Origin of the sequence: Duncaniella dubosii (assembly GCF_004803915.1) — a bacterium.
Lineage (GTDB): Bacteria > Bacteroidota > Bacteroidia > Bacteroidales > Muribaculaceae > Duncaniella > Duncaniella dubosii.
Map to the genome: position 1 here is coordinate 115,343 of NZ_CP039396.1, position 115,343 is coordinate 230,685.

Here is a 115,343-nt window from a genome sequence, read left to right on the forward strand (position 1 = left end):
TCTGAAGCCTGAAGAGTGACCGGGACGTTGACTGTCTGGTCAAGCGTCGCAACTGCAATAGCCGACAAGACAGCCTGACCTGCCTTGACCTCCGGGAAATCGATTGTCAGTTTTCCGCCTTTCACATTGCAGTCAACCACCTTTTTCAGCAGCCTGTCATGACCGGCCTCGGCCCAGATGTCGAGATCGTCAATCACGGTTGAGTCATTGACAGCAACGTCGAAGATACGGAGGCCCTCGCAGTCAGTGCCTTCTCCACCGCCTGTCCCGTGCCAAGGTTCGATGAAATAGAGTTCCACTCGATAGTGGCCGTCAGGCAACGGCAGTTTGTACGATAGTTTGTGGCGGCCGAAACGGAAGCTTTGCAAAAGCTCCCAGTCGTTTGTTCCGGCAATGTGGTCGTAGGTGACACGCTGGCTTGCAAGATAGGGAGACAAGCCCTTGAAATCCTGCGCCCACGAACGTGAATAAGTCGTATCGTCGGCAAGCCAGTTCTGACCGAATTCGTCAGTATACCCGTCTCCGCCGCAGTTGATGCGATATACATAATTATATCCTTCCGCACCTTTCAATGCTGTCGAACCGGGCGAACGGAGCGACGCGAAACCGGGAGCGACCTCAAGATTATCAAGTACAATCACATCCTCAGCCACTTTTTCACCATTGTGATAACCTACTGCGCGGAGCACGTTGCAACGCACATCTACATTTTCCCAACGGTGATGAGTGCCGATGCCACCCTTTGAGCGAGCCCCGAGATAATTAGCGTCGAGCGCATCGTTATACAACAGGACTGAATCACAGTTGCTGTAGACATCGATAGTCGCCTTGCGGGGCGATTTGAAACGGTCGGGCCAAGTATGTGACGCAATGTAGACAAACGGATCAGTCGCCGCATCCACATAGTTTGCCTTATACATATAATATACGTCGGACGGTTCTTCCCACGGGCTGACGAGTCCCTTGTAGTTAAACGGACCAACCTTGTCAATCTTCCTGTATGCTTCGTCCGGCTGACGGCGACCGGGATTGTCATGACTGCTGAAAATCCACTGATAGTGACCGCTGACACTGTCGCGCGCCTGTTCGGCCAGACGGATTTTAGTCTCCATAAGCTGTGTCATACGCTCCTCGCTCCACGGACCGTTAGGCTCAAACGCACCCGGTTCGGTGTGGAAGCCAAGAGTACGCCATGCACCATACTCGCCATTGAGAAGCTGGTTCGGACGCGCAAGTTCCTCGTTATACTTGAAGACATCGCCGCCATACGTACCGCTCCAATTCTGAATCACATTCCAGTCCGTACCCTCACCGCCGTTGCAGGTGGTAATCACACGCATGTCGCGTGCCATCGGATCCATTTCGCGTATAATGTCGGCACACTCCTGTGCGAAATCGCGCGGAAGAGTGCTTTCATTCTGCAGCCCCCACATCACTACCGAAGGTGAGTTTCTGCGTTCCTTGACCCATTGGCGAAGCAACTTTTTGAAATTCTCACGGAATTCCGGGGTGTCATACCATATATGTGCTGAGAACTGAGGCCAGAAGAGTATGCCTTCCTTGTCCCAATACTCCTGATAGCGAAGATTGTGAGGCTGATGTGCATCGCGCACAGAGTTGAAGCCGGCATTCTTGATCTGCTTGACACGCGCCTCAATCTGTTCGTCGGAGAAGGCATGCGAAGCGCCAAACTGGTGCTCATATTCACAGACTCCGTTGATAAATACAGGCTTGCCGTTGATAAAGAAGCGCCCGTCGCCGTCATTTCGCTTGACAGGCCACGAGAAACTGAGGATACCGTAGGGAGTGGTCACCTCTTCGGTTGTCTTGCCGTTGCGCTTGACCATTGTGGCGAGTTTATAGAGATACGGGCTGTCGGGACTCCAAAGACTCGGATTCTCAATGGCTGAAGCCTGTTTCACGACTTTGCTTTCACCCGGGGCAAGTGTCATTTTGTCGGTAAGACGGAATATCTGACGGCCATCAGCATTGCTGAATTTGCTTATGAAATCAAATTCGGCCGACTTCGAGCCATAGTTTTTCAATTCGGTCTCGATAAACACCGAGTCACACGCGGCATTGTTCCAGATGTGGACACCGAAAGGTTCGACACGCACTTCGTCGGTAATCTCAACCTCTACGGGTCGGAAAATGCCGAGAGGCTGCGAGCCCTCGCTGAAACCCCACTCAGACGAGCAACCGCCACATACCCAAGGCATGTCGGCAATCATCTCGGGATGCTCCGCTATGACTTCGAGTGTGTTCTTGCCGTCAAAATTCAGATAGTCGGTCACATCAAACGTAAGCGATGTGCGTCCCGAAGGATGGCGGCCGAAATCATGACCGTTGAGTTTTATACCGGCATAAGTCCCCACTCCCTCAAAGTTGATGAAGTAGCGCTTGCCGTCGACACGCCCGGCCATGTCGAACACCTTGACATAACCTGCATTGCCGTGGAGATTGCCGTGGGTCAGCTGGCGATAGCCATAGTAATCATCCCAGTTGTGGGGCACATCGACTGTCTTTGCAGAATCCTTGTCATCGTTGAGCCATGTTGTCCAGCCCTTGTTGAGACTGATGTGACCGCGACGGCCGGTGGCCGGACGTTCGGGGAAACGGACTGCCGAGCGACCCATCGGTTTGCTTGTAGCCACTGCGATGCCACGCTGATCCGCATTGTTGACAGCACAATAGAAATGATACACCACTCCGTCATGCTTCACAAGGTAGCTCTTGTGGGCAAACAGTTCGTCGAACTGCTTGGTCGGATAAATCAGATCATCCCCTTCCCAGTCATCCCATGTAACAAGATCATAGCTGCATGCGAAAGTATTGAAAGCCTTATAGGGACGCGACGGGTTGAAAGCGGAGAAATAGAACATCACATAGACGTCGCCCATCTTGACAATCTGTGCGTCGCCTGTGATTGTGCCTTGCGCCTCGTGTGTGAACACAGGATTCCCGGCATAACGACGCCATTTTGTCATGTTGTCAGACAAAGCTATTCCGATACGCTCACCCTTCATGCCGGTTTCGGGATTGACACCTCCGGCATTGTAATACATGATGAAACGCGAACCGAGTGTCTTGTGCGGATCTTCATAGACCGTGCTTTTATATTCAGTAAGAGCTTCCCACCACTGCACGTCCTTATCGTTTATCGATAGAATCGGACGGTCGAGCGTATTCCATTCATGAGCAGTGGCCGGACTTCCCTTGGTCCATGCCAGACCTACAGCAAGCGGAGCATTGACGGCTTCATAGCCCGTCCCCTCGCCTCCGATGTAGGTCATCCAGCATTTTCCTTTGTAACGGTTGATATTGTAGCTGCCACCCCACTCCATGTCTATCAGACCGGGGAAGCCACCACGCTGATTGCGGTCCCAGCCTGTGTCTGAATAGGCCAGAATGCGTCCGAGTGTCTTCCATTCGAGCAAATTATCGCTCTCGGCAATCCATGTTTCATATCCACGACCGTCCTGTCCGCTACGTCCGTTGTAAACAACATACGTCATGTACCACTTCTCTCCTTCGCGGAACACTGTCGGACAGTCGATTTTATGATTATTGTCGGTCGGAGCTACGACAAGTCCGTACTTATATGGAGTGCGTGCCTCGCGATACACGTCGGCCATACGCTCCTGACTGACATGGCGCTGAGCGCTTATGCCCGACCAGCAAGCGATGGCTGCGGTGATTATTAAAAACAGTCGTTTCATGTATGGGGATTGAGTTTCAATTATCCGTATTATTAATGTTAATAGAACAGCCAGTCCATAGCCTCGTCAGCGCCTGCGAGAGCGACATTTCTCGGACTGATTTTGTCGGATGTCATACCGAGAACAAGCGCATAGCCCTTCGGAAGATTCAGCGAATGGCTGCCGGCCTCGAAATTATAGGCATGCACATTGGCCAAAGGCATCTTGTCGAGATGGATGGCATTGGTAAGCACAGGTTCTGCCTGACCATATTCGTTTGCAGTTGCGTCGGTTTCAAGTTTTGGAGCCTTGGCATACTTTTTCTGGTCATCCTTGAAATATGCAACGAGAAGTTTCACCGGCTCTGCACACTCGAAATCAATAGTAGTTCCTTCCTTGCGCTGCACGTCTCCGTTGACGGTGAAGGCTGTCAGACCCTTTAGCTCAGGAGCAAGCCCGACAATCTTTGCTTCAGGCATGTTTGCGAGCAGCACCGCACCTTCATCGAGGCGTGTGCGGTTCCACTGACCCTTAAACTTGACAGCAGCATTATTCAGTGATTTTATGGCAACATCTTCTGTTGAAATCTTGCCGGCGGCCTTGTCTTTAAGCATGGCTATGTTATTCTTGAAATTCTCAAGCTCAGCCTGATAGTGGACAAGCAGCTCGCCCCAAGTCTTGTTCTTTCCATCGTCTCCGGCAATAGGAATACGGCGCATGGTCGTCTGCATACTGTTGGCATACAGATAAGTTCCTTCTGTCAGACCTACCAGTTTTTTGTAGTGTTCGAGACTTTCCTCAAGCAGAGGCACAGCCTCATCAAGATACTTCAAATCCTTTGTCCACTGATAGTTCAGAACCTGCTGCGCAGCCTTTACCTTACGGTCAAAGAAGTATGCGAAGGTGCGGTAGCAGTTCATATCGTTGACAAGACGCTCGAATTCGGCGCTGTTCGACTTGACCTTGCCCACTGTTTCGATGGCAGCGACAGCCTTGTCGCCATGTTCGACACATTCCGCAGTGATGTCAAGAGGAAGTTCACCGACATGAGCCTCACCCTTGTGCTCACGCTCTACAAATTCAATCAGTTTCTCGCCTTCCGGTCCACAGCTTTCATAGAAACCGGGATAGATGGTGTATTTGTAAGGATTGACAAGCTGGCTCATAAACATTCCGAGCAGAAGTGTCTGGCGGTTACCCTCCGTGATGCCGAAACGGCGAAGCAGTTTTGGTGCGATTTCACCCGACTCCTCGAATGCAGTGCGGATTGCCCCGCCCTTGTCGTCACTGAGACCGTAAGTGCGGGCAAAACGGTGATTCCAATACTTGATTTCATCTTCACGGTCACGACGGCAGTTCCAAGCATAGCGTCCCCAGCCTTCATACCACGTACTGTCGCGCACGAGCTGAAGCTGACGCTCGCCTCCTGCTATGCTGTCGGCCGAATAAGGCCAGTCCCAGTAAGATGCCTGAGGATAGAGATGGAGTGCGTTCGCTCCATGTACATCGTGCATGGCAGTCACGGCTTTCTGAGTGAAATCGGGCGAACTCCAGCGCCACGGTTCAAGATTGGCAAGAATATGGACATTGCTGATATGCACACTTCCGAGTGAGCTAAGGCCGCGATGGATTTCTGTCCACGGTCCGCGAGGCTCGTATGTGGTGAGCGACTCTCCGTTATACTTGTGCATGGTGTAGAGATTCTTATAGAGCGGAAGCGCAGCATCCATAACGGCCTTGCAGTCTGTGTCGTGGGCACGGAGAAGTACCGGCGGCTCGTCATCACGGCCGAGTTTGGCAAGACCGTCCTTGACTCCGGGAATAATAGTCTTTGTAAACCATTCAACATCATCCTCGTAGGTATCCATAGCCTCGCCAAGACACACGAGCAGACCGACATTGGGATATTTTTCAATAAAAGCGGCCACGCTCTTGCGCGTATAGTCGCTCACGAGAGGAGTGATGGGACGGTTGCGGTCCTGAGTCTTCATGCCGTAGTGTTCGGCGAAAGGCTTTGAAAGCAAAATGTTGTAGAACATCTGAATCACGAATATACCGCGCTTGTCGGCTTCAGCTGTCAGAAATGAGAACATCTCTTCATTTTTCTTAAACGTCTCGTCATCGACCTCTACAGCAAACGGATAGTCCTCAAGCTTTACAAGAGAGGCAAACGGGTGACCGTTCCATAGATATAGTGAGTTCATGCGGTTGGCCACCAGCATGTCAAGATACTTTACCCACAGCTCCTTGTCATAGAACCACGGAAAATTCTCCGGAGTATAGGGATATTCGTAGACACTGCGCCCGGGAAGCAGGTAAGGTTTCTGCACACCGACACAAGCACCGCGAAGCACCATTTCGGGGGCATCCGTGAATTCAGCAGGCAGATTGTCAAGATTGCCGTCCATTTCCAGACGGTCGGCGAGTTCACGGCAACCGTAGATCACGCCTGACCCGTCATTTCCCTTGACATCAATAATATTGTCTGCCGAGCTGATTGTGAATCCCTCTTTCGGTCCTACACTGTCAGTAGCCTCCGACAGACGGATTATTTTGTCACCTTCAGCCGCTTCACTGACATCAATGACACGGTAGCCCTTGCCTTCAAGCACTCCTGTCAGATGTTCGGCAGCAAACTTAACACGGTTTGAGGCATCATCGGGATATTGCAGGGCTATATTTTCGCGACCGGCGCAACTCCAGACCATAGTGGCTACCAATGCCACAAATACATGTCTCAGCAATCTCTTCATCCTATTTCCTTATATTTAATTGTGATTTCCTTATCTGTATCTATATAGAGACGATAGCTTTTATCGCCCGTCTTCTCGACTGTGCCGTAATCAGACTTAGGCTGCGATTTCGACTTGATGTTGATATATCCCTTCCCTTCGGTAGCCTTCACCTTGATTTCCTTGTCGTTGACATAGAGAGTGATTTCTCCGTTAGGAGTCGGAACTGTACCCTCCATCCATTTCAGTCCGCCAAGATCCGGTGTGATTGAAAATTCCTTGTAGCCGGGTTCGAGCGGCTTGACACCGAGATAGTATTTGCCTATGAGATAAATCGGACTTGCACCCCATGCGTGACAGAGGCTCTTGCCGAACGGACGTCCGTACATGGCAAGATGCTGTGTTCCCGAATCAGATGGATTATATTTTTCCCAGAAAGAAGTCGCACCCTCGCGGAGCATTCCTCCCCAATAATCCTTCATTTCCTTGAGCACCTGTTTCTGAAGTCCTTGGTCACAGAGCGATTCAAGTTCATAGAAACGCATATAAGGAGTGGTGATTGCCGGAACTTCAGGATTGAGCATCACGTTTTCCATCACCGATTTTGTAGTCGGCTCGTTAAAGTAGCCGTAGTTTATGGCAAACATGTTGGCGAATTTATTGACCTGTTCGCTCTTCTTACCATTCTCGACATTATGGACAAGTGCCTGACGCTCCTCATCCCAGAATGTCGGGAGAAGTTTGTCACGTAGCTCCTTTGCAAGACGGCCATATTTCACTGCATCAGCCGAGTCACCGACAATATCCGCACAGAGTTTCATCGTTTCAAGGCTCTTACAGAACAACACCTGCTCGAATGAAAGTGCGCCCTGTTTGCTCATAGGAAAATCAGCCCAATCGACAAATACCCAGTCGCCAGTCATGCCCTCAAGCATTCCGTCCTTGTTGGTACGGCCGAGAACATAATCCATGAGACTCTGCATCTTGGGATAGATTTCCTTGACAAACTCCTTGTCACCGGTATAGAGATAGTAGTCATAGATACCGTTGAACCAATAGAGCGTATAGTCCATGATGGTGTTGATGTGAGCGGTAACTGGGTCTTTTCCACGCAGCAGACGGGTCGTGCGCTTCACCGTAGGGCTGTCGAAGAAGAGATAGTAGTTCATGAGGTAACTCTGAACCGCATCACCGCTCCATACCCAACGGTCGCGCTTGATACCGTCGATAAAAAACTCACGTGTAGTCAGGTGCATAGTATAGGCACCGACATCCCAGATTTTATTCAGTTCGGGATCGCTGCATTTGAACTTGCCGCGATATTCCACAGGCGCATACTCATAAAGCATAGCCGCATCTCCAAAGTTCACTCCGGCTTCAGGAGCTACATAGACATAGCGGAACGCCTTGGTGTTGTCAAGCGTGTAGTCGCCCTCGTTCTTACGGACAGCGTTAGTTGCAAGGTCTGTGACCTTATCGCCGTCAAACAAGATTTTGTCAAGCGTTTCGCAATGTTCGAGGTCAAGAGCTTCTTCGGGGCTTTCACCATAATATATATTCACCACACCGTCACCGACAGGCTGTTTCAGCACTATACGACCGAAAGTTTCCTTTCCGAAATCATAAAGTCTGCCTCCATCAGCGGTTTTCTGCTCCACTGCGACATAGTTCTTCGGCTCAAGGTTGAGACTGTAGGCCGACGGCGGATTATTCATGTCGTCGAAGTCCCAGTATCCGGCCAAGGCATAGACCGTAGCCGAAGTGTCGCTTGCCTTACCGCTCTCGTCAATCCACTCCTTGTCCTCGTTGGTGACCTTCCATGTCGGATCAGAGTTGACCGTCTTGCCTTTGACATAGATTGCGGGAGGAGTCGACTGATTCCACACCTTTATATTAAGCTTATGCTTTCCGGCCGGAATAAGGAATGTCGATGGCTGTCCGAACTGAAGCTTACCGTCAAGTTTCACGTTGTATTTTCCTTCTGCCTTGATGACAATCTCCTCGGCTTCGGACAAATCGAGATCTTTACTGAACTCGACAGTAACAAAATGGCTGTCCGTCTTCCAGAACGGAGGAAAGAACGCCCCTCGTTCGGTGCGGTTGTTGTTCATTCGGTTTCCAAGCCATATCTCGTAATCGCCGGGATACCATATCCATGTCTGAGCCGAAGCGGCAAGGCCGAAAGCCGCTGCGGCAAGGAGGGTAGACACTCTCTTTTTCATTTATGCTTAATGTGATTTAAGGTGCTACGGTTTATAGCAACCTGTGTGATGATGGATGATATTTAAGTGTTAAAACGTTGGTGAGGAGGATTCGCGTCAGAGCGATTTCAGATATAGGAAGTCTTTTGTCAGGCCGGCGTTCTGACGAATTGATTCGTCTACATTCGGGCCGTTGTTTTCCCATACATTACCCGGGCCGTTGGCATTCTGGAGATACTTTTCTCCCTCAGTCCAGTTATCCTTGACGTTGATGAACGACGAGCCCTCGTCAGTGTAAAGATAGAACCAATGGTTTGGATCATGTGCATAGCCGGGGACATAGATGTCACGCACACAGTTTTCAGTTACCCAGCTGTGAGGCTGAGAACCAAGGGTATATACACCTGCCACGTCATACATGTGCTTGGCGTAGTGGTGGATAAGATTAGCATGCACCCGGTTGTTGCGCATGCAGTTGACGGTGCGCGTCCATCCCCAGCCGAGATTGATGCCGCTATATGACACATCGTTGATTTCATTGTGCTCGATGTTGATTCCTTTGACATATCCTGCACAGATGCCGAGAGTGCCCCAATCCTCATTGGTCACATCAGTTATGAGATTGTTAGCAATCGTAAGATCGGCACATACCTCACGTCCGTCAGCCGGATCGTATGGCAAATGGGTTTCATGGGAAGCAGGGCTGAAACTGCCGACAACGATTCCATTTCCGGCGATGTCGCGGAACAGGCATCCCTCAATCAGTCCTCCTTCGGTTCCCCACTCGTAGTCAAGACCTGAAGAACCGAGATGTTCGAAACGGCATTTTAGGAAATCGACATCATTCGCTCCCTTTACCGTCACGGCAGCCTCGGGGCGGCCAAGCCATCCCTGATTGTCAAGTTTATGGTTCTGCGGACGCTCCATTTTAGGATTTATCTTGTAGCCGTCGGTCATATACATGCCGGCCTGGAGAGGGACATGCCCTTTAAGCGACGGACGCATCCATGTGGTGTATTCAAAACCGATATTTTCGATTCTGACATTTTCCACTCTGCGGTCAAGAGTTCCTTCGATATTCATAAGCGTCTCCACTGCAGGGACAACGGCTTCAGCCACCGTCTCTCCGGGAAGAGGATAATAATACAGTTTACGTGTATCGATGTCATGATACCATTCACCCGGCACATCAAGCAGTTCTTTGGCATTGGTGAGGTAGAAAGCTGAATTGTGTCCGTCGGTAGTCACCATAGGGCGTGGCCACGGATGTTCAAACTGAATCCGGCTTTCAGGATTGTGAAATCTCACAGCGGCGCTGTCGCCTTGGATATCAATTGATTTAATACGCAGATTGGCTACACACCACATTTCGTGAAGCACCATTTCCGCGTATGGCGACTTTACAATTTTCTTTACCGCTTCAGCAGGCACCCAGAGCACTTCGTTTGCAGGGTCGTTGTTCAGAATACGATACATCTTTTCAAAATCCTCGACATCGCGGGCCCGCACGGCCTTCTTTCCGTTGACATAGAGCTGACGGAAATCGAGCGGACGGCCGTTGAACTGAGGGACATCGGCCACAAGCAGTTTGCCTTGACGCTTCCAGCCATCAATCTTAACACCACCGCTCAGCCATGCGCCGCCCTCGGAGGTGATTACAGTCGGCGACGACGGAGTACCGCTGTCCTCAGGACGGATGAACACCGGCTCATATACATCGTAGACACCCGAAGCCATATGAATAGAGATTCCAGACCCCACTCCTTCGACTGCCTGCCGGCGCATTTCGCGAGCCTGACGCAGTGCGGAAGTCAAAGTCGCCTTCGGTGAGTTTTTGCTTCCGTCGTTGGCATCGTTACCGTTAGGCGACACATAGACATCGGCCGCTGAAAGTGAGAATGCAGTGAGGACAAGCCCCACTGCCATTATTTTTTTTCTCATGATGTTGATTCGAAATATTGGAAAAAATGAAAGTTCAGACCGCTTTATCAGCGTGCGAGAGGAAGCCATACACTCATTTCAGACTTGTCGCGGTTACCCCATGCGAAATACGGGATGAGTGTCACTTTGACTTTCTCGTCTGCGCTTCCGACCTCACGATAGAGCTTGCCGGTCCAGTCTCCGCCGTCGACAAGACGTGCTTCAGTCTCAAGGGCAGTCATGTGGCTGCCGTCGATGGTGATATCCTTGGTTGTGAATTTGGCATCGGCCGGAATGAGTATATCGTCAAGAGCGTTGCCACCTTCAATGTCGATACCTTCGAGGCAATATACGAGCGGACCGCGCTTGACGGCTGTATGATTACGGGTTTCCTCGACAAGAGGATTCGATTCAAGAAGCTTGGTCTTCATTTCCATGTCGAATGTCACCTCATCGCCCGGCTTCCAAGTGCGGTCGAGAGTGATATAGCTGTCGGGGGTTACTTTCACATCTTCCTTAACCCCATTTACAGCCACTGTCGCATTATCGCACCATGAAGGAACGCGGAGTTTGAGAGCGAGTTTCTGTTTCTTGGGAACTTCGACAAGATTTATGACCACCTTTCCGTCGTAGGGATAGCCGGTGTGCTGTGTCACCACAAGGGGACGCTTCTTGCCGAGCGACGTGCGGAGTTCGCTGTCACCGTAAAGATTGAACCAGAGAGTGCTGTCATTTACAGTATAGGCATAGTTCTGAGCCTCGCAGATTGTACGGAGAGTGTTTGGCGGGCAGCAGAAACAACTGATATATTCCTCGCGTGTCTTCGGCCAACGGAGAGTATATGGCAAATCATCGCTCATACGGAGCGGATTGGTGTAGAAGTAACGTTTGCCGTCAAGACTGACACCACTGAGCACACTGTTGTAGAGAGCTGTCTCCACTATGTCGGCATACTTGGCATCGCCGGTGGCTTCGAGCATTCTCCAGTTGAAAAGCATATTGCCGATATTGGCACATGTTTCGTTGTGAGCGGTGCTGTTGGGGAGCTGATAGGGACGGCCATAGCTCTGATGAACCTTCTGGATGCTGTCAGGCTCATAGCATGTGCCGTCGGGGGAAGTGCCGTCGTAGAGAGCGCCACATGCGCCGGTGACATACATTTTGCGGTTAACGATGTCGTTCCAGATGCTTGTGAGATTTTTCATCAGCTGCTCTTCGCCTGTCTCTGCATAGAGGTCGGCCACACCGGCATACAGATAGTTGGCGCGGACAGCATGTCCCATCGCATTATACTGGTCGCGGAAAGGTATGCGGTCCTGATTGTCGTCAGTTCCGTTCTCCACGAGACCGCGGATGTTGATGAGATTGTTTGCAAGGTCGAGATAACGCGGATTGCCTGTTTCTCGATACATTTCCACCACACCCATATAGTGTGACGGACAGATTGCATTGCGTGCAAGCTCGGCAGAAGCTGTCTCATAGAAATTACACAGGAAGTCTGTGGCCTTTACGGCAGCATCAAACAGAGTCGTCTTCCCGGTGGCTCTCTTGTGGATGATACCGGCCATCATGAGGTGGCCGAGATTATAGGTCTCGAAATTCAGACGGTTTGCAAACGCCCCCTTCTCGTCCGCGCTTCCGACCTTAGTGCCGATGACGGTCTGTTCCTTGTGATGGGCATGGGTATCCACCCCACGGTTGCGCTCGTCGATGATGACAGGCGTATGGATATATCCGTCGGCACGCTGTGCTTTGACAACCTGCTTGATAAACTTATCCATCAGAGCATCGAGCTTGGGGTCTTTGTTGACCGCATAGACAGCAGCCACAGCCTCAAGCCACTTATACATGTCACCGTCATGGAAAGGAGGGCCCCAGTGCTCACCTTCGCATGTGCCGGCTGCTATTTCGAAATTACGGAAACCGTGTGAAACATCAGGATTGGCCCATGTCTCCCACATGCTTTGCAGGGATGTCCCGCTATAGACATCGAAACGCTCACCCCAGAATCCGCCGGTCCATTTTACAGAACCGATAGGTGTATTTACCATAACTGCATGCTTGCTTTCTGACATGTCAGTAAGTCCACCACCTTGGGCAAATGCGCTCAATGAAATCGCTGCACAGGAAACAATGGCATTAAATCTATGAAACATAAGTAGTTGGATTAGATGTAAGAATTTAGATTACAAAGTTAAAGAAATAATATCATACTTACAACTTTCGACCTCTTTTAATTTGAATTTTACAATAAGTACCGCCTTTTTACTGTCAAAAATCCATTGTTTTGCCATATTCGCTTGCCAATAAGCTGTAAATTTCAAAAATTATGCGTAAATTTACCCGTCGACCTGATTACATCACAAACTTAAACCAAGGCCATGAATCTAAAAATCAAAATAATCTCATGTCTGCTGTCGGCGCTAAGCCCGATAATCATGACTGCCGCCACGACCGACAGCCACTACACTCCTTCGCCTGAAGTTATAAATTCACAGAAGGAATTCGAGACCGACCGTTTCGGCATTTTTATTCACTGGGGTATTTACAGTATGTTCGCCCGTGGCGAATGGTATCTTAACTACGGACCGAAAGCCGATGAGTATGCCAAAGCGGCCAAGGGTTTCTATCCTGCCGACTTCGATGCGTCAGCATGGGTTTCGGCCATCAAGGATTCCGGAGCACGCTACATATGTTTTACAACCCGGCACCACGACGGCTTTTCAATGTTTCACACTGCCGAATCGGACTATAATATAGTAGACGCGACACCATTCAAGCGCGATGTGCTAAAAGAGCTGTCCGACGAATGCCGGAGGCAGAACGTAAAACTACACCTATATTATTCACATATCGACTGGACACGCGACGACTATCCGTGGGGACGCACCGGAAGGACAACAGGCAAAGATTCGCTCAAAGCCGACTGGCCTCATTACTATGCGTTCATGAACCGCCAGCTCCGCGAACTCCTGACCAACTACGGTCCGATACGTGCTGTGTGGTTCGACGGATGGTGGGACCATGACGAGGACAAGACACCTTTCGACTGGGAACTGCCGGAACAATACCGGATGATCCACGAACTCCAGCCGGCATGTATGATAGGCAACAACCACCATCAGACGCCGTTTGAAGGTGAAGACCTACAGATTTTCGAACGCGATCTGCCGGGCGAAAACACCGCCGGACTTTCAGGACAGGCCATCAGCCGTCTGCCTCTCGAAACCTGCAACACGATGAACGGCATGTGGGGCTACAAAATAGAAGACACGGATTATAAAGATACGCGCACGCTCATCCACTATCTCGTAAAGACAGCAGGCATGGGCGCGAATCTGCTCCTGAACATCGGCCCGCAACCAAACGGCGAACTTCCGGCTGCCGCACTCGAACGTCTGAAAGAAATGGGTAAATGGATGCGCGAAAACGGCGAGACCATCTATGGAACGTCAGCAGGCCCGTTTCCGGCGCAGGAATGGGGCACCTGCACACGAAAAGGCTCACGCCTGTTCGTCCACCTGCTGACACCGAAGTCAACCGACATATTTCTTCCGGCAAAGCTGAATATCAGAAAAGCGACAGTCCTCGCCGACGGATCAAAAGTCAGGTTTTCAAAAAATGACAACGGTGTGACACTACATCTCGATGCCATCCCCGACTGCATAGACCATATCATAGAACTCGAAATCAACCAGCCCGTCAAATAGTCCGGCCATCATGACAACCGAATTTCAACACCCAAAACCGATTCTTGAAGTCTGCTGCGGGGACATACAAAGCATATATGCTGCAAAAACAGGTGGCGCACACCGCATAGAGCTGTGCAGCGCATTGTCGGAAGGAGGAGTGACACCCTCAGCCGGACTCATACGTGAGGCCGTCAGCTCAGGCATCCCGGCCGTTCATATACTCATCCGTCCGCGCGGAGGAGATTTTCTATACAGCGAAGACGAAATACGCCTGATGGAAACCGATATCCGTTGCGCCGTCAGCTCAGGAGTTGACGGGGTGGTAATCGGAGCATTGACATCAGACGGCGATATAGACATGACAACATGCCGACGGCTTATCGAAACTGCCGGAGATTGCTCAGTCACTTTCCATCGTGCGTTTGATCTCTGCCGAAATCCTCAGAAAGCCCTTGAAGACATTATCAGCCTCGGATGTGACCGCATACTCACCTCCGGGCTTGCCCGGTCGGCTATGGAAGGAGCCGAAACACTCCGACGGCTCAACCGCCAGGCTGCCGGACGCATAACCCTGCTGGCCGGAGGCGGTGTCACACCAGATAACGCACGCGAAATCCTCTCGTCAACCGGGTTAAACGAACTTCATGCCTCGGCGAAAACATCAGTAGCCAGCGCCATGACATTCCGTCGGCAATCAGTCTGCATGGGCATACCTGATAAAGACGAATATATCCGCACAATGACCGATGCCGCTACCGTAGCGGCTATAATATCTGCCATTTCCGGCTGAGCGCAGCAATGAAAAGAGAACCATAATGACCACCGCCATCATAACACATCATGAATCACAACAAACTTTTCAGCATAATATTTTCAGCCACTGCCGTTTGCCTCCCAATAGCGGCAAACGGCACCGCTATTGGGCATGACACCGTAACTGAGACAGATTTCAAAACCAAGGAAGCCTATACAGGTGACAGTCTCGCAACCGCCTGGCTCAACGCTCAGACAGGACTCACGCCTGAAGAAAGGGATGCGATAAAATTCCTTTACGCCTACATGCCTCTTGCCGACCGCAACGGCTACGCGCCGGAGTTTTTTCTTGCCAATGTCCGCTCGTCACTGCGAGCTGCCGAGGAAATGCCGTGGGGAAAGACCGTCCCCCACCGCGAATTCCGCCACTTCGTGTTGCCGGTGCGTGTCAACAATGAGAGTCTTGACCTGTCGCGTCCCGTTTTCTACAAAGAGCTGAAAGACCGCGTAAAGGGTATGAGTATGGAGGACGCAATTCTCGAAGTGAACCACTGGTGTCATGAAAAAGCTACTTACCAGCCGTCAGACGCACGCACAAGCAGCCCGCTGAGCACAGTCAGTCAGGCCATAGGCCGCTGTGGAGAGGAATCTACTTTTACTGTAGCAGCCCTGCGTGCGGTAGGCATCCCGGCACGTCAGGTCTACACTCCGCGATGGGCGCACACCGACGACAACCACGCTTGGGTAGAGGCTTGGGCCAACGGAAAATGGTATTTTATAGGAGCTTGCGAACCTGAACCGATATTAAATCTCGCGTGGTTCAACTCTCCTGCATCACGCGGTATGTTGATGAATACCAAAGTTTTCGGACGCTATGACGGCCCGGAGGAAGTGCTCGAACGCAAACCGACCACCACAATCATAAATGTAACTGAAAACTATGCCCCCACACGCACAGTCGAAGTTGTAGTAAAAGACATCAATGGAAATCCTGTAGAAAACGCGACTGTCAATTTCTCGCTTTATAATTATGCCGAATTCTATCCCGTAGCAGTCAAGAAATCCGGCCTCAACGGGCACGCAAGTCTCAAAGGCGGCATAGGCGACTTCATAATATGGGCTTCCGACGGCAAAAACTTCGGCATAGTCAAAGCCGGAGGTTCAGACACAAATGTGCAGGAGATAATACTTGACAAGGCTTCCGACTGGACCGGCACTCTTGAGTTTGACATCACTCCGCCGGCCGCATCGGCCTCACTCACCTCTCCGACTCCTGAACAACGCAGACTCAACGACCTACTCACAGCACGCGAAGACTCTATCCGAATGGCCTATGTAGTCACCTTTGCAACCCCGGAAAGCGCGTCAGCTCTGGCCAAAAGTCTCGGAACAGACGAAGGCAAGACCAAAGAAGTTCTTATCCAATCACGCGGCAACCACTCAGGCATAAGTAAATTTCTAACCGGCATTCCGGCAGATCAACGCGACAAAGCCCTCCGTCTGCTTCTCGCCGTTTCAGAAAAAGACCGCCGTGACATATCGGCCGAAGTACTCACCGACCATCTTGCGACCCCGGAAACTGAGAGTCCTCTTTTTGACCGATACATAATGAACCCACGAATCGAGAACGAGCCTCTGACAGCCTACAAGGCATTTTTCCGCTCAAAAATCCCGCAGGAAGATGCCCAGCGCTACCGTTCCAACCCTAAAGAATGGGTCAGTTGGTGTCGCGACAACATTGCTGCCGATACAGTCTGGAATCAACCCGGCATACCGATGTCGCCTGAGGCAGTCTGGAACCTCCGTATGGCCGACAGCCGTTCACTCGGCATATTTTTTGTTGCCTCAGCCCGTAGCATGGGTATCGCCTCGCGCATTGATCCGGTGACGGGGAAGACGCAATACGCCGACGAAAACGGCAACTGGAACGATGTGAAGTTCACTGACGAAACACTCTCTCCGTCATCGCCAAAAGGTCGGCTTAATCTCTCATTCGCCCCCTCGGCAGAACCGTCGACCCGAAATATTACTCACAGTTCACATTGTCAAAAATTGAAAACGGACTGCCAAGACTGCTCGAATATGAAGAAAGCGACACGTACAAATCGATAACCGGACGCGGCCCGGAACTTGACGAGGGGCGCTACGTCCTCATCACCGGCCAGCGTATGGCCGACGGTGGCGTGCTCGCGAGGGCAGATTTCTTCAACATAACAGCCGGAACGACTACTGAACGCCCCCTTAAAATCCGACAGGACAGCACAGAAATTCAGGTAATAGGCTCATTCAATTCCGAAAACATGTATCACGATCTCGAAACCGGCACTGACAAGAGCCTGCTTTCTACGACAGGACGAGGCTACTATATCGTCGGACTCATCCAGCCGAATCATGAGCCGACAGCCCATAATCTAAACGACATATCTGCAACAGCAGCCGAATTCGAGAAACGCGGCAATAAAATGATACTCCTGTTCGCTGACGAAAATGAGGCACGAAGGTTTGACCGAGGCCGTTTTCCGTCACTTCCGGCAAACGTGGTGTTCGGCACAGACATCAATTCGACAAATCTCAATGAAATCACTACCAATCTGAACCTTACGACATCAGAACGCCCGATTTTCATCGTGGCCGACACATTCAACCGCGTCGTTTTCGTCTCTCAGGGCTACACAATCGGCCTTGGCGAAACCCTGACCGACATCCTCCACCGCATAGACTGACTGCACTGAAATCCATGTAAAGATATAAATCCGGCAATCACCCGAATGGGAGATTGCCGGATTTATATGTATCTACTTGTTTTTACACCTAAGTTTCCCGGAGGGAGCTTACTTTTTCTTCTTTGCCGGATCGCAGGTAAGACCTACGCCGAGTTTTTTGAATATCTTATGGTCGACCTCGCCAAGCATCACAGTAGAGTGTACCTGACAACCGTTGAGTTCAGGGAGTTTTTCAAGCGCGCGACGGCAATTCTCGTCATCGGTGCTCAACACAGAGAGAGCCACGAGCACCTCGTCGGTGTGGAGACGCGGATTGCGGCTGCGCAGATAGTTGATTTTCGTATTCTGTATCGGTTCGATCATTGCCTGCGGAATAAGTTTGACCGAATGGTCTATGCCGGCGAGATATTTCACGGCATTAAGTATGAGAGCCGCACTTGGTCCGAGCAGAGAGCTTGTCTCAGCCGTGATGATAGTTCCGTCGGCAAGTTCGATGGCCGAACACGGCACACCGCTACGCTCGGCTCTTTCGCGGGCAACAACCGTCGGGCGGCGATAAGAGGTGTCAATCTTGGCCTGCTTGAAAAGAAGGGCGATCTTGTTGACCTCACCTTCATTGTCGTCCCCCTGTGCGAAACGATTGAGCGCAGTGTAGTAGCGACGGATAATCTCATCTTTCGAAGCACGGCAGCAGACCTCATCGTCATTGATACAGAATCCTACCATATTGACACCCATATCAGTAGGCGACTTGTAGGGATTTTCGCCATAGATGCCCTCGAAAAGAGCATTAAGGACAGGGAATATCTCAATGTCACGGTTATAGTTGATAGCAGTCTTGCCATACGCCTCAAGATGGAATGGATCTATCATATTGACATCATTGAGGTCGGCCGTAGCAGCCTCATAGGCAATGTTCACAGGGTGCTTGAGCGGGAGACTCCACACCGGGAAGGTTTCAAACTTCGCATAACCGGCCTCTATGCCACGCTTGTGCTCATTGTAAAGCTGACTGAGACATACTGCCATCTTACCGCTGCCGGGACCGGGGGCGGTGACGATGACAAGCGGACGCGAAGTCTCCACATAGTCGTTGCGTCCGAAACCGTCGTCAGAATCAATGAGATCGACATTGGTCGGATAGCCCTCGATGGTGTAGTGATAATAGGTGGTGATGCCGAGGCGTTCGAGTCGCTGACGGAAAGCATCGGCACTGCTCTGGCCGTTGTAGTGGGTAACAACTACCGACCCGACAAGGAAACCGCGTTTCTGAAACTCCTCGCGCAGACGCAACACATCCATGTCGTAGGTGATGCCAAGATCATTGCGCACCTTGTTTTTTTCGATGTCAAGCGCGCTGATCACAATCACAATCTCTGCCTGATCGCTGAGCTGGCTGAGCATACGGAGCTTGCTGTCAGGCTGAAAACCCGGAAGCACACGGCTCGCATGGTGGTCATCAAACAATTTACCTCCAAGTTCGAGATAAAGCTTGTTGCCGAACTGGGCTATACGCTCCTTAATGTGTTCGGACTGAATTTTGAGATATTTCTCGTTGTCAAAACCGTATTTCATAACGGATTACAAAAGTACGACATTTCCACGAACCGACAAAATTCCGACCGCTCAAAATTATCCTAATTTATTTCCGGCTGTTACAGCATTGGAGAATAAGTGGCGATTATTGACAAAACTATATGTATTCGCAACCCTTATCAGCAAATCTTCATAAAACTTTTTAGACACAAAACTTCTCCCGGCAAAAAAGAAAACCAGACAGTCAGAGCATTTACTAACCATCTGATTTCCAACATGAGCGGCAAACGAGGCTCGAACTCGCGACCCTCAGCTTGGGAAGCTGATGCTCTACCAACTGAGCTACTGCCGCATGTATTTTTTCCAGCCTTCTTCATGAGGATTGCATCACGATACCCAGTGTCCCGAACCAAATCAATGGCGAAACCGGCCTTTGGCTGTTTTTGTGAGTGCAAATTTAAGTGTTTTTTCTGTTTTATGAAATTATTTCCAACTTTATTTTCAATTATCCTACTCAAATTATATCCGCGAATTATATCCATTGTTTCCTCCAAATAACTTAACTTTGCACTACAATCAACAGGCGTGCATGGCAGGATCACCCATTCCAGACATGCCTTGACAATAAATGGAACTATTTGTAAAACAACTAATCATGAACCGAAGACACTTTTGCAAGATAGCATCACTCGCAGTCGGGGCTTTAGGCATGAACGGCGTTTCAGCTTTCGCAGCCGGAAGGTCTGACAACAAGCACACAGCCATGACGATGCCTCCGGCAACGGATGCCGTGTGACGGTGTTGCGACGTGAATGCCATCTTGACCTTCAGGCTCTATTCCTCGACGACCCTGACTCCGGGCCTTGCGGATTGTTCAAATCAGGTGACGACTTCACATTTTCAGCCGGTGAGAGATGCCCTGCCGGATTCTGTCCTCGCCTGTGGGAAATGATATGCACGGCAATGACAAGCCATCTCAAATGCGCCACGCCCAACGATCAGTCGACTGTCATATTATCATGCCCCGACGGAACACGACCTGTAATAGTCCGTGTCGACAGCTTTCATGAACACCCATAAAAACCCTGACTGCAAAAACGCATAAACCAACCAATTTCAGCTATATCATCAAATATGAAAAAAATCTCAATCCTCGCAGCTTCAGCTGCACTGTCAGTAATTGCGGTTGCCTCCTCTTGCTCCAACAATAAGACATGCCAGCAGGCTTCCTCGGGCACCGATGAAGCAATCGCAAACATCATGACCCGCACGAGTGTCCGCGACTACACCACCACACCTATCTCTGAAGCAACCATCGACACACTCCTCCGTGCCGGCATGGCCGCGCCAACAGCCCGCAACAAACAGCCGTGGAAATTCATTGTCGTCAACCAGCGCGAACTGCTCGACAGCCTCGCTAAAGGCAACTGGCGACCTGCAGCCAAAGCTCAGGCAGCCATTGTGGTATGCGGCGATGTCACAGACCCTCTGCCCAGCGAAGGCAAGGACTATTGGGTGCAGGACTGCTCGGCTGCCACCGAAAACATTCTTCTCGCTGCCCACGCGGTAGGACTTGGCGCGGTATGGTGTGGTTGCTATCCTATCTCCGAACGCGTGGATATGGTCAGATCGGCCTTTGCCATCCCCGACTCAATCATTCCGCTCAGCGTCGTGATGCTCGGATATCCCACAGGTCCACAAGAGCCCAAAGACAAATATAAGCCTGAAAACATCCACTATAACAAGTGGTGATACCACACTGACCTACACGTACTAAAATCATGATTATGCCCGGCCGCCACTAACGACAGCCGGGCTTAATCATATTGCAATCTATTGTAGACTGTAATGTTAGGTTTTTCGGGAAATATTTACTACTTTTGCAAAAATTTTTGCCAACCATACCTACAATTAATAAATACCGTCTCGAAATGTCAAAGAGATTCCCTGAATATAATGGCTTAAAGCTACCAGAAATCAATGATTCAGTCCTTGAACAGTGGGGAAACGAAAACGTGTTTGCCCGCACGATGTCCGAACGTGAAGGCTGTCCCTCGTTCGTGTTTTTCGAAGGACCACCATCCGCAAACGGCAAACCGGGCATACACCATGTGCTTGCCCGCACCATCAAGGATATTTTCTGCCGCTACAAGACTATGCAGGGTTTTCAGGTGAAGCGCAAAGCCGGATGGGACACCCACGGTCTCCCCGTCGAGCTTGGCGTCGAAAAAAATCTTGGTATCACCAAGGAAGACATCGGCAAGAAAATCTCGGTTGACGAATATAACGCCGCATGCCGTCGCGAAGTGATGAAATATACAGGCGAATGGGAAGACCTCACCCGTCGCATGGGCTACTGGGTCGACATGCCAAACGCCTACATCACATACGACAACCGATATATCGAGACTGTATGGTGGCTGCTCGGCCAGCTCTATGAAAAAGGCTATCTCTACAAGGGTTACACCATCCAGCCTTATTCTCCGGCAGCAGGTACGGGTCTCAGCTCCCACGAACTTAACCAGCCGGGATGTTACCGAGACGTGAAGGACACTACATGTGTCGCACAGTTCCGTGTGCTCGACAACGACAATCCCTCGCTCGCTCCCTACCGCGAACTTCTGTTCAAATGGGGTACACCCTATTTCCTCGCATGGACCACTACACCGTGGACACTCCCTTCAAACACAGCTCTTGCCGTAGGCCCGGAAATTACCTATAACATCGTCCGTACCTACAATCCATATTCAGGCAAACCCATCACGGTTGTCGCCGCCGATGCTCTCATGGGCTCGCTCTTCAATCCAAAGGCCAAAGACCTGCCTCTCGACAGCTATTCGAAAGGCGACAAACTGATTCCATATGAAGTAGCCGCACAGGTGAAAGGCCTCGATCTCGTAGGCATCGACTACGAACAGCTGCTCCCGTGGGTCAATCCCGGAGAGGGCGCGTTCCGCGTAATCCCGGGCGACTATGTGACTACAGAAGACGGTACGGGTATCGTACACATCGCCGGTACATTCGGTGCTGACGACCTCCGTGTGTCTCGTCAGAACAACATTCCCCCGCTCCACCTCATCGACCGTGACGGCAACATCCGCCCGATGGTCGACCTGACAGGCCGTTTCTACCTTCTATCTGACCTCGACCCGAAATTTGTCGAGGAAATGGTCGACGTAGAAGCCTATACCCCTTGGCAGGGACAATATGTCAAGAACGCCTACGATCCAGAAGCCACAGCAGAGACCGAGACTCTCGATGTGAAAATCTGCATGGAGCTGAAGGCCACCGACAAGGTGTTTAAAATCGAAAAGCATACCCACAATTATCCCCACTGCTGGCGTACTGACAAGCCCGTGCTTTACTATCCGCTCGACTCTTGGTTCATTAAGACCACAGCCGTGCGCGAACGCCTTATGGAACTCAACGAAGGCATCAAGTGGAAACCCGCCTCTACCGGAAGCGGACGTTTCGGCAAATGGCTTGAAAACCTTCAGGACTGGAATCTCTCGCGCAGCCGCTATTGGGGCACACCGCTTCCGATATGGCGCACGGAAGATGCTAAAGAAGAACTCTGCATCTCGTCTGTCGAACAGCTCTTCAATGAAATAGAGCGTGCGGTCGAAGCCGGAGTCATGACTGAGAACCCATATCGCAAAGCCGGCTTCGAACCCGGCAAGTTCGACAAGGAAAACTACGAGAAAATCGATCTCCACCGTCCTTATGTCGACGATATAATCCTTGTGTCGCCTTCAGGCAAACCGATGCGCCGCGAAAAAGACCTCATCGATGTGTGGTTTGATTCCGGCTCTATGCCCTACGCACAGATCCACTACCCGTTTGAAAACAAGGAAGCGTTTGACAACCGCGAAGTATATCCGCCGATTTCATAGCAGAAGGCGTGGACCAGACACGCGGGTGGTTCTTCACCCTCCATGCAATCGCCGGAATGGTATTTGACTCAATATCTTATAAGACCGTCATATCCAACGGGCTTGTCCTCGACAAATATGGCAACAAGATGTCAAAGCGTCTCGGCAACGCCGTCGATCCCTTCGGCCAGATCAGCCAGTATGGCGCAGATCCTGTACGCTGGTACATGATTTCAAACTCATCTCCTTGGGAGAATCTTAAATATGACGAAAAGGGCGTGCTCGAAACCTCACGCAAACTTTTCTCTACCTTATATAATACATACAGCTTCTTCGCTCTCTATGCCAACGTCGACAGCTTCGATCCTGAAGCGCCCCAAGTGACTGTGAGCGAACGTCCCGAAATCGACCGCTGGATTCTCTCGCTTCTCAACTCGCTCGTCAAGGAAGTTTCTGAAGCGCTTGATGACTACGAGCCGACACGCGCAGCCCGTGCCATCGGTGATTTCGTCGGTGACAATCTCTCGAACTGGTATGTACGCCTCAACCGCAAACGCTTCTGGGGCGGCGAAATGACCACCGACAAGCTTGCGGCCTACCAGACACTCTACACCTGTCTGAAAACCGTAGCTCTCCTTATGGCCCCCTTCGCCCCCTTCTATGCCGACCGTCTCTACCGCGACCTCACCGGCTCGACAGAGTCAGTCCACCTCGACCGCTTCCCCGTGGCCGACGACACTCTCATCGACAACGAGCTTGAAGCGCGCCAGAAACTCGCTCAGGACATTACCTCAATGGCACTCGCACTCCGCCGCAAAGTCAATCTCAAAGTGCGCCAGCCACTGCAGACCATCATGGTTCCTGTGGCCGATGAAAGCCGTCGCAAAGCACTCGAAGCCATCATGGAACTCGTCAAGAGCGAAATCAATGTCAAGGACCTTAAAATCGTAGGCAACGACGAAGGCATTCTCGTGAAGAGTGTCAAACCCGACTTCAAGAAACTCGGCCCGAAGTTTGGAAAACAGATGAAGGCCGCAGCCGAAATCATCAAGAACCTTGATGCCAAGGCCATAGCCACTCTCGAACGTGACGGTAAGCTGACCTTCGACCTCAACGGCACACCCGCAGACCTCGATATTGCCGATGTCGAAATCATCTCCGAGGATATCCCGGATGGCTCGTGGCCAACGAAGGCAACCTCACCATAGCCCTCGACGTGACAGTCACTCCCGAACTGCGACGCGAAGGCATCGCCCGCGATATCGTAAACCGTATTCAGAATATACGCAAGTCGCGTGACTATGACATCACCGACCGCATCTCGCTCACTTTCGCTCCTGCCGATGCGACCGACGATGCAATCCGTGACTTCGCCGACTACATCTCGCGTCAGGTACTCGCGACTTCACTTGAAATCGCACCGATAGCCGACGGCGACGAGGGCGTAGAGGAACTGAACATGGACGATATTACAGCCAAAGTCCGAGTCTCACTTGCTACATCTTGAACACAAAACCTAAATAGAAACTATCACCATGAGCGACAAGACCCGCTATTCCGACGAGGAACTCCAGGAATTCAAGGAGCTTATCCTCCAGAAACTTGATAAAGCCCAAAAGGAGTACGACTCTCTCCGTGGCCTTATCAACAACACCGACGGTAACGACACCGCCGACACATCGCCGACTTTCAAAATTCTCGAAGAGGGAGCAAGCACTCTTTCAAAAGAGGAAGCCGGCCAGCTCGCACAGCGTCAGAAAAAGTTCATCCAGCATCTGCAGAACGCCCTTATCCGTATCGAGAACAAGACCTACGGCATCTGCTGCGAGACAGGTGAGCTGATTCCGAAAGAACGTCTGCGCGCTGTCCCCACGCCACCCGCAGTGTCGAAGCTAAAAACGCTCAGAAAAAGAAGTAACAGACAATTCTCGCTGTCAGACGACAGCAAAAACATATCACAACCGACTGAACAATGCGTAGCAGAGCTACACTCGTCCTCGTCATCACAATCCTCGTGGTGATTCTCGACCAAGCATCGAAGATCTGGATCAAGACCCATTTCTATCTCGGGGAAGATGTCAAAATCTTCTCATGGTTCTATCTGTATTTCATCGAAAACAACGGAATGGCCTTCGGAATGGAACTTGGAAGCAAACTGGCGCTGACTCTATTCAGGATCGTAGCCGTAGGATTCCTTATATGGTACGTAGTCAAAATCTACGCACTGCGCACAATCCCGCGCGGCTATCTCGTCTGCTTGGCATTCATCATCGCAGGCGCAGCGGGCAACATATTCGATTGCGTCTTCTACGGACTCATTTTCGATAATCCCGCGCCTCCGCAGGTGGCCTCTCTTTTTCCTGCCGGCGGAGGCTACGCCCCGATTTTCCTCGGACGTGTGGTCGACATGCTCTATTTTCCTCTTTTCAGTTTCATCTGGCCTTCATGGATACCATTTGTCGGCGGACAGCAATTCCTTTTCTTTCAGCCGATTTTCAACCTTGCCGATGCAGCCATTTCGTGTGGAATAATAGTTCTGATAATCTTCTATCACAGCTATATTCTTCCGCCAAAGGCTCTTGCGGAACTTCCTGAAAGATGACATCAGTCCAAACGGAATACTATTATCACTTTAAACGTTCTGATATTTCACCATATGCGCCGTCTTTTCCCTGTCGTAGCCTCGATGATGGTTCTTGCCGCCTGCAGCAAGACACCCGGCTATGTCATTTCAGAAGGCAAGATGGCTGAAATCATGGCCGACCTCCACACAGGCGAAGCCGTGGTGGATGCCAACAGCTCGACGTTTCGTAAGGACTCCGTAAAACAAGCTTTCATGCAGTCTATATGTATGCGCCACGGTGTCACCACTCAGCAGCTCGATACATCCCTCTATTGGTACGGTCAGAATATACAGGAGTATATAAAGGTATATGACAAGACCATATCCATACTCGAATCTCGCATAGCCGAAGCCGAAAAAGCCGGAGGAAAGAGCAACGACCGTCCGCGCAGCATCAGTCTCGACGGAGACTCCGTCAATCTATGGCACGGACCGGCCTCACTCCGCAACAGCTCCAACAATCCGTCGGAATTTCTCACTTTCACCTTCAACACTGACAAGAACTGGGAACGCGGCGACCGCTACACAGTCTCGGTGACACCCATCAATCCCCGTTCGGCTGTTTTCATGACCATTGTAGCAACCTACAACGACGGCACAGCCGAATATGTCACGCTCAATGAAGGATCTGAAGGCAAGAAGAGCCTCACGCTCGTGCTCGATTCCGCAAAGGCAGCCATAACGGTCTACGGCACGATACACTATGCGCCGAAACCGGGTGAAGTCTCATATCTCGACTCAATATCGGTCGTAAGGACTCGTGGACGCAATGATAACGCAGCAGCCCGCCGAGGTCAGCAGACAACAAGGATGCGATAAGCCATATAAACTATTCACCCAATCTCCTCAGCACTGTTTTAACTATTTGACACAACACACACTTTCATACCTTTATAAGCTGTAAAAACAATGGAAACCAAAGTCTCCGTGCGTGCTCACGCCGTGATTTTCGACAAACAGGTCTACCGAAACTGCATCGTCAGCTACTCTCCCGAAGACAATACTGTCGTTCCACATATCATCCCATTCTCTACCGAGGTACATTCAACCACTTCCTACAACGGCATCATCATCTTCGCTCCGCTCGGCTTCACACTTCCTCCCGACCTCGACATGCCGCATGCCATTGCCGCTCCGGGGGGCTACACCGCATTTCTCAACCATCTTGCCGAAGCTACCCCTGCCTGTGGCCAGTCTCCACATTCAGTCATCCTTCTTCCGCTCTGAAACAGTAAACCACACAATTTTTAACGGCCTAATGACGTTATTATATCGTAGAATAAGATAATAACCGAATCACATGCAAGGCCGTAGCCACCGTCATATATCCCTTCTTTTCTTTCTGTCGCCTCTGTTTGCCTTAATTGGCTACTCACAGGTGAAAATCCACGGTAAAATAACCGATGCACAAGGCGAACCAGTCGAGTTTGCAACCGTGCGTATAGCCGGAACTGCCATAGGGACAACCTCAGGACTCGAAGGCGACTATTCGCTCTCATGTCCGGCATCTGACACAATCACCATCCATTTTTCGTGTATCGGCTTCCGGGAAGAGACCCGCAGGCTGATAGACGCATCAGGCGACGTGACACTCAACATGCGCCTGCAGCTCACCACCGAAATGCTACAGCAGGTCGAAGTCACTGAACTAAAAAAACAGACCGGCTCAATCGCGACAATCGATGCCTCCGAACTGCGTAAGAATCCGGATGCGTCTGGAGGAAGTGTCGAGTCGCTTATCACAACGATGGCAGGTGTAACAGGCTCAAATGAAATGTCGTCACAATATTCTGTCCGCGGCGGCTCTTATGATGAAAACTCCGTCTACATCAATGGTATAGAAGTCTATCGTCCGCTCCTCGTATCCTCAGGACAGCAGGAAGGGCTCAGTATCATCAACCCTGATCTTGTAGGAGCTATCGGATTCTCGACCGGCGGTTTTCCGGCCGAGTATGGCGACAAAATGTCGTCAGTCCTTGACATTACCTACCGTCAGCCTGAATCATTCGAAGGCTCACTGTCGGCAAGCCTCATGGGAGCGTCCCTCTCCATCGGTCAAGGCTCTAAAAAATTCTCTCAACTCCACGGCATACGCTACAAACGCAACTCATCACTCCTGAGTTCAATGGACACAAAGGGAGAATATGACCCAACATTTTTTGACTACCAGACCAGCCTCAACTGGCAACTCTCGCCGAAATTCAAGCTGTCGTTTCTCGGCAACATAGCCCTCAACAACTACAAATTCACACCTCAAAACCGCACAACGACTTTCGGCACATCAATGGATGCGAAGCAGTTTACCGTATATTTTGACGGACACGAAAAGGACCGCTTCGACACATACTTCGGTGCGGTTTCGCTCGACTACCGTGCAAGCCGCTCGACCAATCTCGGTCTTGTCGCCTCGGCCTATCTGACAGACGAACTCGTTGCCTACGATATTTCAGGCGAATACTGGCTTGATCAGGCGGGCGACTCAAACGTCGGCGGCGAACTTGGCGTAGGACGCTATCACGAACATGCCCGTAACCGACTAAAAGCATCCGTGCTATCTCTTGCATTCAAAGGTCAGACAGCCATAAACCAGCGCCACACACTCACATACGGACTTTCCGTACAAGGTGAAAACATAATGGACCGTTCACGCGAATGGGAACTGCGTGATTCAGCCGGCTTCTCGCTACCGTCCGACGGAATAAACCTGCGGATGATCTACAATCTCGATTCTCATCATGACCTTTCGTCAACACGCCTTGCCGCGTTCGCACAGGACGCATGGAAAATCAACACCTCGGCCGGATTCCTGACACTTAATGCCGGACTCCGCCTAAGCTACTGGAGTTTCAACAAGGAACTGCTTCTCAGTCCGCGCATGACCGTAGGTTTCATCCCTGAAAAATATCCATCGTGGGCATTGCGCTTTGCCACCGGCCTCTACTATCAAAGCCCCTTCTACAAAGAATACCGCATGCCCGTAAGCGATAAAAACGGCAACCAGACCATAAATCTCAACAGCGACATCAAATCGCAGCGCAGTTTTCACCTCATAGCGGGTACGGACTATACATTCCGTGCCCTCAACCGCCCGTTCAAACTGTCGGGCGAGATTTACTATAAGGCTCTTTCCGATCTCGTCCCTTACGAAATCGACAATCTGAAAATCGTCTATTCAGGGCTCAATGAAAGTTCGGGCTACGCGACAGGAATCGACCTGAAACTGTTCGGACAGTTCGTACCGGGAAGTGATTCGTGGGTCAGCTTCTCATTGATGAAAACCAGCGAGACCCTCCACGGAGTCAAAGTGCCGCGTCCGACTGACCGAGGCTACAGCCTTGGGCTTTTCTTTACGGATTACTTTCCGAAATTCCCCAAACTGAAATTCGCCCTCAGAGGCATATTCATGGACGGACTCCCAGCCACAGCCCCGCGATCGACACGCGACAAAGGCTATTTCCGCATGCCTCCCTACAAGCGAGTCGACATAGGGCTTTCCTACGCACTCCTATCACCTCTCAAAGAGGGCGAAAGCCGGAGCGGTTTTGCAAGACACCTAAAAAGTGTGTGGCTCGGTTTTGACGTGTTCAACCTCCTTGACATCTCAAACGTAGCTTCATATTACTGGGTGACAGATGTCAACGACATCCAGTATGCCGTACCCAACTACCTGACCCGTCGTCAGCTCAACGTCCGTCTGACAGTCGATTTCTAATCCGACAATATTCCGCCCCATCTTCCATCATGTTTGCCGAACAATGAAAATCATCAGCCCACGTTTACTTTCGCAAGTGACACTTATGCTCCTGCTCTTCATGTCGCTCTCTACAACAGCCTCAGCACAGACACAGGATATAGAAGAGCGTATAGAATACATTAATTCCTATGTCAACACCAATCCCGACAGCGCACTGATACTCTGCGAAAAAGCCCTTGCCGGAAAACTCGGCAAATACAACGAGGCTCGTACAGCACTCCTCACCATAAGCGGCAACGCATATTTCACCCTCGGCGACAATGCTAACGCCATCCGTTATTTCAAGCGGGCTGTCGATACGGCCATAGGTGGAAACGATACGATCGGCTGTGTCAACGCACTTTCGGATCTTGGTGTGGCCTATCGGGTCAACCAGCAACCTGATTCAGCACTCATCTGCTACAACCGCGCACTCTCTCTGCTCGCAAACAGCGACGACCCTTTTCTCGAATCAAACATTCTGATATCCATTTCAATCCTCTTCGGCAACCAGCGCCGTTATGGCGAAGCAATCTCGTTTGCTGAAAAAGGCGTGGCCAAAGCCATGATGACCGACGATATCGAAACCCAGATATATGCCGTCTCTACTCTGGGGACAGTACTGTTTCTCGACGGGCAGAAAAACCGCGGGCTCGCCGAACAGCGCAAAATCATACAGGTTGCCGAGCGCAAAGGAGTCCCGCGCTACATACTCAAGACATATGCGTCAATCATATCCATGCACCACAGGCTCGGCAACCAAGATTCGGTCAGATATTATATCAGACGCGGCGAGGCGCTGATGCCTAAAGTCCCGGCGGCCTCGGTCGAATCAATCGGATTCATGGAACAGAGTTTCATGCTCCTGACATCTATGGGAAGATACAAGGAGAGCCTTGACATACAGAAAAAGATTCTTGAGATGAACGATTCGAGGCCGTTCCTTCCGCTAAACCGCCTATGGCAACGCATAGCGCTCAACTACAAGGGACTCGGCGACATCGAAAACACGGCCGATGCCTATGAACGATCCATAGCCTTTACCGACAGCATCTACGACACACGTCTCGACGAGCAGATGGCAGAATTCAATGTCAAATATCAGACGGCCGAGAAAGAAATTCAGATTTCGCGTCTGGAAACAGCAAAAGCACGTCGCGACACCATTCTCACAATCATAGCCGCGATCCTGACGATAGGCGCAATCGCGTTCTACGTATGGTCGCGCAACCGCCGTCGCAAAATCGAACTCCAGACTGTCCGCGCACAGCTCGACGGCATCGAGCAGGAACGCGCACGGCTTGCCCACGAGCTGCACGACGGTGTATGCAACGACCTTCTCGGCCTTGAGCTGATGACAGCCGCAAAGAACTATGACCATGACGAGTTCACATCTATGCTCAAAGCTGTGCGCAAGGAAGTAAGATCGATTTCCCACGAACTGCTCCCGCCGCGCTTCAACGGACTGTCACTCTCACAGTTGCTCTATGCCTACGTCCGGCAGAGCGACGGGCTGATGACATTGGAGACATCAGCCGGAGACACCGAACTGTCACCGCTTCAGTCTGTCAATCTCTACCGTATCGTACAGGAATGGACAGGCAATCTACGGACACACAACAATCCGACATCCATCGAAATCAAACTCTACAGCGACCAAAACCTGACCACACTTGAAATCACCGACAATGGAACACCGTTTGACCCGGATTGCAGCCAAAGCAGAGGACTCGGAATTGAAAACATCAAACACCGAATAAAAGCACTGAACGGCATCTGGACAGTCCGACATGAGGGTTCAACCAATGTAATGACCGTAAAAATATCGACAAATCAAAGCTAAAAACACACCGCATCACGGAAATCCGTGATTTATATCTCATCATCATTGCCTAATTTTGTGGTGTGAATCCTCATTCCCCCGACCAATGGCTAAATCTGATTTAAAAATCCTCCTTGTCGATGACCACGAAATAGTGCTTCGAGGCATGCGCCACCTCATTGAGGACATTCTGGATTCAGAATGCCGGGTCGATTGTGCGAAGACCGCGGCCGAAGCGCTGTCGGCCACCTCAGCGCAACACTATGATCTCTGCCTGCTCGACATCGAGCTTCCTGACTCGCCGGGCATAGAACTGCTGCATAAAATCAGGGAAAAATCACCCGGCATCAAGGTTATAGTCAACACAATCCATGAAGAATTGTGGGTTATGAAGGATTATTTTGATGCCAACGTCGAAGGCATACTATTCAAAGATGTCCTTTCATCTGAAATCGCACAGGCAATCCACGTCGTCACCGACGGTGGAACCTATTTCTGCAACCGTGCCAACCGTCTCAAGCTTTCTCTCGACAGGAGCGATTTACCCACTCCAAAGGAGCTTGAGGTACTCCACATGCTCGCCAACGGCAAAAAGACCGACGATATCGCTGCCGAAATGCACCTTAGCACCAATACTATCGAAACACACCGTCGCCACCTCCTAAGCAAGCTAAATGCAAGGAATTCAGCCGAACTGGTGCTGAAAGCAGTGAAACAGGGACTGATACAAACTACACGAAAATAAAAAATAGCACACCGGCTTGGGAATAAACGACTGTGCAACAAACCATTTATATATATTTACAACCATTATAACACAGCAGGAATCTTTGAAAACGGATTTCTTTTCACACCCGGAGGACAGCTCTTTACCGACGATGACTCCGAGTGGGGCATCTGACAACCTCTTTCAGGCATCATCACTACCGGTGTCTGAAACATTCACCTCATCCATTTCCTAACTTTTAGAGGGTCGTACATTTGTACGGATAAACATACGACCCTCTTTGTTGCTTTTTCCGTGATTCTTCCATGCCGGCTTAGAGGCATGGAAGAATTTTTTTATGCAAACACCGATCCGTCAAACCAATAGGTCTAAAGGGGTGTTGTGATTTATAGATACGTGTTACGATTATATCACAGAGCTTCTGATTTTTTCTTATTTTTGCAGCGTAGAAACGAAAATGTCATAATGAAAATCATAATTGCAGGCGATGGAGAGACAGGCACACACCTTGCCAATACCCTCTCGGTCGAAAATCAGGATATCGTATTGATGGGCACTGACAGAGAGCATCTTTCAGAGCTTGATGCAGTGAGTAACTTCATCACGTTCGAAGGCAGCCCGATGTCAGTAACAAATCTCATGCAATGCGGTGTTGACAACGCCGACCTGTTTGTGGCTGTCACACCCGATGAGACGGTCAACCTTATATCCTGCGAACTGGCAAAAGATTGTGGAGCACGGAAGTGCGCCGCGCGAGTCGACAATCCCGAATTCGACTCCGATAAAGTCAAAAGGATGTTCCGCGACAGAGGCATCGACATGACTATTTTCCCGGAGAAACTCGCAGCAGCCGAGATAGCGGGCTTTATCGACCATAACTGGGTGAGCGAATGGTCAAAGTTCAACAAGGGTGAGTTATTTGTGGTCGGTGTGCGCATGGAATCCGGCGGAGAGCTCTGCGGAAAATACCTGAGCGAGGTGCCAAACACACCTCGAATGTTTCACGTATCCGCAATCAAACGAGGCAATGAAATCATAATCCCGCGAGGAAGCGACAGACTCCTCGAAGGTGATACGATCTACTTTTCAGTACTGCCACAGAATCTCGACCTGCTCCCTGCGCTTTGCGGCAAAAAGGTCACGCATGTGAAGCGTATCATGATTTCAGGAGCCGGCCGAGTGACCGAACATCTTCTCGAACTCATCGAGTCGAAGTATGACATCACTGTGATTGACCCCGACAAGGAAAGATGCCGGATCATAGCTTCACGCTTCCCGAAGACAGTGGTGATAAACGCCACTGCCAACGATGTCGTCACGCTTAAGGAAGAAGGCATAGACGGCTGCAATATGTTTCTTGCACTTACAGGCAGTTCCGAGAAGAATATCGTTTCGTGTATGGTCGCACGCGAACACAAGGTAGCCAAGACCCTTGCAAGAATCGAAGAACTACAGTATGTCCCTGAAGCCAAAAGTCTTTCAATCGACAAGATAATCAACAAGAAACTCCTTAACGCCGGCAGGATTCTCAGTCTGCTCCTTGATGCCAATGCCAACACGACTCAAAGCTTTGCGTTTGACAATGCAGAGATCGCCTGCATGACAGCACCGGCGGGTTCTAAAATAGTATCACGCCCCATCTATCAGCTCTCACTCCCACGGGAACTTACCATAGGCGGAGTCATACGCAACGGAGAGGGGATGCTCGTCGAGGGGCGCACTCAAATTCTTCCGGGCGACAACGTGGTGGTGTTTTTCGTTACTGGTGCACTCGGCAAAGTGGAACGTCTGTTCAGATAAAACGGCACACTCATGAAAAATACGTTAAAAATCAAGCCTATCATCCGAATCATGGGCCGTCTGGTGCTGATTGAATCGCTCATGCTCCTTATTCCGCTGGCAGTCTGTCTGTGCTATGGAGAGAGCGAGTGGAGAGGCTTTGCAATCGCGGCTGCAGCCGCAGCCGCTGCAGGAGGAATTGCTGAACTTGCCACACGCCACGTGTCGACAGCCATCCATGCACGCGAAGGCTTCATCATCACCGCGCTAATCTGGATTGTGTTCGGTCTGTTCGGCCTTATTCCGTTCATGACCGGCTCACATCCGATTGGATTCACCGACGCGATGTTCGAGACTATTTCCGGCTTCACAACCACAGGTGCAAGCATGATCACTGATGTCGAACAACAGTCACACGGCATACTTTTCTGGCGTGCATTCACACAATGGATAGGCGGCCTCGGTATCATATTGTTCATGCTCGCGGTGCTGCCTGAGCTCAACAAGGCTGTAGGCATCTCGATGTTCAACGCAGAAGCCACCGGCATCACACACAGCAAACTCCATCCACGCATCCGCCAGACAGCGTTGTCGCTATGGGGCATCTACGTGATACTCACCGTAGTCTCCATACTCCTGCTGTGGTGCGGACCGATGAACTTCTTCGACAGCGTATGCCAGACATTCGCGGCCGTTGCAACAGGCGGCTTCACCACACGAAACGCCGGGCTGGCCTACTGGGACTCCGACTATGTGCTTGTGGTGCTTACCGTAGTGATGTTCATCGCAGGAATAAATTTCATGCTGCTATATACCACATGGAAGAACGGCATCCGTGAACTCCTCTCAAACGATGTTCTGAAAGCATTCGTCGCAATAGTGTTTATCTCCTATCTGCTACTCCTGCTTTCATCACTACTGCAAGGCGGTAACACCGGCATCGACCGGCTGCTTGTCTATCCGCTTTTCCACATAATGTCGGCCATCACTTCGACAGGCTTTTCAATCACCGGCGCAGAGGACTGGGGTTCATTTTCGCTGTTCCTGACAATCATGCTCATGCTGTGTGGTGCTTGCACAGGCTCTACGTCAGGCGGAATAAAAATCGACAGACTCATCGTGTTGCACCGTAACTTCCGCAATGAAATCAACAAAACAGTATTCCCGAAACGCACCTATGTTGTAAACCTCAACGGCAGCTCGCTTCAAAGCAGCCTTGTTTCCCGCATATCTGCCTTCGTGACCCTATACATACTTACGGTCGTGATTTCGACAGCCGTCATAACGCTTTTCGGCTACACATTCACCGATTCCCTTTTCATGACATGTTCCTGCATCGGATGCAACGGTCTGGGCTACGGAGCGACAGGAGCCGAGGGTTCGTTCACAATGCTCCCCGAAGCCGTCAAATGGCTGCTGATTCTCAATATGCTCGTCGGACGACTCGAACTTTTCACCTTCCTCGTCTTCCTTCTGCCGTCATTCTGGAAACGCTGATCCAACGATTCGCCAACGCCCTCTGAATTATTGTTAAATATGCCGTTTGACCTTGTGTCTACCCATAGCAAAATGAAAGCATTTTAGAGTCGCCAACGGAATATTGCCATTAAAATTCAGCGGTTTAAGTTTTTTTAACCCATGATTGATTTTCTTGTCAATTTTAGTTGGTAAATTTGCATGCTATATAACATAGTTGCACGGCACAGGTCATGATTAAAAGTACAATTGACAAAATCCTTACCGAAGAACTCACGGAAATCTGGGCGCTCCTCTCCAACGAGGAAAAGCGCCAGATTATTGATAATTTCACAATCCATAAATACAAGAAAAACAAGATTGTCTATGCCGAAGGCGACGAGCCTGAATTCCTATGGGCTCTGATTGAAGGCAAGGTAAAGAAATTCAAAGACGGAGTCGGTGGCCGTGTGCAGATTCTCCGCCTTATCAATCCGGGACAATATTTCGGTTACCGCGCACATTTTGCAGGCGAACGCTACGTGTCGAGTGCCGCGACTCTTGAAGAATCCGTACTCGGAACCATACCGATGACTCTGGTCGACGAGATGATTACAAAAAATAACCGTCTCGCCATGTTCTTCATCCATGAGCTTTCTCACAACCTCGGAAATTCCGATACAAAAATCGTCAATCTTACCCAGAAACATATCCGTGCCCGTCTCGCAGAGGCTCTGCTCGTACTTCGCGACAACTATGGTTATGAGGAAGACGACAACATGACGCTCAAAATCTACATGGCACGCGAAGACCTCGCAAATCTCTCCAACATGACCACTTCAAACGCCATACGCACACTATCAAACTTCGGCAGTGAAAAAATCATCGTCGTCGACGGACGAAAAATAAAAATCCTCAACGAACCGCTGCTGCGCAAAATTTCAAAATTCGGATAAACATACAGACCTGCGACACTCACATTCGGTATAATTATATCTTACACTATATAATCTGCCGAATTTTTTATTTATCATCAATTCTTGCATCACCCGAACAAACACTATTTCAAGTTTGTTCACATTTTGGCCTGACAGTCGCATCTCTCTTTCAACTGACGTACATAATGTAATGGATTTTAATACATGTCACAAAAAGTAAAATTCGGATCCAAGATAGGATTGATTGCCGCGACAGTCGGTTCGGCTGTCGGACTCGGCAACATATGGCGCTTCCCGGCTGAAACCCAAGCCAACGGAGGCGCGGTCTTTTTACTACTCTACATTGCCTGTGTATTCATCCTCGGCATACCGGTGATGACAGCTGAATTTTCGCTCGGACGCGGAGGCAATTCCGATGCGACAGGGGCATTCCGCAATGTCACTCCTGACAAAAAAGGCTGGTGGCTTGTCGGAGCGCTCGCAATCCTCGCATCCTATCTCATACTTTCGTTCTACATGGTAGTCTCAGGATGGACGCTTGAATATATGATCCAGTCGCTCACAGGCAATCTCTACGCGCCGACACCTGAGGCCAGCATAGCGACTGTCGCCGGCGGGGAAGCTCTTTTCAGTCAGAAAATGGCATCGTATGTCACCGGTACCTACCGACCGCTGGTGATGACATTCATAATGATTGCAGCCAACCTTGTCGTCCTGCTTAAAGGCGTACAGAAAGGGATTGAAAAAATGTCAAACATAATGATGCCTCTGCTGTTCGTGCTCCTGCTCGTGTTCTGCATCGTATCTCTCACTCTACCTAAAGCAGCCGACGGGATAGCATTCTTCCTCAAGCCTGACTTTTCGGCTATGACACCGAAAACAGTTGTCAACGCACTCGGTCAGGCATTCTTCTCGCTCAGCCTCGCAATGGGCATTCTCGTCACATATTCAAGCTACTATCCGGCCGACACCAAACTGACCCGTACCGCCGTCACTGTCTCTCTTCTCGACTTAGGCACAGCCATCCTGATGGGACTCATAATCTTTCCTGCCGTGATGACATTCGGTCTCGCCGACCACAACCTTGCAGGGTCGGCGCTCGTCTTCATCACTCTTCCTGAAATTTTCGCACAGATGGGTGGCACGCTGTTCTGGTCGACTCTGTTCTTCCTGCTTCTTTCGGTGGCCGCTTTTACCTCTACAATCTCGCTTGCCGAAGTGTCTGTAGCATTCATGGAATGTCACTTCCGCATGTCGCGCAAGCGTGCGGTAGTTACCGTTGTGACACCTCTTTTCCTTCTAAGTTCAATCTGTTCGCTGTCAGTCGGTCCGTGGAGCGATTTCAAAATAATGGGCATGACAATCTTCGATTTTCTTGACACGATGGCCACAAATATCATGCTTCCAGTAGGCGGAATTCTGCTCTGCATCTACATGGGTTGGGTAGCGCCACGGTCGTTCTTCCGCAACGAGCTGACCAACAACGGCACATTGACCTCTCATGCGTTCTGGCTCATAGCCTTCATTGTAAAATGGGTCGCACCCGCACTAATCGCTCTGGTGCTTATCGGGCAGTTTATCTGAGCTAAAGCCGTTGGAAGCGAATACATGTCGCCATCAACATAGATAGCAACAACTAAGAATATACAGCCACGGCCTCATTCACTTGTCGGAATGAGGCCGTGGCTGTATATTGCAGCATTCTGTCAACTACATCTATAATGATATACCGGTGGCGGCGAAGATGTCAGCCTATTTCTCTGATATGAACGAGTCCTTGAATCCGAGAAAGTATAGCACTCCGTCAAGACCGATTGTCGAGATTGACTGCTCGGCAGTAGCCTTCACTTTAGGTTTGGCATGGAAAGCTATGCCAAGTCCGGCTGTAGAAAGCATCGGAAGGTCATTCGCACCGTCGCCCACTGCTATTGTCTGGGCGATATTGACATTTTCAACCTGTGCGATAAGGCGCAGCAATTCCGCCTTGCGCCGTCCGTCGACAATCTCACCGAGATAGCGTCCTGTCAGTTTCCCGTCGACTATTTCAAGTTCATTGGCATAAACGTAGTCAAAGCCGTATTTCTGTTTCAGGTAATTTCCGAAATAGGTGAATCCGCCCGAGAGAATCGCAGTCTTATAGCCTACACGTTTCAGCACCTGCATCATGCGGTCGAGACCTTCGGTTATTGGAAGACTTTCGGCAATCTCCTTCATCACACTCTCGTCAAGTCCTTTGAGAAGCGCCACACGCTCTTTGAAACTTTCGTTGAAATCAATCTCACCACGCATCGCACGTTCGGTGATAGCCTTTACCTCATCGCCGACTCCGGCCCTTACGGCAAGCTCGTCGATTACCTCCGTTTCGATAAGCGTCGAATCCATATCGAAACAGATCAGACGGCGACAGCGGCGATAGAGAGTGTCCTCCTGCATGGAGATGTCGAAATCCTCCTCCTGCGAAAGCTGCATGAACCGTTCCTGCATGGCAGAAGCGTCGCGCGGCATGCCTCGCACCGAAAACTCCACACATGACTTTGACAGCGGCTGTTCCTCCATGTCGAGAGGCATGCGGCCGGTCAATCGCTGGATCGAATCGATATTCATACCCTGCGAAGATATTTCAGCGGTCACGTGTGCTATCTGACGCGCGGTCAGACGACGGCCGAGAATCGTGATTATCCAGCGGTCTTTACCCTGCATCCCGACCCACTGCTCATATTCACCGATGCTGACAGGAGAAAAACGAATGGTCACATTAAGTTCCGTGGCCTTAAACAACAGCTCCTTCATTATATTACCCGACACTGACGAATCAGTGCGGATAAGTATTCCGAGCGATAGAGTGTGATGGATGTCGGCCTGACCGATGTCAAGTATTCCGGCATTGTATTTCGCAAGAATCTCAGACAAAGCAGAAGTGACACCGGGATGATCCTGACCGGATATATTGATCAGGATAAGTTCGAGCTGCGCTTTTTCCATGACAAAAAGAACTATTTATACTATTTTGATTTCTTATTTTCCAAGACAAAGTTAAAATATTTATCCGTAAACCACAATAAGAGGTTGTTTAAAAACAAATGTGAAAGCCGGAGTCCATTCTCTTGAGATGGATTTTGTGATGAATTGAAGGAACAATGCTGTAGCATTGTGACTGAAATTCATCACGAAAGACGTCCAAGAGAATGGATGCGAACAAGCATTTTTTCAACTTCAATAACGCAAATTTAATATATAACAATATTAATATAAGTTACTATCGCCTGCATGGATGTCTTTTTGGCTCCTCTGTTCCTAATCTTCAGTCACCATGCTACAGCATGGCTCCATCAGATTATGAACAGATTAGCTCAAAAATACATCCACTCTGGCTTCACATTTGTTATTAAACAACCTCTAAAACATATTGACATTAATTCCCGAAGCCCTGCTTATCATACTATCCTGTCTGCAATTATTCAAGCGATTTTTTTAGATACGCTGAAACTTATCTGCCGAATCAGCGTCTAATGCTATATAACATGACATCATCCTTAATTCCTAATAAATATGCTAAGTAACCGTGTAAAAAGAAATATCTGGCTGGCATTATCAATCATGTCATCAGTTGTAATCATCGACCGGGCGATCAGATTTGCCGATGGCTCTGTCGAATGGTGGTCTCTGCTTTCATCCGTGATTATTTGCATAGCTTGTGTGAGATTCTATCTGATTTTCCGGCGCGAGGTTAAAGAGGGAAAACTTTTCGGCAGACAAAATCCGTTTAAATGATTCGTGATTCGGATTGTGCTTCTCTGATTTTTCATTAATTTTGTGGACAGAAAACAATCCTAAAATCATTATTCCACGATGAAAAGAGAATGGAAACCAATCAAAAAGTATGAGGACATACTTTTCGAACAATATGGCCGAATAGCCAAAATCACAATCAACCGTCCGCGCGTCTACAACGCATTCCGTCCACAGACCAACAAGGAAATGCTTGATGCAATGGCCTATTGCCGCAACGCTTCCGACATAGGTGTCATCATTCTTACCGGGGCTGGCGACAAGGCGTTCTGCTCAGGCGGCGACCAGAACGTAAAGGGAATCGGAGGCTATATCGACGAGCAGGGAGTGCCCCGCCTCAATGTGCTTGACCTCCACAAAGCCATCCGCTCGATCCCAAAGCCTGTCATAGCAATGGTCAACGGCTACGCAATCGGGGGCGGAAACGTGCTCAACGTGGTCTGCGACCTCTCGATAGCATCCGACAACGCCCGTTTTGGACAGACAGGCCCGAAGGTCGGCAGTTTTGATGCAGGATTCGGTTCGAGCTATCTCGCGCGTTGCGTCGGTCAGAAAAAGGCACGCGAAATCTGGTTTCTCTGCCGTCAGTATACAGCCGAAGAGGCCGAACGCATGGGCATGATCAACAAAGTTGTCCCCCTTGACCGTCTTGAAGACGAGACCGTAGAATGGTGTGAGACAATACTTAGCCGTTCACCTATGGCCATCAGAATGATCAAGCGCGCTCTGAATGCCGAACTCGACGGACAGCGGGGTATGATGGAATTTGCAGGCGATGCAACCCTTATGTACTATCTCATGGCCGAGGCTCAGGAGGGTAAAAACGCATTCCTCGAAAAACGTGACCCGAATTTCGAACAATTCCCCAAATTCCCGGGATAAACCACGCTCAGCCATAATCCACTCTCCTCATAATCCAATGTTTTTCCATCATTCCATACTTCATTGAAAGCAACATGGTGTAAATATCGTCTCGATTTCAGGTTCACCGCAATCACGTCGCGGGAACAGATGAGACAGAAAGACACTTATTATATACGCCTTGCCGACTCCGAGTCCGACAACATCTGCGGACTCGGAGAGGCAGGTTTGTTTCGCGGACTGAGCTGCGACGACCGCCCGGATTATGAACAGAAACTTGCGGAGGTATGTGAAAACATCGACCGCTATGCAGCCCGACCGTCGCTGCTTGCCGACTGGCCGTCGATACGTTTTGCTGTAGAAACCGCCGTGCGCGACCTCTCAAACGGAGGACACCGTATCATCTGCCCGTCACCTTGGACTGCCGGCAAAGAAACAATCGTTATCAACGGGCTGGTGTGGATGGGTGACCGCAATCTGATGCGCGAGCGCATCGCCACGAAGCTTGCCGAGAGATTCGGCTGCGTGAAAATCAAAATCGGAGGAATAAATTTCGATGATGAAGTCGGCCTGCTGCGGTTCATACGCCAAGAAGCTCCCGGCATACAGCTAAGGCTCGATGCCAACGGCGCGTTCACTCCGGCCAATGCACTCGACAGACTCAACCGGCTTGCCGAATTTGACATCCACTCGCTCGAACAGCCGATCAAAGCCGGCCAATGGACAGAAATGCGCAGCATCTGCCAGTCGTCACCAATACCGATCGCTCTTGACGAGGAACTGATAGGAATAACGACCAAGGCACGAAAAGAAATGATGCTCGATGAAATCCGTCCGCAATTCATTGTCCTGAAACCAACGCTCACTGGTGGCATAGAATCGTCGGAGGAATGGATAAGGCTTGCCGGAGAACGCGGTTGCAGCTGGTGGGTCACATCGGCTCTTGAATCAAACATCGGACTGAACGCAATAGCCCAGTGGACTGCTACCCTTGACAGCAAAATGGCTCAGGGACTCGGCACAGGGCAACTTTATGACAACAATATCCCTTCACCATTGACACTGCATGGCGAACGTCTCTCTTACTCGCCCGAAGATGAATGGGTGATTCCACCACTGCAATGGCACTGATTCTCACACCCCAAGCTGAAGATTTTATTAACGAGTGGACCAATCCCCTCCCCTATGTCATAGCCCATACCTCCGGGTCGACAGGAACACCAAAGGAAATCAGGCTGCTGAAATCGGATATGCGGGCATCGGCACGCGCAACAATCGACTTTTTCGGTTTATCGTCAAAATCAACTCTCTATCTGCCTCTATCACCCGGCTATATCGCCGGGAAAATGCAGATTGTCAGGGCGCTTGAGGCTTCTTGTGACCTTATTGTCGAAAACCCGTCAAGCCGACCGGCACTTCAGCCGCTCACCGACGGGACTGAAATTGATCTGCTCCCCATAGTGCCATCACAGTGTGAAGCCATACTCTCCTCTCCTTACCGCCGTCAGATAAAGAATATTATCATCGGAGGAGCTCCATTACAGCCAAATGCTGAAACCGATATAATCGGCGCAGGACTGACCGCCTATGCCACATACGGCATGACCGAAACGTGCAGCCATGTGGCCCTCCGCCGACTCGGCGAAGAACAGTTCTCGGCTCTGCCCGGTTTCTCCTTCTCACTCGACGACAGAGGATGTCTGACCATCGGCAGCCGTACACTATCGTTCGGCACACTTGTCACAAACGACATGGTCTCACTCACTTCCGACCATTCCTTCCGCTGGCTCGGCCGCTATGACAACGTGATAAACTCCGGCGGGATAAAAATCTTCCCGGAAGAAATAGAAAAGCTCATCGCTCCGCTATTTCCGCCTGAATCACTTTTTTATGTCACATCACGGCCATCAGAGAAATGGGGCGAAGAGGCCGTAATCGTATCTGATTCACCCTCATTGCCTTCCGACATTCTCGACCGGATCAAACTGCTTGCCGGACATCGGAAAACCCCAAAAGCAATCATTTTCGAGCCGGAAATAAAATTGACACAATCCAATAAGATAATAAGGCATAAATTTTTCAGTTGATTCAACCGATAGTACGTCCTAAAACGTTATATTTGCATCAACCAAGCCATTTGTGCCATATTCTCACGTCAACTATTCATCTATGAATCCTGATTCTGAAGGAAAAAAATACTACGGATTGTTCAACGACAGCTTTACGCCTGTTCTTGACGGAGTGACACTCACAGTCGAGAACTACTGCAAATGGCTTAAGCAAAGCGGACGCGAAGTTTGTGTCGTCACACCTTGGGCGCCTAAATTCACCGGGACTGAAGACCTGAAGCTTTTTCGCTATTTTTCTCTACCTATCTACAACCGTCATCCCTACCGTTACGGTTATCCGCGTTTCGATCCATTCATCTGGCGACACATGCGTAACACCCGGTTCCGTCTTGTCCATGCCCACTGCCCGTTTTCGTCCGGACGGCTTGCCGCCTATGCCGCACGCAAACAGAACATCCCGCTAATAGCCACATTCCATTCAAAATACCGCACAGACCTCGAACGGTCACTACCAGCACCGATGGTCGCCTACCAGATGAACCGCCTCCGCAAGTTCTACAGTTCGGCAACCGAAGTATGGATTCCACAGGCAGCTGTCGAGGAAACCATACGAGAATACGGCTACAAAGGGAAAGTCGTTGTGGTTGAAAACGGCAACGACTTCTCAGAGGACATAGCCGACATAGCCGACTATAAACAGAAGGCCCGCAAAGCTGTCGGACTCGCCGATGATGAAACAGGACTGCTATTCGTCGGTCAGCATATCCTCGAAAAAGGAATCGAGATCATAATCAGGACACTTCCTCTGCTCGACGGGATGAAATATCGAATGAACTTCATCGGGACAGGCTATGCGCTCGATGACATGAAGGCACTCGTCAAGGAACTCGGACTGACAGACAGAGTGACATTCCACGGAGTCATCAACGATAGGGAAAAACTCCGGCAATACTACGCCGCCTCCGACCTGTTCCTGTTTCCATCGTTCTACGACAACGCACCACTCGTGGTGCGCGAGGCGGCCGCTGTCGAGACCCCGGCTATACTGCTTGAAGGCTCTACAGCCGCCGAACTTGTCAGAGACGGCGAAAACGGTTTTCTGACACAACGCAGCCCTGAGGACTACGCGCGCGCAATCCGACATATCGCAGTTAATCCATCACTGAAAACAAAAGCCGGAAAAGGAGCGAGCGTTACGCTGGCCCGTCCGTGGTCAGATGTAATTGACGAAGTTATCCAACGCTACGACGAAATCATTGCCCGACATGAACACTCAACAAAAAAATAAGAAACAGCAGTCACCACGGCGACAGGCCCTGAGCCTCGCATGGAAAATCTTCCTGCCTATAGCCATAGGACTCGCAGTAGTGGTGTGGCTGTTCAAACGCGAGTTCAACCCTGAGGTATGGCATTCGATACACTTCGACGGAAGGGTTATCGGATGTATTCTCCTTGCATGGCTTTTCATGCTCGGCCGCGATTTCGGGCTGACATGGCGTTTCCGTACACTCACCGACAGGCAGCTGTCGTGGACAAAAGCTTGGAAAGTCGACATGCTGTGTGAGTTCACATCATGCGTGACCCCCTCGGCTGTCGGAGGCAGTGCCCTCGGTATGATATATCTCAACCGCGAGGGCATCGAGCTTGGACGGGCGACCACGCTGATGATGACAACACTGTTTCTCGACGAACTTTTTTTCGTGGTCTCGCTTCCTATAATCATGCTGATAGTCCCCTATCACGAACTTTTCGACTTCGGACACGGCGGATTCACAGTCGGACTGCAATCTGTTTTCTGGGGAGTCTATGCCGTGATTTTCGTCTGGACCACAATTCTTTTTCTCGGAATCATTGTGCGTCCGCATGCCATCCACCGCTTCCTCAACTGGCTCTTCCACTTCCGTCTGCTCAACAAATGGGCCAAGCAGGTCGACAGTCTCGGCACAAATATGGAGACTACAGGCAAGGAACTCCGCACACGGCCATTCATCTGGTGGCTTGAGACTTTCGGCGGCACTGCCCTCTCATGGTCTTCACGCTATCTCGTGGTCAACGCACTTTTCCTCGGCTTTGCACCGGCAGCCAGCCAGATTGTGGTGTTCGCACGCCAATTCATCGTGTGGGTGTGTCTGATGGTCAGTCCTACCCCCGGAAGCGCAGGCATAAGCGAATGGCTTTTCACAACATACTACGGTGACCTCATCCACTCGACGGGCATGGCTCTCGTAATAGCCCTATTCTGGCGTATCATAAGCTATTACGTTTATCTTCTCGTCGGCGCTTGTATCATGCCCGGCTGGATTCAGCAGGGCATACGCAACAAAGAGCAAGACAAACATTGATAAAAAATCACACAGGCATAATCACCATTCATTATCTCCCTTCAAATGTTTCCACTCCACCGCACAATCATCATGTTGCTGCTCCTGACTATTTCAGGAGCGTTATTTCCGGCAAACGCTGAAAAACTCCACAACATATACATGCTACGGCTTGACGATGAAATTGGTTCAAGCTCTTGGCGCTACACACGACAAGCTCTCAACGAAGCCGACCGTCTTGGCAGTGACATGCTCATTGTCCACCTCAACACCTACGGCGGTTCGGTGGTGCACGCAGACTCCATACGCACCGCACTGCTCAACTATCCCGGACCGACAGTGGCTTTCGTCGACAACAACGCCGCCTCGGCAGGCGCGCTCATAGCGCTCGCATGCGATTCTGTCTATATGCGCAGGGGTGCTACTATGGGAGCTGTGACAATGGTCAACGGTGCAAACGGGATGGCGATGCCTGACAAATATCAGTCATACATGCGCGCCATGATGCGCGCCACGGCAGAAAACCACGGTAAATATGTCGACTCGACCGGCAACGAACAATGGAGACGCAATCCGCTCATAGCCGAAGCGATGGTCGACAGCCGCGTAACAGTCCCCGGACTCGTCGACTCGACACGTGTCGTCTCGTTCACGACAGACGAAGCCGTCAAGTGGGGCTATGCGGACGGCAGAGCCGAATCGGTCGACGAGCTGATGAAGCAGCTCGATTATAGACCCGAATCATATTCAATAGAGGAATATCGTCCCGACTGGCTTGACCACCTAATCGGTTTCTTCACCAATCCGGCGGTACAGGCCGTGCTCATAATGATAATCGTAGGCGGAATCTACATGGAGCTTCACTCGCCCGGAGTCGGATTCCCGGCAGCGGCATCCATCATGGCCGCAGTGCTCTATTTCCTTCCCCTCTATATCACAGGAATCGCAAGTTCATGGATAATACTCCTTTTTGTGCTCGGTGTGATGCTCGTGGTACTTGAAATGTTTGTTGTTCCCGGATTCGGTATCACCGGCATCACAGGCATATCCTGTATGTGTGCGGCTGTTATCCTCGGGCTTATCGAACACTACACTTTCTCACTCTCCCACCTCAATGCGGAGGCCGTTTGGAGTTCGATGGTCATCTTCCTCGCTGGAATAACGCTTGCAGTAGCCGTCGTCTGGTATCTGACATCAATACATGGTCCGAAATGGGTGCGCCGACACACTGAACTTATGCTCACACAGCAGGTCAAAGACGGCTATATCGGTGTCGATATGTCACCGGTCGGCTACATCGGTCTTGAAGGCGCAGCCGTAACCGACATGCGTCCTGCCGGCAAAGTCGAAATCAACGGCGAGACTCTCGATGCCGTCGCCACACAAGGTTTCATCCATGCAGGCGCACGCGTAAGAGTCATGAAATATGAAAACGCCCAGATTTACGTAAAAGAAGTCTGAGACAATCAACCGTGTCGGATAACACCTGTTGTCTTACTGCTCAATACGACAATCCCATAAACCGTCTAAAAAGCATCCCCTGCCCGGACTTCACAGCCCGACAGGGGATTAATAATTGTGTATCAAAGCGTTTATTGTAATTACAGCTAAAGCTGAAAAGAGTTTTCAGATGAGTTTCTTCCCTGATTGGGAAAGAGTGACTTTAGAGGATGCCCTGAGCCATCATCGCACGGGCAACCTTCATGAAACCGGCCACGTTAGCTCCACGCACATAGTTGATATATCCGTCGGGCTCTGTGCCATACTTGACACACTGCTTGTGGATTTCGGCCATGATGCCTTTGAGCTTTTCGTCAACCTCTTCGGCACTCCATGAAAGCTTCTGGGAGTTCTGAGCCATTTCCAGACCGGAAACCGACACACCACCCGCATTGGCAGCCTTGCCGGGAGCATAGAGGATGCGCGCTTTCTGGAATTCACGGATTGCATCGGGAGTCGAAGGCATGTTCGCACCTTCACTCACTGCGATACAGCCGTTGGCAATAAGTGCGCGGGCATCATCGCCGTCAATTTCATTCTGTGTTGCAGATGGCATAGCGATGTCGCATGAAACGTGATGCCAAGGACGTTCGCCTTCGAAATACTGACATTTGTATTCCTCAGCAAATTCACGGATACGTCCACGGTATATATTTTTAAGTTTGAAGATATAGTCAAGCTGCTCACGTGAGATTCCGTCTGGCACGTAGATCGATCCGTCGCTGTCGCTCATTGACACCACCTTTGCTCCGAGATCAAGGAGCTTCTGTGCGGTATAGGTCGCAACATTACCTGAACCTGAAATCGCGACACGCTTGCCTTCGATATCGAGACCACGGGTTTTGAGCATCTCAAGGAGGAAGTATACGTTACCGTAGCCGGTTGCTTCGGGACGGATGAGCGAACCACCGAATTCAATACCCTTGCCGGTAAATGTACCTGTGAATTCACGGGCCATCTTCTTGTATTCACCGAACATATATCCGACCTCGCGACCACCGACACCTATGTCACCGGCAGGCACATCGGTATCAGGACCGATCTGACGCCAGAGTTCCTGAATGAATGCCTGACAGAAACGCATCACTTCCATATCGCTCTTGCCTCTGGGCGAGAAGTCGCTGCCACCCTTCGCACCACCCATAGCGAGCGTGGTGAGTGAGTTTTTGAATGTCTGCTCAAACGCAAGGAACTTGAGAATAGACAGGTTTACCGACGAGTGGAAACGGATGCCACCCTTGTAAGGGCCGATGGCATTGTTGTGCTGCACACGGTAACCCATGTTATTGTGAACCTTACCCTTGTCATCAACCCACGAAACACGGAATGCGAAAATACGGTCGGGGATACAAAGACGCTCGACGAGGTTATAACGTTCAAATTCAGGATTTTCATTATAGACATCTTCAATAGAGGTCAAAACCTCTTCCACTGCCTGAATATACTCCGGCTCATTCGGGAAACGACGTTTCAGTTCGTCGATAACTGCTACTGCATTCATACCTTGGAAATTGGAAATATAAATTTTACTATGATTATTATCTAATACCTATTGATTCCACAACAATTTGAAAGCAAAATCAATCTTTTCGCTACAAAGTTATACGTTTTACACGAAAATTCAAATTTTTTGCCACAAATCGGCAATATTTTTTTATTATTAGTAATTTTGCACCACCAATCAGCATCAATTCAGAATAACCTTTATGAAACTTTACAACATCAGCTTTTCCCCGACAGGAACATCAGCTAAAGTCGCGACTGCAATAATACATGGAATCATGGCGAATATTGACTGCCGGACAATCACGCTCGATGCGACACATCAGAGCGTGACATGCGAACCAATCTCAAAAGACGATCTGGCCATAATCTCAGCTCCTGTCTATGGCGGTAAAATGGCATCTTTGGCCAAAGAGCGGATGAAAACACTCACCGCCGACGGCACACCGTGCATACTCGTAGCCGTCTATGGCAACAGGGCTTTTGAAAACGCACTCAACGATATGTCGTTTTTTACAAGCACGCTCGGCTTTGTCACGACAGGAGCTGCCGCCTTTATCGGCGAACACTCCTACTCCACTGCCGCGACACCTATCGCCGTGGGGCGCCCGGACGAGAGCGATCTTGAGTATGCAAAGGCATTCGGACTGGAAATCGCCCGGAAAATCTCACTGAAATCCCTATCGGCAATCGACACAACCGAAATTACCGACGAAGAGTCGCCGGCCGAATCTCTTGCAAACTTCAAGTCATTTGTAGCCGACTATATGCGCAGTCAGAAGGAATCGCCACGCAAACTTGTGCCTGAAGTGAACACGGCAATCTGCAACACGTGTGGAATCTGCCTGTCAGTCTGCCCGACAGAAGCCATAGCAAACGACTGTGCCACTATAGACAGCTCGAAATGTATGTACAACCATCCGCGATAGCATATTGACGAACTCCGAAAGAGAGTTGTATCTTTGTCGACAAAAAGAATCATGGGTTATAACAAGTCTTTGTCCGATGTCTATTCAGAGACATGGACGCGTTACAAGAATCAATGCGAGACAGACGGCTATATCGCATTGAACCGTTTCTGTGCCGGTACCGGCGTCAACGTCCAGCGGCTTTATGAGTGGCTTCGGCGCCGCAAAATCAGCATAAGCGATTATCAACGCAGTCTGCCGGAGAGACCGGATTCGTCGCGGGAAGGTGGCGGGCCGTTATTCCGGGAGGTTAAGGTTCCCGGTATTCAGGTTGCGGATGAGAGCCGGGATGTCGGTGCCACCAGTGTCGTGCGTGACGTGCACATCGAACTCGGTTGGGGCCGAGGCGTGAGTCTGGGAGAGATAAGCGCGGAGGGGCTGGCGCTTCTGGTGGATGTCATGACACGCAGGAGTGATGTGGAGTCTTGAGGCGGATATGCGGCTCTGGGTATGCCGGCAGCCGGTATCGATGCGCTACGGCATCCGGGGTCTGGCCCAGATGGTGTGGTCGTGGAAGGGGCATTCTCCGGCATCGGGCGATGTGTATGTGTTTTTCTCAAAGGACCGCAAGACCATGAAGGCGTTGAAATGGGATGGCGACGGATTTTTGATGTACACAAAAAGACTGTCGCGAGGCCGTTTCCGGGAGGTGCTCAAAAAGGGCGATGACGGCGTGCGCAGGCTCCAATGGGACGATTTCTATATGCTGATGAGGGGCCTCACGCCTGTGAAGGTGATGGTCGAAAATCGCTTCAGAATGGCCGTAAAATAAGGCTTAATAATTTGTTAATCAAATAAATAAATGGCGTGGAAAGTTGCAAATGTCAGATATTTTTTGTAACTTTACACCATGAAAAAGAACGAGTTGATAGAGTTTCTGCAACGTCAGATCGAGTTCCTTCAAGGGCGGCTCGACGAGGCGTTGGCCTCTGTCAGCTCGCTTACTTTATCCAATGAAAAGCTGCAGTCGACCAACGAGAAGCTTGTGGCGACTGTAGATGAACTGCGCAAGCAAATGGCCTCAATGGAGGAGGCTATGAAAGGCAAAAGTGCGGAACTGAGCAAAGAGAAAGCCGCGCGTCAGGCAGTGCAGCGTCTGCAGGGCTCGCCGTCGGAGCGTCAGAAGAAACCGGTGACGACTCCTGCCACATCCGAAACTCGACAGCAGAAGCCAGAGAAGAAACGTACCAACAACGGCGCCAAAAGGAAGACGCATCCGGAGTGTGAGGTGGAGACCATTATAGTGGAGCCTGACAGTCCGGACTTCAATCCCGAGGCGGCGACGTTTATCGGCGAGTGCGATGTCGTGCGCTACGTCATGGAGCCGATGCGCTTCAAAAAAATTATCTACAAGGTCAGAAAATACGTGCAGGACGAGAAAATATACAAAGGTTCCGCACCCGCCACACCGCTGCTTAACTCGCAGTATACATCTTCCTTCATAGCCGGACTCGCCGAGCTACGCTATCTCCACTGCATGCCACTTGAAAATGCTGTCGAATACTTCCGTGCCCACGGCTTCGACCTTGACAAAGGCACCGCACAGAAGCTCGTAAGTAAGGTAAGGGTACATCTGGAAAATCTATACAAGGCGCTGGGTCAGGCAATAGTCGCGGACAATTATATCTGCGGTGACGAGACCTATCAGAAAGTGCGGCTGCAGGTGGCAACTCCTTCGGGAAGAAAGATCAAGAAAGGCTACATATGGGTGTTCGTCGGCATGACAACCGGGCTTGTGTACTTCTTCTATGACGACGGCTCCCGCTCGGCCGAAGTCTTCGAGCAACACATAAAAGGCTTCAACGGAGCCTTCCAGTGCGACTATTACTCGGGATACCGGCATATCGGAATCGGTGGGATGAGCGGGATAAAACGCTTGCCATGCCTGCAGCACATCAAGCGAAAGTTTCTCGATCTGAAAGACAATCCAAAGGCGCAGGAAATAGCAAAGCTCTTCGGACTCCTTTACCACTTCGAGCATCAGCACCGCATAGGCAAAGACGGATGGACGGCGGGAAAGCACCTTGAGTGGAGACAACGATACTCCAAGGTGATGCTCGAGAAAATCCGCATGAGACTGACAGCAGTCAAAGACCGCATCGGCGTGCCACCCGACGACCCGCTGCTCGCCGCCACCGAACATGCACTCAAACAATGGGACGAGATACCACGCATCTTTGCCTCACCCACCTACAGACTCGACAACAACGAAGTCGAGCGAATCAACCGCTACATATCCCTGACCCGTCGCCGACTTACAATCGGCTCCCACTCCGGAGCCGAAGCCGCCGCCCTGTACCACTCTCTTGCGATCACCTGCCACCGCTGCGGAGTCAACGTCTTCGACTACTTCTGCGACATAATCGACCGATGTGCCGCATGGCCGCCAAACACCCCGATCGAAAAATACCGCGACCTGCTTCCCGACCGCTGGAAACTCTCACAAAAATAGCCGCCCAAAACCTGGACGGCTATTTTTTTAAGCTATACCTGCTGTCGCGGACGGTTGTACAAATGTATAAAATGCTGCGCATGCGTGAAGTCGTGTCCTGAAGGTGCGCGCTCACTCTCGTCGCCATTCGCCCCGGTGCTGTCTGCAAACTTCAGCCTCCGAAAATCACCTATCATGAAAGTATAATCTGAAACGATTCAGAGCGTGACGGAAATTTCCACTCCCGGCACGCTCTGAACAGTATGAATTTACGGGCGTAGCACCGCCATATAGGATATAAGCAATCATAAACTTACGCCTTACTCAGTTCACTCAAGGATTATATCGCCAAACGATTCCGGACGCAGAAAGTCAGGTTTTTTTGACTTGACAGGCGACCAGCTGAGAAAATGAGGCTGTGAAGTTCCCGAAGCACATTTGAAAAAATTTCCTTTCAACTTCAACGGGCAACCGTTGTATTCTGCACCTATAAGCTTCAGCGGGACAGCCACAAGAATATCCCATGTGAACAGCCCCTCGATCTCGCGGAACGGTCTGCGCCCACATGACGGGAGCAAGGATATGCTCGCTATTTCCTCGTCGGTAAATATTTCGGAATCACCTGATCCAAACTGTCTTACAGCCTTGACAGTGCCTATACAGTTGAATTCAAAACGAGAATAATCCTGAGAATCAAAAGGCTGCACGTAGAACATCACGCATGAATCCTCATAGACAGGTGAATTGTTTTCATAGTTCACCGCACGGAGATAATTGCAGCGCACAAAAAAGTTCACATATATGTATCTGGCCGAATGCGCGATTGTAAATGTGGTCAGAGGATGATATGGATATTGTTCCTTCCAGTTCAGTTCGCCGATGCTGTGGCGCACGCCCGTCGATTCGAGACGATTGAAAATAGCGTCCGTATTCAGGAAATCGAGGTCTGCAATGAAAGGCACATTTAGTGTCTGTGGCATGGAGAAATAGTATAGATGATTTGATGTTAGTTATTCAAAAAACAGATCCATGATACCAGTCACGAATCCTACCGCGCCCATTATCATGATCACGCCCGCAAGAATGCGGTTAAGAAGCCACATCGAACGGATGTTGAAATGGCGTCTCACCTTGTTGACAAAATATGTCACTCCGAACCACCAGAGGACAGCTCCAAGAAAGATGGAGATATATCCGCAACATAGTGATAGGCCATGAACTCAGGCGCGAGGAAATTGAAGCGCGCGAAAAGTCCTATTATAAAGAACAGAATGAGCGGATTGGAAAAGGTGAACAGGAATCCTGTTCCGAAATCCTTCCAATAGCTGCTTGGCTGCATCGCCGAAGGCTGAAGCGCCCTCGATGGATTTGACATGAAAAGATAGGCGGCATAGACTATCAGCACTACCGACCCGATAATCTGAAGCTCACTCTGGTTAGACTGGATAAAGTCTGTCACAAACGACAAGCCAAGTCCTGTCAGCAGACAGTAGGCCAGATCACTCACTCCAGCTCCTACACCGGTAAAAAACGCAGGCCAACGCCCTCGGTTAAGCGTCCGCTGTATACACAGCATGCCGATCGGTCCCATAGGGGCTGACACAAGGATGCCGATAAGCAATCCGCGAAACATTATGACAGGTAGGTGTATCACAATCTGCAAAATTACAAAAACACTTCGATGCCACAAAATTTCTCAGTCACGAAACACGAAACCAAGCATGAATGAATCAAAAAAACAATCGGCAGGAGACATGGAGGAATGAAAACGTCCCGGAGACATCAAGGGTGACTCCGGGACGGCCAAATGTGTATTGTGGCGGATTTTGACTATAGTCTTTAAATCCGCAAATCGTTTTCAGTTCATGAATTTACCGGAGTCGCTTCCTTTGCGGGAGTTGCAGCAGGTGAGGCAGGTTGGGCAGCAGGCGTTACTACAGGTGAGACGCCAGCAGGAACTTAAGCAGGGTTGGTTGCGGTTGTCGTAGTCGTGTCGGCAGGAAGCGCCTGAGGTTGATATTCGGGTGTCCCGTCAAGAATAAAGGCAGGGACTCCGGGCACCTGTCTGACAGGACTGACAGTAACATCAACCGACTTTTTGTTTGACTTCGGCTCAGGCTTTTCGGATTCAGGACTGGAACTCGTTTCTCATTGCTCTTAAGCGGCAGTGTATAACAGTCAAGGAAAAGACCGGCCAATCAGGGAAAACAAACCTGTATTACTGCTCAGGCAGACATGAATTCTGGTACAGGAAACTCGACCCCTTTTTCAGCCGCGAGAATCTTGAATTGAAATTCAAGGCTCGTCGAGAGAAACAGCAAGCGGTAACGCCCGACCCCAAAAGCATTCAGCAACCTATCCGTGAATCGGCATCAAAGCGAGTACAGCAAAAGTCCCAGACCACACGTCCATCTGTTGCACCAAAGCGACAGGAGCAACCGAAACCGATTGTTATACCTCCATTGCCGGATGGGTATATGGGAGCGCGGATTGCTCCACACGAACTCGCCCGCTATCAGAAGGGTGATGCCGTTTGCGCCTACATCTGCAATACCGATGAAATTGTCGGCAAGCATTACTGGATATGGTATGATTTCAAGACAGCCCAGCCTCGATGTGAGCCTACACCGCCACCCGCAGACCGTTATATTCCTGAATCTTTCAAGCAGCAGATGACAGTCACACAGACAACCTCCGTCAACAACTCACAAAGAGCCGGAATCACATTGGCATCTCCGTCTTTCGGAGGAGCACCGATTCATGACGAAGGCTTTGCACATGGTCCAGCACTAACCGATGATTTCAAATTGTGGTTAAGCCGCCATCCCGGACTTACTATTGAAGAGGCTCTCCACCGCTATCGCGAAGAGCAGAAGACAAAACAACGCCTCCAAGGTCCCAAGATACACTAACATAAACTGCTACCGAGAGAAACATTAGCCTCCCTCGGTGGCGTTCTGCCTATGTACATTCATTAAATTTAAGTAATGTGCTATCCGATATTTTTGACTGCAAAATTTTCATCAATTCCTCTAATCCTAAATTTGCACTAGCTTGTAATCCTAATAATTTCGATATGCCGATACTGTCAGTACTATGCCGACTTTTTAAGAATAATTTAAATGAATTCTCCTTCGTCAACACACCATAAGAATGAATATGCATAGAATCTCCAATAGAGGCAACATAATGAATATGAGAAAACGAGAATTCATTCTTGATATATTCTAATAAGCAATCTTGAACAACTAAAACCAAATGTTTATTAATTGACTGGAATGTCTCAACTTTATGGTGTAGTTGAACAAGAATTGTTTTGGCTGTCATTTTCCAATTTATTCCAAATGACTTTATTTTTTTAGGCTCGCATGTGTTTATGCCAAGCTGGTATAATGCATTTTCTCGTTCAGTCCACACGGATCCCGTTGTATCCATGGTTTGGAGTTCAATCCCAACAAAGTCTTTAATATTCCGATTAGAGTCCGTAGACACCAAGAAATAATCAACATTACCTCCTGGAATAGAAACCTCTGGAACAATATGCAACTCATTGCCCGGCTCATGAGTGCTTAACAAGTGAATGCAATCAAAGAAAATTTGATTGTTCTGTAAAAGTCGATGTGGACATATAACAATATTGTTATAGTCTTTACCGACTTTTACTATACAGGTTCCAATCGATATCGATGGCTCGCTCTTACGAACTTTAAAACATCTCTTTTGCGTATATTTACAAAATTGGTTTTGTACGATTGACTCCCAATCCAGTTTATAGTTGGTTACAGGAAATGTAAACAACTCTGAAATGCGTGACATAATCTATCTTTTGCCAAATTTACGTATTCTTCTGATAAATCAATTCCAATTGACTTTCTATTTAGTTGTCTTGCGACTTTCATTGTAGTCCCTGTCCCGCAAAAGGGATCCAGCACTATCCCATTGTCAGGACACGTTGACTTAATGGGGATTATACATAAATCTTCTGGATAAGGAGCAAAATGAAGTTTCCTCTTCTGAGAATCTTCGGGTAAAATTTCCCAAACATCAGTTGGTAAAGTGCCATTAGGATTATAAAACAAGAAATAATACCCTTTTTCTTTTAGTTCTTTTGCCCTTCCGGATAGTTTGATAGAGTCCGAATGGGTAGTTCTCTGCTCATTCCTAATTATCATTCTGAAATCCGAAACTTCTCCAGTCTTAACTTTATTCAAGACTATCTCAAGAGCGACTAAGGCATTCTTTTTTTCTTCAGGTGTAAGATTTGTAGATAATTCAATTTTTCTTTTATATGAGACACCTGTAACTCCTGTGGCAGATATCACTGTTCCATTGCGAACTATCGCTTTTCTTGGCGTTGAACGCACAGAGTCAGAATCGAAATAATATTTTTCTTGTTTAACAAAAAAGAAAAAATCTTCATAAATAGATCCAAACCGATCTTTCTGAGGATTTAATGCGCCTTTTTGCTTGTTCCATATTATATTATTTCTTAGAATCCATCCATAATCAATCATTCTAATTGCGATTCTCCATGGTATACATTGGAGCGATTTATTTACATATGAATCACCTATATTTAGCCAAAAAGAACCTGTCGGCTTCAGTACCCTATGAATCTCTGCTATGATAGCAAACAAATTATCTATAAACGATTCCGGCGAGTCCTCCAACCCGATACCTCCATTTTCATACTGTCTCTTTTGCCAATATGGAGGACTTGTGATACAACAGTCAACAGATTCTGCTGGAAACTGCTTTAATATGTTCAAAGCGTTTCCAACTAGAAACATAGGATTGATATCTTGATTAACCAAATACTCTGTTATCCCGTACATTATTCAAAAGATTTAATTGAACAATATGCTTTGATCCCCATTTTTGATATTGTTGTTAGCAATAAGGCTACAGAAGGAACAAGCAGTACAGGGCTAAGACCGATCAAAGGACCAATCCATGTTGATATAGCTGTAATACCAGCAAGTCCAATCGTCTTACTAGTACCTACAAATTTCTCTCTTTCAATTTCATAATCTTGATGTCCACATAACAACTTGTCAAATTCATACCTGAATCTTGACCAATAGTCATTTTGCTGTTTATCATCTTGTGTTACCCCTCCAAAAGTAGATGTCTGACAAGGTCCTTTCGCAAGCAACCATTTCTCGGCTGCTCCTTCGATGCCATATTTTTCAACAAGCTTCTCTACTATTCTTCTCTGATATGGTTTAAGAATTGAATAGCAATCCTCGAGTGTTATATTTTCAATTTCTAAAGTCATAACATTTCTGAGATATATGAAGCAGATATACAATAGGAATCCTGATTCAATTCATGAGGATTAATGCCAGCTATAATTACGCCGCAAGAAGGAGCATAGGTGCCAATCAGCATGCCAACAATGTTGCCTGTCCTAAGGCTTAATACTAATGAACCAGATTGCCCTGGACGTGTCTGCATGTTTAGTGTCGCATACTTAGACTTAACACCGGAGGTCTCTAAAAGCATTTTAGCTCCAATTTCAGCTTCTCGATATGTAAGCACTCTCCTACCCATTACGCAATGGGGAAAGCCAAACATTCCTATTTTTTCACCGACTCTTACGTTGTCGAGACTGTCCAATTTGGGCAATATACCATCAAATTCCAAGCCCACACCTTGTAGTATACATATATCTGTTACCGGATTTATGTCTTCCACAATGGCTTGAATCGGTCGACAGCGATTGTCTGCAACATCTTGATAAGCATTCATATCTGAAATATGTGGCATAAGAATGCACAGCCCTTCAGTAATATTACCAACAACATGTCTTGCTGTAGCTATTTTACCATTGTTAGTAACAAGGAATCCCGTTCCTAACATATCTATTCCATTTGGGGTTATATGCCCAACGATAAGAGTATTCTGAGTGAAGTTCATTACAATCTTTAATATATTGCAAAGTTAAGAAAATTTTCTGAGATCTTAACCATTAGATGTGGTGACCCAGTGAAATTTTGACGAAGGTCACCACATTTGACTCGGTCGAGCCTCGTCGAGCTAAAGGTTTTATCGCTGTGATATGATTAAAGTCTGTTAAAATTTGGAATTGCGAGGCGGTGGTGTGGGGTTGAATGAAGTTGAATGGATTTGGATGAATTTGAAATATATGCTGAATATCAGCGTATTAAGTCGTCACAAAAAAAGATATACGCCTGTGCTGACACGCATAACAAACAATGTTATAGTGCGTTAGCGTGGGCGTGGTGACTTTTGTGGTGCCCAGCAGAACTTGAGCAGGATTGGTTGCGGTTGTCGTAGTCGTGTCGGCAGGAAGCGCCTGAGGTTGATATTCGGGTGTCCCGTCAAGAATAAAGGCAGGGACTCCGGGCACCTGTCTGACAGGACTGACAGTAACATCAACCGACTTTTTGTTTGACTTCGGCTCAGGCTTTTCGAAAAGCATCTCGAAGGGGTATTCTATCGAAGGACAGCCGACTTCAGTGATACGCACGACAAAAGCAAGTTTCTCGCGGTCGATGCCACCGATACGGAAGCCGTAATGGTTCTCGGTAATCTTGTTGAGCGGGATAGCATTAGCCTCGTTGGTGATAAGCTCGACGGTCTTGAAATAGTTGGTCTCGTCGTTGCGGGCCACATCTGTCTTCACAAGATCAAATTCAACGCTGATTGTGTCGTTTGGCGCAAGTGTGAATCTGTTGTTCGACAGAGCTACTTCATAATACTTCACATACCACTGTGGAATCTGCACCTTATAGTCTATCGATGTAAAGCCGTTATATTTCAGCGCATACGTATATTCCTGAGTCGAAAGAGTGTCGGTCAGATGTGGAGGTATCGACAGCCGGCAATCATAGGTCAGGGTGTTGCGCTCGATGTTGTCATTTTCGTGACGGCTCTCAATCTGAATCTCACAATCGTCTGATTTGGAAACAATAGTGGCGTTGTTACACTTGATATAGGATGGCATCGAGGCAGCAAGCTTGGCCGTATAATAACGATGATTGAATCCGATATGCTCGTTGTTGTTGAGACGGAGTTTGATCTGGTTGTCGGTATCGAGATGGATGATACCCCATTTGTCCTGAGGTTTTACCGCAGCAAACTGGCCTCCGAGAGGAATCACCTCGGCAAACTGCTGTGGGAGCACAACTTCACCTTTATATTTCACCCCGACCGAACCGTTTTCGCCGAAAGCGGAAAGGTCGTTCGGTTTATCGACTGTCTCTACTTTAGGTGCATTATAGACAAAGAGGTTGACACCTGCATTCTCTATTTTGTCGAGCTGCACCTGTTTGTTAAAGTAGAAATAGCCTGTTTTCGACCGAAGCAGATAGCCGCCTTCAACCGGATCAAGAGTGCTGTTCTTTTCAAACTGCACTATCGTCTTTTTGCTTGCGAGACTATCGGAGGCTACAGGGATAGAAGTCAGTGAATCAGTAAGGATGTAGGCTTTACGTTTGTAGACATACATGGCTCTCCCGTCGCGGAACGACGATATAAACGCCAAGTCATCCTTTTTCAATTCATCCTTCTTGTCATACTCCCTTATATGTACAAGGGTCTGGTTTCTGTTGATATAGGCATTATAGGTGTCTTCGGGTTTCTTTTCGACATCCTCATAGCATACCACTGCCGCATAACCGCCGGAATATGGCCTGAGACCTGCAAACGGGCCTGCGACTGAATTTCCGTCGGCGTCAAGGAAATAGTAGTGAGTACCCTTTTTCACGGTCAGGAATCCTTCGGAGAAAAATTCCATGTCAGGCACGAGAATATAGTTGGGATCAACCTCTACTTTTTTCCCTTCGGGATTTACAAAACCGACGAATTTAGATTCATTGAAAAGCAACGCCTGCCCGGAGTTAAAAGCGCCGATGCTGTCGTAGGCAACAGGAAGTAACTGAGCCCCTTCGCTGTCAAGCAGACCATGTTTGCCATTCTGGCTCACTTCCACCAGTCCGTTGTCACGCAGACGGATGGAGTCATACTCGGGCATAACCTTCCAGTTTGCAATCTGAGCACTCGACGTCACTGCCGTCGTCAGGAACAGAGCGGTTAGGATGTCGAATTTTTTCATTTTTATAACTTTATGTGTAAATTTTGTTTTTCGTTGAACGCGTGAGCCCTCTTTAATGTGAGAACTAAAGGTCTATACATATTATAATGTTCGTAGTCAACTATTTGTTTTCAGGGTAGTCAAATTTCTTGCGATAGAACATAAAGTCACGTCCGAGGTATTTTTCGCGGACAGTAGGATTTTCGGCAAGCTCCTCTGATGTGCCTTGGAAAAGAATCTTGCCTTCAAACAGCAGATAAGCGCGGTCGGTGATTCGAAGCGTCTCCTGCGCATTGTGGTCAGTGATAAGGATGCCGATGTTTTTCTCCTTGAGATGATAGACCACAGACTGGATATCCTCGACTGCAATGGGGTCGACACCGGCAAAAGGTTCGTCGAGCATTATGAACTTAGGGTCTATGGCCAGACAGCGGGCAATCTCCGTGCGTCGGCGCTCGCCACCCGACAACTGGTCGCCGAGATTGTGGCGCACTTTTTCAAGGCTGAACTCCGCGATAAGGCTTTCAAGCTTGTCGCGCTGATATTCTGCCGAGGTATTGGTCATCTGAAGGACTGCCTTGATATTGTTCTCGACAGAGAGTTTACGGAATACGCTCGGCTCTTGGGCAAGATAGCCGATGCCATTCTGGGCACGCTTATAGACGGGGTATTTCGTGATGTTTAGGTCATTGAGGAATATCTGTCCTTCGTTAGGGGTGATAAGCCCCACGGTCATATAGAAAGTCGTGGTCTTCCCGGCGCCGTTAGGGCCGAGGAGACCGACGATTTCACCTTGTGTAACGTTAATCGATACGTGGTTGGCCACGGTTCGCTTGCCGTACTTCTTGACAAGATTGTCGGTGCGGAGCACCATTTTGTCAGGAGTGCCGACAGGATAATCGCGCACAGGCTCCGAGTGGGCTGTTTCTTGTTGCTTTTCTTCCATAAATGGGACTTGGCTTAGAGACTGTGGATGTTTTTAAAGACTGTTAAACATTTTATTGTACCCGGCGCAGACGCGACTCTATATAGTCGGTCAGCAGCTGTATGGCAACAACATTGCTTCCACCTTGAGGCACAATCAGATCCGCATAGCGTTTGGACGGCTCGATATACATTTCGTGCATCGGCTTCAGAACATCCTGATAGCGGTTGAGAACCATTATCGGCGTGCGGCCACGCTCCACACAGTCTCTTGCAATGACACGGATGAGACGCTCGTCGGCATCGGCATCGACAAACACCTTCACGTCCATCATCTCACGCAAAACGGGGTCGGTCAACACAAGAATGCCTTCGACAATCACCACCTCGCGCGGAGCTACAGTCACCGTTTCCTCCTGACGGGTACAAGTCAGATAGGAATAAGTCGGCATTTCGATGTCGCGTCCCTCCTTAAGCTGACGGATGTGTTCGACCAGCAGACTCCACTCGATGGCCGCCGGTTCGTCAAAATTTATCTTACTGCGCTCCTCAACGGGGACATGACTGGAATCCTTGTAATAGGAATCCTGCGGTAGCACCGCAACCTCTCCGGCAGGGAGACTGTTGATAATCTTGTTGACGACGGTGGTCTTTCCTGAGCCGGTCCCACCGGCTATGCCTATTATTAACATATATAATTAATCTATTTTCTGCAAAGTTAACAGCCTTAGCGCGATTATCCAAATCGAGCCATGAAAAAATTTGTCATCCGATGGTGTCGATGCACCTGAATTTTATTGTCGGACAGGTCTAAAACACGCTCTTGATTATAACGCTGTTGGCCCTGTCGACCACTGATGTGTCAAGCGATGCGAGATAAATACGTGTGGTCGATTCGGAAGCATGTCCCATTCCGGCACTTATGACCGAAATCGGGATGTTTTTAGTCTGGGCTATTGAAGCCCACGAATGGCGGGCGCAATAGAGAGTGATGGCCGACCGGCTTCCGATCATTACTGAAATCTGTTTCAGACTCCGGTTGATCCTATAAGATACGTTACGGTAGGCCGCATAGGAATCAGAGCCGCCGCTACGGAAGACAGGCAGCAGATATGGACTTGTGGCAGAGGGATATTTGTCGACTATAGACTGCATCTCATGAGTCCATGCGACACATAGTTTCTGTCCGGTTTTACGGCGGCGATAAGCCACATAACCGTCACGAAGATCGGACTTGCGAAGATAGGCCATGTCGATCAGACTCATACCGCGCATATAGAAACTCAGCATGAAAATATCGCGTGCATATTCAAGATGTGGCGTTGATGCGAGCGACAGACGGCTGATACGACGTATGTCGACCAGAGGAAGGGCACGTTTGCGTGTGTGGTCAACCCCGGTATAGACCTTTCGGAACGGTGATTTCTGCTCTATTCCACCACGCTCGACCGCACGGTTGTAGACGGCGCGGAGTATACGCATATAAAATGATGTGGTGTTGGGTGTCAGCCCCCGGTCACGCAGATAATCCTCATAACCAATCACCACTTCCTGCGTAAGCGCGTCGAGCATAATGTCACGCCCTCCGCGAAAGCGGCTGAAACTCCTGAGCGCGGCCACATAAGTCTCCGCCGTCCGCATGCGACGGCGATGTCGCAGCAAAGATATCTGGGAGGTCATGAACGAAAACAGCGAGTAGTCAAGCATGAAAATCCTGTAAGCGTCAAATATCTCATCGACCGTATAGTCAGGCGACGACGCTTCAAGAACGGTGATAATTCTTTTAATCCGTGACAGATCAAGCATAATTGTCTCCCGGCAGGCGGCAACCGTCGCAAAACGTGAAGGGTCGTCGGGAATCACCGGGCGTTCACGCCGTCTGTCCCATTCGTCAGGGAGCAGACCATATCCTGTATTTATTGTCCTTGTACGAGACTTATGTGTTATCTGGATTGAAATACGGCCTTCAGCCTGATTGTCTGATGCGCCTTTAGATTGCTGATATCTGAGTCTTATTGAAGCCATGATTTCTATAGATTTTTTTGCCCCAAGTTACTAACAACTTCACATTATTAATGCGCATGAATCATGTCAATCCCTATCCCGACTGCATGCCGGGCGTTTGTTTATCCTGATACAAATCGCTACCTTTGCGAAGGTAAGCAAACTTCATGACAATAATTTTGTCATGACAATTTTACGGAATATGACTTTTTATGAAGCCTATCCACCAAATGAAAAAGTCCAATCTTCCTCCATTTTCCACACCGCTCTCATGCTTTACAAACTTACACGACACTCACTCCTGCTGATATTCCTCCTGTCATCATCGGTCAGACTCTATGCTTCATCCCCTGCCGACTCAACGGCAACCGAGACGCGTAACGCCTTGGAAATATCCGTTTCGGCGGCATCATCACTTGTCGTCAACGCAGCTCTTACAGAACTGGTGAAACGGTCGGTTGACAGGACACGTCCCAACGGTGAGGACAACCATTCCTTTCCTTCGCGCCATACATCGTGGGCATTCACAGCATCGACAATAGTGTCAAACGAGCTTTACAGCCATTCTCCGTGGTGGGCTGTCGGCGCACAGGCCGCGGCATCGGCCGTGGGCTTCCAACGAGTGGTAACGCGCCATCACTACGGTTCGGATGTCATTGCCGGAGCAGGACTTGGCATTGTCTCCACGCAATTCTCCTACTGGCTTTGCAACCGGCTGTTAAACCCAAAAGATAAAATGACATTGCCTTCATCCGATAATGATTTCAGACCATCAATCGCAATGACAAGTGAAGCGGTCTTCAACATCGGTTCTGATATTGCCACCGCATTCGGGGTATCGCTCAAAGGCCAGCTGCCACTCACCCAACGCTGGGGACTTGCAATGACACTTCGGGGAATCACAGCGCCGGTCATCGTCAACGACACATATATAAATCCCATCAACGCCTATGGCGCATCAGTGGGTGGTGTCGGCCATTTTCGACTGCCGGTCAAAGCATTGGCAATAGAGACATCGCTTTATGCCGGCTTCATGCGCCTTCTGCCGACCAAGGGATGGTCACACAACAGCTATGGATTTGAAGGCGACATCGAAACTGCGCTAAACTGGCGTCTGACTCCGTCATTCGCCTTTGCAGCGAGGCTCGGTTATCGGGTAATGACCACACCGTCAGCTGTCTCAGCAATAACATTCGGTCTAAGCTCTATCGCAGTATTCTGACCAAATCTCCTAATATCACAAATATGGACAAAGTCTTAGTAATCGGATGTCCCGGCGCGGGAAAAAGTACATTTTCCCGTAAGCTGGCACAAAAAACAGGTCTACCGCTCCACTATCTTGACATGCTCTGGCACAGACCCGACCGCACGACAGTAGGCCGCGAGGAGTTTGATGAGAATCTCCAAAAGATACTTATAACCGATCAGTGGATTATCGACGGCAACTATCTCCGGACCTTAAAAATGCGTCTTGAAGAATGCGACACCGTGTTTTTCTTCGATCTACCGGTCGACGTATGCCTTGCAGGCGTTGAAGCACGCATGGGCAAACCACGCGAAGACATGCCTTGGACTGAAACAGAATGGGACGAGGAGTTCCGTCAATGGATTCTGGAATTCCCGAAATATCAACAGCCTGTGATCGAACTGCTCCTTGAATCTTACAAATCAGACTGCCGCATCATCCGATTCACTTCCAGAAAAGATGCCGATGATTTTATAAACACCTTGTAGGATGGCCTCATTTATAAGATTTCCAAGACAGTGTTTCCGTTATAAGTCATACTGACTTCCTTATTTACAAGTATCCTATCTTTTCCCTGAAAAATACACCTTTCATAATCAACTAATAATCGGATATTTACAGCAGCAGACAGCCTAAAATGCGTATTTATTCAAAAATTTTTTACTTTTTTTGTTACAATCCGAAGCATGCTCCGTTAAGATAAGTGAAAGCCACTTAAAACGAGGTTTAAATCCGACATCGACGAGTGGCATTTTTACCAAGCTGAGATATCAGCCTGGATTATTTAACAGTTTAAATTCATCAGCAAAGACAAGTGCCTACAGATATTCTGACATCAACCTTCATGGCGTTCCGGGCAAAACTCCGCAGTATGGCTGCGGGTATTGCAGGCTCAGAGGAAGCTGACGACATCATTCATGATGCGTTCTGCCGTCTGTGGTCACGACATCCAATCATTGAAGATGAAACAGAAGCACTCAAACTAAGCTATACGGCTGTCCGCAACTCTGCTATCGACTCCTACCGACGCTCGACAAGCCGGCCGACAGTCTCAATCGAAGATTCATGCCATATAATCGAGCAGGAAGATGAAACGGAAACAACAAAGGAAAGACAACAGACATACGAAGCCGTTGTCAGTCTCAGCCGACGGGTTCTCAACAAACGGCAATTCGAGGTGTTCGAGCTCCACGACATCAAAGGACTCGGATATGAAGAAGTGGCTGAAACACTCGGCATGACACAGGAAAATGTTCGTGTGACCCTCAGCAGGGCACGCAAATCAATCAGAGAAATCTACCGTAAAACCCAGACAGTATGAAACAGCATGAAATAACTCTCCCGGAGCTACTCGAACTCATCGAACGCTTCTATGACTGCTCGCTTTCAGACGAGGAGGAGAGACAATTGCGCCTCACCATATCGTCGACCACCTACTCTCATCCGTCAATTGACGAGGCTAAAGCATTGATGGGATTCCGCCGGCCGGATGCGTCCACCCGGACAACCGCAATACCTACCCGACAGACCGACCGCCACAGCAACCGCCCGAACATCCGCATCACTCTCAGCATAGCGGCGGCACTGGCTCTACTGCTCACACTCGGCATCAACATTGCCGACCGACCTATTCCAAATTCCGGCAGCGATGGAAAATGTATCGCATACGCCAACGGAAAATGTATCACCGACGAAAGCGATGTCATCAGGCTACTCACCGAAGACCTGCGCGAATTTGACGATGCCGTCGATGACTCCGACCGCTCATTTGCCGACGAACTCGGCGACATAGCCCCTATCATCGAGACATACGAGTCACCAATCGATTTTTCCGACATCTGAGTCAGCGATCATCATTTTAACGTACACAATAAAATTCACTTTTCAATATGAAACGACTATTTATAATAATGGCAGCCTTATTAGCTCTCCGGCTGTGTGCCGCAGCGCAGTCGGGACTTGAAATCAGCCGGCTTTTCGGAGGAAAATATAGCTCGGATCCTACCGTAACCGAAACAATGATGAGCGGCGACCAAAACTTCCTTCGCAGCCACAAACTCAGCACATTCGCCACATTCAAGGGTAATGCAGAAAAATATGAACCTATAGTCCAGCCTCTTGTCGTGGCTGACGGATCGCATGCCACAGCCCGCAACGTACGTTATCGCGACGGCAAACTGCACTATGCGTTCTTCGTGCTTCCACAGATAAACTCCGACGGTAAAAAGCTTAACCGCTATCTCTATTACCTCAACAATGACAGAGCCAAGAAACCGACGGTCATGGTCATTTATTTCGACGGACCTATCAGCAACACAAAAGCTGAAGCACTTATAAAATCCATCGCGAAACAATAATCAGGACATCCGTCAATCCAAGACTCACATTCTATAATCTTAGTATCGACAGTGAAACGTCGTAAAATCACAAGTCATAATAATTCATACAGTAAATCCAAACAGAATCACGATATGCTACGCAAACTCCTATTCACAGCCACAATCATCGCTGCAACATTCTCGGCAAACGCACAGACCGACTCAACGCAGAGTGTGCCGTGCGACACTCTTCTCAATGCCTCTACCGCAAGCAGCATATATGTCATATCATCGGCATCTTCGACCGCAATAACAGTCAAAAACCTCAACGGCGGTCAGGATACATTTTTCTATAACTCGGGCAACCAGAAAAAAACATACGGTTCAATAACCCAGACACAAATAAATTATCCGGATATCAGCGACATTGTTGTGTGCGAAACGCCCAACGACGTTAAAATCCGATTCACCAGTTCGGAAGGCGAACCACTCTCCTACACCTTTACATTCGCCGACCCGGACAACCGCTCGATAAAATCATATATCGGTACCAAAGGAAGTGATTTCGGGTTTACGATTTCACATAAAAAATCGACAAAATGGGATGTCATTTCAGACGGCATCGGATTCGGATGGGGAACTCCGATAAATACCAATACTGACATGAATGTATCGATGTGGAAAAGCAGTGAATTCATATTCAACATGATTCTCGGTATCAAGATGACACACCGCAGGCATTCGCTTTCAATGGGTTTCGGTATCCATTGGCAGGAACTCACCACAAAAGGGCCGAACTACTTCAGCAAGAACAATGACGGCAAGATATCACTCATACCCTACGCCGACGGGCAGACAAACGGAGAATCACGTATCAATCTTTTCAGCCTGCAGATACCGTTGCTCTATGGAATAAAGTTCGGACATAAAAACTATTGCGGATTCAAGCTTGGACCGGTGCTCAATTTCAACACAGGTGCGCACATCGAGACAAAATATTCATTTGAAGGAAGCGACTACAAGATAAAGACAGGCGACATCAACCAGCGAAGAGCGACTTTGGACGGAATGGCAATATTCAACTACCGTTGCATCGGAGTCTACGCCCGCTATGCCCCAATGAAACGCCTCAACACATCTACAGGACTGGAGTTCGGAACATTCTCGACAGGTGTCATGCTTAGCTTCTGATACATCAGCAATCAGATTTCCATACAAACACAAACATCACCGGGACGGCTGCATCACGCAGTCGTCCCGGCTTCATTCTTATTTCGAACTTAACTTTACTTTATTCAAGACTGATTCACAGTCCCGCTGAATAACAGGTATATAATGTTTCACATTTCAATCCATTGTAATAATGGCAAAAGCTACATTCCTGCTCAATAATTCTGAGTGAGCGATGAATTGTAGAGCGTAGCGGTCTTTGGAAATGGGGTAATCCATAAGGGAGAATCGGGGCTGACAGTAAATTTACCGTCCTCTCCACAATCATGGACAACCGTCTTGCGATAGGCATCCTCGGTGTTCCAGCGCTTACGGTCAAGGAAATTATAAATTGTGGTAAACATTTCCTGACGTTTGTTGCGCTGAAGAATCTCCATAGCCTGCGCCTCGGTTGAGATATCAGTACGGTCAAAATAGTGAGGATTGTCGCCATATATACGACGGTCGCGCACCTCATCGACAAAACGGAGACCTTCGCGGTACTGACCGGCACGTATCATACACTCGGCAATCGTATAGTACATGTTTTCGGTACGCAGTCCATAGGAGTTATAGTGCACATCCCAGCTACCACACATATAAGAGTCAGCAGGTCCATAGCCCGATGTATCGCCCCAGCCGTCCTGAGTAAACTGACCGAGCACCATAAGCACGTCATCAGGGTCTATCTCAGAGGCATAATCCGGTGTACAGATGACACCACCCCATTCACCTATATTTGAATTGTTGTGGTAGCAGAGCAGATAGTTGTTTGGAGAAGCATGAGGAATAGTCCATGCGCCGACCTCAAGCGCGGCGAGACGGTCTTCAAGCGTGCTGTTGAACCTGACTGCCTCACGGGCATACTTGAGCGCCTCGTCATAACGTTTCATCTGCATCAGCACCATAGCCCGCACACCGTTGCCGAAATCAGCACCGATACGAAACGGGTTATTGACAGAACTTTGCGTAAGATCAGCGATTACATCGTCGCTACAATCATTCAATATGCACTCATAGACTTCCTTGATGGAGCGTTTGGTCTTCTGTTCCTGAACATTAGTGTTATCCACATAGGCCACACCTCCGAGTCGGGCTGCTGTGGTTTCATCATATTGCGCGGCGTAAAGATTGACCATAAGGAAATGAAACCATGCACGCATAATCTGAGCTTCGGCCTTTACACGCTTCTTAGTGCCGGTATCGCCGGAAACCTCATCGACTTTCGAAATGATGACATTCATGTAGTTGATATAGCTGTATGCCGATTCATAACTGCCGTCGGAGGTGGCAAGCTCGACACGGTCTACAGACTCATCACCGGCAAGAGCGGCATATTCAGCCGTACTGCGGTCTGCGAGTATAGAGGCCGGCGTTTTCCACAATTCAGGATAAGTGTTGCCACACATTGTCTCGTAGTAGGCGGTCGACGAAAGCATATAGCGCTGTTCGAGCAGAGTTTCAAGGTCAGAGATATTGTCGAGTGTGGTCTTCCCTTTCGGTACGATGTCAAGCTTATCGTCACATGACACAAAAAGCAGCAACATCGCTATGAATCCATATATTTTTTTCATTACAGACTGTTTTTAGAGGTTAAAGAAGAGGCTGAAAGTATAGCTGCGCGGCACTTTGTCGATGTGCCGTCCGCCTGAGATTGCTTCCGGGTCGATATTGCGGGAATTACGTGCCCATGTCCCGAGATTGTTGACCTGAAAACGCAGACGGATATCATTGAGACCTATTTTCCGGCAAAGCTTAGGATCAAAATTATAGCTGAGCATCACGTTGCGAAATTTCAGATAATCGGCATGGACTACGTTGGTGTTGCGGTATGACGCATAGTTCAGATATTTGTAGTCTTTCTGGAAATATCCGTTGGCGGGATATGATGTATCGCCGTGCCAGTAGCGGAGTGCGCTAGAGGAGACTGCACCGTTGCCGAATGTATTGCCGTAGCCGTAACCACCGCCGGCACTTTCCGACCATTCATCGTTTCCGACACGCATGTAGTGCCCGCCGTAATAGTTGAACATAGCAGAGAGCGAAAATCCATTCCAAGTGATTGTCGGGGTAATCGCCCCTGTGAATTTAGGAGTAGCAGGACCTGAATAAATAACATCGTCAATGGTAAACTCACTGTTGGAGATCGAAGTGGTATGCTCTTCGCCATTATGGTCACGCCATCCCATATACCAAAGACCGTCAACCTCTTTCAGACCGGTATAGTCGAACGAGAACAGAGAATTGATCGGATAACCTTCGTGGAGCAAAGCAGAGCTAAGATATTCCACACCACTGTTCACATGGTGTGAGACCGATGTCACCTCATTGTGGTTGTAGGCGAAATTGAATCCGAGACGGATTCCGAGACTGCGACGTCCATGCGACGGGAGTATCACACCGTCGAGCTGGAGTTCGACACCACGGTTAATCATGTTGCCGCTGTTGATTGTCAGGCTCGACCAGCCGGTCGTGCGGTCAAGGTCTGTGATTGTAAGCAGGTCAGAACCACTCTTGTGATAGTAGTCAAGCGAACCGTTGAGACGATAGCCGAGAAAAGCGAAATCGATACCGGCATTCCATGTCGCAGTCTTTTCCCAGCGGAGCTGGTCGTTGGGAGGAGTCTGAAGATTACCTTGCTTGCCACCCGTAATAGAGTTGGTGGATATTGTGGCGGTCAGATAGCTTGTAGAATTCGGATCTATATTGCCTGTCAGACCATAACTTGCACGGAGTTTCAGAGCGTTGAGCCAATTATAATCACGAAGGAATGTCTCGTTGTGCGCATTCCAGCTGCCACCCACCGACCACAGCGGACGACCACGGAATTCAGGATCAGCGCCGAAAAGGTCTGTCTTGTCTACGCGGTAGCTTGCCGAAACCGAGTAACGGTTATCATAGACATAGCTTCCTGTGACATAAAGCGAATAGTAGCGATGAAGGATATTGGTGGTTTTGAACGTTGACGGTGCGCCATATACTGGATTATCCGCACCGAAAACATTTGTTGTCGGATTATTTATATAGTCCCAGTCGGTCTTGAGGTTAAGGTTGGTCTGGGTAACCTCGTCATAGCCGAGCATCACACTGCTTTCGCTTGTTGTCTTGGTCTGACGATATTCCATACCGGCCACAGCATCAATGAAATGTTTTCCGGCAAAAGTGTTTCGATAGCCTGTCTGCGCCCTGAATGTATAGTATTTTGCCTCCTGTGTATAGGTTTCAAGACTACCGCCGTCGGGAACATGGTGTTTCGCCTCGGTTTTGGCGACCTGAGTCATGCCGTAATGCTCCGGATCAGCCATCCACGCATCGAAATCCATATCCGCGCCCCACCAGTCCTTGCTCGTATCATCAACCCATTCCATCACTGATGAAGCTGTAGTGTAGAGATTATATATATTTCTCATCATATAAGAATCAGCCTCGTGAACGGTGCGTGTACGGGCGAAGATATCCTCATACTGGAACTGGCCTGAGGCAGTCCAGCCGGGAAGGATGTTGAAATTCGCGTGAATGAATGTACGGGTGTTCGTGTAACGCCGTTTTGAGAAATTACGGTCCATCTCATCGGCGAGATTGAAAGTCGGATTTTTCAGTTCGTAGACAGGGTTGTCAAACGCATTGTGACCGGTATAGATCGCAGCTTCCATCCCGCGACGTGTACCGTCGGCATCATACATTGATTCGTAGGGAAGGAATGAGTTGATTGAGCCATACTCGCCAAGACTATGAGTCTTGCTGCGCGTATTAAGCACATTTACCCCGAATGAGAGGTCAAGCCATTTACAAGCCTTAAGATCACCACGATATTTGAAAGAAAGAGAATTCTGGTTCTCGTTCCGGACTCCCATATTGTCACTCGAATAGTTGACATTGAAGCTTGAACTGAGTGAATTGCCCTGCATTCTCATGGAAAGATTATAGAGCTGGGTGATTTGTGTGCGGTCATGCACATCCATATATTCCTTTCGGTAGTCATTGCGTGCCCAGTCACTGAGAGTCGCATTCAAATCTGCATCGCTCAATTCACCTTTGCGGTTCTGAAGCAGCATACGCATTACCTTCGAGATGTTTCCGCGACGGTTATTGTCATAGTCGGTCATAACACTGTTGAGACCGGCTTGCCCCGGTTCGGCAAGCATGGCATTGAAATTGTAGCGTTCAAGCTCGATCATCTCTGCTGCCGAAGCCCAGCCATAGTTACTATAGTCCTGTTTCTCGCTTATGGTCAGGTCGGTGTTGAAGTCGATGGTCATGCGCTGCTGACTTGCACGCTTGGTAGTGATGACGATTACACCATTCGAAGCGCGAGCACCGTAGATTGATGCGGCAGCCGCATCCTTGAGCACAGTTATATTTTCGATGTCGTAGGGATTGACCGTAGAGATTCCACCTTCAATCGGCAGACCGTCAACCACAATCAGCGGGCTTGACTTGGCCTGAAACGTGCCGACACCTCGGATTGTAAAGGCATCCTCATCGGTCGAATTTTTCTTAGGATCCATCACAAGCCCCGGAACAGTACCCTCAAGGCGCGATGCAAGGTCAGTTGTCGAACGTTTGTCAAGATCATCGGATGTCAGAACCTGATATGAACCGGTGGCGCTTTCACGCTTGATGTTCTGATAGCCCGTTACGACAACCTCGTTCATCATGTTCGGTGCCGGCTGCATTCGGATTCTGATATATCGTCCTCCATTGTCGACCTTGATTCTCGCTGTTTTCATTCCGACATACGAAATCACCAGCGTAGGATTTTTCTTGCCCGACATAAGAGTGAAATTTCCATCAACATCAGTCGATGTCCCTTCCTTGGAATCCTCCACCAATACCGTAGCTCCCGGCAGAGGGTCTCCGTCTTCGTCAAATATAGTTCCCGAGATAGTTTTTTTCTCGATTTTCTCCATAGATGTCCTGACATTATCTTTTCCCGCCTGAGCGCTGACGCCGACCGGCAATGTCATGGCCATTGTCCCGGTCAATAAATATAAGATTGGTTTATACATGTGATAAATGGGGATTGATTGGTTAGTAAGACCTTCTTATTTATAACTCTATTCCTTGCCTATGGCAGCATTCAATATCTCCGCTATTTTTTCATTTGACGGACGCTCCGCATCAACTGAGATGAATTTGCGGTCTTTGCCGATGAGCAGGAAACGGGGAATTCCCGTTATGCTCATCGCATTCATGAATTCATCACCCGAACTCTTGTCAAATATATATTGTGGCCATTCCGGTTTGTCACGGTCAAGTTTCTTAAGCCATGCCTGACGGCTGTCATCTCGCGAAATGCTTATGAAAGTTATACCTTCGTTACCTTTGAACTGCTCCACAACCTTTTCCATATATGGAATCTCACGGCAACACGGACCACACCATGTAGCCCAGATGTCGATATAGACAACACTTTCTCCGAGAAGGTCGGAAAGATGACATTTCGAACCGTCGGGAGAGATGATGACAGGATCAGTCGGCACGACATCGCCGTTGCTGACTTTAGGCTTCATGCTTTCATAAACCTCCATGATGCGTTCTTTTACCATAGGGGCACGTGATAGCTGTGGCTCGACTGCAGCAAAAAAATCCTGCACATCATTTTCAGACGGACTATACATCATGAACATCGATCCCAACGTCATCCACAGGCTTTTCTTGTTTCCCTCATTTGTCAGCACGCTGTCGATTCCTGCAAACTGATCTTTCATGTAGTCAATAATAGAAGCGGCATTTCCTTTGCGATGGATATCAGACCGGTTATACCAATAGTTTATAATGCCGGTCAGACGCGATTCGTCAGCATTCGGATCTATCGTCGCTATTATTGAATCCATCTGAGCTTTATGATCGGTTTTCGAATATGATGAGTCCATGCCGAGAAGTCTGAGCAGCACTTCATTATAATAAGCATCTGTCATGCGTGAGTAGCGAGACTTACGAGGCTCTTTGACTGAGGCAAGGAGTCTTCTTGCCTCACCTGCATTCTTCTCAAGACGGTCAAGATAGTCGGAAAGGACAAATGGAAGATCGGGGCTCGGCTTATACTGCATGGGGTAGAAGCCACGGGTATAGGCGTTGAGAAATTTGTTTTCCGCCAGATTGTCACCACTGAATGCCACATCACCACCTTTGTCGATATCCATAACAGTGGTCTCTCCTCGTTTAAGATATGCTCCGAACGGTTCACTCTCGACATAGACCAATACATCCACAGCCTCGGCAGGAAGATCGAAATCAAAGACGAAACTACCATCAGCAGCGGTCTTGACAGTCTGGACATAATTGTCTCCGTCGTAATCATAGACGACTGCAACCTCCGTAGGCTCGCTGACATTTATTTTGCCTTTGAGCAACGGGGAACCATCAGAAGCAAAAAGGATATTCGAGAAAAAGCTGGATAAAAGAATTAAGGATAAAAACCTCAAGCACAAATTAAACATAGGAATGAGATATTGAATGGTTACTGATTATTATTTGCATTTTGTACTCGCAAATATAGAATTACAGCCTAAAAACCACAAAATTATTGTTTTCGGAATCGTAAAATTGAGATTTATGGAATTGAATTTAACTCTATTATTTAAATTTTCATAACAGTATAAAAATTTTAAGACACCGTAGTCAGGCATAATGCTTAACTGCGGTGTCTTTATAAAATCGGGGAAATAAAGCTTTCGGAATCGCGGGTCAGCCATTCATATCCCTAAGCTGCGCACGGTAGCGGGCAGGAGTCATGCCTGTCGTCGCCTGAAAAGTTGTATAGAATGTCGATAGAGAACTGAAGCCGACTTCCGCACAGACTTGTTTCAGCGGCATATTCGCGTCCAGATCGGAAATCAAAGATATTGCCTCACGAATGCGGTAATCATTGATGACCTGCGTAAAGGTCTTGCCCATCGAATCATTGATCGCTCTCGATAGATATGTCCTGTTGGTCGAAAGTTTCTCGGCCACAGCCCCGACCGTGATTGACGGATCTGTGAAAAGTTTATGCTCCGACATCAGAACAGTAAAACGCGACATCAGGTCATCGGCCTTGTCGCCGGAAAGACCGGAACTTCCCGGGCTCTTTGTTTTATCGGCTTTTTCAATCCGTTCGAGCAGTAATTGTTCCCGTGACATATATTCACGGTTCTGCGACACGATTGCCCGATAGAGTCTGTCCTTTTTTCTATAATTGAAATATGTAAGTCCAAGCAGCATAAGGATGCCTGCCACACAAACCGCCAGCAGCATAATCCGATGGCGTGTCTCCATAAGCTCAATGCGCTGCTCATCTATGATCCGTTCATTGTTATATACTTCATGACGGATACGGTTTTCATGCAACGCCCGTTCGCGGCTGAGCTTAAACATGCTGTCCTGACTAGCCTGATAGTCAAGACTGCAGTCAAGAGCTTTCTGATAATATCCGGCATTACGGTAGGCATATACAAGCTCTTTTATAATCTCCGGCAAATGAATTTTCATTTCCGATGATTTTACATAGCCAAGCCCATGTTCCAACACCTCTATAGCGGCCTTGACATTATTGTCACGTCTCAGCAGACTGGCGTATGAGAGATATGTAGCCGAAATTGACGAGCCATCGACATTGCCGAAGTTTTCCATCGCATTGGCATAGTTGCTGTATGCTGTCGATATGTCACCACGCTTCTCTGCAAGCTGCGCTTTAAGAAGATACAGCTCAGGTTCTCCTCCAAAACCGCCCTCTTTATGAAGCTCCTCAATCTCTCCGAGCAATTTTTCCACACGGTCGAGACTGTCTGACATAATATAGAAATGCGCCAACGCCTCTTTGGCATAATATAAAGGTATAGGCTCACCTCTTTTCTCAGCGATTTCATGAGCCTGTTCGGCAAGTTTCTGTCCCGACACATCGTTCATTGTCAGATATGCGCCCGAAAGGTTGGAAAGGACTATTCCGTAACGTCGCTCATCATTTATGGCCTTGGCATCTTCAAGAGCCTTATAGTAATAAGATGTGGCGGTATACATGTCATTATGCACAAACATATAGTACATGGCCATGCTGTTGTTGATTGAAAGCAGCGCGTCATGGTTATCGGAATTGTCGGCGATTATCCTCGCCTTTTCCAGATTACGGAAACAGCTGTCAGCATCCGTATCAAAATCTGACGATCCGAGCACTATCAGGCCGTAAAGCTCACAAAAATCCCTGTCGCCCGTAAGCTTTCCGACCGCCATAAGCCTTTCGGCATATTCCTTTGACCGTTCCCTGTCGCCTATATTCATATAATAAAATGCTATGGTCTTCAACAGTTCCTTGTCATTCGGATTGTTTTCAAGGGCTGAAAGGTAGGCTTTGATTGTATCTTTTCCGCCTATGGCTTCGGCACGAAGCATGAAAGGCGATGCCAGAGACATCGCCAATATCAAAATATGAATCAATATTTTAATTTTCATGCAGGAAATGCTATCGTATGGAGAGAAGGGGAGAATTTGAGATGACCGGAATGACTGTTTCCCCGCATCAGTCAAGTTTCAGCACTGCAAGGAAAGCTTTCTGCGGAACTTCGACCGAACCGATCTGCTTCATGCGCTTCTTGCCCTTCTTCTGTTTTTCAAGAAGTTTCCGTTTACGCGATATGTCACCGCCATAACACTTTGCTGTCACATCCTTACGCACTGCTTTTATGGTCTCACGGGCAATAATCTTTGCTCCGATGGCAGCCTGAATAGCGATGTCAAACTGCTGACGTGGGATAAGTTCCTTGAGCTTCTCGCACATACGGCGTCCGAAAGTGACGGCATTGTCGACATGGGTGAGAGTCGACAGCGCATCGACACTCTCTCCGTTAAGAAGAATGTCGAGCTTGACAAGCTTTGACTCGCGGAAATCGTGCAGATGGTAGTCAAACGATGCGTAACCCTTCGAGATACTCTTGAGTTTGTCATAGAAATCAATCACAATCTCACCGAGCGGCATGTCAAAAATCAGTTCCATGCGGTTGCCGGAGATATATTCCTGCTTCACAAGCTCTCCGCGCTTGGCAAGACAAAGGGTCATTATCGGCCCTATGTAATCGGCCGCCGTGATGATGGACGCACGGATATAAGGCTCTTCAATGTGGTCGATAAGCGTCGGTTCGGGCAGACCGGAAGGATTATGGACTTCGGTCATGTTTCCGTGTTTGTCAAAGACTCGGTATGAAACGTTCGGCACAGTGGTAATCACGTCCATGTCAAACTCACGGCCGAGACGCTCCTGAATGATTTCCATGTGGAGGAGTCCGAGGAATCCGCAACGGAATCCGAATCCGAGAGCCATCGACGATTCCGGTTGGAAAGTCAGAGATGCGTCATTGAGCTGAAGTTTTTCAAGCGACGAACGCAGGTTTTCGAAATCTTCGGTCTCTATGGGATAGACACCTGCGAAGACCATCGGCTTCACTTCCTCAAAACCGTCGATTGCATTCTCACAAGGAGTGTTGACATGAGTTATCGTATCACCTACCTTTACTTCACGCGAAGTCTTGATACCTGAAATGATATACCCTACATTACCGGCCGAAAGTTCCTGACACGGTTGCATGTCGAGCTTCAACACACCTATCTCATCGGCATTATACTCCTTGCCGGTGGCGACAAACTTCACGAAGTCATTTTTACGTATCGTGCCGTTGACAATCTTGAAATATGCGATAATGCCTCTGAATGGATTGAATACAGAGTCGAAAATCAAAGCCTGAAGAGGCTCTGCGGGATCACCTTTCGGCGCAGGGACTCTCTCGATGATGGCCTGAAGAATTTCAGGCACACCGATGCCGGTCTTGCCACTGGCACGGATTACTTCCTCCGGATCACATCCGAGAAGATCCACAATCTGATCCTCGACCTCCTCGGGCTTCGCACTGTCGAGATCCACTTTATTAATTACGGGGATAATCTCAAGATTGTTGTCAATGGCCATATAGAGGTTCGAGATGGTCTGAGCCTGAATGCCCTGCGAAGCGTCGACGATAAGAAGAGCACCCTCGCAGGCTGCAATCGAGCGCGACACCTCGTATGAGAAGTCCACGTGTCCCGGAGTGTCAATCAGGTTTAACACGTAGTCCTCACCGTTCAGACGATAATTCATCTGGATAGCGTGGCTCTTGATTGTGATGCCTCGTTCGCGCTCCAGATCCATATCGTCAAGCACCTGTGCCTGCAGATCCTTTCCTGCAACAGTGTTGGTATACTCAAGAAGACGGTCGGCAAGCGTACTCTTGCCGTGGTCGATATGGGCTATAATACAGAAATTGCGGATATTTTTCATACTGACTGCAAAGTTAGCAAATATTTTCCTCCTATTATTATATATAGTATATGAATTTTATAATCGACCCCTATGCGAACAACTATTTTCAGACTTAGCCCCCCATTTCACATAGTCAAATTGATAGATTTTGGATAATTTTTACATTTTATCAAAAAAAGTTTGCAAGAAATTTGGCAGTTTCAAAAAAACGTCCTACCTTTGCAGCGCAAAACCAAGAAACATGGTGAGCATAGCTCAGTTGGTTAGAGCGTCGGATTGTGGTTCCGAAGGTCGTGGGTTCGACCCCCACTGTTCACCCCTAAGTAATTTTGCCCAATAAAGGTGGCTCGGAATTTCCGGGCCACCTTTATTATTTTCACTTCTCAGTTTGTAAGATTAGGCAGATTGGACATTTATTTCAGATATCTGTCAGATTTCACTTCGAGCCTGCCTGTTAGTTCGAGGACTCGCGGAACGCCGGTCGGGATCTCCTCTGCGACAATCTCCTCCGGGGTTTTCCCGAGCAGCATCATGACCAAGGCACGGAGCGAATTGCCGTGGGCGGCGACAAAAACCGTATCATATAAACCAAGCGCAGGAGCAATAAGCTCCTCCCAACACGGTTTTACACGAGCCACCGTGTCTTTCAACGACTCTGTCAGCGGGAGAGAATCCTTCCCAAGCAGAGCATAGCGCTCCTCGATTCCGGGAAAACGTTCATCGTCGGCCTGAAGTGCAGGCGGAGCGACATCATAGCTGCGTCGCCATATATGAACCTGTTCATCGCCATATTTTTCTGCCGTCGCAGCTTTGTTGAGCCCTTGTAGCGCGCCGTAGTGACGTTCGTTCAGATGCCAGTCTTTCACTACAGGCAACCACATCCTGTCCATAGCGTCAAGAGCAATGTCGAGTGTCTGGATTGCACGCCTAAGATAAGAAGTGAAACAATAGCGAGGTTTCAAGCCTGACGCCGCTATCAGCTCGCCGGCATGACGGGCTTCTTCCCTTCCTTTTGGCGAAAGCTCAACGTCAGTCCAGCCTGTAAAACGGTTTTCAAGATTCCACTCACTTTGCCCGTGGCGCAGAAGTATGAGATTTTTCATAATCGAATATGTTTATTGTAATACCATAGAAACACCGGCATTCCTTTTATAGTTCAAAAAAAGAATGGTTTTTATTCACCTTCGTTAACACTTAAAGAGTCATTTTGACACCAAACAGTTAACAACAGTTAAATATACTGGAAATATTTGCACGGTACAGAATAAGTGCATACCTTTGCAACGCAAAACGGAAATGACACCGTTTAAACTTACCAAAAACGCGAAAATAGCTCAGTTGGTAGAGCACAACCTTGCCAAGGTTGGGGTCGCGGGTTCGAGTCCCGTTTTTCGCTCTAAAAGAGAACATTAACATAATTTCTGTCAAAGCGCAACAAACGCGAAAATAGCTCAGTTGGTAGAGCACAACCTTGCCAAGGTTGGGGTCGCGGGTTCGAGTCCCGTTTTTCGCTCTAATATTCTCTTCAAGTCGCTTTTGACAGTTTATTGTCCGGGTGGTGGAATTGGTAGACACGCTACTTTGAGGGGGTAGTGGCCGTAGGGCTGTGTGAGTTCGAATCTCATCTCGGACACCTCGAAAATCCTGATTAAGATTTTCTTAGTCAGGCTTTTTTATGAAAAATTACAGAAAGAGCGATGCTTTTTTAGCGTAGCAAGATAGCAACGGCGGTTTCTAATCTTATTCTGTAATAAAAATACAATAGTCAGACTTCTGACAGATTTATCGTCCGGGTGGTGGAATTGGTAGACACGCTACTTTGAGGGGGTAGTGGCCGTAAGGCTGTGTGAGTTCGAATCTCATCTCGGACACTTCGAAAAAATCCTGAATGCTTAAATTTAAGCATTCAGGATTTTTTCTTTTTATATCTGTCAACCGCATGTCAGCACGCATGCGCCTACAGTGTTTCTTCAAAACAAATGCGACTTGGGCTCATTGTAATAAACTTGTCCTAAATTTTAGGACAACGAATGGCATATTTATCCTAATTTTCAGGACAGCATTAACACTCGCGCATTGGTTTATTTATTGCTGGCGGTTCAGGTTTTCAGGGAATAATTCGTATATTTGCCAATAGTTTCTCAATGACGTAACAAAACTTCCGATTAGCCGTATGGAATTTTAGACATCCGACATGCCATATAAGGAAGTCCACGACATCAGGGCAAACGTTAATCCAGATATACAACCGACATACGATATGAAAGGAATAGTATTGGCAGGCGGCTCAGGTTCAAGGCTCTACCCTATCACCAAAGGTGTGAGTAAACAGATGCTTCCCATCTATGACAAACCGATGATTTATTATCCGATATCGACCCTTATGCTTGCCGGCATCAGGGATATACTTATCATCTCCACCCCTCACGATCTCCCGGGGTTCAGACGGCTGCTTGGCGACGGTTCGGATTTCGGTGTAAGATTCGAATATGCCGAACAGCCATCGCCCGACGGCCTTGCCCAAGCTTTCATTATCGGAAAGGATTTCATCGGAGACGATTCGGTATGCCTTGTGCTTGGCGACAATATTTTCCATGGAGCAGGATTTTCAAAAATCTTGTGTGACTCTGTCACAGCAGTTGAAAATGAAGGAAAAGCCAGCGTGTTCGGTTACTGGGTAAACGACCCCGAACGCTACGGAGTAGCAGAGTTCGACAAAAACGGCAACTGCCTCTCTATTGAAGAAAAGCCACAAAATCCGAAATCGAACTATGCCGTGGTCGGACTTTACTTCTATCCCAACAAAGTTGTGGAATAGCAGAGACAATCAGCCCGTCGGAACGCGGAGAACTTGAAATCACGACTGTAAACCAGACTTTCCTTGACAACAACGAATTAAAAGTCACCACCCTGCCACGCGGATTTGCATGGCTTGACACAGGCACTCACGATTCGCTTGCCGAGGCATCGATATATATTGAAGTGCTTGAAAAGCGTCAGGGACTTAAAATAGCCTGTCTTGAGGGTATAGCCTACCGCCGTGGATGGATTTCACGCGAAAAAATGATAGAAATGGCCATGTCAATGAGCAAGAACCAGTATGGTCAGTATCTTATGAAGGTCATAGAAGAACTTGACGGCGATAATATCTGATATAAAACGGTAACATGAAAGTAATCGAGACCGACATAGAAGGATTAGTCATAATCGAACCGAAGATTTTCACCGACTCGCGCGGATATTTCTTCGAAAGCTATTCAAAGCAGGAGTTCGATAAAAACATATGCCCGATAGACTTCGTGCAGGACAACGAAAGTTGTTCGACATACGGTGTGATGCGCGGACTGCACTTCCAGCGGCCACCTTTCACTCAATCCAAACTGGTGCGCTGCGTTAAAGGAGCTGTGCTCGATGTCGCAGTCGATATCAGGAAGGGATCGCCGACCTACGGCCAGCACGTTGCCGTCGAGCTGACCGACGAAAACCATAGGCAGTTCTTCATACCACGCGGGTTCGCTCATGGATTCGCAGTATTGAGCCGGACAGCCGTATTTCAATACAAATGCGACAATTTCTATGCACCTCAGGCCGATGGCGGAATCTCCATACTCAACTCAAGCCTCGGTATAGACTGGCGTATCGACCCGGCTAATGCGATACTTTCGGAAAAGGATACCCGACATCCTATGCTTGCCGATTTCGACAGCCCGTTTGATATTGATATTAACCTCTACAGCTAACAATAATCTCTACCTTAAATTACCAAATTCTTTAATAAACTTTAAAATGGTACACAGATTTATTCTCAATGAAGTTTCATACTTCGGCCCCGGAGCTCGCAAGGAGCTGCCTGAAGTTGTCAAACGCCTCGGCAAATCAAAAGCTCTCATCGTCACTGATGCCGGCCTCGTAAAATTCGGCGTTGCAAAAATGGTAACCGACGTGCTTGACAAAGCTGCCATCCCCTATGAAATTTTCAGCGATGTCAAGCCCAACCCCACTGTAACAAATGTAAAGAACGGCATCGAGGCTTACAAGAAATCTGGTGCTGACTTCATCATTGCAATCGGCGGCGGTTCGTCAATCGACACAGCAAAAGCTGTCGGAATTGTCATCAACAATCCTGAATTCTCAGACATAGTTTCGCTTGAAGGCTGCGCCCCCACTAAAAACAAGAGTGTACCCATCGTTGCGCTCCCGACCACTGCAGGAACAGCCGCTGAAACAACCATCAACTATGTGATTATCGACGAAGTCAATCAAAAAAAGATGGTATGCGTAGACCCCAACGACATTCCAGCCGTAGCTATCGTCGATGCAGAGCTTATGTATTCACTTCCCGCATCGCTCACAGCCGCTACCGGCATGGACGCTCTAACCCACGCAATCGAAGGCTACATCACCAAGGGGGCATGGGCGCTCAGCGACATGTTTGAAATCGAAGCCATCCGTATGATAAGCCGCAATCTCCCGACAGCTGTCGCCGAGCCTTCAAACGCGGTTGCACGCGATGCAATGGCTGTTGCACAATATGTTGCCGGAATGGCATTCTCAAACGTAGGTCTCGGCCTTGTCCACGGAATGGCTCATCCTCTCGGTTCACTCTTCGACATTCCCCACGGTGTGGCAAACGCACTCCTGCTCCCCACCATCATGGAATGGAACATGCCTGCATGTCTCGACAAATATCCTGCAATCGCTGAAGCGATGGGTGTCGACATCAGCGACATGACCCGCGAAGAAGCGGCACAGGCTGCATGCGACGCAGTGAAAGCACTCTCTATCAAGGTAGGCATTCCGCAGCATCTGTCGGAAATCGGCATCAAGGAATCTGACATAGATACCCTTTCCGAACAGGCTATCGCCGATGTCTGCACTCCGGGCAATCCACGTGACGTCGCCATCGAGGACATCAAGGCGCTCTATGCAAAAGTGCTCTAAACAACGTATCCAAGAACCATATCCCTTTCTATGAGAATACTCGTAACAGGAGGAGAAGGTCAACTTGGCAACTGCCTGCAAATGGCAGTTGCCAAGTCTTCTAACGAATATATATTCACTGATGTCGATGACATCGACATCACCGATCCCGAAGCTGTCGAACTCGGAGTCAAGGTAAACGACTTTCAACTAATTGTCAATTGTGCGGCCTTTACTGATGTGGACCGCGCCGAGCGTCAGGAAGATATTGCAGAGATGATCAATGCCACTGCTGCAGGCTACCTCGCAAAAGCGGCAAAAGACAACGGCATACCAATGATATGTATCTCCACCGACTACGTGTTCGGAGGCAATCTCGGCAACACTCCACGCAGAGAGGATGAACCTGTCAACCCGACAGGAGCCTACGGACGTACCAAGCTCCACGGCGAAGAGGCCATCATGGCAAGCGGCTGCAGCTATATGATAATCCGCACTGCATGGCTTTACTCGGAGTATGGCCGTAACTTTGTCAAAACAATGCTCCGTCTGATAAACGACCGTAAGGAACTTAATGTCGTGTTCGACCAGATAGGGACTCCGACCTACGCCCAAGACCTTGCCGACGCGATTGTCGACATCATCGACAACGGGAAATATATCGGTAATGACGGCATCTACCACTACTCGAACGAAGGTGTCTGCTCATGGTATGATTTCAGCAAGATGATTCAGGAAATCTCACAGCCGGATGCCGACGGAAAATCTAAATGCGACATCCGTCCGTGTCACAGCAAAGAATTTCCCTCCGATGCCGTGCGCCCATCGTTCTCAGTCCTTGACAAGACAAAATTCAAAGACACTTTCGGCCTCAGCATCCCTTTCTGGGTCGACTCTCTCAGAAAGTGTATTGAAAACATACAAAACCAGAATCATGAAGAAGCCTGAACGCAGCATTCTTATCACCGGTGGAGCAGGATTCATAGGCAACCACGTGGTTAGACTCTTTGTCAACAAATATCCCGACTATCTGATAGTCAACCTCGACAAGCTGACCTACGCAGGAAATCTTGCCAATCTCAAAGACATCGAGAACAGACCTAACTACCGTTTCGTCAAGGCCGACATAGCCGATCTTGACGAGATGCGCCGTGTGTTTAACGAATATGGGATAGACGGAGTGATACATCTTGCGGCTGAAAGCCACGTCGACCGATCAATCAAAGATCCTTTCACCTTCGCACGCACGAATGTGATGGGCACATTAGCTCTTCTTCAGGCCGCACGCGAACGATGGGAATCTCTGCCCGAACGCTATGAAGGAAAACTTTTCTATCACATCTCGACCGACGAAGTATATGGCGCACTCGAACTGACTCACCCCGAAGGAGTCGAATCTCCGTTTACGACCGCAGCCTCTTCGGAACACCATCACGCCTACGGTACAGAATTTTTTCTTGAAACCACCGGCTACAATCCTCATTCCCCCTACTCTGCCTCAAAAGCTTCGAGCGACCATTTCGTTCGCTCCTATCACGACACATACGGAATGCCGACACTCGTTACAAATTGCTCGAACAATTACGGACCTTACCAGTTCCCCGAAAAACTCATTCCGCTTTTCATCAACAATATCCGCAAAGGCAAACCACTCCCCGTCTACGGTAAAGGCGAGAACGTGCGCGACTGGCTCTTTGTCGAAGACCATGCACGCGCCATTGACCTGATATTCCACCGTGGGACTGTAGCAGAGACATATAATATAGGTGGCTTCAACGAATGGAAAAATATCGACCTCATAAAAGTCATCATACGCACAGTCGACCGTCTGCTCGGCAATCCGGAAGGCACAAGCGATAATCTGACCACCTATGTCACCGACCGCCCCGGCCATGACATGCGCTATGCCATCGATTCGCGCAAACTACAGCGTGAGCTCGGCTGGGAACCGTCATTGCAATTCGAGGAAGGTATAGAGAAGACCGTCAGATGGTATCTTGACAATGAAGAGTGGATGGACAACATTACCTCCGGCGACTATCAGCGCTACTACGACGATATGTATTCCAACCGTTAAGACACACTTCCCCACAACACATACAATCGCCTGACGGATAAATCCAAAATCCTGTGGCGATTGTTTTTATTCATAATCACTCTTTCCGACACTATTTTCATGACTGACGTGATGACACCCTACGAACGCAGTCGTTGTATGGCAGCGATAAAGGGCAGGAATACAAAACCGGAGATGCTGGTAAGAAAATTCCTGTTCGCCAAAGGGCTGCGCTATCGCGTCAATTCACGAAAACTACCCGGTTCGCCAGACATTGTTTTCAGGAAATATAAAACCGTTGTGTTTGTCGACGGTTGTTTCTGGCACGGACATCAGGATTGCAGACTTTCAAGACTTTCCAAAAGCAATATCGACTTCTGGCGACATAAAATCAACCTCAATATAGCCCGTGACTATCGCGCCGATGTCGAATTGCGGTTGCTTGGATGGAGAGTGATACGCGTATGGGAATGTTCATTGCGCGACAGCGCCTCACGCGAAGCCACGCTCACAGCCATCTACGAACGGATTGTCAGTCCTCACAAATGCGCCTCCTACACAATGATAGAGACCGAAAACGGGGTTGTAGCAGAGCCGACCGAAAGCTATGGCAAAAGATAAAATTTCCGAATTATATCATCAAAAAACGGGCAAGCACCATGTCTGACCAAAGTTTCACTTTCTATCGGCCATCACCGCAATTAGCTCCTTATATCAGATATTACTGGGCGCTGCGATTGCCCCGGTTCTCGAGCACACTTACGTTTCCTATAGGATGTCCGCAAATAATCTTCCATCGCAAGACATCTTTCTTCATCCCTGAACTTTCGGCCTCGCAACCACGCTTCACAATCAGCGGACAGGTAAATTTTCCATCACATATCCTGAGTGAAGGCGAACTTGACACAATCGTAGCCGTCTTCCATCCACATGCCCTGAGCATGTTCATCGGCCCTGTACTTCACGATTTCTACAACATGGAGATTTCCGGCCATGACCTTTCAGACCGGCAGCTTGACTCTCTTGCTCACGATGTAGGAAATTGCGAGGACATACCGGCATGCGTATCCATGATTGACAGCTTGTTGCTCGCACGCTTGAAAAGCATGCAAAGCCGGAAATACAGTGCAATGAAAGCCCTTAACTTCCGACGGCTCGACGCAGTTCTAAAACAGATTATGAATAAGCCTGATACACGTATGGACAAACTTTGTGAGTTGTCATGTCTCGGCAAAAAGCAGTTCGAACGACTGTTCAGGTCTCACATTGGCATGAATCCTAAGGAATATTCCCGCATCGTCCGTTTTCAAAAGACACTATGGCTCATGCAACGCCACGAACATTCCGTTGACTATGCAGAAATTGTATACTCTTGCGGATATGCCGACCAGTCACACTTCATCCGTGAATTCAAGCTGTTCACAGCTCATACACCAACATCACTTCTGACAGTTACAAAACCTTATTCAGACCTTTTCTCAAATCCATTTTATAGCACATCGTGAGATGTCCCTTTTGTTCTATCAGATTATTTCTGCCGGATGTAACTTTGCGGGAAAAACTGAAGAGTATGGACATAACACAACCTAAAGTAACAGAAATCAATCCGGCAAACACAACCAGGGCCTACGCATTCGAAATGTGGATGAAAGCTCCAATGCCGATGGTCACTTTATTCAAAACCCTTGATGTCACACGGTTGCTGAAAGTAAGCCGCAATAGAGGGTTGAAATTCAACATGCTGATGTGCTGGTGTATAGGTAAAGCCGCGAGTGGCATCAAGGAATTCTACATGCTCCCTGTCGGAGAGTCGCTTCTGCACTACGATTCAATTGCAGTCAATACCATAGTTGCAAACAGCAAAGGTGAGGTCAGTTCGTGTGATGTTCCTTTCAGTGAAAACATCGAGACATTCAATGACGATTACATCAACCTGACACGTCGGGTTGCAGAATCATGCGTCAACCACGACATTGCCGACCGTATGGTAATAGGCACATCAGCACTTGCCGCCTACGATATAGACGGCGCGGTGGGGATGTATAGCGGAATCTTCAACAATCCGTTTCTGATATGGGGAAAATACCGCCAGAAATTCTTTAAAACAACACTGACAGTCTCTTTCCAATTCCATCATACACAAATAGATGGCGCTCACGCAGCCCGGTTCCTCACCGAACTGCAGAACACCATCCATCGGATTTGCTAATTATTTCCTATTGCCTGTTATTCGGGAAGCACATCGTAGGAGATTGCTTCAAGATAATAGTATGAAAGGTAGGGCTTGCCTTCCTTTTCCTGACGAGCAGCAATCTTGGCACGGAAATCGTTGATACGGTCTTCGAATGTCACGAGATTGCGCTGACCTTTGGCCGTACGCTCTGTCGCGCATCCACTTTCAGCCTTGGTCGCAGTCGAGTCGGCAGCGAGATCGCCGTTCTCAGCGGCTTTGGCTGCTGCAGCGGCCTGAGCTTCTTCGTTACGACGGATCATCTCCTGAATAGCAGCCTCATCGACACGTTCCTCACGAAGAATGCCCTTGACCTGCATCGGACGACGGACAACACTCTTCGGGAACGGCTCACCCATCAGAGGGAAAGCCTCACAACGAAGCATTATGCTGTCGGCAGCCCCGGCGATGAATGCTTTCTTACCACCATGTGCGCAGAGATGTGAGCACACACCTTCAACAACTATAGTGTCGCCAAGCATATTGTCGGCATTGGCAAGCACTTCGTCAACACTGACCGCATTGTCGGCCGACGCTTCGGCGGCCGACTTTGACGAACCGCCACATGAAATCATAATCATGCAGAAAACTGCAAGAATGGAAAAGATTGATGTTTTTTTCATTTGTTTATTGTTTTATAATTGTTTTGTTGACTATAGGAATTCAATCTTTAATAATAATCAGAGGTATGAACGAGAAAATCCCGCAGACCAATGTCACTACCGACGCAAGCGCAATATTCCTCCCTGACGACCTGCGACGGCGGTAAACCACAAGTATGATCAGTGTAAGAACAACATTGAGAAAAACGGCACGCCACGAGACATCACTTATGCGCGGGAAGGCATAGCAGTCGCTAATGGCTGTAAACGAAAGCTCAAAGGGGAATATGTAAGATGCGATTACCTGAGAAACGGAGTGTGAATACGATATATTATAATCAGCAAGCTTTGAATAATCGTCAGAATCAAGAACTGTCCAACGCGCCCCGTCGGAATTGGAAATCTTCACTACCCAGTTAAACATATTCTTTACGACCGAGATACGGTCTTTCGTCGGGTCTACTTTACCGACCGCGAGCGGACAGATGCGATAACCCTCACGCTCGATAACATAAAGATTATCGTTGGCATCGGTCATAAGGCCAAGATGACGGGTATCGACATTCTCCATGATAAACACTTGCCGAGCATCGATTGAATCAGGCTTACGGATTTTCATCATGTACGGACGTCCGGCCTGCATCTTCAGATGAAATATGTCACCACGGTCATCGACCATCAGATAGCCTTCATCGTATGGCTTACGGCTTGTGACGTTTGCCGAAGCACTTCTTACCGGCAACCGGAAATCACGCTCTGTAAATATGTCGGTGAAACGACGTGTACGTCCTTCGACAATCCCGTTTGTTTCCATGTCGATAAACTCCACACGACCGTTTCTGAATCTGAACACTTCTTTCGGATCTTCAAGGTCGATTCGTGCCGGCATCGACTCCATCATCAGATAAACTTCAGGCTGCACTTTGTTGATGTCGCGAGGCAAAGAGGTAAAGACCCATTGTCCATGTTTCAGGGCAGGCACTGTGAGTTCGATGCCGTCAATAGAGTCAGGCATTTGCTCACGGGCCATGAGCTGAGTGAAATATATCTGTGGCAGAAGCGAGTCGCGCTGCTCTTTGCTGTAGAGACCCGGTATCCGCTTGCCTTCCGCATCAAGGGCATAGATGGCAGGATTCTTTTCCTGACCGGTCTCAGAGACTATCATCTGTCTGCTGACAGGCGAATAGGCGATAAACGGATCCGAGACTCCGACAGGAAAGATGATTGAATAAAGCCATGGCAAGAACCACGACAAAACTATGACGCTTAGAGCGACAAGTATAACTATATATGCTTTCTTCATGATTTTGAGGCTGTAAAAAAATTTATTTTTTTAATTCCTGATTGCAGGAGTTTGAGATAAAACGACAATTGTCGTCATCCATTCTCAAGGCTGTATCTTTATTAATCCATCTATCGAAAGATCAAAGAAAGACTATCAGCCTCTTAATCCTGCCGTCCCTCCTTAAACCTGATGACCGATCCAAACGAAAGAACGGTGAGGAGCAATGTCGAAACGATGACAATAGGCATCATGCCGTTGTAAGCCTCAAGAGCGGGTTGCAGAAAATAAATCATCAGCACGGCAATACCGAGAAGCGACAGAACCATCCGTCGACGCCATGTCCCCTCAAGACATATTGCGGTCACAAACAGATAGGCTGTGAAACCGGCAAAATACCACGGAAGGGTGGTCAGCATTACACGTTTCACCAGTTCGACAGGAAGAATACCGGCATCAAAGACCGCTATAATCAGAGCCTGCACAACAAAGATTACAAGCAGCTCGACTAACCCGGTGAGAAGCATCAGAGAGATGAGCCGTCCTTGTGGATATGGCAGATGCAAAGTCAGTTTCAACCGTTTCTGAGCCATTTCAGGTGCCATCTGGGCGACACCAAGAGCAACGCCGACAACGAGCGGTACATATTTGATTATATCAATAAATGTGTTGTCCTTCAGCAACAATATGAGCCACAGGTGATCCACACCTTTTAACTCGATAAGTCGTTTCATCATCAGCACGGCATAGAGAGCCACACAGATTGCAAGCGCGAGCGAAATAAAAAACACCATCCGTGTTTTCACCCATTCCTTAAATATGAGAGCTTTTTCCATGAGAGCAGATTAATATTTACCTGTTAGACCTATGAACGCATCCTCAAGAGACATTTCTCGACGTTCGAGTCCTCTGTAACCGATGCCAAGTTCCGAGATGTGTGACTTCACTTCATCAAAAGGCCGGAAGGTATAGAACTCAAGTTCGTTTTTGATTTTTCCGGGATTTACAAATACAGAGTCTGCCTCAAATCTATCGACAGAAGCATCGGTCTCAAGTGTGTAACGTGAGAAATCACGCAACAGCTCGTCGACCGGCATCTGGGTCAGAATCTTGCCGTAATCAAGGATTATGCAATCGTCAATAAGACGCTCAAGATCCTGAATAATGTGTGACGTCATGAACACTGTTTTCTCCTCTGCTTTAGCAAATTCACGGAGATAGTCGATAAACAGACGGCGATAACCGGGATCAAGGCCGAGCGAAAAGTCGTCAAGCACAAGCAGGTCGGCATTCTGGGCAAGAATCAGCCCCAACGCCACCTGTGAACGCTGACCGCACGACATTGACGAAATTTTCTGTCCGGGCGAAACATGAAGTTTTGCCATAAGTTCATAGTATGCGTCGCGATTCCACTTAGGATAGAATTTCGAATAGAAACGCTCTATCTGAGCGATGGTCATGAAGGCATACTGCACATGGCCTTCAATGAGCAATGCAATGCGTGCCCGTGTTGCCGGAGTGATTTCAGTGATTTTCTCACCAAAAATCCGACACTCGCCCCCCTGAGGCCGCAGATAGCCCATCAGAATGTTGATGGTGGTGGTTTTGCCTGTTCCGTTTTTACCAAGCAGACCAAGTATGCGGCCTTTGGGCACTTCGAAACTCAGGTCGCTGTAAATCACTCGTCCCGTGCCATAGCGTTGGGTCAAGTTTTTTACAGATATTACAGATTCAGAGTCTTGGTTCATTATACTAACTCTTAAAATTAAACGTAATCTATTTTTTGCAACTCTATTTCTTTACTTATACTCTCAGGAATAAGTGGCATGAGTCACCTATATTCATTATGATATTGTAAATCAAAATTTAGCTGAAAGCGTCACTACCGCACAATGGCAGACACCTTCATTGCAATAATCCGTAAAGCCATAGGATGCTGAAAGCGACAATATGAAGCTGCTGACCGGACGTGATATTCCGATCATAGCTCCAAGCGATGTCCTGTCGGCACACAACATCGAATAGTTGGATAAGACACATTGTCCAAGAGCGGTATCCGTTTCGAGATCTGTCAATACCGGTGTTTCGGCCGACGCTTTAGCAAAAGAACCTTCAAGAGAAAAATTCCAAAGCCATATACCAGACGAAACAGCCGACAAATCAGCTTTCAAACCCGGAATCAGGTGACTTACCTGCAAATGACGGTATGGCTCGGAATAGCCTTCGGTTTCGTTCTCGAACGAGAGATTCGGATTCAGAGTGACGTATGTCGTACGGCCGAAAGCAATCTGCAACGGCAACGACAATCCGAAACGAGCATTGTCACAGGAATACGGCGAACGGCTGCCGATTTTATCGTAACTTGCTCCTGCCGATGTCCCAAACAGATTTTCAGTTCCCCTCCGTCGATGAATCATACCTTCAATGGAAGGACGGATAAGCAGTGTACGGGATAAACCGGCTGAATAACCGACGCAGAAATCAATCAGATCGTTGTCTGTGAATCCGAGTGTTAGATTATTGAAATTGCGCAGCTGCTGTTCCATGCGGTAGTGTCCGTATTTAACAGTAGCGCTCAATCCACGCTCGCCTTTAATCGGCAGGAACTGCAACCCTATCGCGTAGCCAAGTGAACTGTAACCGCTATTCTTATTGGTGTTACCCATGAAACGGCGATAATATGTTCCAAGCCCGGTAAGGGTATAAGTGTTGATTTCATTTACAGGACTATAGAAATCAAGGTCGCAATTCTGATTATAGACATTAAGGTCAGCGTCAAGTCCGATAACATGACCCGAATTCACCTCGTAGGATGCTCCAAGAGAAATATCCAGATCGGAGACTACAGTTTTGACACGCGGATCCCGATTGCGATAAGCAATTTCAGCACGATACCCGGCTTCAACACCCGCCGACCATCGTCCAATGTTCTTCGCATATCCGCCCGAAAAGCTGTAGCAGCGTGTACTCAGATTACCACCGGCCTCATCTCCAAGGACGTATGGTGCGATGCGACGATAGTCAATGCAATCAGACCAACGGACATCGCGATAAGAACCTGTCGTGAAGGCAGCATCGCCCCATACGACGCTCGATTGTCCGAGACGAGAGTATGAAGCGGCAGAAAGTCCGAAAAGCAAATGCCCGTCGCCAAGCTGCTCCATTACAGGTTTTTCTTCCTCCGTCCGGTCAGCAGAAAATGAAAGAGTCGACAGCGAGACTGAATCGCGGTAGAACATAGCTGACGGATTCGGTTCGAAATCAGCCAGACGCTTAGATTCGACCGGCAAAGCCAGCCTTTGCAATTCAGGGAGCAAAGATGCCGACTGCGCCATGGCTCCTGTTGAAAGAGTCACGGCCACAGCCAGAATCATATAGCGGTTATGTCGCAGTAGTCCGGACATCAATAGACATTACAGTTTCTTAGTGTCGTTTAATTCGCTGAAACCACATTGAAATCGTTTGCCGAATCGTTGGTATCCATCAGGACTGTGTTACCGGCAGCCGACACACCTGCGACTTTGCGGACAAATTTCTTACCGAAACGAGTCTTGTCAACCTTTGCATCGGCAATGGCAGCATAGCTTGCATCAACCGAAGTGCTCAACGCACCAAGCGTCCAGCCTTCTTTGGGAGAAAGATTTATACCGTCAAGAATCCATTCATACTTGATCAGATAGCATTTTGTTCCGGCCATTTCCTTGCCTGTCGCTGCATTGATATAGGAATACTCTCCATTCTGCTCGGAAAGGAACTTCTCAGCAGTCATACCTTCAGGGAAACGAACAATAGCATACGAACGGTTGCACTGGTTTGACGGAAGCCAGATGGTGTTCGAATAGCTGAACCACTTTTCAAGATTGGGGACTGCGGGTTATCGGTGTCACGTATAGTGCCGGTAGTCACTTCATCATACCACTCGAAATCTGCATCGGTATGATTGAGTGCGCCTGCAACCTGATTGCTCCAGTCGATAGCCTGATCGACAATCTTGATAGATTCACCCGGATTGATGGCCACATCCTTGCCACTTCCGGGAATGACATAGACTGTCTGGACAGTGAAATTTGCATCGCGCTGGTTGGCCGCTGTGAGAATCCGGTCGGTAGAAGCATTGGTTAACTTACTCTCGACAATAGCAATTCCGTCGGCATACTGCACTTCGTCAGTATTATTATAAATCGTGAGATAAGTATCGTAGAGACCGTTTGTACCTGCTGCATTGGGAGAACCTGCAAAGTAAACCTCACCGAAGACGAGTGTATTTTCAGGATTGTAGAAGAACCACTTGAGAGTCGCCGACTGAGATGTCGCACTGATTACCTGCTGTGAGACGACAGCACGCAATGCCTGCTCCACTTCCGCTCCGTTGGCACCGGTATATGTCACGACCATTGTTCCGTCAATGTCATAAGTCCCGGCAGGAAGCACATCGGCAACAGTCATCGGAAGATCAAATGTGGTCACGCGGCCTGTATTCAGCTCAGTATATGTCACAGAGCCGGACTTCATTACATAAGATGAAGGAAGTTCAGAGAGCAGATTCTCGATAATGGTCACAGGATAAGTGACTTCCGGTGTATTGTCGTCGTTGGAACATGAAGTTGTCACTGTCGAAAGTCCGGCTGTCAGCACTGCGCACATCAGCAGATGTTTGACCTGAATTCTGTTGAATGTCATAATTAGATTTTATGTTTGATTATAATATTATATCTTAAGATTTAATTCCATACCGAAATATGGAATAGAGTATCTTCGCATCGTAATTCCATAGCGCTCATAGTCCGGCTCAATAGCTATCAGCCTGTTTACATACAAAGCCAGCCCTATACAGTTATGCCAGAAATTTTTTGTGGCTTTGAAATTCACTGTGGTCGACGATGGAACTGTATACCGTGCAAACGAACCTTCGGTATAGGTCCTTATCAGCTGTTTGAGATAAGGATCTGCCATACTCTCGGCTGTGTAAGGGTGGATATCGCCATTCACATCCATATATTCGACCGGTACACCGTCGCGACGCAGAGTGCGGCGAGATGTGAACCACAGATTCTGTATACCGATTGAAAAATTCAAACCAAGACGTTTTATGTCTGTATCAAAAAGGATATTGGTGTTGAAACTGCGATATTCACTTCCGTCAAGGTCATCGTATAGCCCGACGTACTGCAGCTCGCGGTTATTGACTATGATGGTGGGTTTATACCAGAGAGGCTGACTGTTGCTGTTGGTGTTTTTGAAAAACGCACCTGTGACAGTCACACGGGTATGAATCCGAGGCAGACGGCGCGACTGAACCGTGTACTCCACTCCTTCTTTATATGTACGGCTGCCATTGGTGGTCTTGCTTCTGACCGCAAGATATGTTTCTGACGTGTAAGGCAACTCTTCAATGACAGGAGCACGGTCTGCGCTTTCAGGATCAAAGCCCGAAGCGTCGTAACGGTTATATGTGTATGAATGTACAAAACCACTGCTGCGGAAACCGTCTTTCATATTCTCGCGGAAATAAGTGAGCGACAATCTATTGCCTCTATAGCTTACATCCGCTCTCACCTCCCACTTGAAGTTACGAGCCGGACGCAGGGAATAATTGGTCATATCCTCTATGTAGGTTCTCACATTCATCACCCTGTAGGCTTCGACATTGTGGTAGTAGTTGAGCTGTTCAAAGTCCGAGTAAAGTTTATCAGGATAAAGATAGGCTGCCACCGGCATCTTTGTGTGCCAGCCCGCTCCTCCTGCAATCTCAAAGCTTAAAGGATAAGTCGCCACATAGACAGGAGGAAGATTCCACACACAGTTGAAACGTGGGTCTATATAGGGCTTACCGCTCAGTTCATAACGCTTGTTGAGGTGCAGGAGCTGTGTCTCACGCAAACCGGCTGTAAGGGTCACCGTGTTGCGTCCGGCATAGAGTTTTGTCTCGCTTTCAAGATAGGCGGAGAGAAGATGTATCGCAGGAATATCACTGAAAGCGCGAGGACGGGAATTGTTGCCGGCCACAAGCGGACGTGACAAATCATAGACAGCTCCACGGCCATAGTTCTTGCTCATATTCCATTCGATACCTGCTTTCATGGTTGACGAAAGCTTATTGCCGTCAAACCGAAGACGACCCGCTCCCTTGAGCGACGCTGTAAACGGACGTCCTTCAACCTTGTAATCGGCAAGATAGAGCATAGGCAGATACCCTGTGTAATTACTGCCTTCTGTGAGGGATACAGGCAATGGCATCACACGCGAGGAAGCCACATGTTTCTGCTGCGTCAGTTCCTCGTGTGAATAGCTTAATCCAGAAACAAGGCTCAGTTCCTGAAGAGGTGATGGATTTGCAGGCGAATAGACCAGACAGTTATCCCAACGGAAAGCATGCTTATCGTTCTGATAGAAATCAATTGTATTGTTGACGGCAAGGTCGGGATCATTGTCATCTTTCTCGAAAGTGGCGCTATAACTGAGATTCGAATTCCAACTGATGCGCGCCGATGTGTTGTCCCACCGCTTTACACTCCTGATCGAGCCGGTGACACGTTTAAAGTTTTCGCGATTGTTGCGCGGATCAATCTTTGAATCAAGATAATCGACACCTGTATTGATTACCCAAGACCTGTCGCCACCCACATCAAAACCTTTTCCGGCATAGAACAGCTGGCTTTGCGTATCGGCCTTGAAGCGGGCTTCAAAACGGCTGACTCCGCTTTTGCGCTTGATATTAACCAATCCCGAGGTAAGTTCGCCATATTCAACAGAAGGAATACCTCGCACGACCTCCACACTCTCGACATCATCAGTCGAAATCGACCGCATATCGACACCTTTACCTGATGAAATCCGGTCAGTACGGTTAGCGTCAGGAGTTGTCTGCATGTCGGCATCGGTGTTAAGACGTATTCCGTCAACAACGAAAGCCGTGCCAAGAGCCGAGGTCATATAGTCGGTCCCGGTCGAACTGATTCCATTAGCCTCACGCAGAGCTATAGTATTGACAGCCCCCATTTCAGGGTCTTTGGTGACACCTCCGGGAATCAACGACATGAGATCGGAAAAGCTCGACGGCTGCAGGTGGCGCATCGCAGTGGTGTCGATCAGTGAAGCAGATGTTGCATTACGGGCCTCGCGTGCAGTCACAACCACCTCAGCCAATGATTCCGCAGGTTCAAGGCGTATGGTCAGAGCCATGTCGCCTCTGACATCAACTGTACGCCTGACCGGCTTATAACCAACCATAGACACATCGACCAACCAAGAGGAAGGTAAGAGTGTTATGGCAAACACCCCGTCGGCATCCGTATATCCCCCCTTGATTTCGCCCCGCTCATTTTCACGCAGGCTTACGGCGACAAATTCGACAGGCGAGGAAGATTCTGCATCGACGACTTTTATTCTAAGTCCATTGCCATTAACCGATGCGAAAGCAGCTGTCGCACTTAATGCGACAGATACCAATACAAGAAACAGCGTAATTATCGGTGTAGTGTCAAAGGGCTTTTTTGCCATATATTTCGGATGTAATTCGCTCTGATTTTTTCAGCATGCAAAATTACTGTCTCCAAACTAAAGACAAAATACCCAATTTTGATGATAAAACCGACAAGCAGAACCTACCTCCTACCTACTTGCAGTTATTCAGCCTTGGACAACGCCCAGATATGAGGCTACAGCATCGGCCGCACGGTCACCGTCGATGGCAGCCGAGACTATTCCTCCGGCATAACCTGCACCCTCTCCACATGGATAAAGCCCCCTGAGACTCACATGTGAAAGTGTTTCCGCATCACGCGGAATACGCAACGGCGACGAAGTTCGGGTCTCAGCTCCGATAAGTACGGCATCATTTGTCAGAAATCCACGGTTCTTACGGTCAAAGTCACGGAATCCCTGCTGAAGTCTGCGGGCTATCCCTTTAGGAAGCAGACGGTCGATGCGTGCGGAATGGATTCCGGGTGCATAGGATGTCGCCGGAAGATCCGATGACTGACGCGAGGTCACAAAATCGGCCATCCGCTGTGCCGGAGCATTCTGTGTACGGCCGGCCTCTTCCCAGAATGCCTTTTCAATCATCTCCTGATAGCGCATCATCTTTAAGGTAGCATCGTCACCATCGGGCACATCTTCAGGCAAAATCTCGACAACCATGCCGGAATTTGCCCAGCGAGTTCCTCGGTTTGAAGGCGACATGCCGTTGACAACCAGCTGCCCTTCTTCACTCGCGGCAGGAATTATGAATCCACCGGGGCACATGCAGAACGAGTAGACCGCACGGTCATCCACACGGGTCAGCATCGTATATTCCGCAGCCGGAAGATATTTGCCTCTTCCATCCTTCGAATGATAACGCAGACAGTCAATTAGCTTCTGCGGATGTTCGAGACGCACTCCGATTGCAAGTCCTTTGGGCTCCATAGTCACATCGCGGTTGCGGAGCATCCGGTAGACATCGCGTGCCGAATGGCCTGTAGCCAGAATGACAGGACCTCTGAATTCAGAACCGTCGGCCGTCACGACACCCTTCACCTCATCGCTGTCAATCAGCAAATCGGTCACCCGAGTATTGAAGCGTACCTCTCCGCCACATTCAATGATGGTATTACGCATCGCTTTAATGACTTCTGGAAGTTTATCAGTCCCGATGTGGGGATGGGCATCAACCAATATATCCTCCGAAGCTCCATGCTGTGCGAAGATATGAAGTATCTTTTCGACAGACCCTCGTTTTTTTGAACGGGTATAAAGCTTTCCGTCAGAATATGCTCCTGCACCACCCTCGCCGAAACAATAGTTTGAATCAGCATCGACAACGCCTTCGCGTGCAATAGCCGCCATGTCCTTACGGCGCGAATCGACATCCTTGCCACGTTCAAGCACCACCGGCTTTATGCCAAGCTCAATCAGACGGAGAGCAGCAAAAAGCCCTGCGGGTCCTGCCCCGACTATCACAACACTCTTGTCGGCAGAAAGTCTGCGATAGTCCACTGGTTTGATGAGAGAAGCGTTGTCGGGAATCTCGTCAATATAGACTTTCAATGTCAGATTGACCATCACCTGACGCTGGCGGGCATCAATCGAACGCCTCACGACAGTGACATGCCTGATGGAATTGGCATCAACGCCGAGACGGCCTGACAGCTCGACTTTCAGCAACATCGGTTCTCCCGCAACTTTCGGGGTTACTCTCACTTCTATTGTTTCCTGCATTTTGATTAGGCTAAAATTATTAATATTCAAGGTCAGTCGCGGCTACTTGTTTCCTGTCTGTTCAGTCACAGCTCCGGCTGAAGCACCAAGCACCCCTGCATTCTCTTCCATGCGACGCATAGTGTGTCGCATCCACCACCAGAGAGTGACTATAGCGACAACAAAAGCGATAATATCTGATCCGGCCATAGATGCCCATACCCCCGGCACACCCCAGAAACGAGGGAATATTATAAGGAAGGGTATAAGGAACAACAGCTGGCGCGTCAGCGACAGGAAGATTGACATATGCGGTTTACCGACACTCTGGAAAAAATTCTGAATCACAATCTGACATCCGACAACCGGATATACCACGAAATATATCCTGAATCCTTCGCGTGCTATACGGATAAGGGTCTCATCGGTGGTGAACAGAGCCGACACCTTGTCGGGGAATCCTTCGCTCACAATCCATCCGAGCGACGTTATGGCAACGCCTATCCAGATGCCGAGACGAAGAACCCTTTTCACCCTGTCAAAATGATTCGCACCTATATTATATCCGAGGATAGGCTGCATTCCCTGTGTGACACCAAAGACAATCATCACGAAAAACATTGTGGTACGGTTAAGAATACCGTAGGCACCCACTGCAAGATTTCCGTCCGCACCGCCATAGTCAAGCAGCGCACGGTTGATGAAGATAACGACCACACACGCGCACACATTCATCAGGAAGGGCGACAGACCAATCGCGTAGATACGCTTTACGATTGTCCATGACAGCCATGTATTGCCACGTTGAAAATGGATGGAACTTTTCTTGGACAGAAAATGTGACATCACCCATACAAAAGCTGAGAATTGACCGCACACAGTGGCACAAGCCGCGCCCCTGATGCCCCAGTCAAGAACAAAAATAAACAGCGGTGCAAGCAGAAGATTGACCGCCACTGAAATCAGAGCCGAGGTCATTGCCTTGCGCGGATAACCCGTGGCTCGCATAAGATTGTTCAATCCGATAAATACAAAACCGATAGGTGTGCCGTAGAGAATCACCTCCATAAATTCCATCGCATAACCGACCGTGTCAGCCGTAGCACCGAAAAACAGCAATATCGGCTCAAGAAATATCAGCGTCAATCCACCGAACACAATCGAATGGATGAGACACAGAGTGAAAACATTGTTGACCACGTCTGTGGCTCGGTTATAATTCTTCTGCCCTAAAAAAATCGAGACTATAGTAGCGCCACCGGCTGCAATTAGCATACAGAAGGCTGCGACGAGGTTCATCAGCGGGAAAGTGATGGCCAGACCGGCAATAGCCATAGGTCCGACACCACGCCCTATGAATATACTGTCTATGATATTGTAGAGCGAAGTCGCAACACTTGCGATGATTGCCGGTACGGAATACTGGACGAGAAGTTTGCCGACGGACTTGACTCCGAGATCTTCTGTCGAGGTGCTTGCATTTACTGCCATCTGATTTTCCCTTTTTTGACTAACCTACGATGAAACGCGACGCAAAATTACACTGTTTGCGCTATAGGCTTATGATATTAAAAACTATTTAACTATATTATTGTTAATTACTGTCGGCCTTCCTCAGAAAGCTTACGTTCAAGAAAGAACCGACGTGTCATAAAAACAAGCAGAAGCGTCCCGGCAATCTGCGAGATTGAAGCCGACCAGAATGAAGCGGAAAAATCTATGTATTCGGCCAGCACTCCTCCTGCCAATATCCCCAGTCCCATACCGCAGTCCCATGAAGTGAGAATCGACGAATTGGCCGTCCCTCTCTGGTCACGCCTTGCAACGGAAATAAACATATTGAGAAACGCCGGATACATACGGCCATTGCCAAGTCCGATGAGAACGGCCGAACAATAGTAGGCCCATTGCCCCGGAGAGAGAGAAAACAATGTGAACCCGACGCAGCTTATCAATGCTCCCTGCAGCGCATTTTCCGTCAGCTTACCCTCTCGAAGAGACTTTGCCCCATAGAGACGGGAGATAAACAGACCTGTCGACAAAAGGGCGAAAAAGAGACCGGTCCCGTCAGTAATACCAAGTTCCTCCTTGCCATAAATAGCCACGTAATTACTCATGACACCCCAACAGAAGCCGAATAGCAATATGTTTATAGCCATAAGCCATGCCCGTCCAAGGAAAAAATGGTCAAGACTGAACTTCGGTTTATTTTCGACTATTGGTCGCGGAGGCTGTTTTATGGAACACGCCATGCAGAATCCGACAAAAGCCACAATGAGTGAAATCCAGAACAGCAATTGAAAATTACCGGTGACAGAGTAGACATAGATGCCGGCCGATGGAGCGATGGCCATAGCCAGATTGTTACTTAGACCGTAGAATCCGACACCCTCATTCCGTCGCGAAGAAGGCAGGACATCTATCGCAACAGTACTGTTGGCTACCGTCGTCGCTCCGAACGGCAATCCATGAAGGGTGCGGACTATAGCAAACATCAGGATTGTACCTGCCCCTATATATCCGGTGAAACATATGAAAAAAGTAAAAAAGCACAACATCAGAACCTTCTTGCGGTTAAAACTATCCACAATAAATCCGCTGAACGGACGTACAATCAACGCCGCGACGACATAGCCTGAAAGTACGAGCCCGATAAGATCCTTGTCGGCATGAAACTGTGCGTCAAGATAGATAGGAAGCAACGGAGTCAGGAGATAGAACGAAAAGAACATCATGAAGTTTCCTGCCATTGCCTTGCAGTAATTTGAATTCCACAGCTTTTCCTTTACGGAACCTGATGCAGCCTCACATCCTGCCGTATGCTTTGATTCACTCATATTTTCAATCTTTATTACCTCTATATACCTGAAACCCGGTGACGTTTTAAACAATCAGCGACACGCATCCTATGCGAATATAAACGACACCGCCATGAAAACGGCTGCAAAGTTAGCAAGTTTTTTGTCAACAGAACAATAATACCTGTTAATTGATGGCTACGACAACTTTTATGGCCCGTTTCATGTTATGCTTTAAAGAATGCGACATGACATTCAGAAAATGCCAGTCTCTACAAAACCGATGACCAATATATGCACATCTATAATGTATAATAAATTGTTGTTTTAATTAAATATACAAGCAAACATGAAATTTTTAACTGATGAGAAGCTGACCATCGTCGGCGCAGCCGGCATGATCGGATCAAACATGGCACAGACAGCAGTGATGATGCACCTTACTCCCAACATCTGCCTCTACGATCCCTACGGACCTGCACTTGAGGGAGTAGCCGAAGAACTCTTCCATTGTGGCTTCGAGGGTGTCAATATCACCTATACAACTGATATCAAGGAGGCTCTTAGCGGTGCGAAATACGTCGTATCGTCTGGTGGCGCAGCCCGTAAGGCAGGAATGACACGTGAAGACCTCCTTAAAGGAAACGCCCAGATTGCAGCCCAGTTCGGCAAGGATGTCAAGCAATATTGCCCCGATGTAAAACATATCGTCGTTGTGTTCAATCCGGCTGATATCACCGGTCTTATCACCCTCCTTTATTCCGGAGTAGAACCGTCAAAGGTAAGCACGCTTGCCGCACTCGACAGCACGCGCCTCAGAAGCGAACTCTCGAAATATTTCAAGATTCCAGCCGACGAAATCACCAACAGCCGTACTTATGGCGGCCACGGCGAACAGATGGCTGTATTCGCTTCAACTACCTTGGTGGACGGCAAGCCCCTCGTAGATATAATCGGCACGCCCAAACTTCCGTTGGAAGACTGGATTGCAATAAAAGAACGTGTCGTACAAGGTGGAAAGAACATCATTGAACTTCGCGGACGTTCGTCATTCCAGAGCCCGGCTTACCTGTCAATCGAAATGATCGCAGCTGCAATGGGTGGTGCTCCTTTCCGCTGGCCGGCCGGTACGTATGTCAACAACGACCGTTTCAAACATATCATGATGGCCATGGAAACCGTCATCAGCAAAAACGGCGTGGAATGCAAACCGATTGCAGGAACTCCAGAAGAAGAAAAAGAGCTTGAAAAGAGCTATCAGCACCTTTGCAAGCTTCGCGATGAAGTGATTGAGATGGGAGTAATGCCTCCTATCGCCGACTGGCACAAACTCAATCCTTATATGGAACGTAAGACCTGTTGAGAACTTGCCCCGATATAAAATCGGGGCAAAAAAAATTACTCGTCATCCCGACGAATAACTTTTTTACCTTAAATCTAATACCATGAAAAACTTGTCACAAAGGTATAACCTTTAGTCGTAGCCGCCAAATAAAACGGCATAAAAATTCACTATTTTAACAAGATTTAACCAAGTATTTCTTTTTTCACCATTTTTCTCCCTCTTCGGGAGGTGATTGTTGTGGATTAAGAAATAATTGGTTAAATTTGCATTTGCATAAGCCTTGACTTATGCCCTCACAGCATTAACAATCAATGTATGGGACAAATGATAGCCATCGTGGGACGCCCTAATGTAGGCAAATCCACACTCTTCAACAGACTCACCCAATCACGCACGGCCATCACAAACGATGAAGCCGGCACAACCCGTGACCGCCAGTATGGAAAAGTCGACTGGAACGGGAAGGAGTTTTCAATCGTGGACACGGGCGGCTGGGTAGTAAACAGTGAAGACATTTTCGAAAATGAAATCAACAAGCAGGTCTATCTCGCAATCGAGCAGGCCGACGAGATACTTTTTGTAGTAGACGCAGCCAACGGTGTCACTGACCTTGACGATAAGGTGGCACAGATTTTGCGCCGATCAACCAAACCTGTCATCCTCGTTGCAAACAAAGTCGATACAGGTGACTCGCTCTACAACATAGCCGAATTCTACAGTCTGGGTCTCGGTGATCCGATGGGTGTTTCAGCTGTCAGCGGTTACGGCACAGGAGACCTTCTTGACGAAGTAGTGAAAAAAATGCCGGAGAAGGATGATGACGAGTCAGAGCAACTCGACGATATTCCCAAAATTGCAATCGTCGGCCGCCCGAACGCAGGCAAATCATCAATCATCAATGCCTTCATTGACGAAGAGCGCCACATCGTCACCGACATAGCAGGAACGACACGCGACTCAATCTATACACGATATAACAAATTCGGTTTCGATTTCTATCTTGTCGACACTGCCGGCATACGCAAAAAGACAAAAGTCACCGAAGACATCGAATACTACTCGGTAATCCGTTCAATACGTGCGATTGAAGCATCTGACGTCTGCATCCTTATGATTGATGCAACACGTGGCATTGAAGCTCAGGACGTTGCAATTTTCTCGCTTATCCAGCGCAACAAAAAGGGACTTGTCGTAGTGGTCAATAAATGGGATCTTGTTCAGGACAAATCAAAGGAAGCCATCAAGCATTACGAGGACTCGATACGTTCACGCTTCGCCCCGTTTGTCGACTTCCCGATTATTTTTGCCTCGGCTCTCACAAAGCAACGCATATTCAAGGTGCTTGAAACCGCCCTTCAGGTGTGCGAGAACCGTCGACGCATAGTCCCGACCTCCCAGCTAAACACCGTCATGCTTGAAGCGATTTCGGCTTATCCGCCACCGGCAAACAAGGGTAAGTTCATCAAAATCAAGTATGTCACAATGCTCAAGGGTTCTCCGATTCCGACATTCATATTTTTCTGTAATCTCCCACAGTGGGTCAAAGAGCCATACCGGCGCTATCTTGAAAACAAGATCAGAGAGAATTGGGATTTCCACGGAACGCCAATCAACGTATTCATGCGCGAAAAATAATCGCACTTTCACGGCCATTACAGATGCTCTTGCAAGTGCATCCTGATTACTATTTATGAAAATTCTCTCTAATACCATAATAATAATATTATTGGTCACATGCCTCTGCGACTCCGCCTTCGGGCGAAGCGTAGAGCCATGGAATTTTGGATGGAAATTCAAATCAGGAAATACCCCTGCAGCAGAAGCAGTGTCGACCGATGACAGTTCATGGGCCGATATCAATCTTCCGCATGACTTTCAGATTTCACAAGAATGGGTAGAACCGTCGCCGGACGAACGTCCCGACATGACAAACCAGATGGCAAACGTAAAAAGCCGTCTTAGTCCCCGTGGATTCAAGGAAATGGGCATCGGATGGTATCGCAAGTCATTCGTACCCGATTCTGCGTGGATCGGGAAAAGAGTATTGCTCGATTTTGAAGGGATAATGCTTACCGGCGATGTCTATCTCAACGGGACCAGAGTCGGCGGCACCAACTATGGCTATCTCGGAACAGAAATCGACCTGAGCGCAGGCCTGAAATACGGACAAAAGAATACCGTAGCCGTCAAAGCTGATACCGGCAAGCCCGAAAATTCGCGCTGGTATACCGGCGGAGGGCTCTACCGCGACGTGAATCTCATAGTCACGGACAAAAACCACTATTTCACCCGCAATCCGCTAAGGATTACTACACCTGTGATCAGCGACACACTGTCGACTGTAAAAATCGAAGCTGAAATAGCATCACGTCACCGCCCTGACAGTCTCACGGTAAAAATTGAAATAGAATCACCCGACGGAATCACTGTATATGACTCAACAAAAAAACTGCGCAACTACCGCAGCCAGCGCATACGTGAATTCCTGATTGACAGTATAGCCGTCACATCACCGCAACTCTGGGACACCGGGCATCCGGATCTCTACACTCTTCATCTTTCGCTCATAAATAAAGACGGTTCTGTTGCCGACACCTACAGCGAACATTTCGGTATACGCAGTGTGGAATTCTCTCCTGAGTTTGGAATGAAGCTCAACGGACGCAAAGTGCTGCTAAAAGGCATCGCCAACCATCACACACTCGGCGCACTCGGCGCAGCTGCCTACCCGCGCGCTATGGAAAAACGTATACAGCTGCTGAAAGAGTTCGGCTTCAACCACATCCGCACATCCCACAATCCATACAGCAAATCATTCCTTGACCTCTGCGACCGCTACGGCATACTTGTGGTCGACGAACTGTATGACAAATGGAAACGCCAGTATTCAGGCGACCGCAAAGACTGGAGCGAACAATGGCAGCACGATGTGGAGGAATGGGTCAGACGCGACCGCAGCCACCCATCGGTCGTCATGTGGAGTCTCGGCAACGAACTGCAGATGATCAGCGACCTTCCGTTCAACGACTGGGGTGTCACACCATACCGTCTGCAAAAAATGCTGCTTGACCGTCTGGACGGCACACGACTGTCGACAGTCGCCATGCACCCGCGCGGACGAAACCACTTTACCGACAGCCTTCCCGCACCTCTCGCACTCGTCACCGACATCGCATCCTATAATTACAGGTATATGTATTTTCCCGGCGATTCGCGTCGATTTCCCGGAATGATATTCTATCAGAGCGAGGCCAACACATCGGGCATGGGGCCAAATTACTTCGACATGGACCTTAACCGCGTGGTCGGGCTGGCATACTGGGGCATGATCGACTATCTCGGCGAATCACAGGGATGGCCGTCCAAGGGATGGTTGCAAGGTGTGTTCGACATATCACTCGAACCAAAACCGATGGCCTATTTCCTGCGCAGTTTCTTCAAACCTGACGAGCCGGTGGTGCGCATAGCAATAGCCGATGCCGACGACAACTCCGAATGGAACGGAGTTACAGTCGGGACAACCAAATTTTCATCACACTGGAATCGTAAACCCGGTGAAAGCCTTAATCTCTGCACTTTCACCAATGCCGACGAGGTTGAACTGCGGATAAACGGCAAAAGCATCGGCAGAAAGCCAAACAATGTCAGCGACTCCAAGACACGAAACCGCATCCTGTGGGAAAACATACCCTATACCAAAGGCTATATCGAGGCGATAGCATACCGCAATGGAGAAAAGACTCCTGTCGCACAGCATAGACTCGACACCACCGGAAAAGCGACAAAACTAAAAATAGAAGGCGATAATCCGAAGTGGAAAGCAGACGGAACGGATCTCATCCATGTCAGAATCAGTGCCCGCGATTCAAAAGACCGCCAAGTTCCCGACGACTCCACTCCGCTGAAATTCCATGTTGACGGACCAGCAGAGATCGCAGGTGTAATCAACGGTGACATAACATCCGAAGAACTGACCACAGGTAACTCCCGACGGCTGTTTAACGGAACTGCGACAGTGATACTCCGTTCTAAGCGAGAGGCCGGAGATGTAAAACTCACCGTTACCCCCAAGGAGCCATGAAGCCGGTGACCGCCACATTCAGCACCTACTGATTATCCACAACCAAGAACATTCATAACAAAACAAAAGACATACTATCCCATGAAAGCAGACGAAAAAAACTATTATATCGCTGTCGACCTTGGTGCGACAAGCGGTCGAGTCATCCTCGCGTCATTCGACGGCGAAAAAGTGGAGACTGAAGAAATCCACCGATTCAAGCATCCGATGCTCCCCATCGGCGGCCATATCTTCTGGAATCTACCGGGTCTATACAACGAAGTGCTCACCGGTCTGCGCAACGCATCTGTCAAACTCGGAGAAATCGGTGCGGAAGCACGTTCGATCGGTATCGACACTTGGGGATGCGACGTGGCCTATTTCCACGCCGACGGGACTATCGCAGGTCTCCCCTACTGCTACCGTGATCCACACACAACCGGTGCGGTCGACAAATTCTGCGAGGAGATGCCCCGCGAGAAAGTCTATGAAAAGACCGGCATCCAGTTCATGGACTTCAACACATTGTTCCAGCTCCATACCCTCAGCAAAAAGAACGGCAACGCTCTTAAAATCGCCGATAAAATCCTCTTCATGCCAGATGCTCTCAGCTATATGCTCACAGGCAACGCCGTGACTGAACGTACCGTAGCATCGACATCTCAGATTCTCAACCCGACCACAGGTGAACTTGACGCGGAACTGCTCGAAAAAGCAGGTCTGACTCCCGACCGTTTCGGAAAACTTGTAAATCCGGGATATGTAATCGGCACACTCACTCCCGGCGTTCAGCAAGCCACAGGTCTCGGCGCTGTCCCTGTCGTAGCCGTAGCCGGCCACGATACAGCTTCGGCTGTAATCGGTGTTCCGGCAAAAGATGAAAAATTCGCATATCTGAGCTGTGGCACATGGTCACTGCTCGGCGTCGAATCACCCAAGCCCATTATCAACGACAAAGCCTTTGGCTATAACTTCACGAATGAAGGCGGAATCGACGGCTCAATCCGGTTCCTGAAAAATATCTGCGGACTATGGCTTCTTGAACGCTCTCGCACTGAACTCAAAGACGCACCCGAAAACATCGCTGACCTCTGTGCACTCTATACCACAACCGACATCGAAAGCACCATCAATCCTGACGATCCGGCATTTGCAAATCCGAAATCAATGACAGAGACCATCAAGGAATATTGCAAGCGCACGGGACAGCAAGTACCTGAAACGGCAGCTGAATTCATGCGTGTGATTTTCCGCAGTCTCGCTCTTCGCTACAAGGAAGTACTCGGTTGGCTGCGCGAACTTTCGCCCAATGAAATCAACACGCTGCATGTCATCGGAGGAGGCTGCCAGAATGCCCACCTCATGCAGCTCACGGCCGATGCAATCGGCCTCCCTGTCGTAGCCGGGCCGTCAGAATCCACAGCCCTCGGCAATGTACTCGTACAACTCCGCGCCGACAACCGAGTTAAAGATATCGCAGATATGCGCCGCGTAGCTGTCAACTCGACTGAGACCAAAACGTATCTGCCCAAATGACAGAGAAGACAATATCTCATGACCAATCCATATCTCAAACAGAACAGATAAACAAATTTATTAATACCACAAACCAAAATTTACCTTACATCATGAAAGAAGAATCAGTAAAAAAGGCTTATGAAATCGCCAAAGAACGCTATGCAGCAGTGGGAATAGATACCGACAAGGTGCTTGACCAGATGCAGGATTTCCACCTCAGCATGCACTGCTGGCAGGCAGACGACGTTGCAGGTTTTGAAAACCAAGGCGGCTCGCTCACCGGCGGAATCCAAGTCAACGGCAACTATCCCGGCAAGGCTCGCAATATCGACGAACTCCGCGCGGATATCCTCTATGCAATGAGCCTCATCCCCGGTAAACACCGTCTCAACCTCCACGAAATCTACGGTGACTTCGGCGACAAGTTTGTTGACCGCGACCAGTGCTCGGTAGAGCATTTCCAGAGCTGGATCGACTGGGGTAAGGCAAACGACATCAAACTTGACTTCAACTCAACCTCATTCTCTCATCCCAAGAGCGGCGATCTCAGCCTCTCGAACCCCGACAAGGGCATCCGTGATTTCTGGATCGAGCACTCAAAGCGCTGCCGCGCCATCGCACAGGCAATGGGTGAGGCACAGCAGGATCCCTGTATCATGAACACATGGGTTCACGACGGCTCGAAAGACATCACAGTGAACCGCTACATGTATCGCGAGCTCCTCAAGGATTCTCTCGACCAGATTTTCGAACACAAGTATGACTGGATGAAGGACTGTGTTGAATCAAAAGTATTCGGCATCGGCCTTGAAAGCTACACTGTAGGTTCTAACGACTTCTATACTTCGTATGCCGCCAAGAACGACATGATGATCACCCTCGATACCGGCCACTTCCACCCGACCGAAAGCGTAGCCGACAAGGTGTCAGCCATGCTGCTTTTCGTTCCCGAACTCATGCTCCACGTATCACGCCCCATCCGCTGGGACTCTGACCACGTGACAATCATGGACGATCCCACTATGGATCTCTTCAGCGAAATCGTACGTGCCGGCGCTCTCAACCGCGTTCACTATGGTCTCGACTATTTCGATGGAACTCTCAACCGCATCGGTGCTTACGTAATCGGTAGCCGCGCTGCACAGAAGTGCATGCTTCGCGCACTCCTCGAACCGACCGAAACCCTCCGCAAATATGAGCTTGCCGACAAGAGGTTCCAGCGTCTCGCCCTCCTCGAAGAATGCAAGAACCTCCCGTGGAATGCTGTCTACGATATGTTCTGCCTCAAGAACAATGTGCCCGTCGGTGAAAGCTATATCGCCGAAGTCGAAGGCTACGAACGCGACGTGACATCCAAGCGCTAATAATCAGTCCAAAAGCTTAAGGTTTAAAGTTTAGATGGATGAATCTCACCCATATCTAAACTTTAAACTTTAATCCATAAACTGCAAACCAATCACTATCATGCTATTAATAGGTTTATTAATCATAGCTGTAGGAGCTTTCTGTCAGTCGAGCTGCTATGTCCCCATCAACAAGATAAAGTCTTGGAGCTGGGAAAGCTACTGGATTGTACAGGGAGTATTCGCATGGCTGATTCTTCCGTTTCTCGGCGCACTTCTCGCCGTACCGGCCGGACATTCGCTCTGCGAGCTTTTCACATCTGACCAGTCGTTCAACATCTGGATGACCATACTTTTCGGAGCGTTGTGGGGAGTAGGCGGTCTGACGTTCGGACTTTCAATGCGCTACCTTGGCGTGGCTCTCGGCCAGTCAATCGCCCTCGGAACTTGCGCCGGACTCGGTACAATCATGGGACCGGTGCTGCTCAACATCTTCTTCCCTGAAAATGACCCGCTGTCACAGCTTACATTTGCGGTAATACTTGGAGTTGTCGTAACTCTCATCGGTATTGCAATCATCGGCGTAGCAGGTTCGATGAAAGCATCATCGCTTAGCGAAGAGGAAAAGAAAGCAGCCGTAAAAGATTTCAACTTCCCCAAAGGCATAACCATAGCCCTTCTTGCCGGTTTCATGAGCGGATGTTTCAACGTCGGCCTTGAATTCGGAAGCGGCATCAATTTCGGTGACCTCACACCTGATATCTACAAGACTCTTCCTGCCACATTCCTTGTGACGCTCGGTGGTTTTGTGACAAACGCCATCTATTGCTTCTATCAGAATCATAAAAATCACACATGGAGTGATTATGGCAAAACCGGTGTACTCGCCAACAATATCATTTTCTGTCTGCTCGCCGGCGCACTCTGGTACAGCCAGTTCTTCGGACTTGCACTCGGCAAAGGCTTCCTGACAGACTACCCGACACTCATGACCCTCTCGTTCTGTATACTCATGGCCCTCAATGTCGTGTTCTCGAACGTGTGGGGCATCATCCTCAAAGAATGGAAAGGCTGCTCGTCAAAGACCATCTCGGTTCTCATCATCGGCATCGTGGTTCTCATCGTGTCATGTTTCCTTCCCCAATTAATCGGATAATCCAATCTCACATACACAATCAACTATGTCATCTATCTTAGAAAATCGTCCCGCACTGCGCGAGGAAGTGGAAAAAGTGGCCGAAGTGGCCGGTTATCTCTGGCAAAAAGGCTGGGCTGAACGCAACGGCGGCAACATCACCGTAAACATCACCGAACACATCGACGATGAAATCCGCAACATGCCCGCCATCTCTCCCGTGACACCTATCGGTCTCACCCTCCCCGAACTCAAGGGCTGTTATTTCTATTGCAAAGGCACAAACATGCGCATGCGTGACCTCGCACGCCGTCCGATGGACAATGGCTCGATCATCCGCATCACTGACGACTGTGCACACTACGAAATCATCGCTGACAAGCCTGTTAAGCCCACATCGGAACTTCCGTCACACCTCGCAGTCCACAACTATCTAATCTCCAAGGGCTCTGACTACAAGGCATCGGTTCACACCCATCCGATCGAACTCGTGGCAATGAGCCACTGCAAGAAGTTCCTTGAGAAAGACGTGGCAACCAATCTCCTTTGGAGCATGATTCCTGAGACAAAAGCTTTCTGCCCCCGTGGTCTCGGCATTATCCCCTACAAGCTCCCCAGTTCAAACGAGCTCGCAGAAGCGACAATTAAGGAACTCGGCGACTACGATGTGACCCTCTGGGAGAAGCACGGTGTGTTTGCAGTAGAGAAAGATGTAATGGCGGCTTTCGACCAGATTGACGTACTTAACAAGTCGGCCCTTATCTATATCGCAGCCAAAAACATGGGCTTCGAACCTGACGGCATGAGCAACGAGCAAATGCGCGAAATGACCGTCGCTTTCAATCTTCCCAAGTAATTGTCCGCAGATACTCCTGAAGCTGTCAAATGACAGCAAAAAATAAACGGCCATCGGAAAGAGACTTGCTTTAAATCTCGCCCGATGGCCGTTTTATTAAAAAGGGTCATACATTTGACACTCTTAAACTCACTTGAGCAGTCGCTTGATAGCCTTCACCCACGAAAATGGTATGATTCTCATTGTTCGGTGGCCGGCAGTTGTCACGAGTCGTGACAACTGATAGGAAGCAGACGCAGGGAAAGAATGGAAATGGCAGACTGTAGCCTGAAGTATATCCATTGCCGAGACAGCCGTAGACTCCGGCGAGCATAGCGAGCGTGACACCGGGCCGGTCTTTCGTATGACCGCCACAATAAAATCATCCTTCGTAACCGAACACTCCACCTCAGCGAAGTTTTTCAGAGCCTCAGCGACATCGATGCGCGTGTGACGATTCCAGATTACGAGCTTCCCCGCCTCTTCGGTAATGTTATATTGGTGAAAACCGCGATAAGCCTCGCGGACAGCCTCGTCCCGATGATGATTCAGATAGACAATCCCGCCGGTCTTTGCTACCGTCAGAGCCTGCAGGATACCCGTCATCGGATCTGTGCAATGGTCCGTATATGGATGAAATCGGCCGAATCAGGGGCATAGGATGCGGAAAGCTGCTCAATCATGCCGAATCTGATGCGCGGACGATCTATGCTGAAATCGTCAAGAATACGGTTGTAAAACATAGCCAGCGGGTCGATGTAGTCAATCTTCACCTCCCTACCGTCAAATATATTGCCGAACATATAACTGAGCGCACACCCGACATCGAGAATGAGCGGCTCGTCAGCTTCGGCAGTCAGTGACCTTACAAAGGTCTGTATGTCGAAATTATCAAGACTGCACGGCTTGCCGTAGAGCGACCACTCGAAAAGGCGCTTCCTGCGCTTCCGGCTCGAATAGTAACTGCGCCAGAAAGCCACCTCATAGAGAATACCCTTGAGCCACCGGCGGGTTTGTTCGGTTGAATTCTCCATATCCGCAAATTTACAAACAAATCACGAGATTCCTACACCGCCAGAATAAAAAGTCAGGACCGACGCAATTATATGTAATTAATCTATGATTCAATAGTTCGGTAAAATTTGCATATTCAATTGAATATCAATAAGATGCAACAACAATTCAATATCAATGCAAACTATTGTGTATCAGTGCGATACAGCTATGCCTGCTCAAAAATTACCGAACTATTGTATGATTGATACAGTGGTTTATAAACATTCATGGTGCATTGAGAAAACAGACAGCCGCCGCGAAGGAAAAACCTTCACGGCGGCTGATGATTATTTTGCAAAAAATAGCCGTCAGGCTATGTTAGCGACAACGATTAGCCATACTGGATTGTACCGTCAGAGTTGCGGTAATCGTCAAAGCTCTTTTCGTACTGATCCATAGCACGGAGACTCATACCCATGCTTGAGAAACCGCCGTCATGGAAGAGATTCTGCATTGTCACCTTACGTGTAAGATCGCTAAACATCACGATGCAATAGTCGGCACATTCGTCGGCTGTAGCGTTACCAAGAGGCGACATGCGATTAGCGAAGTCCATGAGCGACGACATTCCCTTGACACCGCTTCCGGCAGTGGTCTGCGTGGGAGACTGAGAGATTGTGTTGATACGCACTGATTTCTCACGTCCGTAGATATATCCGAAGCTACGTGCTATTGATTCAAGGAGTGCCTTAGCATCGGCCATGTCATTGTAGCCGAACATGGTGCGCTGGGCTGCGATATAGCTTAGTGCAACGATGCTGCCGTGGTCGGCGATTGCGTCGAGCTTTTTGGCTGCCTGAATCATCTTGTGGAATGAGATAGCCGAAATGTCAAGTGTCTTGTTGAGCAGATCGTAGTCGATATCATCGTAAAGACGTTTTTTACGGACATTGGGCGACATACCTATCGAGTGGAGCACGAAATCAATCTTACCGCCGAGGATTTCCATTGATTTCTGAAACACCATTTCAAGGTCTTCGACATTAGTGGCATCAGCCGGGATGACTTCAGCACCGAGCTGTTCGCCCAGCTTGCTGACATCACCCATACGTACGGCCACAGGAGTGTTTGACAGAGTGATTGTTGCGCCTTCCTCTACGGCTTTCTCAGCCACTTTCCAGGCAATACTCATGTCATTAAGCGCGCCGAAAATAATACCGCGCTTTCCTTTCAAAAGATTATAAGCCATTTTATAAGGTAATTGGTTCTTATGAATGATTCTCGACCGCAAAGATACGCAGATTTCGCGTGAAAAAGGCTATTAAGAGTCGTTTTTACACTCATTTTGTTGGATTATCGGCCTTTGTGACTTAATTTTGTACTGTTTTAAACCAACTGGCCATCACTTTTAACAATTGAAATCATCATGCCGGTAATCCATATCGACAATCTCGACCACCCCGGAGTAAAGCCTTACTGGTCGCTCACCGAAGCTCAGCTACGTAACCGTCTCGAACCGGAAAAAGGGATTTTCATAGCCGAAAGCCCAAAGGTCATACGAGTGGCGCTTGCCGCCGGCTATGAACCGCTGTCGCTGTTATGCGAGGAAAGACACATTGATGGCGATGCTTCCGACATCATTGCCGCCTGTCCCGGACTTACTGTCTACACAGCCTACCGACCTATGCTTACTGAACTGACCGGCTACACTCTCACGCGCGGAGTCCTCGCAGCAATGAAGCGCAAGAAATTTGAACCGCTGTCCCAGATGCTGAAAGATGCCCGGCGCATCGTGGTGATCGACAGCGTGGTCGACACGACAAATATCGGAGCTATTTTCCGTTCGGCGGCCGCACTCGGCATTGAGGCCGTAGTGCTGACACGTTCATCATGCGACCCTCTCAACCGCAGAGCCGTGAGAGTTTCTATGGGCACTATATTCCAAGTCCCGTGGGGATGGCTCGATGGCCCTGTAAACTCATTGAAAGAATATGGATTCAAGACAGTCGCAATGGCTCTCACCGACAAGTCTGTCCCACTTGACCATCCGGCTCTTAAAGCAGAGGGTCGTCTGGCAATAGTCATGGGAACAGAAGGCGACGGCCTTGCGTCAACTACCATAGAGGAAGCAGACTATACCGTCCGCATCCCGATGGCTCATGGTGTTGACTCTCTAAATGTTGCCGCAGCAGCAGCCGTTGCGTTTTGGGAATTGAGAAAATAAACTGTGGATCAGACAAATGCAGTCATTCCGCATAGTCTGTCTCGATATAGTCTACTTTCTCCTTGAATTTCGGATCATTTATATTGACATTGCCACCTGTCAATCCGCTTATGAACTGCGACCTGTTATCCCGTGAATAAGCCTTGGCTTTTAACACCGACTTGCGTGTCGACTTGAAATATTTGTCATCTTCAAACGGTTCTTTCAATGCTTCGTCACACTTTTGGAGACCGGTAACAATAAAGCCGTATTCACCGTCTGAAGTCGTTGCTTCCATTATCAGTCCCGGAAGTCCGCAAAGCTGCCAAGGGCCATCCTGAACAGCCACATCAGGCGCAAACCATGCCGTCCACTTCCGACCATGATAGTCGGCTGTTGCTGACTGACATTCATATCCAAGGACATTCTTTATTGAATCGCCGATTTCCCACGAGAGCTCTTCCATGTCGACATCATAGCGGAACTTATCACCTCCGGCCGTGTCCCAGACGGTTATTTTTCCGAAATTGAAATCTTTAAGAGCTTTATAGGCTCCCTTGCGGAGAAATCCTTTTTTGCCTAAAATCTCAAACGGTTTTGCTCCTGTACGACTAAACTCTTCGAAAGCATCTGTCCATGCCTGACGACAAATCTGACTCCCAACCGGATCATTTTCTAAGGAATCGATATAATAAGTCTGCGGATCATAATAATAAGACAGTTTTCCGGCAACCTGAAGAACATAGTTGCCACTATTGGATATCATCTCGCCATCGGCGCGATTAGTCAAAAGACTTGATGTCTGATACTGAACCTTAAGATATACATTCGGCTTTGTTTCAGACTTCAACGCCGAAACTGCGACTAATGCCGCACAAATGAGGAGAATAAATTTCATAACAAATGGATTATATAATTGGTATTTATACTCTTTTATGCCATCATTCCGCGAAAAGAACAAGGGAGGCGACTATTTACACCCGCAAATATACTAATTATTTCGTAATGGTTAACCCTTTTTCATAAAAAAATCACACTTATATTCACCAGACATCTCTCCATCTAATAAAACAACAAGCCCCTCGGCCTGTTTGACCAAGGGGTTTGTCTGAGCCGCGAGTGGGACTCGAACCCACGACCTTTTCGTTACGAATGAAATGCTCTAACCAA

At 48.7% G+C, this 115,343-nt stretch carries 89 protein-coding genes, 7 tRNA genes and 4 pseudogenes (2 of these 100 running past the window's edge); 59 read left to right on the forward strand and 41 right to left on the reverse strand.

Going from position 1 to position 115,343, the window contains the following annotated elements:
• From E7747_RS00445 to E7747_RS00465, 5 genes are all read right to left on the reverse strand, one after another.
• On the reverse strand, positions 1-3,719 hold the 5' portion of the coding sequence (locus tag E7747_RS00445) for a beta-d-glucuronidase/beta-L-arabinofuranosidase (protein ID WP_136413381.1). It extends 457 nt beyond the left edge of the window; only the first 3,719 of its 4,176 coding nucleotides appear in the window; the start codon lies at positions 3,717-3,719; its stop codon lies beyond the left edge, outside the window.
• 38 nt (positions 3,720-3,757) lie between these two features.
• Complete coding sequence (locus E7747_RS00450; RefSeq protein ID WP_136413383.1) at positions 3,758-6,451, reverse strand: alpha-d-galacturonidase; 2,694 nt, start codon at positions 6,449-6,451, stop codon at positions 3,758-3,760.
• Positions 6,448-8,652, reverse strand: a complete 2,205-nt coding sequence (locus E7747_RS00455) for an alpha-L-rhamnosidase-related protein (RefSeq protein ID WP_136413385.1) — start codon at positions 8,650-8,652, stop codon at positions 6,448-6,450. Before E7747_RS00455 ends, E7747_RS00450 begins: the two co-directional genes overlap by 4 nt.
• A gap of 96 nt (positions 8,653-8,748) precedes the next feature.
• Positions 8,749-10,572 (reverse strand): right-handed parallel beta-helix repeat-containing protein, encoded by a 1,824-nt coding sequence (locus E7747_RS00460; protein WP_136413387.1) that lies wholly within the window; start codon positions 10,570-10,572, stop codon positions 8,749-8,751.
• Positions 10,573-10,619: 47 nt separating this feature from the next.
• Entirely contained in the window at positions 10,620-12,707 is a 2,088-nt protein-coding gene (locus E7747_RS00465) for an aceric acid hydrolase (protein WP_136413388.1), read from the reverse strand.
• Between the two features lie 225 nt (positions 12,708-12,932).
• On the opposite strand from E7747_RS00465, the gene E7747_RS00470 reads away from it, so the two are divergent.
• From E7747_RS00470 to E7747_RS16810, 4 genes are read left to right on the forward strand one after another with little or no spacing between them, the layout of a single operon-like run.
• Complete coding sequence (locus tag E7747_RS00470; protein ID WP_168185168.1) at positions 12,933-14,261, forward strand: alpha-L-fucosidase; 1,329 nt, start codon at positions 12,933-12,935, stop codon at positions 14,259-14,261.
• A gap of 10 nt (positions 14,262-14,271) precedes the next feature.
• Positions 14,272-15,033: a copper homeostasis protein CutC gene (locus E7747_RS00475; RefSeq protein WP_123613207.1), complete on the forward strand. Its 762-nt coding sequence runs from the start codon at positions 14,272-14,274 to the stop codon at positions 15,031-15,033.
• A 50-nt stretch (positions 15,034-15,083) separates the two neighbouring features.
• Positions 15,084-17,108, forward strand: coding sequence for a transglutaminase domain-containing protein (locus tag E7747_RS00480; protein WP_228449213.1), 2,025 nt, complete (start codon positions 15,084-15,086; stop codon positions 17,106-17,108).
• Positions 17,039-17,719, forward strand: a complete 681-nt coding sequence (locus tag E7747_RS16810; protein ID WP_228449214.1) for a hypothetical protein — start codon at positions 17,039-17,041, stop codon at positions 17,717-17,719. Before E7747_RS00480 ends, E7747_RS16810 begins: the two co-directional genes overlap by 70 nt.
• A gap of 108 nt (positions 17,720-17,827) precedes the next feature.
• Here the strand turns inward: E7747_RS16810 and E7747_RS00485 are convergent, their stop codons facing one another.
• A complete protein-coding gene (locus E7747_RS00485) occupies positions 17,828-19,294 on the reverse strand; it encodes a DUF1846 domain-containing protein (protein ID WP_123613205.1) in 1,467 nt (488 codons plus the stop codon).
• A gap of 240 nt (positions 19,295-19,534) precedes the next feature.
• A tRNA-Gly gene (locus tag E7747_RS00490) sits at positions 19,535-19,607 on the reverse strand.
• Positions 19,608-19,910: 303 nt separating this feature from the next.
• Here E7747_RS00490 and E7747_RS16425 point away from each other — a divergent pair.
• From E7747_RS16425 to E7747_RS00560, 15 genes and pseudogenes are all read left to right on the forward strand, one after another.
• Positions 19,911-20,051 (forward strand): hypothetical protein, encoded by a 141-nt coding sequence (locus E7747_RS16425; RefSeq protein ID WP_168185169.1) that lies wholly within the window; start codon positions 19,911-19,913, stop codon positions 20,049-20,051.
• 2 nt (positions 20,052-20,053) lie between these two features.
• The gene (locus E7747_RS00495) at positions 20,054-20,335 is read left to right on the forward strand and encodes a TIGR04076 family protein (protein WP_168185170.1); all 282 of its coding nucleotides are present in this window, start codon (positions 20,054-20,056) and stop codon (positions 20,333-20,335) included.
• A gap of 54 nt (positions 20,336-20,389) precedes the next feature.
• Positions 20,390-21,007: a nitroreductase family protein gene (locus tag E7747_RS00500; protein WP_136413392.1), complete on the forward strand. Its 618-nt coding sequence runs from the start codon at positions 20,390-20,392 to the stop codon at positions 21,005-21,007.
• A gap of 179 nt (positions 21,008-21,186) precedes the next feature.
• Positions 21,187-24,634 (forward strand): annotated as a pseudogene (ileS, locus tag E7747_RS00505) (isoleucine--tRNA ligase).
• Between the two features lie 28 nt (positions 24,635-24,662).
• Positions 24,663-25,045 (forward strand): annotated as a pseudogene (locus E7747_RS00510) (TraR/DksA family transcriptional regulator).
• Positions 25,046-25,099: 54 nt separating this feature from the next.
• Positions 25,100-25,729, forward strand: coding sequence for a lipoprotein signal peptidase (locus E7747_RS00515; protein WP_123613194.1), 630 nt, complete (start codon positions 25,100-25,102; stop codon positions 25,727-25,729).
• Between the two features lie 54 nt (positions 25,730-25,783).
• Complete coding sequence (locus E7747_RS00520) at positions 25,784-26,569, forward strand: DUF4296 domain-containing protein (protein WP_136413394.1); 786 nt, start codon at positions 25,784-25,786, stop codon at positions 26,567-26,569.
• A gap of 90 nt (positions 26,570-26,659) precedes the next feature.
• A complete protein-coding gene (locus E7747_RS00525; protein ID WP_123613192.1) occupies positions 26,660-26,977 on the forward strand; it encodes a hypothetical protein in 318 nt (105 codons plus the stop codon).
• Positions 26,978-27,050: 73 nt separating this feature from the next.
• Positions 27,051-29,462 (forward strand): TonB-dependent receptor, encoded by a 2,412-nt coding sequence (locus E7747_RS00530; protein WP_136413396.1) that lies wholly within the window; start codon positions 27,051-27,053, stop codon positions 29,460-29,462.
• A gap of 43 nt (positions 29,463-29,505) precedes the next feature.
• On the forward strand, positions 29,506-31,326 hold the full coding sequence (locus E7747_RS00535) for a tetratricopeptide repeat-containing sensor histidine kinase (RefSeq protein ID WP_136413398.1): 1,821 nt from the start codon (positions 29,506-29,508) through the stop codon (positions 31,324-31,326).
• A gap of 85 nt (positions 31,327-31,411) precedes the next feature.
• Complete coding sequence (locus E7747_RS00540; RefSeq protein WP_123613189.1) at positions 31,412-32,050, forward strand: response regulator transcription factor; 639 nt, start codon at positions 31,412-31,414, stop codon at positions 32,048-32,050.
• Positions 32,051-32,497: 447 nt separating this feature from the next.
• Complete coding sequence (gene trkA, locus E7747_RS00545) at positions 32,498-33,832, forward strand: Trk system potassium transporter TrkA (protein ID WP_136413400.1); 1,335 nt, start codon at positions 32,498-32,500, stop codon at positions 33,830-33,832.
• Positions 33,833-33,844: 12 nt separating this feature from the next.
• Complete coding sequence (locus E7747_RS00550) at positions 33,845-35,308, forward strand: TrkH family potassium uptake protein (protein WP_136413402.1); 1,464 nt, start codon at positions 33,845-33,847, stop codon at positions 35,306-35,308.
• Positions 35,309-35,520: 212 nt separating this feature from the next.
• Complete coding sequence (locus E7747_RS00555) at positions 35,521-36,222, forward strand: Crp/Fnr family transcriptional regulator (protein WP_123613186.1); 702 nt, start codon at positions 35,521-35,523, stop codon at positions 36,220-36,222.
• Between the two features lie 186 nt (positions 36,223-36,408).
• Positions 36,409-37,788 (forward strand): sodium-dependent transporter, encoded by a 1,380-nt coding sequence (locus tag E7747_RS00560; RefSeq protein WP_136413404.1) that lies wholly within the window; start codon positions 36,409-36,411, stop codon positions 37,786-37,788.
• A 168-nt stretch (positions 37,789-37,956) separates the two neighbouring features.
• Here E7747_RS00560 and serB read toward each other — a convergent pair whose 3' ends face one another.
• Positions 37,957-39,186 (reverse strand): phosphoserine phosphatase SerB, encoded by a 1,230-nt coding sequence (gene serB, locus E7747_RS00565; RefSeq protein WP_136413406.1) that lies wholly within the window; start codon positions 39,184-39,186, stop codon positions 37,957-37,959.
• Between the two features lie 615 nt (positions 39,187-39,801).
• Between serB and E7747_RS16430 the strand changes: the two genes are divergently transcribed.
• From E7747_RS16430 to E7747_RS00595, 7 genes are all read left to right on the forward strand, one after another.
• Entirely contained in the window at positions 39,802-39,975 is a 174-nt protein-coding gene (locus E7747_RS16430) for a hypothetical protein (RefSeq protein ID WP_168185171.1), read from the forward strand.
• 78 nt (positions 39,976-40,053) lie between these two features.
• The gene (gene menB, locus E7747_RS00570) at positions 40,054-40,875 is read left to right on the forward strand and encodes a 1,4-dihydroxy-2-naphthoyl-CoA synthase (protein WP_136413408.1); all 822 of its coding nucleotides are present in this window, start codon (positions 40,054-40,056) and stop codon (positions 40,873-40,875) included.
• A gap of 129 nt (positions 40,876-41,004) precedes the next feature.
• A complete protein-coding gene (locus tag E7747_RS00575) occupies positions 41,005-41,985 on the forward strand; it encodes an o-succinylbenzoate synthase (protein ID WP_136413410.1) in 981 nt (326 codons plus the stop codon).
• Entirely contained in the window at positions 41,976-42,941 is a 966-nt protein-coding gene (locus tag E7747_RS00580) for an AMP-binding protein (RefSeq protein ID WP_168185172.1), read from the forward strand. Before E7747_RS00575 ends, E7747_RS00580 begins: the two co-directional genes overlap by 10 nt.
• 82 nt (positions 42,942-43,023) lie before the next feature.
• Complete coding sequence (locus tag E7747_RS00585) at positions 43,024-44,211, forward strand: glycosyltransferase (protein WP_136413412.1); 1,188 nt, start codon at positions 43,024-43,026, stop codon at positions 44,209-44,211.
• Positions 44,189-45,265: a lysylphosphatidylglycerol synthase transmembrane domain-containing protein gene (locus tag E7747_RS00590; protein WP_136413414.1), complete on the forward strand. Its 1,077-nt coding sequence runs from the start codon at positions 44,189-44,191 to the stop codon at positions 45,263-45,265. The genes E7747_RS00585 and E7747_RS00590 overlap by 23 nt, the downstream gene beginning before the upstream one ends.
• A gap of 45 nt (positions 45,266-45,310) precedes the next feature.
• On the forward strand, positions 45,311-46,705 hold the full coding sequence (locus tag E7747_RS00595; protein WP_228449215.1) for an NfeD family protein: 1,395 nt from the start codon (positions 45,311-45,313) through the stop codon (positions 46,703-46,705).
• 202 nt (positions 46,706-46,907) lie between these two features.
• Here the strand turns inward: E7747_RS00595 and E7747_RS00600 are convergent, their stop codons facing one another.
• Positions 46,908-48,245: an NADP-specific glutamate dehydrogenase gene (locus tag E7747_RS00600; RefSeq protein ID WP_136413416.1), complete on the reverse strand. Its 1,338-nt coding sequence runs from the start codon at positions 48,243-48,245 to the stop codon at positions 46,908-46,910.
• Between the two features lie 205 nt (positions 48,246-48,450).
• Between E7747_RS00600 and E7747_RS00605 the strand changes: the two genes are divergently transcribed.
• The 5 genes from E7747_RS00605 (at position 48,451) to E7747_RS00625 (ending at position 51,853) form a co-directional block, all read left to right on the forward strand.
• A complete protein-coding gene (locus E7747_RS00605) occupies positions 48,451-49,176 on the forward strand; it encodes a 4Fe-4S binding protein (protein WP_136413417.1) in 726 nt (241 codons plus the stop codon).
• Positions 49,177-49,227: 51 nt separating this feature from the next.
• A complete protein-coding gene (locus E7747_RS00610; protein ID WP_136413419.1) occupies positions 49,228-49,644 on the forward strand; it encodes a hypothetical protein in 417 nt (138 codons plus the stop codon).
• The gene (gene tnpB, locus E7747_RS00615; RefSeq protein ID WP_136413421.1) at positions 49,631-49,987 is read left to right on the forward strand and encodes an IS66 family insertion sequence element accessory protein TnpB; all 357 of its coding nucleotides are present in this window, start codon (positions 49,631-49,633) and stop codon (positions 49,985-49,987) included. Before E7747_RS00610 ends, tnpB begins: the two co-directional genes overlap by 14 nt.
• 78 nt (positions 49,988-50,065) lie before the next feature.
• Positions 50,066-51,667 carry an IS66 family transposase gene (gene tnpC, locus E7747_RS00620; protein WP_136413423.1) on the forward strand — a complete coding sequence of 534 codons (1,602 nt, stop codon included), beginning with the start codon at positions 50,066-50,068 and terminating at the stop codon, positions 51,665-51,667.
• 54 nt (positions 51,668-51,721) lie between these two features.
• Positions 51,722-51,853, forward strand: a complete 132-nt coding sequence (locus E7747_RS00625) for a 4Fe-4S binding protein (RefSeq protein ID WP_228449216.1) — start codon at positions 51,722-51,724, stop codon at positions 51,851-51,853.
• A gap of 122 nt (positions 51,854-51,975) precedes the next feature.
• Here E7747_RS00625 and E7747_RS00630 read toward each other — a convergent pair whose 3' ends face one another.
• Positions 51,976-52,626, reverse strand: coding sequence for a carbohydrate-binding family 9-like protein (locus tag E7747_RS00630; protein ID WP_136413425.1), 651 nt, complete (start codon positions 52,624-52,626; stop codon positions 51,976-51,978).
• 30 nt (positions 52,627-52,656) lie between these two features.
• Positions 52,657-53,279, reverse strand: a pseudogene (locus E7747_RS00635) (LysE family translocator).
• Between the two features lie 469 nt (positions 53,280-53,748).
• Here E7747_RS00635 and E7747_RS00640 point away from each other — a divergent pair.
• On the forward strand, positions 53,749-54,558 hold the full coding sequence (locus tag E7747_RS00640; protein ID WP_136413427.1) for a hypothetical protein: 810 nt from the start codon (positions 53,749-53,751) through the stop codon (positions 54,556-54,558).
• Positions 54,559-54,607: 49 nt separating this feature from the next.
• Here the strand turns inward: E7747_RS00640 and E7747_RS00645 are convergent, their stop codons facing one another.
• The 8 genes from E7747_RS00645 to E7747_RS00680 all read right to left on the reverse strand — a co-directional run bounded on the left by E7747_RS00645 (position 54,608) and on the right by E7747_RS00680 (position 62,654).
• Positions 54,608-55,462 (reverse strand): NotI family restriction endonuclease, encoded by an 855-nt coding sequence (locus E7747_RS00645; protein WP_136413428.1) that lies wholly within the window; start codon positions 55,460-55,462, stop codon positions 54,608-54,610.
• On the reverse strand, positions 55,426-56,481 hold the full coding sequence (locus tag E7747_RS00650) for a DNA-methyltransferase (RefSeq protein WP_136413430.1): 1,056 nt from the start codon (positions 56,479-56,481) through the stop codon (positions 55,426-55,428). Before E7747_RS00650 ends, E7747_RS00645 begins: the two co-directional genes overlap by 37 nt.
• Positions 56,481-56,924, reverse strand: coding sequence for a hypothetical protein (locus tag E7747_RS00655; RefSeq protein WP_136413432.1), 444 nt, complete (start codon positions 56,922-56,924; stop codon positions 56,481-56,483). The genes E7747_RS00650 and E7747_RS00655 overlap by 1 nt, the downstream gene beginning before the upstream one ends.
• Positions 56,921-57,565 carry a S1 family peptidase gene (locus E7747_RS00660; protein ID WP_228449219.1) on the reverse strand — a complete coding sequence of 215 codons (645 nt, stop codon included), beginning with the start codon at positions 57,563-57,565 and terminating at the stop codon, positions 56,921-56,923. Before E7747_RS00660 ends, E7747_RS00655 begins: the two co-directional genes overlap by 4 nt.
• Before the next feature lie 247 nt (positions 57,566-57,812).
• On the reverse strand, positions 57,813-59,726 hold the full coding sequence (locus E7747_RS00665; protein ID WP_136413434.1) for a WG repeat-containing protein: 1,914 nt from the start codon (positions 59,724-59,726) through the stop codon (positions 57,813-57,815).
• Positions 59,727-59,826: 100 nt separating this feature from the next.
• Entirely contained in the window at positions 59,827-60,579 is a 753-nt protein-coding gene (lptB, locus tag E7747_RS00670) for an LPS export ABC transporter ATP-binding protein (protein ID WP_228449346.1), read from the reverse strand.
• 124 nt (positions 60,580-60,703) lie between these two features.
• Positions 60,704-61,321: a uridine kinase gene (gene udk / locus E7747_RS00675; RefSeq protein ID WP_123613172.1), complete on the reverse strand. Its 618-nt coding sequence runs from the start codon at positions 61,319-61,321 to the stop codon at positions 60,704-60,706.
• Positions 61,322-61,439: 118 nt separating this feature from the next.
• Positions 61,440-62,654: a tyrosine-type recombinase/integrase gene (locus E7747_RS00680; RefSeq protein WP_136413436.1), complete on the reverse strand. Its 1,215-nt coding sequence runs from the start codon at positions 62,652-62,654 to the stop codon at positions 61,440-61,442.
• A 250-nt stretch (positions 62,655-62,904) separates the two neighbouring features.
• On the opposite strand from E7747_RS00680, the gene E7747_RS00685 reads away from it, so the two are divergent.
• From E7747_RS00685 to E7747_RS00710, 6 genes are all read left to right on the forward strand, one after another.
• The gene (locus E7747_RS00685; RefSeq protein WP_168185173.1) at positions 62,905-63,855 is read left to right on the forward strand and encodes a phosphatase PAP2 family protein; all 951 of its coding nucleotides are present in this window, start codon (positions 62,905-62,907) and stop codon (positions 63,853-63,855) included.
• Positions 63,856-63,878: 23 nt separating this feature from the next.
• Positions 63,879-64,367 (forward strand): P-loop NTPase family protein, encoded by a 489-nt coding sequence (locus E7747_RS00690; protein ID WP_136413440.1) that lies wholly within the window; start codon positions 63,879-63,881, stop codon positions 64,365-64,367.
• Between the two features lie 326 nt (positions 64,368-64,693).
• Entirely contained in the window at positions 64,694-65,200 is a 507-nt protein-coding gene (locus E7747_RS00695) for an RNA polymerase sigma factor (RefSeq protein ID WP_136413441.1), read from the forward strand.
• Positions 65,197-65,721 carry a hypothetical protein gene (locus tag E7747_RS00700; protein ID WP_136413443.1) on the forward strand — a complete coding sequence of 175 codons (525 nt, stop codon included), beginning with the start codon at positions 65,197-65,199 and terminating at the stop codon, positions 65,719-65,721. The genes E7747_RS00695 and E7747_RS00700 overlap by 4 nt, the downstream gene beginning before the upstream one ends.
• Before the next feature lie 47 nt (positions 65,722-65,768).
• The gene (locus tag E7747_RS00705) at positions 65,769-66,236 is read left to right on the forward strand and encodes a DUF6108 family protein (protein ID WP_136413445.1); all 468 of its coding nucleotides are present in this window, start codon (positions 65,769-65,771) and stop codon (positions 66,234-66,236) included.
• 114 nt (positions 66,237-66,350) lie between these two features.
• Positions 66,351-67,388, forward strand: a complete 1,038-nt coding sequence (locus E7747_RS00710) for a hypothetical protein (RefSeq protein WP_136413447.1) — start codon at positions 66,351-66,353, stop codon at positions 67,386-67,388.
• A gap of 194 nt (positions 67,389-67,582) precedes the next feature.
• Here E7747_RS00710 and E7747_RS00715 read toward each other — a convergent pair whose 3' ends face one another.
• The 5 genes from E7747_RS00715 to lepA form a co-directional block, all read right to left on the reverse strand.
• Positions 67,583-68,980: a RagB/SusD family nutrient uptake outer membrane protein gene (locus E7747_RS00715; protein WP_136413448.1), complete on the reverse strand. Its 1,398-nt coding sequence runs from the start codon at positions 68,978-68,980 to the stop codon at positions 67,583-67,585.
• 12 nt (positions 68,981-68,992) lie between these two features.
• Positions 68,993-72,415 (reverse strand): SusC/RagA family TonB-linked outer membrane protein, encoded by a 3,423-nt coding sequence (locus E7747_RS00720; protein WP_136413450.1) that lies wholly within the window; start codon positions 72,413-72,415, stop codon positions 68,993-68,995.
• A gap of 48 nt (positions 72,416-72,463) precedes the next feature.
• Complete coding sequence (locus E7747_RS00725) at positions 72,464-73,762, reverse strand: TlpA family protein disulfide reductase (RefSeq protein WP_168185174.1); 1,299 nt, start codon at positions 73,760-73,762, stop codon at positions 72,464-72,466.
• Between the two features lie 334 nt (positions 73,763-74,096).
• Positions 74,097-75,836 carry a helix-turn-helix transcriptional regulator gene (locus E7747_RS00730; protein WP_136413454.1) on the reverse strand — a complete coding sequence of 580 codons (1,740 nt, stop codon included), beginning with the start codon at positions 75,834-75,836 and terminating at the stop codon, positions 74,097-74,099.
• Positions 75,837-75,903: 67 nt separating this feature from the next.
• A complete protein-coding gene (gene lepA, locus E7747_RS00735) occupies positions 75,904-77,691 on the reverse strand; it encodes a translation elongation factor 4 (RefSeq protein WP_136413456.1) in 1,788 nt (595 codons plus the stop codon).
• 226 nt (positions 77,692-77,917) lie between these two features.
• Here lepA and E7747_RS00740 point away from each other — a divergent pair.
• Positions 77,918-77,991 (forward strand) — tRNA-His (locus E7747_RS00740).
• 95 nt (positions 77,992-78,086) lie between these two features.
• On the opposite strand, the gene gpmA is transcribed toward E7747_RS00740, so the two are convergent.
• Positions 78,087-78,776 carry a 2,3-diphosphoglycerate-dependent phosphoglycerate mutase gene (gene gpmA / locus E7747_RS00745; protein ID WP_136413458.1) on the reverse strand — a complete coding sequence of 230 codons (690 nt, stop codon included), beginning with the start codon at positions 78,774-78,776 and terminating at the stop codon, positions 78,087-78,089.
• Between the two features lie 220 nt (positions 78,777-78,996).
• On the opposite strand from gpmA, the gene E7747_RS00750 reads away from it, so the two are divergent.
• The 12 genes and pseudogenes from E7747_RS00750 (at position 78,997) to E7747_RS00805 (ending at position 86,858) form a co-directional block, all read left to right on the forward strand.
• Positions 78,997-79,069: transfer RNA gene (locus E7747_RS00750), tRNA-Gly, on the forward strand.
• Between the two features lie 44 nt (positions 79,070-79,113).
• Positions 79,114-79,186: transfer RNA gene (locus E7747_RS00755), tRNA-Gly, on the forward strand.
• A 36-nt stretch (positions 79,187-79,222) separates the two neighbouring features.
• Positions 79,223-79,306, forward strand: a tRNA-Leu gene (locus tag E7747_RS00760).
• A gap of 154 nt (positions 79,307-79,460) precedes the next feature.
• Positions 79,461-79,544 (forward strand) — tRNA-Leu (locus E7747_RS00765).
• 389 nt (positions 79,545-79,933) lie between these two features.
• Positions 79,934-80,826, forward strand: a pseudogene (gene rfbA / locus E7747_RS00770) (glucose-1-phosphate thymidylyltransferase RfbA).
• A 14-nt stretch (positions 80,827-80,840) separates the two neighbouring features.
• Positions 80,841-81,413, forward strand: coding sequence for a dTDP-4-dehydrorhamnose 3,5-epimerase (gene rfbC / locus E7747_RS00775; RefSeq protein WP_136413460.1), 573 nt, complete (start codon positions 80,841-80,843; stop codon positions 81,411-81,413).
• Positions 81,414-81,459: 46 nt separating this feature from the next.
• Entirely contained in the window at positions 81,460-82,614 is a 1,155-nt protein-coding gene (gene fucO, locus E7747_RS00780; protein ID WP_136413462.1) for a lactaldehyde reductase, read from the forward strand.
• A 30-nt stretch (positions 82,615-82,644) separates the two neighbouring features.
• A complete protein-coding gene (gene rfbD / locus E7747_RS00785) occupies positions 82,645-83,541 on the forward strand; it encodes a dTDP-4-dehydrorhamnose reductase (RefSeq protein ID WP_136413464.1) in 897 nt (298 codons plus the stop codon).
• A complete protein-coding gene (rfbB, locus tag E7747_RS00790) occupies positions 83,528-84,670 on the forward strand; it encodes a dTDP-glucose 4,6-dehydratase (protein ID WP_136413466.1) in 1,143 nt (380 codons plus the stop codon). Before rfbD ends, rfbB begins: the two co-directional genes overlap by 14 nt.
• Positions 84,671-84,769: 99 nt before the next feature.
• On the forward strand, positions 84,770-85,270 hold the full coding sequence (locus E7747_RS00795; protein ID WP_228449220.1) for a very short patch repair endonuclease: 501 nt from the start codon (positions 84,770-84,772) through the stop codon (positions 85,268-85,270).
• A 38-nt stretch (positions 85,271-85,308) separates the two neighbouring features.
• The gene (locus E7747_RS00800) at positions 85,309-86,154 is read left to right on the forward strand and encodes a helix-turn-helix domain-containing protein (RefSeq protein WP_136413468.1); all 846 of its coding nucleotides are present in this window, start codon (positions 85,309-85,311) and stop codon (positions 86,152-86,154) included.
• Between the two features lie 65 nt (positions 86,155-86,219).
• Positions 86,220-86,858 carry a CatA-like O-acetyltransferase, family 2 gene (locus tag E7747_RS00805; RefSeq protein WP_136413470.1) on the forward strand — a complete coding sequence of 213 codons (639 nt, stop codon included), beginning with the start codon at positions 86,220-86,222 and terminating at the stop codon, positions 86,856-86,858.
• A 17-nt stretch (positions 86,859-86,875) separates the two neighbouring features.
• Here the strand turns inward: E7747_RS00805 and E7747_RS00810 are convergent, their stop codons facing one another.
• The 11 genes from E7747_RS00810 to E7747_RS00860 all read right to left on the reverse strand — a co-directional run bounded on the left by E7747_RS00810 (position 86,876) and on the right by E7747_RS00860 (position 100,777).
• Positions 86,876-87,502, reverse strand: a complete 627-nt coding sequence (locus tag E7747_RS00810) for a hypothetical protein (RefSeq protein ID WP_123613150.1) — start codon at positions 87,500-87,502, stop codon at positions 86,876-86,878.
• 40 nt (positions 87,503-87,542) lie between these two features.
• Positions 87,543-88,784, reverse strand: a complete 1,242-nt coding sequence (locus E7747_RS00815) for a DUF4857 domain-containing protein (RefSeq protein WP_136413472.1) — start codon at positions 88,782-88,784, stop codon at positions 87,543-87,545.
• 143 nt (positions 88,785-88,927) lie between these two features.
• Positions 88,928-89,599 (reverse strand): hypothetical protein, encoded by a 672-nt coding sequence (locus E7747_RS00820; RefSeq protein WP_136413473.1) that lies wholly within the window; start codon positions 89,597-89,599, stop codon positions 88,928-88,930.
• Positions 89,600-89,608: 9 nt separating this feature from the next.
• The gene (locus E7747_RS00825) at positions 89,609-90,511 is read right to left on the reverse strand and encodes an ABC transporter ATP-binding protein (protein WP_136413475.1); all 903 of its coding nucleotides are present in this window, start codon (positions 90,509-90,511) and stop codon (positions 89,609-89,611) included.
• A 111-nt stretch (positions 90,512-90,622) separates the two neighbouring features.
• A complete protein-coding gene (locus E7747_RS00830) occupies positions 90,623-92,167 on the reverse strand; it encodes a DUF6850 family outer membrane beta-barrel protein (RefSeq protein WP_136413477.1) in 1,545 nt (514 codons plus the stop codon).
• Between the two features lie 29 nt (positions 92,168-92,196).
• Complete coding sequence (locus tag E7747_RS00835) at positions 92,197-92,592, reverse strand: DUF4876 domain-containing protein (protein WP_136413479.1); 396 nt, start codon at positions 92,590-92,592, stop codon at positions 92,197-92,199.
• On the reverse strand, positions 92,529-93,443 hold the full coding sequence (locus tag E7747_RS00840) for a hypothetical protein (RefSeq protein WP_136413481.1): 915 nt from the start codon (positions 93,441-93,443) through the stop codon (positions 92,529-92,531). Before E7747_RS00840 ends, E7747_RS00835 begins: the two co-directional genes overlap by 64 nt.
• A gap of 27 nt (positions 93,444-93,470) precedes the next feature.
• Positions 93,471-96,263, reverse strand: coding sequence for a TonB-dependent receptor (locus E7747_RS00845; RefSeq protein WP_136413482.1), 2,793 nt, complete (start codon positions 96,261-96,263; stop codon positions 93,471-93,473).
• 129 nt (positions 96,264-96,392) lie between these two features.
• On the reverse strand, positions 96,393-97,961 hold the full coding sequence (locus E7747_RS00850) for an NAD(P)/FAD-dependent oxidoreductase (protein ID WP_136413484.1): 1,569 nt from the start codon (positions 97,959-97,961) through the stop codon (positions 96,393-96,395).
• A gap of 42 nt (positions 97,962-98,003) precedes the next feature.
• Positions 98,004-99,431: an MATE family efflux transporter gene (locus E7747_RS00855; protein WP_136413486.1), complete on the reverse strand. Its 1,428-nt coding sequence runs from the start codon at positions 99,429-99,431 to the stop codon at positions 98,004-98,006.
• A 107-nt stretch (positions 99,432-99,538) separates the two neighbouring features.
• The gene (locus E7747_RS00860) at positions 99,539-100,777 is read right to left on the reverse strand and encodes an MFS transporter (RefSeq protein WP_136413488.1); all 1,239 of its coding nucleotides are present in this window, start codon (positions 100,775-100,777) and stop codon (positions 99,539-99,541) included.
• A 310-nt stretch (positions 100,778-101,087) separates the two neighbouring features.
• Between E7747_RS00860 and E7747_RS00865 the strand changes: the two genes are divergently transcribed.
• From E7747_RS00865 to rhaD, 7 genes are all read left to right on the forward strand, one after another.
• A complete protein-coding gene (locus E7747_RS00865; RefSeq protein ID WP_123613140.1) occupies positions 101,088-102,101 on the forward strand; it encodes a malate dehydrogenase in 1,014 nt (337 codons plus the stop codon).
• Between the two features lie 297 nt (positions 102,102-102,398).
• The gene (gene der, locus E7747_RS00870; protein ID WP_123613139.1) at positions 102,399-103,718 is read left to right on the forward strand and encodes a ribosome biogenesis GTPase Der; all 1,320 of its coding nucleotides are present in this window, start codon (positions 102,399-102,401) and stop codon (positions 103,716-103,718) included.
• A 55-nt stretch (positions 103,719-103,773) separates the two neighbouring features.
• Positions 103,774-106,164: a glycoside hydrolase family 2 TIM barrel-domain containing protein gene (locus E7747_RS00875; RefSeq protein ID WP_136413490.1), complete on the forward strand. Its 2,391-nt coding sequence runs from the start codon at positions 103,774-103,776 to the stop codon at positions 106,162-106,164.
• 81 nt (positions 106,165-106,245) lie between these two features.
• Positions 106,246-107,679 carry a rhamnulokinase gene (locus E7747_RS00880; RefSeq protein WP_136413492.1) on the forward strand — a complete coding sequence of 478 codons (1,434 nt, stop codon included), beginning with the start codon at positions 106,246-106,248 and terminating at the stop codon, positions 107,677-107,679.
• An 89-nt stretch (positions 107,680-107,768) separates the two neighbouring features.
• Entirely contained in the window at positions 107,769-109,025 is a 1,257-nt protein-coding gene (locus tag E7747_RS00885) for an L-rhamnose isomerase (RefSeq protein WP_123613349.1), read from the forward strand.
• Positions 109,026-109,122: 97 nt separating this feature from the next.
• Positions 109,123-110,160: an L-rhamnose/proton symporter RhaT gene (locus tag E7747_RS00890; protein ID WP_123613136.1), complete on the forward strand. Its 1,038-nt coding sequence runs from the start codon at positions 109,123-109,125 to the stop codon at positions 110,158-110,160.
• 25 nt (positions 110,161-110,185) lie between these two features.
• Positions 110,186-110,995 (forward strand): rhamnulose-1-phosphate aldolase, encoded by an 810-nt coding sequence (rhaD, locus tag E7747_RS00895; protein WP_123613135.1) that lies wholly within the window; start codon positions 110,186-110,188, stop codon positions 110,993-110,995.
• Positions 110,996-111,124: 129 nt separating this feature from the next.
• On the opposite strand, the gene E7747_RS00900 is transcribed toward rhaD, so the two are convergent.
• The 3 genes from E7747_RS00900 to E7747_RS00910 all read right to left on the reverse strand — a co-directional run bounded on the left by E7747_RS00900 (position 111,125) and on the right by E7747_RS00910 (position 113,219).
• Positions 111,125-111,580, reverse strand: coding sequence for a hypothetical protein (locus tag E7747_RS00900; protein WP_136413494.1), 456 nt, complete (start codon positions 111,578-111,580; stop codon positions 111,125-111,127).
• Entirely contained in the window at positions 111,577-112,008 is a 432-nt protein-coding gene (locus E7747_RS00905; protein WP_136413496.1) for a hypothetical protein, read from the reverse strand. Before E7747_RS00905 ends, E7747_RS00900 begins: the two co-directional genes overlap by 4 nt.
• A 353-nt stretch (positions 112,009-112,361) precedes the next feature.
• The gene (locus E7747_RS00910) at positions 112,362-113,219 is read right to left on the reverse strand and encodes an enoyl-ACP reductase FabI (RefSeq protein WP_123613132.1); all 858 of its coding nucleotides are present in this window, start codon (positions 113,217-113,219) and stop codon (positions 112,362-112,364) included.
• Positions 113,220-113,396: 177 nt separating this feature from the next.
• Here E7747_RS00910 and E7747_RS00915 point away from each other — a divergent pair, with 177 nt between their 5' ends.
• The gene (locus tag E7747_RS00915; RefSeq protein ID WP_136413498.1) at positions 113,397-114,194 is read left to right on the forward strand and encodes a TrmH family RNA methyltransferase; all 798 of its coding nucleotides are present in this window, start codon (positions 113,397-113,399) and stop codon (positions 114,192-114,194) included.
• A 22-nt stretch (positions 114,195-114,216) separates the two neighbouring features.
• Here E7747_RS00915 and E7747_RS00920 read toward each other — a convergent pair whose 3' ends face one another.
• Both E7747_RS00920 and E7747_RS00925 read right to left on the reverse strand, forming a co-directional pair.
• On the reverse strand, positions 114,217-115,071 hold the full coding sequence (locus E7747_RS00920) for a GLPGLI family protein (RefSeq protein ID WP_136413500.1): 855 nt from the start codon (positions 115,069-115,071) through the stop codon (positions 114,217-114,219).
• A 213-nt stretch (positions 115,072-115,284) separates the two neighbouring features.
• Positions 115,285-115,343 (reverse strand) — tRNA-Thr (locus E7747_RS00925); it runs 15 nt beyond the window's last position.

What these genes read in the sequence shown, in the direction of transcription:
- E7747_RS00905 (WP_136413496.1), bottom strand. Translation starts at nt 112,008, where the DNA reads ATGGAGAATTCAACCGAACAAACCCGCCGGTGGCTCAAGGGTATTCTC.
- E7747_RS00830 (WP_136413477.1), bottom strand. Translation starts at nt 92,167, where the DNA reads ATGTCCGGACTACTGCGACATAACCGCTATATGATTCTGGCTGTGGCC.
- E7747_RS00710 (WP_136413447.1), top strand. Translation starts at nt 66,351, where the DNA reads ATGCTACGCAAACTCCTATTCACAGCCACAATCATCGCTGCAACATTC.
- rfbC (WP_136413460.1), top strand. Translation starts at nt 80,841, where the DNA reads ATGAAAGTAATCGAGACCGACATAGAAGGATTAGTCATAATCGAACCG.
- E7747_RS00480 (WP_228449213.1), top strand. Translation starts at nt 15,084, where the DNA reads ATGAATCACAACAAACTTTTCAGCATAATATTTTCAGCCACTGCCGTT.
- E7747_RS00840 (WP_136413481.1), bottom strand. Translation starts at nt 93,443, where the DNA reads ATGACATTCAACAGAATTCAGGTCAAACATCTGCTGATGTGCGCAGTG.
- E7747_RS00515 (WP_123613194.1), top strand. Translation starts at nt 25,100, where the DNA reads ATGCGTAGCAGAGCTACACTCGTCCTCGTCATCACAATCCTCGTGGTG.
- der (WP_123613139.1), top strand. Translation starts at nt 102,399, where the DNA reads ATGGGACAAATGATAGCCATCGTGGGACGCCCTAATGTAGGCAAATCC.
- E7747_RS00855 (WP_136413486.1), bottom strand. Translation starts at nt 99,431, where the DNA reads ATGGCAGTAAATGCAAGCACCTCGACAGAAGATCTCGGAGTCAAGTCC.
- tnpB (WP_136413421.1), top strand. Translation starts at nt 49,631, where the DNA reads ATGTGGAGTCTTGAGGCGGATATGCGGCTCTGGGTATGCCGGCAGCCG.
- menB (WP_136413408.1), top strand. Translation starts at nt 40,054, where the DNA reads ATGAAAAGAGAATGGAAACCAATCAAAAAGTATGAGGACATACTTTTC.
- E7747_RS00470 (WP_168185168.1), top strand. Translation starts at nt 12,933, where the DNA reads ATGAATCTAAAAATCAAAATAATCTCATGTCTGCTGTCGGCGCTAAGC.
- fucO (WP_136413462.1), top strand. Translation starts at nt 81,460, where the DNA reads ATGGTACACAGATTTATTCTCAATGAAGTTTCATACTTCGGCCCCGGA.
- E7747_RS00555 (WP_123613186.1), top strand. Translation starts at nt 35,521, where the DNA reads ATGATTAAAAGTACAATTGACAAAATCCTTACCGAAGAACTCACGGAA.
- udk (WP_123613172.1), bottom strand. Translation starts at nt 61,321, where the DNA reads ATGTTAATAATAGGCATAGCCGGTGGGACCGGCTCAGGAAAGACCACC.
- E7747_RS00880 (WP_136413492.1), top strand. Translation starts at nt 106,246, where the DNA reads ATGAAAGCAGACGAAAAAAACTATTATATCGCTGTCGACCTTGGTGCG.
- E7747_RS00810 (WP_123613150.1), bottom strand. Translation starts at nt 87,502, where the DNA reads ATGAAAAAAACATCAATCTTTTCCATTCTTGCAGTTTTCTGCATGATT.
- E7747_RS00610 (WP_136413419.1), top strand. Translation starts at nt 49,228, where the DNA reads ATGGGTTATAACAAGTCTTTGTCCGATGTCTATTCAGAGACATGGACG.
- E7747_RS00520 (WP_136413394.1), top strand. Translation starts at nt 25,784, where the DNA reads ATGCGCCGTCTTTTCCCTGTCGTAGCCTCGATGATGGTTCTTGCCGCC.
- E7747_RS00525 (WP_123613192.1), top strand. Translation starts at nt 26,660, where the DNA reads ATGGAAACCAAAGTCTCCGTGCGTGCTCACGCCGTGATTTTCGACAAA.
- rfbD (WP_136413464.1), top strand. Translation starts at nt 82,645, where the DNA reads ATGAGAATACTCGTAACAGGAGGAGAAGGTCAACTTGGCAACTGCCTG.
- E7747_RS00850 (WP_136413484.1), bottom strand. Translation starts at nt 97,961, where the DNA reads ATGCAGGAAACAATAGAAGTGAGAGTAACCCCGAAAGTTGCGGGAGAA.
- trkA (WP_136413400.1), top strand. Translation starts at nt 32,498, where the DNA reads ATGAAAATCATAATTGCAGGCGATGGAGAGACAGGCACACACCTTGCC.
- E7747_RS00585 (WP_136413412.1), top strand. Translation starts at nt 43,024, where the DNA reads ATGAATCCTGATTCTGAAGGAAAAAAATACTACGGATTGTTCAACGAC.
- E7747_RS00700 (WP_136413443.1), top strand. Translation starts at nt 65,197, where the DNA reads ATGAAACAGCATGAAATAACTCTCCCGGAGCTACTCGAACTCATCGAA.
- E7747_RS00465 (WP_136413388.1), bottom strand. Translation starts at nt 12,707, where the DNA reads ATGTTTCATAGATTTAATGCCATTGTTTCCTGTGCAGCGATTTCATTG.
- E7747_RS00680 (WP_136413436.1), bottom strand. Translation starts at nt 62,654, where the DNA reads ATGGCTTCAATAAGACTCAGATATCAGCAATCTAAAGGCGCATCAGAC.
- E7747_RS00460 (WP_136413387.1), bottom strand. Translation starts at nt 10,572, where the DNA reads ATGAGAAAAAAAATAATGGCAGTGGGGCTTGTCCTCACTGCATTCTCA.
- E7747_RS00660 (WP_228449219.1), bottom strand. Translation starts at nt 57,565, where the DNA reads ATGAACTTCACTCAGAATACTCTTATCGTTGGGCATATAACCCCAAAT.
- E7747_RS00655 (WP_136413432.1), bottom strand. Translation starts at nt 56,924, where the DNA reads ATGACTTTAGAAATTGAAAATATAACACTCGAGGATTGCTATTCAATT.
- E7747_RS00825 (WP_136413475.1), bottom strand. Translation starts at nt 90,511, where the DNA reads ATGAACCAAGACTCTGAATCTGTAATATCTGTAAAAAACTTGACCCAA.
- E7747_RS00560 (WP_136413404.1), top strand. Translation starts at nt 36,409, where the DNA reads ATGTCACAAAAAGTAAAATTCGGATCCAAGATAGGATTGATTGCCGCG.
- E7747_RS00800 (WP_136413468.1), top strand. Translation starts at nt 85,309, where the DNA reads ATGTCTGACCAAAGTTTCACTTTCTATCGGCCATCACCGCAATTAGCT.
- E7747_RS00690 (WP_136413440.1), top strand. Translation starts at nt 63,879, where the DNA reads ATGGACAAAGTCTTAGTAATCGGATGTCCCGGCGCGGGAAAAAGTACA.
- E7747_RS00820 (WP_136413473.1), bottom strand. Translation starts at nt 89,599, where the DNA reads ATGGAAAAAGCTCTCATATTTAAGGAATGGGTGAAAACACGGATGGTG.
- tnpC (WP_136413423.1), top strand. Translation starts at nt 50,066, where the DNA reads ATGAAAAAGAACGAGTTGATAGAGTTTCTGCAACGTCAGATCGAGTTC.
- E7747_RS00845 (WP_136413482.1), bottom strand. Translation starts at nt 96,263, where the DNA reads ATGGCAAAAAAGCCCTTTGACACTACACCGATAATTACGCTGTTTCTT.
- E7747_RS00500 (WP_136413392.1), top strand. Translation starts at nt 20,390, where the DNA reads ATGAAAAAAATCTCAATCCTCGCAGCTTCAGCTGCACTGTCAGTAATT.
- E7747_RS00580 (WP_168185172.1), top strand. Translation starts at nt 41,976, where the DNA reads ATGGCACTGATTCTCACACCCCAAGCTGAAGATTTTATTAACGAGTGG.
- lepA (WP_136413456.1), bottom strand. Translation starts at nt 77,691, where the DNA reads ATGAAAAATATCCGCAATTTCTGTATTATAGCCCATATCGACCACGGC.
- E7747_RS00590 (WP_136413414.1), top strand. Translation starts at nt 44,189, where the DNA reads ATGAACACTCAACAAAAAAATAAGAAACAGCAGTCACCACGGCGACAG.
- rfbB (WP_136413466.1), top strand. Translation starts at nt 83,528, where the DNA reads ATGAAGAAGCCTGAACGCAGCATTCTTATCACCGGTGGAGCAGGATTC.
- serB (WP_136413406.1), bottom strand. Translation starts at nt 39,186, where the DNA reads ATGGAAAAAGCGCAGCTCGAACTTATCCTGATCAATATATCCGGTCAG.
- E7747_RS00795 (WP_228449220.1), top strand. Translation starts at nt 84,770, where the DNA reads ATGACTGACGTGATGACACCCTACGAACGCAGTCGTTGTATGGCAGCG.
- E7747_RS00730 (WP_136413454.1), bottom strand. Translation starts at nt 75,836, where the DNA reads ATGAAAATTAAAATATTGATTCATATTTTGATATTGGCGATGTCTCTG.
- E7747_RS00630 (WP_136413425.1), bottom strand. Translation starts at nt 52,626, where the DNA reads ATGCCACAGACACTAAATGTGCCTTTCATTGCAGACCTCGATTTCCTG.
- E7747_RS00600 (WP_136413416.1), bottom strand. Translation starts at nt 48,245, where the DNA reads ATGAATGCAGTAGCAGTTATCGACGAACTGAAACGTCGTTTCCCGAAT.
- E7747_RS00645 (WP_136413428.1), bottom strand. Translation starts at nt 55,462, where the DNA reads ATGTCACGCATTTCAGAGTTGTTTACATTTCCTGTAACCAACTATAAA.
- E7747_RS00530 (WP_136413396.1), top strand. Translation starts at nt 27,051, where the DNA reads ATGCAAGGCCGTAGCCACCGTCATATATCCCTTCTTTTCTTTCTGTCG.
- E7747_RS00900 (WP_136413494.1), bottom strand. Translation starts at nt 111,580, where the DNA reads ATGACGGGTATCCTGCAGGCTCTGACGGTAGCAAAGACCGGCGGGATT.
- E7747_RS00455 (WP_136413385.1), bottom strand. Translation starts at nt 8,652, where the DNA reads ATGAAAAAGAGAGTGTCTACCCTCCTTGCCGCAGCGGCTTTCGGCCTT.
- E7747_RS00720 (WP_136413450.1), bottom strand. Translation starts at nt 72,415, where the DNA reads ATGTATAAACCAATCTTATATTTATTGACCGGGACAATGGCCATGACA.
- E7747_RS00475 (WP_123613207.1), top strand. Translation starts at nt 14,272, where the DNA reads ATGACAACCGAATTTCAACACCCAAAACCGATTCTTGAAGTCTGCTGC.
- E7747_RS00535 (WP_136413398.1), top strand. Translation starts at nt 29,506, where the DNA reads ATGAAAATCATCAGCCCACGTTTACTTTCGCAAGTGACACTTATGCTC.
- E7747_RS00540 (WP_123613189.1), top strand. Translation starts at nt 31,412, where the DNA reads ATGGCTAAATCTGATTTAAAAATCCTCCTTGTCGATGACCACGAAATA.
- E7747_RS00915 (WP_136413498.1), top strand. Translation starts at nt 113,397, where the DNA reads ATGCCGGTAATCCATATCGACAATCTCGACCACCCCGGAGTAAAGCCT.
- rhaD (WP_123613135.1), top strand. Translation starts at nt 110,186, where the DNA reads ATGTCATCTATCTTAGAAAATCGTCCCGCACTGCGCGAGGAAGTGGAA.
- E7747_RS00450 (WP_136413383.1), bottom strand. Translation starts at nt 6,451, where the DNA reads ATGAAGAGATTGCTGAGACATGTATTTGTGGCATTGGTAGCCACTATG.
- E7747_RS00595 (WP_228449215.1), top strand. Translation starts at nt 45,311, where the DNA reads ATGTTTCCACTCCACCGCACAATCATCATGTTGCTGCTCCTGACTATT.
- E7747_RS00705 (WP_136413445.1), top strand. Translation starts at nt 65,769, where the DNA reads ATGAAACGACTATTTATAATAATGGCAGCCTTATTAGCTCTCCGGCTG.
- E7747_RS00605 (WP_136413417.1), top strand. Translation starts at nt 48,451, where the DNA reads ATGAAACTTTACAACATCAGCTTTTCCCCGACAGGAACATCAGCTAAA.
- E7747_RS00805 (WP_136413470.1), top strand. Translation starts at nt 86,220, where the DNA reads ATGGACATAACACAACCTAAAGTAACAGAAATCAATCCGGCAAACACA.
- E7747_RS00875 (WP_136413490.1), top strand. Translation starts at nt 103,774, where the DNA reads ATGAAAATTCTCTCTAATACCATAATAATAATATTATTGGTCACATGC.
- E7747_RS00910 (WP_123613132.1), bottom strand. Translation starts at nt 113,219, where the DNA reads ATGGCTTATAATCTTTTGAAAGGAAAGCGCGGTATTATTTTCGGCGCG.
- E7747_RS00650 (WP_136413430.1), bottom strand. Translation starts at nt 56,481, where the DNA reads ATGTACGGGATAACAGAGTATTTGGTTAATCAAGATATCAATCCTATG.
- E7747_RS00665 (WP_136413434.1), bottom strand. Translation starts at nt 59,726, where the DNA reads ATGAAAAAATTCGACATCCTAACCGCTCTGTTCCTGACGACGGCAGTG.
- E7747_RS00485 (WP_123613205.1), bottom strand. Translation starts at nt 19,294, where the DNA reads ATGAAATACGGTTTTGACAACGAGAAATATCTCAAAATTCAGTCCGAA.
- E7747_RS16425 (WP_168185169.1), top strand. Translation starts at nt 19,911, where the DNA reads ATGAACCGAAGACACTTTTGCAAGATAGCATCACTCGCAGTCGGGGCT.
- E7747_RS00815 (WP_136413472.1), bottom strand. Translation starts at nt 88,784, where the DNA reads ATGAAGAAAGCATATATAGTTATACTTGTCGCTCTAAGCGTCATAGTT.
- E7747_RS00550 (WP_136413402.1), top strand. Translation starts at nt 33,845, where the DNA reads ATGAAAAATACGTTAAAAATCAAGCCTATCATCCGAATCATGGGCCGT.
- E7747_RS00860 (WP_136413488.1), bottom strand. Translation starts at nt 100,777, where the DNA reads ATGAGTGAATCAAAGCATACGGCAGGATGTGAGGCTGCATCAGGTTCC.
- E7747_RS00685 (WP_168185173.1), top strand. Translation starts at nt 62,905, where the DNA reads ATGCTTTACAAACTTACACGACACTCACTCCTGCTGATATTCCTCCTG.
- E7747_RS16430 (WP_168185171.1), top strand. Translation starts at nt 39,802, where the DNA reads ATGTCATCAGTTGTAATCATCGACCGGGCGATCAGATTTGCCGATGGC.
- gpmA (WP_136413458.1), bottom strand. Translation starts at nt 78,776, where the DNA reads ATGAAAAATCTCATACTTCTGCGCCACGGGCAAAGTGAGTGGAATCTT.
- E7747_RS00920 (WP_136413500.1), bottom strand. Translation starts at nt 115,071, where the DNA reads ATGAAATTTATTCTCCTCATTTGTGCGGCATTAGTCGCAGTTTCGGCG.
- E7747_RS00715 (WP_136413448.1), bottom strand. Translation starts at nt 68,980, where the DNA reads ATGAAAAAAATATATGGATTCATAGCGATGTTGCTGCTTTTTGTGTCA.
- E7747_RS00575 (WP_136413410.1), top strand. Translation starts at nt 41,005, where the DNA reads ATGAGACAGAAAGACACTTATTATATACGCCTTGCCGACTCCGAGTCC.
- lptB (WP_228449346.1), bottom strand. Translation starts at nt 60,579, where the DNA reads ATGGTGCTCCGCACCGACAATCTTGTCAAGAAGTACGGCAAGCGAACC.
- E7747_RS00865 (WP_123613140.1), top strand. Translation starts at nt 101,088, where the DNA reads ATGAAATTTTTAACTGATGAGAAGCTGACCATCGTCGGCGCAGCCGGC.